The organism is Diaphorobacter oryzae DSM 22780 (assembly GCF_059568935.1).
Genome location: NZ_JCANUL010000001.1, coordinates 563745 through 676654, shown reverse-complemented (window position 1 = coordinate 676654; position 112910 = coordinate 563745). Strand labels below are relative to the sequence as shown.

Sequence of the window (112910 nt, the reverse complement as noted above, 5' to 3'; positions counted from 1 at the left end):
CGCCAGCTCGCCGCGCTTGAGCGCCTGCGCGAGCTCCGCGCAGCGCTCGCGCTGGCGCTGGCGTGCGCGCTCCTCGGCCGCATCGAAGCCATGGAAGCGGTTGCGCCCGGCCTGCTTGGCAGCGTACATGGCCTGGTCGGCGTGGCGCAGCAGGGCGTCGGCGTCGGCGCTGTCGTCGGGGTAGAGCGTGTAGCCGATGCTGGCGGTGACCAGCACGCGCTCGCCGTCCAGGGTGTAGGGCGCTGCGACGCTGTCCATCACCGCGCGCAGCCGCTGTTCGCATTCCTGGGCGCCGGCCAGGCCCGGCAGCAGGATCACGAACTCGTCGCCCCCCAGCCGCGCCACGCAGTCGGACAGGCGCAGCGAGCGCTTGAGGCGTTCGGCCACCACCACCAACAGGCGGTCGCCGCAGGCGTGGCCCAGTCGGTCGTTGACGGGCTTGAAGCCGTCCAGGTCCAGGTAGGCCACGCCGAGCTGCAGGCCCTGCGCGCGGCAGTGCTCCATGCTTTTGCGCAGCCGGCGCTCCAGCAGGACGCGGTTGGGCAGGCCGGTGAGCGCGTCATAGAGGGCCATGCGTTCGAGCTGCTGCTCCTGCGCGCGCTGGCTGCTCACGTCGATGGACAGGCCCACCATGCGCGTCGGCCGGCCCGAGGCGTCGTGCGCCACGATCTTGCCCAGGCTGCGAATCCAGCGCAGGCTGCCCTGGGGGGACAGCACCTGGTAAGTGACGTCGAACGGCGTGCCGGGGTCGGCCAGGTGGCGCTGCAGCTCCAGCATGACGGCGTCAATGTCCTCGGGCGCGATGCCGGCGGTCCATTGCGTGGCCGATGGCCCGCCCGCCTCGGTGGGCTGCAGGCCGCACATGGCGCGCCAGCGGTCGTCGCCCGTGACCTCGCCGCTGGGCAGGTCCCAGTCCCACAGTCCCAGCGCGGCGGCGGCGATGGTGAGCGACAGCAGTTCCTCGCGCTCGCGCACGCGTTGCTCGGCTTGCTTGCGCTCGGTGATGTCGTGCAGCGCGAACAGCCAGCAGGCCTCGCCATTGACGTCGATGGAACTCATGGACTGCAGCACCGTGCGCTTGTCGCCGCCGCGCGTGGTCAGTTCTATCTCGTAGCCCACGAGCTGGCCCTGGCGCGTGGCGGCCTCTATGAGTTCGGCGCGCGCCTGCGGGGAATAGATGCCCATCTCCACCACCGTGCGGCCCAGCGCCTCGTCGCGCGTGAAGCCCAGCGCCTGCTCCCAGGCGGGGTTGACGTCGATGTAGGTGCCGTCCGCGCGGCGCGAAAACCCCAGCGGGTAGGGCAGCAACTGGAAGATGATCGCCAGCCGGTCCTCGGACGAACGCAGCCGCTGCGCCGCGCGGCGCTGTTCGTCGATGTCCTGCAGGATGCCGCGCACGCGCACCACGCGGTCGGCCTCCACGATGGGCTCGCCACGCACGCGCACCCACAGCGGGAGCCCGTCGGCCCGCAGGATCTCGATTTCCATGCTCCAGATCGCCCGTTCGCGCAGGCAGCGGCGCATCTGCATCTGCATGGCATCGCGCCACGCCGGCGCCACGAAGTCCTGCACATAGTCGCGCGGCAGCGGCTCGCCGGGCTCCAGGCCATGGATGGCAAAGCACACGTCGGACCAGTAGGTGATGCCCTGGCCGGGCACCTCTTCCCACACGCCCAGGCGTGCCATCCAGCCCGCCTGGCGCAGCAGGCTGTTGGCGGCCAGCAGCTCGTCGCGCACGCGCCGCTCCTGCGACAGGTCGTGGAACACGAAGACCAGGCAATCCTCCTCGCCAATGCGTGCCGAGCGGGCGGACATCAGGCCGGGTATCTCCTCCCCATGGCGGCAGGCGGTCATGGGCAGGCCGCGCACCTCGCCCTGCGTCTGCAGCACTTCCAGCAGGCGGTCGCGTTCCAGCGCGCTGGGCCAGACGCCCAGCTCCAGCGAGGTGCGCCCCAGAATCTGCGCGCGCGGCTTGCCCAGCAGGCGCTCGAAGGCCGGGTTCACGTCGAGGTAGCAGCCGTCGGCCAGCCGCGAGATGCCGGCCGCGTCGGGCAGCGTCTGGTAGACGGTGGTGTACTTGGCCTCGGAGGCCTGCAGCGCCTCGCGGATCTCATGGTGCTCGGTGATGTCCAGGTCGATGCCGGCCAGGCGCAGCACGCGGCCGCCGGCGTCGCGCTCCACGGCGTAGCCGCGGGAGGACAGCCAGCGCCAGCGGCCCTGGTCGTCACGCATGCGGTATTCGTGGTGGATGCTTTCCTCTCGGCCGTCCAGCGCGCGAAGCACCTGGGGCGTCAGGCGCTTGAGGTCGTCGGGGTGGCAGCGGGCGGTCCAGCGCTGCCAGGATGCGTTCTCGTCGATCACGCACGCGGGCCCGCTGCTGTCGTCGTCCGGGCTGCCGGGCAGGCCGAACGTGCGGTAGAAGCGCCCGCGGTACGAGAGCCAGCGGGTGCGCGTGTCCCATTCCCAGCGGCCGCCGCCCGCGGCCTTGAGTGCGCGCAGCAGGTCCTCCTCGCGCTGGCGCATCCGGATCAGCGCCCGCGCGCGCCCGCGCAGCAGCTCGGTGCTGCCGCACAGCACGACGGTGCCGAAGATATAGCGCCAGGCAGTGCCGTGCAGCAACCAGTCGCCCAGCGTGGAGAGCGGGGTGCCGCTCACCTCCGTCCAGGGTAGCAGCGCGGGGGGCAGCGCCAGGGCCAGGCCGGCCACGGCTGCCCATGCCGGCACCTGCCAGCGCTGGCGCGCCACCCGCACAAGGCTGCCCAGCGCGAAACTGCAGGCCGCCAGGCCCAGGGCGGCGCCCCAGTCGGGCGCCCCAGCAAGCCCATGGCCGGCCAGCGCCACGGCGGCGGCCACGCCCCCCGCCAGCGGCCCGAACAGGAAGGCCGCCGCGGCCAGGACGGGCGGGTGCACATGGAGAACGCCCGGGGCATTCAGCGGCAGTCCCTGCAGCGCCACCAGCACCGAAGCGATCCCGCCGGCCAGGCCCATCACAAGGCGCACATGGCGCGCGGGGTGCAGCAGGTCCTGCTGCGGTAGCGCCGCCACACCCGCGATCAGCAGCAGGTGCACGATGCCGGAAATCAGCACCTCATTCGGCATCGTTCACGCCCCCTGTGCGGGGCGGCTTTTGGGCGTGCAGGCACCTGCACCCGGCGGGGGCACGGGCCATGGGGATGGCTGGCGGCGCAATGGCGGCACGACTCGGCATGTATCCAAGTGTATTCTCGTGAGTTGACAGATGTCCGCTTCGAGCCCGCCGTGGCGACTGCTTCGGGGGAAGGAAAAACCCTGGGTTGCGTCCTAATCGGCCGTGGCGCCGGCCCGCGGGCGGGCGGGAGCGCCGATCAGCCCGGTGGACAGCATGGTGCCGCACACGATGATGCCACCGCAGGCCAGCATCCAGGGCGTGACGGCTTCGCCGAGGAAGACCGCGCCGTAGAAGACCGCGAACACCGGCGCGAGAAAGGTCACGGCCAGGGCCCGGCTCGGGCCCGCGTGGGCGATGAGGCGGAAGTACAGGATGTAGGCAATGCCCGTGCACAGCACCGCGATGGCCACGATGGCGGCCCAGGCGCGCAGGCCCGGCATCTGGGCGGGCCAGTACGCCAGCGTGGGCAGGGCCAGCCCGAGCGCCGCGCCCAGCTGGCTGCCCGTGGCAGTGGCCAGCGGCGGTATGCCCACCAGGTAGCGCCGCGCAAAGCTGGCCGCCACGGCATAGCAGGTGGACGCAAGCAGGCAGGCCGCGATCGCCCAGCCGGCATGGCTGCCTTTCACTCCCACGCCGGCGGGCGCGCGCCAGGCCAGCAGGGCCACGCCCACGAAGCCCAGCGCCAGCCCGAGCCAGCGCAGCCGGTTGATGCGGTCGCCCAGCCACACCCAGGCCACCAGCGCGCCGAACAGCGGCACGGTGGCGTTGAGGATGGAGGTCAGCCCGGTGGCGATGTGCATCACGGCCCAGGCGAACAGCGCGAACGGAATGGCCGAGTTGATGAGGCCGGCCAGCAGCACCGGCCGCCAGTGGCGGCGCAGCGCCGGCCATTCGCCCCGGTGCAGCAGGATGGGCCAGAGGAACAGCGTGGCCAGCGCCACGCGCAGCCCGGCCGTGGGCAGAGGCCCGAACTCGGCCGCGCCCATGCGCATGAACAGGAACGAGGCGCCCCACAGGCTGGCGAGCAGCACGAACTCGCCCACCCAGGCGGGTGCACGGGGGGCGGGGCGGCCGGGCGAGGGCGTGGCGTTCATGCGCAGGCGGGCAAGGGGTTGTCGGTGAGGGGCGCGGCGGGCTGCGCGGCCTCCAGCCGCAGCAGCGCCGTCTTGCGCGGCAGGCCGCCGGCGTAGCCCGTCAGCGCGCCGCCGCTGCCCAGCACGCGGTGGCAGGGCACGACCACGCTGAGGGGGTTGCGCCCCACGGCCGCGCCCACGGCGCGCACGGCGGCCGGGTTGCCGATCTGGCGCGCCAGTGCGCCGTAGCTGGTGGTGCTGCCGCGCGGGATGGCCAGCAGCGCCTGCCACACGGCCTGCTGGAACGGCGTGCCGCCCGACAGATCCAGCGGCAGATCGAACCCCGTGCGCGCGCCGTTCAGGTAGGCCTGCACCTGGGCCGCCGCCGCGCGCAGCAGGGGGTGGGCGTCGTCGGTGGGCCAGCAGCCCGCGCCGTCGAGCTGCGCCGGCAGGTGGCGCTGGCCGTCGAACCACAGGCCGACCAGGCCGCGCGCACTGGCGGCCAGGCGCATATCGCCCAGGGGGGTGGTGGTGCGGCTTTGCACCGTGTCGCGGGGGAATTGCATGGTGATTCCTTGATTAAACGCGAAATGGGCCATGAGCGCACAGGGGATAAGCGCTAGAAGCTATTGATTTGATAGCTTACGGGCCAGGCTGTCCCAGGCGCGGATCACGCCGTAGCTGCGCCAGGGGCGCCAGCCCTCGGCCATTGCGGTGGCGGCGCGCGCGGGCTGCGGCTGCCCCTGCACGCCCAGGGCCTTGTGCAGGGCCACGTCGCCGGCGGGGAAGGCGTCGGGCCAGCGCAGCGCGCGCATGGCGATGTACTGCGCCGTCCAGTCGCCGATGCCCGGGAGCTGGCGCAGCGCGGCAGTGGTGGCGTCCACATCGGCGCTGGCCTGCAGGCCGATCTGGCCGCTTTCGACCGCACGCGCCAGCGCCACGATGGCGGCCTGCCGCTGGCGCACGATGCCCAGCCGGCCCAGCGCATCGCCCTCGGCCGCGGCGAGCGCGGCGGGCGTGGGAAACAGCCGGTCCAGGCCCGGCCAGGGGGTGGCGATGGGTTCGCCAAAGTGCGCCACCAGCCGCTGGGCCAGCGTGCGCGCCGCCGCCACCGTGATCTGCTGGCCCAGCACGGCGCGCACGGCCAGCTCGAAACCGTCGAACGCGCCAGGCACGCGCAGGCCGTCGCCGTGCGCAAAGGCGGGGTGCAGCACGGCGTTGATGGCCTCGGGGTCGGCGTCCAGGTCGAGCAGGGCGCGCACGCGCGCGATCACCTGCGGCAGCACGGGCTGCAGGCCATCGCTGGTGCGCAGCAGCAGCTGGTCGCGGGCGGGGTCGAACTGCGCCTCCAGCCAGCCCGTGCAGGTGGCTCCGGCGCTGGTCAGGCGCACCGTGCGGCGCAGGAACGGGGCCCCGGGCGTGCCGACTTCCTCCAGTCCGTGGATCTGGCGTGCCCCAAAGAAGCCCAGCAGCGCCGCCACGTCGTAGGGCGGGCGGTAGCCCAGGCGAATCGGCCGGCTGCCCTGCTGCGCGCGCGCGTCGGGCGCGCCGCCCTGGCGGCGCAGCTGCGTGGGGTTGAGCCCGTAATGCGCGCTGAAGGCCGCATTGAAGCGCCGTACGCTGGCAAAGCCGCTGGCCAGCGCCACCTGGGTGATGGGCAGCGGCGTGTCGGTCAGGAGCTGCTTGGCCGCGAGCAGCCTCCGCGTCTGCAGATACTGCAGGGGCGATATGCCCAGGGCCGCGTCGAAGATGCGGCGCAGGTGCCGGTCGCTCACGCCCAGGCGCTGGGCCAGCCGGGCCACCAGGGCGCCGCCCTCGGGCTGGCCCCAGGACTCGGGCGCGTCCAGCAGCCGCAGGGCCTGGCGCACGAGGATGCCCGATGCGTCCTGTACCGACCAGACCAGCGCCTGCGGCGCCAGCTCGGGGCGGCAGCGCAGGCAGGGGCGAAAGCCGGCGCTTTCGGCCTGAGCGGCGAGCGAGAAGAATCGGCAGTTCTCGCGCCGCGGCGCGCGCACGGCGCAGACGGGGCGGCAATAGATGCCCGTGGAGGTCACGCCGGTGAAGAAGCGCCCGTCGAAGCGCGCGTCGCGGGCCTTCAGCGCGAGGTAGCGGGCGTCGTCATCGTCGGCGGGAAGTGGGGCAGGCATGGGGCACATGATAGGCCGCTCCCTGGCGTGCACTCGCCGTTTCCGGACATGCGCCTGGGCGGGTCAGTCCAGGAGGGCGCGGGCATGCACCCTTGCATCGCACAGCATGCGCAGATGCCGAGGCTCTGCCGTGCGGGTGGCTTCATATTTGGTAGCTGTCGGTGCTTGCCTGAAAAGGGGTGAGCGCAAAAAAGCCTGGGAAAAAGACCGCTGCCGCCTCGGGACTGGGAGCTTGTTTTCAGGGCAGCAAGGGGGCTGACAGCAGCCGCAACCCTATGGAAAACCAGCGTTGGTCGCCGCCGCCTCCGATGCGGTTGCCATAGGTCGCATCGATCTGCACGCGGTCTGGCACCAGCCAGTAGCGCAGGCCCACCTGCACCAGGGGCCTGCCCGAGCCTTGGCCATAGGTTTCGGCGATCAGCCAGGAGCGTGCCGCCAGCTGGGTTTCGGAGCCCAGCCCCCAGGTGGCGCGGTGGCTGCGCGTGCCTTGTTCGCGCAGCCAGCCTGCGTTGGCGTGCAGCACTACCGCGTCGTCCATCAGGGAGAAGCTGACGGGCACGTTGGCATACAGATCATGCCCGCCGCCTGCCGCAGGACGTGGATCGCGCTGCATGCCCAGCGTCAGGCCCACCCCCCAGCCATTGGTTTCCAGCGGCTTGAGCACGGTCTTGCCCTGCACCGTCTGGGCACTGTTGCGCGTGCTGCCATCCACCTGGGCCAATGCCCCGCCGACGGCCAGCTCCAGGTTGCCGGTGAAATTGCAGGCCGGCTGGACCCAGAACTCGGTGTGTCCCCGGGGACGCTTGACCCAACTTTCCACCTGGCAGGCCTTGGCGTCGACGATCCGGGCATCGTCCGTATTCATGGGGCGCGCGGCATGGGCGCCGCCAGTCAGCAGGGCTGCGGCGATGATCGTTGGCGTCAAGGGGCGCATGGGTTTTCCTTGGGGCTTCTTGCCGCGTCCAGCGCAGGCGTGCGTGGCGCAAAGCCGCGAGTCTAGCGCTGCATCGCGGCCTGAATGCGGCAAGGCGGGACCGCGTTGGCCGGTGCCGGCACCCCCTAAAATGGCCCGCTTCACGTTCTACCCATAGGCTTCGCAGTGCAACTATCTCCCTCGATTTTCAAGGCCTACGACATCCGCGGCATCGTTCCGAGCACGCTTGACGAATCCGTGGCACGGGGTCTGGGGCGCGCGTTCGGCATGGCCGCGCGGGCCGAGGGGCAGACCGTGGTGGCCGTGGGCCGCGACGGGCGCCTGTCGGGCCCGGCCTTGTCCCAGGCGCTGATCCAGGGGCTGGTGGACACGGGCATCGAGGTCATCGACATTGGCGCCGCCACCACGCCCATGCTGTACTTCGCGGCCAGCACGCTATGCGCCAGCGGCATTCAGGTCACGGGTAGCCACAACCCCAAGGACTACAACGGCTTCAAGATGGTGCTGGCCGGCCGCGCCATCTACGGCGAGGAAATCCAGCAGCTGCGCCGCACCATGGAGCAGGAAAGCTGGCAGCTCGCGCCCGGCGGCAGCGTGCGCCAGGCGGACGTGCTGGCGGCCTACGTGCAGCGCATCGTGGGCGACGTGAAGCTTGCCCGCCCGATGAAGATCGTGGTGGACAGCGGCAACGGCATCGCCGGCGCGTCGGCGCCCGGCATCTTCCGCGCGCTGGGCTGCGAGGTGGTCGAGCTGTTCTCCGAGGTGGACGGCAACTTCCCCAACCACCACCCCGACCCCAGCAAGCCCGACAACCTGCGCGACGTGATCGAGGCCCTGCGCAGCACTGACGCCGAGCTGGGCCTGGCCTTCGACGGCGACGGCGACCGCCTCGGCATCGTCACCAAGGACGGCCAGAACATCTTCCCCGACCGCCAGATGATGCTGTTCGCGCAGGACGTGCTGTCGCGCGTGCCGGGCGCGCCGGTCCTGTTCGACGTGAAATGCACGCAGCGCCTGGCGCCCGCGATCCGCGCCGCGGGCGGCGAACCGGTGATGTACAAGACCGGCCACTCGCTCATCAAGGCCCGCATGAAGGAGCTGAACGCCCCCCTGGGCGGCGAGATGAGCGGCCACATCTTCTTCAAGGAGCGCTGGTACGGCTTCGACGACGGCACCTACGCCGGCTGCCGACTGCTGGAGATCCTGAGCCGCCACGCCGACCCCAGCAGCGTGCTGAACCAGCTGCCCACCAGCCACTCCACGCCCGAGCTCAACGTGGCCTGCGAGGAGGGCGAGCCCCATCGCCTGACGGCCGAGCTGCAGGCGCTGGCCGCCGGCGCCTTCGCGGCGCCCGCCAGCATCAGCACCATCGACGGCCTGCGCGTGGACTGGCCCGACGGCTTCGGCCTGATCCGCGCGAGCAACACCACGCCCGTGCTGGTGCTGCGCTTCGAGGGCCACACGGCCGAGGCCATGCACCGCATCGAGTCCGCCATGCTCGCGCTGCTCGAGCGGGTGAAGCCTGGCGCCCAGGTGGGCGGCGCCGTACACTGACTGCCCCCTTCGGTCCACCCACGCATCGCATGCAGCGGCTAGCCCTCTGGCTCTACAGCCTGGCTCTGTGGCTGGCCACGCCGCTGCTGCTGCGCAAGCTGCGCCGCCGCGCGCGCACCGAGCCCGGCTACGCCGTGGCCGTGCCCGAGCGCTTCGGGCGTTACCCGCAGCCCCTGGACAGCCTGCTGCCGCGCGGCGCGGATGGCGCTGGCGAGGCGGTGGGCGCGGGCGAGTATTTCGTCTGGGTCCATGCCGTGTCGCTGGGCGAGACGCGCGCCGCGGCCATCCTGCTCAAGGAGCTGCGCCCGCTGCTGCCGGGCATGCGCCTGCTGCTCACGAACGGCACGGCCACGGGCCGCGCCGAGGGGGAAAAGCTGCTGCAGCCGGGCGACGTGCAGGTCTGGCAGCCCTGGGACACGCCGGGCGCCGTGCGGCGCTTTCTGCGCCAGTTCCGCCCGGCCATCGGCATCCTCATGGAAACCGAGATCTGGCCCAACCTCGTGGCCGGCTGCCGCGCGCGCCATGTGCCGCTGGTGCTGGCCAATGCCCGGCTCAACGAAAAGTCGCGCGCCGGCGCGCGCCGGCTGGCCTGGCTGGCGCGCCCCGCCTACGCGGGCCTGTCGGCCGTATGGGCCCAGACCGAAGAGGACGCCGAGCGCCTGCGCGACGTGGGCGCGCCGGTGGCCGGCGTGTTCGGCAACCTCAAGTTCGACGTGGTGCCATCGCCCGAGCAGCAGGCCCAGGGCCGCGCCTGGCGCGCCGCCAGCGCCCGCCCCGTGGTGCTGCTGGCCAGCAGCCGCGAGGGCGAGGAGGCGATGTGGCTGGAGGTTTTGAGGCAAAAATGGCCTCCAGGGCAGACTGGTGAAGCGCAAGATGCTATTAATACAGGAGCTATGATGCCCGTGCAGTGGCTCGTCGTGCCGCGCCATCCGCAGCGCTTCGACGCGGTGCAGCAGCTGTGCGAGGCCGCGGGCCTGCGCGTGTCGCGGCGCAGCCAGTGGGCCGGCGTGCCCGGCGCGGCCGACGTGTGGCTGGGCGACTCGCTGGGCGAGATGGCCCTGTACTACGGCATGGCGCATGTGGCCCTGCTGGGCGGCAGCTTTGCGCCGCTGGGCGGGCAGAACCTCATCGAGGCGGCGGCCGGCGGCTGCCCCGTGGTCATGGGGCCGCACACCTTCAACTTCGCCGAGGCGGCGCGGCTGGCCATGGCGGCCGGCGCCGCCGAGCGCGTGGAGGACATGGCCGAGGGCGTGCAGGCCGCCGTCGCACTGGCGTGTGACCCGCAGCGCCGAGCGCAGCTGTCCGAGCGTTGCCAGGCCTTCACTGAGGCCCACCGCGGGGCGGCCCTGGCCACGGCCCTGGCCGTGCTGCAACAGCTGCGCGAGGCGGTGGACGACCGGCCGGACTGACCCCGGCCCGTGCGTGGCGCAGGGCGCGCGTGGCGTGCGCCTGACGCAGCGCAAGCCGCCCGCAGCCGCGCCTCGCCAAGCGGGGAGGGATGCCCGAGAATCGGCGCACCATGATGGACAAGCACTACCTCACGCCCCTGTTCGCCCCCAGCTCGATCATCGTGCTGGCCGGCAGTGCCGAAGCCCCCGAAACGCACACGCCCCAGGCCCGGGCGCTGCGCGAGGCGCTGGGCGCGCAGCGCTACACGGGCACCCTGCAGTTTCTGGACATTCACACCAGCGGCACGCTGGCCGACCTGGCCCAGACCCGCGCGGACCTGGCCATCATCGCCCAGCCGCCGCAGGAGCTGCCCGCGGCGCTGGAGCTGGCGGGCCGCATCAACTGCCGCTCGGCGCTGGTGCTCTCCAGCGGCGTGGACGCGCAGCTGGCCGAACAGCTGCGCAAGATCGCGCGGCGCGAGGGCATCCACCTGCTCGGCCCCAACTCGCTGGGCATGCAGCGGCCGTCGCTGCAGCTCAACGCCAGCGCCGCGGGGCCGCTGGCGCGTGAGGGATCGCTGGCGTTGGTGTGCCAGTCGGGCGCGCTCACCTCGTCCATCCTGGACTGGGCCAGCAACAACGCGGTGGGCTTTTCCAGCGTGATCTCGCTGGGCCCGCACACGGACCTGGGCCTGAGCGAGGCGCTGGACTTCCTGGCCAACGACCCGCGCACGCAGAGCATCGTGGTCTACATGGAGGGCATCCAGAACGCGCGCCGCTTCATGAGCGCGCTGCGCTCGGCTGCCTATGCCAAGCCGGTGGTGGTGCTCAAGGCCGGCCGCAAGCCTGCGGGCAACGAGGCGGCGCAGACGCACAGCGGCGCCATCGTGGGCAGCGACGACGTGTTCGACGCCGCGCTGCGCCGCGCGGGCGCCGTGCGCGTGCGCTCGTTCGTGGAACTGTTCTCGGCCGCCAAATGCCTGGCCTCGCGCTACCGCCCCGTGGGCAAGCGCCTGGCCATCATCACCAACGGCGGCGGCCCCGGCGTGCTGGCGGCCGACTGGGAGAACGAGATCGGGCTGGATCTGGGCCGGCTGTCGGCCGACTCCTGCGCGGCGCTGGCACCGCAGCTGCCGCCGCTGGCCTCGCTGGCCGACCTGATCGACCTGTCGGAGGAGGCCGGGCCCGAGCACTACCGCCTGGCGCTCGAGGCGGCCTTTCGCGACCGCCAGATCGACGGCCTGCTGGCCATCTTCTCGCCCAAGGCCGGCACCGACGCCGCCGCCGTGGCCACCGTGCTGGCCGACGCCAAGCGCCTGGCCTCCAAGCCGCTGCTGACCTGCTGGATGGGCGATGCCTCGGTGGTGCCGGCCCGCCAGGTGCTGCGCACGGCGCAGATCCCGACCTTCCGCACGCCCGAGGCGGCCGTGGGCGCCTTCGGCAACATCGCCTCGTTCTACCAGAACCAGCAGCTGCTGCAGCAGACGCCGCCGCCGCTCACCACCCTGGCCAAGCCCGACATCGAGGGCGCGCGCCTGGTCATCGAGAGCGTGCTGGCCGAGCGCCGCAACATCCTCACCGAGATGGAGTCCAAGACGCTGCTGGCGGCCTTCCACATCCCGGTGACCAAGACGCTGCTGGCGCGCAGCAGCCATGAGGCCATGATGATCGCCACGCAACTGGGCTTTCCGGTGGCGCTGAAGATCGATTCACCCGACATCGCCCACAAGTCCGACGTGGGCGGCGTGGCGCTCGATGTGCCCAACGGCGCCGCCGCGCGCGATGCCTATACCGACATGGTGCAGCGCGTGGCGCGCCTGCAGCCGGGCGCGCGCATCAACGGCGTGACGGTGCAGAACATGGCGCGAGCGCGGCGCGGGCGCGAGATCTGCATCGGCCTGGTGAGCGACGAGCCCTTCGGCCCGGTGATCACCTTCGGCGCCGGCGGCACCATGATCGAGCTCATCAACGACCGCGCCATGGAGCTGCCGCCGCTCAACCAGTTCCTGGCGCGCCGCCTCATCGACCGCGCGCGCGTGGCCGAGACCCTGGGCGAGTGGCGCGGCGCGGCCGCCGTCCATCTGGAGGCGCTGGAGCAGGTGCTGCTGCGCGTGTCCGAGATGGTCTGCGCGCTGCCGCAACTGCGCGAGATGGACATCAACCCGCTGATCGTGGACGAGATGGGCGCCGTGGCCGTGGATGCGCGCATCGTCATCCACCAGACGGCGCAGGGCGGCGCGCGCGGGGACGTGGCCGGGCATGGGCATTACGGCCACCTGTCCATCCTGCCGTACCCGGCGCGCTACGAGGAGGTGTGGCCCCTGCGCGGCGGCGGCGAGTACCAGGTGCGCCCCATCCGCCCGGACGACGCGCAGATGGTGCAGCGCCTGGTCAAGGAGCTGTCGCCCGAGAGCCGCTACTTCCGCTTTGTCTCGCAGCTCGCCGAGCTACCGCCGTCCATGCTGGCGCGCTTCACCCTCATCGACTACGACCGCGAGATGGCCCTGGTGGCCGTGCACCGCGAACGGGTGGTGGGCGCGGATGGCGAGGTCAGCCACACGCAGCGCATCGTGGGCGTGTCGCGCTACGTGACCAATCCCGACCAGACCAGCTGCGAGTTCGCCCTGCTGGTGGCCGACGACTTCGCGGGCCGCGGCCTGGGCTCGCGCCTCATGCTCAGCATCATGGACGTGGCCCGCGACCGCGGGCTGGCCGAGATCCAGGGCCTGGTGCTGGCCAACAACCCGACCATGCTCAAGCTGATGCGCCGGCTGGGCTTCGACGTGCGCACCTTCGAGGAAGACCCGGAGTTCCGGCTGGTGGTGCACCAGCTGTGAGCGGCGGGGGGGGGGTGGTTATGCTTCAAAAAGCATAGCTGTCAGCGCTTGCTGCATAAGCGCTGGTGGCACAAAACGCTTGAAATCTACCGCGCCAGCAGCGCGTCCACCGCCGCCACGTCATCGGCGGTGAGCGTGCCGGCGGCCTGCTTCAGGCGCAGCGTGCCCATGAGCACGCTGTAGCGGGCCGCGGCCAGGTCGCGCTTGGTCTGGTAGAGCTGGCTTTGGGCGTTGAGCACGTCGATGTTGATGCGCACGCCCACCTGGTAGCCCAGCAGGTTGGCGTCCAGCGCGCTCTGGGTGGAGGCCTCGGCCGCCTGCAGGGCGCGCACCTGGCTCAGGCCCGACTGCACGCCGAAGAATGCGGCGCGCGTGGCCTGGGCCACGGTGCGGCGGGCGTTGTCGAGGTCGGCGCGGGCCTTGTCCTCCAGCGACAGGGTTTCCTTCACGCGGTTTTGCACCGCGAAGCCCGCGAACAGCGGCACATTGAGCGCCACGCCCACGCTGGCCACGTTGGCACGGGAATGCACGCCGGGCATGGTCGTGGTGCCGTTGGGCGTGCGCTGCACGTTGTAGCCGGCCTGCAGGTCCACCGTGGGCAGGTGGCCGGTCTCGGCCTTGGCGGTCTCCAGCCGCGCCACGTCGAGGGCGATGGCGGCCTGGCGCACCTGCGGCTGCTGCTCCTCGGCGGTGCGCACCCAGGCGTTCACGTCGGCGGGCAGCACGGCGGGCAGCTGCACGGGCTGCGCCAGCGGCAGGGGGCTGATGCCGGCGCGCCCCACGGCCTGGTCCAGCGCCAGGCGCTTGACGCGCAGGTCGTTGTCGGCGGCGATTTCCTGGGCGGAGACAAGGTCGTGGCGGGCCTGGGCCTCGCGCTCGTCGGTCACCGTGGCGGTGCCAACCTCGAAGTTGCGCCGGGCGGCGGCCAGCTGCTCGGCCACGGCGGTCTTTTGCGCCTGCACGAAGGCCAGGGTGTCCTGCGCGGCCAGCACGTCGAAGTAGGCCTGGCTCACGCGCACCAGCAGGTCCTGTTCGGCCCCCGCCAGTTGCGCCTGCGCGATGTCGATGCCGCGCTGGCCCTGCTCGAAGCCGATGCGGTTGGCCGGCCGGTACAGGGGTTGGGAAGCCACCACGCCCAGGGTCTGTGTGGGGCCGTTGACATTCACGTCTGGCAGGGACCGGCGTGCCACATCGGTGCGCGAGTAGGTCACGCCGCCACTGAGCCCCGCGCTAGGCAGCAGGCCGGCGCGGGCCTGCTCGGCGCGGCTGCCGGCCGCCTGCAGCTGGGCCTGGGCCGCAAGCCAGGGCGCGTCATACCCGCGCGCCAGCTCCACCAGGGCGGACAGGCTTTGCGCCTGCGCCGGCAGTGTGGCCGCGGCGCAGGCGGCGCCCACGGCCAGGGAGACGGAGAGAAACCGCTGCAGTGAGTTCATGGCGTTCTTCAGGAAGGTCGGCGTGATCGGGGAGAGGACTGCCGTGCGCCAGGTTTGGCCGGTGCCGTGGCTCAATACCGCGGCACGGCCGGGTCGCGTTCGTGCGACCAGGCGTCGATGCCGCCCGTGATATTGGCCACCTGGTCAAAGCCCTGGTGCACCAGAAAGCCGGCCACCCGCAGGCTGCGCATGCCGTGGTGGCACAGGCAGGCGATGGGGCGGGCGGGGTCCAGCTCGGCCAGCCGCGCGGGCAGTTCACCCATGGGGATGGCGATGAGTTCGAATCCTTCCGGCGCCACGCTGGCGGTCTGCCGCTCCCACGGTTCGCGCACGTCCAGCACCAGCGGGCGCTCTGCTTCATGGGCGCGGAGCCAGTCGGCGAGCTGGGCGGGGCGGACGTGGTCGATCATGCGGATTTCCTGAGGGACGCGGAATCAGAACTTGAAGGGCGAGGGCTCGGGGAAGTTGCGCAGGCGCGGTACGAGCACGTCCCAGGGTTGGGTGGTCTCGAAGCGGTCGCCCAGGCGGCGCACGATGGTGGCGCGCATGACGGGCTCGTGGCCCACGTAGGCGCCCAGGCGGCCGCCTTCGCGCAGCAGCGCCAGCAGCTTCTGGGGCACCTCGGCCACCGAGCCGCTGAGCACGATGACGTCGAACGGGCCATCGGGGATCGGGTCCAGCGCGCCGTCGGCCTGGCGCACCTCGGCGTTGTCCACGCCGGCGCTGCGCAGGTTCTCGCGGGCGAACTCCACCAGGTCGGGCTCGATCTCCAGCGACACCACGCGTTCCGCCTGGGCGGCCAGCAGCGCGGCCATGTAGCCCGAGCCGGCGCCGATCTCCAGCACGCGGTCGGTGGGCCGCACCTGCAGGTCCTGCAGCATGCGGGCGTCCACGCGCGGCTCCAGCATCACCTGTCCCAGGCGCTCGGCTTCTTCGGCCGAGGCGTTGAGCGGGATGCGCGTATCGGTGAAGGCAATGCCCTGGTGCACGGGCGGCACGAAGTCCTCGCGGCGCACGGTGGACAGCAGTTCCAGCACGCCCTCGTCGAGCACGTTCCACGGACGGATCTGCTGCTCCACCATGTTGTAGCGGGCCTGCTCGGTGGAATCGTGAATGTCGGCGGACGTGTTCAGAGGCATGTTCATGGGGTACTCCGGAGGCGGATCACTGTGGTTCAGACAAACCCGTGATTCTAGGACGGCCGCACGCACAGCCCCTGCAGCACGTTCTCGGCCTGCAGGCGGATGTATTCCTGGGCCGAGAAAGTGGCGGGGTTGGGGATGCACAGCGACAGCGAGGGCTGCGAGAACATCAGGAACATGAGCGGCGCGAGCACCAGATACACCGCGTGCTCCAGGTCCAGCGTGCGGAACTCGCCGCGGTCCATGCCGCGCTGCAGGATGCGGCGGATCAGCCGGTGGCCCGGCTCCACGACTTCCTGGCGGTAGAACTGGGCGATTTCGGGGAAGTTGTTGGCCTCGCTCAGCATCAGCTTGCCCAGGCCCGAGGCCTTGGTGGAGCCCACGCGCTCCCACCAGGTCTGAAAGCAGTACTGCACCAGCTCGCTGCTCGTGCCCGCGTAGGACTCCAGCTCCAGGTCCCACTCGGCAAAGCGGCCGGCGATGTTCTCGCGCACCACGGCCTTGAACAGGTCTTCCTTGCTCGGGAAGTAGAGGAACAGCGTGCCCTTGGAGACGCCGGCGCGTGTCGCCACCTCGTCCACCTTGGTGGCGGCGAAGCCCTTTTCCACGAAGAGATCCAGCGCCGCGTCAAGCAACTCGCCCGGCCGCGCCTCCTTGCGGCGGCCGCGCCTGGGGGCGTCGTGTGGATCGGGGGACGGGAGGGTGGTGGGCATGGAATTACTGACTGACTGGTTAGTAATATACCAACCGCCCCGCGGTGGCGTCAACGCACACGGGCCGCCCGGGTTCGGCATTCTTCCTATGATGCGGCCATCCATTGATGCCAGCGAGGTGCGCCCATGTCCGAATTGCAGACCATCACCCTGGGAGGCGGTTGCTTCTGGTGCACCGAGGCCGTGTTCGACCGCGTGCACGGCGTGACCGATGTGCAAAGCGGCTATGCCAACGGCGATGTGGCCGACCCCACGTACGAGCAGGTGTGCTCGGGCACTACGGGCCATGCCGAGGTGGTGCGCCTCACATTCGATGCGGCCCAGATCGGCGTGCGCGACATCCTGGAGATCTTCTTCGCCACCCATGACCCCACCACGCTGAACCGCCAGGGCAACGACGTGGGCACGCAGTACCGCAGCGGCATCTACTGGACCGACCCTGCGCACCGGGAGGTGGCCGAGGACATGCTGCGCCAGATGGGCCAGGACCAGCTGTTCGGCGCGCCCGTGGTGACCGAGGTGCAGCCGCTGGTGAACTACTGGCCGGCCGAGGACTACCACCAGGACTACTTTCGCAACCACCCCCACCAGGGCTACTGCGCCTTCGTCGTGGGCCCCAAGGTGGAGAAGTTCCGCAAGACTTTTGCGCAGCGTTTGAAGCCCGGCGCATGATTCCTGCGCTATCCTCCCAGGCCCATGCCGCACGGCCCCGCAGCGGGCCAGCTTCGCGGTAACGACCCTTCGGAGGACCACCATGAAACCATGGCTCGCCATGCTGCTGATCGCCTGCGCCGCCGTCGCGCAGGCCCAGGAGCACAACGACAAGCAGACCCAGGCCGACATTGAGCGCCACCGCGCCATGGCCGCCGCCCATGAGGCCGCGGCCAAATGCCTGGAGTCGGGCAAGGGCCACGAGGCCTGCCGCAAGGAACTGCAGTCCGCCTGCAAGAACCTGGCGATCGGCAAGTACTGCGGCATGAAGCACGCACACTGACCGTCCCGCCGTTCCTGCCCCGCATTTACCCCGCATGCCCTTGACACCGTCCCCGCTACCGCAGCTGCGCCACCGCCTCGCGCTGGCCTGGCTGCTGCTGGCGCTGGTGCTGGCCCCCACGCTGGGCCGCATGCACCAGGTGCTGCATGCCCCCGGCGGGGTGGCGCATGCGCTGGCCCCAGGCCATGCGCATGGCGGCGCCGAGTCCCCGGGGGCGGGGCAGCATGCACTTGACGCGCTGCATGCCCTCTTTGCCGGCCATGGCGCTGCCGACTGCCAGGTGCTGGACCAGCAGACGCTGGTGGGCGCAGCGCTGGGCCAGGCACCGGCGCTGCCGCAGGCGCAGCCGCAGCCGCCCCCGGTGGGCGCGCCCGCCGCCGCACCCGGCACGCGCAGGGCGACGCCCTTTCACGCACGCGCTCCGCCGCAGAGCGCCTGAGACAGCCCCTGTCTCCCGAAGCCGCCACATCGCGCCGGTGCCGCTTCCATAGATCTCATTTTTGATAGCTGCCTGCGCTTGCTACATAAGCGCTGGAGGCGTTTTTCATTGAAATTTCAGTGCGGCCGCGCACGGCCCGTGCCTGCGCGCTTGCCGCCACTTGTTGAGTGATTTGAGCCATGAATTCCTTTTCTTCTTACCGCCAGCCTGGCCGCCGCCATCCGCTGGCCTGGGCCGCGCTGCTCAGCCTGGCCGGTGCCACGCCCCTGGCCTGGGCGCAGGCCGAGGCCAGCCTGCCGGAGGTCACCGTCTCCTCCAGCGGCCTGCAGCTGGGCGCGTCGGAAATGACGCAGCCCGTCTCGGTGCTGGAGGGCGACGCACTGGTGCGCCGGCGCGAGGCCACGCTGGGCGAAAGCCTGGAGGGCGAGCCCGGCATCACCGGCAGCCATTTCGGCGCGGGCGCCAGCCGCCCGGTGATCCGCGGCATGGACGGCCCGCGCGTGCGGGTGCTGTCCGACGGTGTCGAACTGCACGACGCCTCCACCATCAGCCCGGACCACGCCGTGGCCGCCGAGCCCCTGCTGGCCACGCAGGTCGAGGTGCTGCGCGGCCCGTCGGCGTTGGTCTACGGCGCCGGTGCTGTGGGCGGCGTGGTCAATGTGCTGGATGCCAAGGTGCCCACGGCCATTCCCGAGAAAGGCTATGAAGGCAGCGCCGAGCTGCGCGCCGGCAGCGCGGCGCGCGAGAAGGCCGGCGCCTTCGCGCTGACCGGCGGCGCGGGCAATCTGGCCGTGCATGTGGAGGCCGCGGGCCGCGACGCCGGTGACTACCGCGTGGGCAGCGGCTGGGACGAGGGCCGCCGCGTGCCCGGCAGCTTCAACCGCACCGGCACGGGCAGCGTGGGCCTGTCCTGGGTGGGCAGCCGCGGCTACCTGGGCCTGGCCGTCACGCGCCAGAACGCCAAGTACGGCCTGCCCGGCCACAGCCATGACTACGAGGGCTGCCACACCCACGGCAACCACCTGCACTGCGGCTCCCACGGTCATGACCACGGCCACGGCGAGGAAGAGCACGACCACGATCACGGCCATGCCCCGGGCGACGTGCCGGTGGTGGACCTGCGCAGCGAGCGCCTGGACGTGCGCGGCGAACTGCGCGACCCGTTCGCCGGCTTTTCCGCGCTGCGCCTGCGCGCGGGCGTGACGGACTATGTGCACGACGAGGTGGAGGACGGCAGCGTTGCCACCACCTTCAAGAACAAGGCCCACGACCTGCGCGTGGAACTGCAGCACGCGCCCATCGCCGGGCTGCGCGGCCTGATCGGGGTGCAGACCTCGCAGCGCAAGTTCAGCGCCGTGGGAGAGGAGGCCTACGTGCCGCCCACGCTCACGCGCCAGTGGGGCCTCTTCGCGCTGGAGGAATACCGCATCGGGGACTGGCGGCTGGAGGCCGCGCTGCGCCACGACCGCCAGACCGCCGAGCTGCAGGAGAGCGGCGTGGAGCGCAGCCACAACGGCACCTCGGCATCGCTGGGCGCGGTGTGGCGCTTTGCCCCAGGCTACGCGGCGGGCGCCAGCCTCACGCGCGCCAGCCGCGCGCCCACGGCCGAGGAGCTGTACGCACGCGGCCTGCACATGGCCACCTCCACCTACGAGCGCGGCGACGTGAACCTGCGCAAGGAGACCTCGCGCAACATCGACCTGAGCCTGCGCAAGACCAGTGGCGACACCACCTTCGACGTGAGCGTGTTCCGCAACCGCATCCGCAACTACATCTACGGGCGCACGCTCGATGAACTGGACGGCCTGCAGCTGCTGCAGTACAGCCAGGCGGACGCCACGTTCACCGGCATCGAAGGGCGCGTGCGCCAGCGCCTCACGCGCCACCTGGGCGTGACGCTGTTCGGCGACAGCGTGCGCGCGCGCCTGGACGGCGGCGGCCTGCTGCCGCGCATTCCGCCCGCGCGCGTGGGCCTGCGGCTGGATGCGAACTGGCAGGCCTGGGAAGGCGAGGTGGAGTGGGTGCAGGTGGCGCGCCAGAACCGCGTGGCGCAGTTCGAGTCCGAGACCAAGGGCTACGGCATGCTGCACCTGGGCCTGGCCTACAACGGCCGTACCGGCAGCGGCACGCCCTGGCAGCTGTACCTGAAGGCGCGCAACCTCACAGATCGGCTGGCCTACGCCCATGCCTCGTTCATCAAGGACGCGGCGCCGCTGGCGGGGCGCAACGTGACGGTGGGCGTGCGCGTGTCGTTCTGACCCATCGCGCGCCCGGGTTGCGCGCGTAGGCGGCCCGGGCGCGGCTTGCACGGCGCCGCGGCAAAGACCGCGCGCCGCCGTGCGGCAAGGTTGCCGCGGGCACACCCGGCTGCTAGCATGGCCGGCCATGTGCCTCACCGCCCCCATGTCTTGCATGATCCCGCGCTGCCGCGTGGGGGACGGTGCCGTGGTGTGCGAGATCTGGCCATACCAGCCGGTCGCACATTCCTCCGCCCGGCGATAAAGCACCCTCCCTCTTTCCATCAGCGCAGAACCACCATCGCCGGGCGCCCGCTCTGCGCAATGGTGGCCCGGCGCCGCTCCACGCCCGCTTGAGCGGGCCGGCACCGCCCACCGGGTCAACAGGCCCCGACGCGCCAGCGTGGCGCACGGGGCGCCCCCTTCAGGATTGGAGCGTCGCATGGAATTCACCAAGCAGTTTCTCCGGGCCAAGAACCCGTGCGCCAACGGTTTTCGCTGGTTCGTGCGCCACATCGAGGACGGCGTGGGCTACCAGCATGCGCTGGACCAGCTGGTCGCCGCCGGCCGTGTGGACGATGCGCTGTGGCTGCTGGGCCAGTTCGGGCCGACGAACGCCGTGCTCAGCGTGGACAGCCTGGAGGCCGAGGCCGTGGTGTTCGCCGGCACCGTGCAGGTGCGCGGCGGCATCGACGTGGACACGGTCATCCATGCGGGCGGCGGCATCCACGCGGGTGGTGGCATACGCGCGGGCAGCGCCATCGTGGCGGGTGAGGAGATCCGCGCGGGCGCCAGCGTGCACAGCCAGGGCCGGCTGCACTGCGGTGGCGACCTGCGCGTGGACTGGGGCGTGCAGGTGCAGGAGTCGCTGCATTGCGGCGGCGACCTGCGCGCCGCGTGGGACGTGGTCTGCGAAGGCGCGCTAAAGGTGGGGGCCAGCGCCGTCATCGGGCAGGACCTCATCGTGCAGGGCGGCATCGACTGCGACAAGAGCCTGCGCGTGGGCGGCCACCTGAGCGGCGCGGGCAGCCTGCGGGCGGGGCAGGGCATCGTGGTGGGCGGCGCCATCAGCGGCGTGATGCACCTGGAGGCGGGCTGGGGCGTCAAGGCCGGCGAATCCATCCAGGCCAACGGCGCCATCAAGGTGGGCGAGAGCCTGTGCGCGCGCGAAGACATCCGCGCGGGCGAGGGCTACGGCATCTTCGCCGGCCTGAACGTGCAGGAAACGGCATGGGAGGCCGGCGCCCAGGTCTGGGCCCAGCACCCGCCCGCGGGCCTGCGCAGCGGCGTGTGGATGGGGCCCAGCGCCATCTGACCAGCACCGCCGGTGTGTGGCCGCCACGCGGGGGTCATGTCCTGTGGCGATACTCGGGGCCTGTCTTTTCACTGCCCATTCCATGCCCCCCACTCCGCACCATGAAGCGTCACCGGCTGCCGGCCGCGCCGGCGCCTGGCAGGTGTTCTGCATTTTTCTGCGCCTGGGCCTGACCTCGTTCGGCGGGCCCGTGGCCCATCTGGGGTACTTCCGCGAGGAATTCGTTGCGCGCCGCCGCTGGCTGGGCGAGCGTGCCTATGCCGATCTGGTGGCGCTGTGCCAGTTCCTGCCCGGGCCCGCCAGCAGCCAGGTGGGCATGGCGCTGGGCCTGCGCCAGGCCGGCATGGCGGGGGCGCTGGCGGCCTGGCTGGGATTCACGCTGCCCTCGGCCCTGATGATGGCGCTGTGCGGCCTGGGCCTGGTGGCGGGCCAGGGGCTGGTGCCTGCGGGTGTGCTGCAGGGCCTGAAGCTGGCGGCCGTGGCCGTGGTGGCGCAGGCCGTGTGGGGCATGGCCCGCAGTCTGTGTCGGGGAGCGGCCCGGCTGTTGCTGATGGCGCTGGCCTGCGCCCTGGCGCTGCTGTGGCCGGGCGTGGCGGGGCAGGTGGGGGCCATGGCGTTCGCGGCCATCGCCGGCCTGGTGCTGTGGGGGCGGGGCGCGGCGGCGCAGGCGCCAGCGCCGGCTGCCGAAGACGGTCTGGTGGCCGGCATGCGCCGGCGCACGGGGGCGTTGCTGCTGCTGGTCTTCGCGCTGCTGCTGGTGGCGCTGCCGCTGGCCGCGCGCGCCTGGCCGCAGGCCTGGCTGCTGTTGGCCGATGCGTTCTACCGCGCCGGGGCGCTGGTCTTTGGCGGCGGCCATGTGGTGCTGCCGCTGCTGCAGGCCGAGGTGGTGGCGACCGGATGGGTGGCGGCCGACGATTTCCTGGCCGGCTACGGCGTGGCGCAGGTGGTGCCGGGGCCGCTCTTCACCTTCGCCGCCTTCCTGGGGGCCGCCGCGCGCAACGGCGCGGGTGGCTGGCTGGGGGCGCTGGTGTGCCTGCTCGCCGTCTTTGCCCCGGCCTTTTTGCTGGTGGCGGGGGCGCTGCCGTTCTGGGAGCGCCTGCGCCACAACGCCCGTGCGCGCGCCGCGTTGTCGGGCGTGAACGCGGCCGTGGTCGGACTGTTGCTGGCCGCGCTCTACGACCCGGTGTGGACCGGTTCGGTCCACACGCCGGTGGACCTTGCGCTGGCGCTGGCGGCCTTCGCGGCGCTGGTGTGGGCGCGCGTGCCGCCCTGGCTGGTGGTGCCGCTGTGCGGGTTGGCCGGCCTATGGCTGGCCGGGTGATTTGAAGGAAAAAAGGCCTGTAGATCGCGTCTATCAAGCGCTATTAGATATCATTTTAATAGCATTTCAGGGTGCTAGGCGCTCGCGCACCCAGGCCTCGCCCTCCAGCCGGTAGCGCAGCCGGTCGTGCAGCCGGCTCTTGCGCCCCTGCCAGAACTCCCACTGGTCGGGCTTGAGCCGAAACCCGCCCCAGTGCGGCGGGCGCGGGGGCTTCAGCAGGAACTGCGCGCCGTACTTGGCCGCGTTGGCCACCAGCACGCCGCGGCTGGGAATCACCTGGCTCTGGGGGCTGGCCCAGGCGCCGATGCGCGAATCCAGCGGGCGGCTGTGGAAGTAAGCGTCGCTCTCCGCGTCGCTCACCTTCTCGACGATGCCCTCGATGCGCACCACGCGCTCCAGTTCCACCCAATGGAACTGCAGGGCGGCGTACGGGTTGCCCGCGAGCTGGCGGCCCTTGCGGCTGTCGTAATTGGTGAACCAGACAATGCCCTGCGCGTCGTAGCCCTTGATGAGCACCACGCGGGTGCTGGGGCGCAGGTCGCCGCTGACGGTGGCCACGGTCATGGCGTTGGGCTCGGGCACCTGGGCGGCCATGGCCTCGCGCAGCCACTGGTCGAACTGCTGCAGGGGATCGGCCTGGGAGGCGTCTTCGCTCAGTTCCGCGCGCTCGTAGCTCTTGCGCAGATCGGCGATTGAGGAGGAAATGGGGCTGCTGCTCATGCGGGCATTGTGCCCGCACCGCGGCCTGCGCCGGCGGCGCTCAATCGCGCCCGGACGACAGGGCGATCAGGCGCGCCAGTGCGCGGTCACGGATGCCCATGCGCAGCAGCTCGGCGTGCGTGGCCTCGGCATAGTCGCGCGTGCTGCCGTAGATGCCCTGGGCCTGGGCAAAGATGCGCCGATACTCCTCGTCCGCCAGCACGCCCGTGTGGCTGGGGCTCTTGCGCGACAGGGTGAAGGCCAGGGCGCGCACCGTGCCCTGCGGGGTCTGGCAGCCCAGCCAGCGCGGGTCGTACACGCCCAGCACCATCTCGCGCTGCCAGAGGTTGATCAGCACCTGGCGGGCGTGCTCGCGCTCCACGCGGAACACCATGCCGCGGCAGCTGCCGCCCGACAGCATGCCGAACACCAGGCCCGGGCATTCGGGCGTGCCGCGGTTGATGCGGCTCCACATCTTCAGCGCGCGGTGCCAGCCATGCACCCGCGCCGCGCGGCGTTCGGCAAAGGCAAAGTCGGGGCGCCAGATCAGCGAGCCGTAGCCGAAGACCCACAGGTCGCCGTGGCCGCCCCATTCATCGAGCGCGCGCTCGAGCATCGGGGCTGGATCACGCAGCGGGGCGGCAAGTGGCGACATGGCAAGACTCTACAATCGACGGGTTTTGTCCAACGCACGATTATTCACGGGAGTCTTCATCATGTCCTTCAATAGCTCCGACGACGACAGCCAGCAGCGCTTCGCACTCGGGTTCCTCTTTGCCCTGATCGCGCTGGTGGTCTCCACCGTCGTGGGCGTGACGGTCTACAAGCGCGGCATCGCGCATGCGCCGAAGGCGCCGGCCGCCGCCGTGGCGAACGCGGGCGACGCCGCCGCCCCTGGCGTGACCGTGACCGAGGACATCGCCTCCGTGGTGGTGGAGGGTGGCGTGGTGAAGTTCTTCTTCGCCACCGGCAAGGCTGAACTGGCCGGCGGCACCAACGAGGCACTGGCCGAAGTGGTCAAGGGCGTTCTCGAAGGCGGCAAGACGGCCGTGGTCTCGGGCTTCCACGATGCCACGGGCGATGCCGCCGTGAATGCCGAACTGGCCAAGCAACGCGCCCTGGGCGTGCGCGAGGCACTCAAGGCCCTGGGCGTGGCCGAAGACAAGGTGGAACTGAAGAAGCCCGAGGCCCTGCAGGGCAGCGGCAGCAATGCCGAGGCACGCCGGGTGGAAGTGGTGCTGGCCCCTTGAGCGCCAGACCGCGCCGCGGCACGGCCGGGGTGCGGTATTTTCCGGTTTGATATGAAAAGTGGCTGCAGCGCTTGCGTGACAAGCGCTGGCAGCTATCAAAACAGGATCACTTCGGTGCCAGGCGGATGGCACCGTCCAGGCGAATCACTTCGCCGTTGAGCATCTCGTTCTCGACAATGTGGCGCACCAGCTTGGCATAGTCCTGCGGTGTGCCCAGGCGGCTGGGGAAGGGCACGCCGGCGGCCAGCGCGTCCTGCACTTCCTGGGGCATGCCGAACAGCATGGGCGTGCCGAAAATGCCGGGAGCGATGGTCATGTTGCGGATGCCGTTGCGTGCCAGATCGCGCGCGATGGGCAGGGTCATGCCGACCACGCCGCCCTTGGAGGCCGCATAGGCCGCCTGGCCGATCTGCCCGTCATAGGCCGCTACGCTGGCGGTGGAGATCATCACGCCGCGCTCGCCCGTGGCTTCGGGTTCGTTCTTGCTCATGGCCTCGGCGGCCAGGCGGATCATGTTGAAGCTGCCGATCAGGTTGACCGTGATCGTCTTGCTGAAGGTGGCGAGTGCGTGCGCGCCATTCTTGCCGACGGTTTTCTCGGCCGGCGCGATGCCCGCGCAGTTCACCAGTCCCATGAGCTTGCCCAGGGAAACGGCCTTGGCCACCACGGCCTGGCCATCGGCCTCGCTGCTGACGTCGCAGCGCACGAAGCTGCCGCCGATCTCGCGCGCAACGGCCTCGCCCTTGTCCGCCTGCATGTCGGCGATCACCACTTGCCCACCCGCTGCGGCCAGCATGCGTGCAGTGCCTTCGCCCAGCCCGGAGGCTCCGCCCGTGACGATGAATACCTTGCCCTTGATTTCCATTGACTGTCTCCAAAAATTACGTTGACGTAAACGTCAATTATGGCGGAGATTGGGCAGGCACAAAAAAGCCCGGCAGTGCCGGGCTTGTGCTGCGTGCCGCCGGGAATCAGCGGAAGCCGACGCGGTCCAGCATTTGCTGCACCTTGACCGTGTTGGCGCCCACTGCGCTGATCGGAATGGTCTCGCTCTTGAAGGGCTTGTTGTCGGTCATGGCCTTGAGGGCCGGGTTGCCTGGGTCCACGCCCTTGGCTGCGGGCCATTCGTTGTTGCCATTGGCAAAGTAGTTCTGTGCCTCGGGGCTGGCCAGGTATTCCAGGAACTTGATGGCGTTGGCCTGGTTCTTGGTGTGGCGCGCGACGGCTCCGCCCGCGATGTTCAGGTGCGTGCCCCAGGATTGCTGGTTGGGGAACACCACCTTCACTTTGTCCACCACGGCCTTGTCCTCGGGCTTGTCGGAGCGCATCAGGCGGGCCAGGTAGTAGCTGTTGGTTACGGCAATGTCGCATTCACCGGCGGCCACGGCCCGGATCTGGTCCGTGTCGCCCCCCTTGGGCGGGCGTGCCAGGTTGGCTGTGACGCCCTTGAGCCAGGCCTCGGCCTTCTGCTCGCCCATGTGCTCCATCACGGCCCCGAAGAGGCTCAGGTTGTAGGGGTGCGAGCCCGAGCGGATGCACAGCTTGCCCTTGTTCTTGGGATCGCCGAGCTCCTCGTAGGTGTCCACATCGTCCTTGTTCACCTTGGCCTGGTTGTAGACGATGACGCGGGCGCGGGTGGACAGGCCGAACCAGGGAATGCCGCCTTCGGCCGCCGGCGTGGCGCGCAGGTTGGCCGGAATGGCCTCTTCCAGCACCTTGGAACGCACGGGCAGGAACAGGCCGTCGGCCTCGCCACGGTACAGGCGCGCCGCATCCACCAACAGGATCACGTCGGCGGGGGAGGCGGCGCCTTCCGCCTTGAGACGGGCCATGATGCCGGCGTCGTCCGAGTCCACACGGTTGATCTTGATGCCGGTCGCCTTGGTGAAGCCGTTGTACAGGGCTTCGTCCGTGGCGTAATGGCGGGCCGAATACAGGTTGACGACTTGGTCTTGTGCGCAGGCCGCGCCTGCGGCAGCCAGAACGCAGGTGGCCAGCAAGGATTTCATTGGCATGGACATGGAAGTCAGGTCTTTCTCTGGTTGGAATGTCTGGATGATAAGACAAACGAGAATCGTTCCTAAACTATTCCGCAGCCAAGGAGGGATTTCATGCCGGGGCACGGTGCGAGTGGAATGTCCCCGCTGAGGGGGGCCCCATCTACCGGTTGCAAGGCAGTTTTCGGGCAGGGCCCTATGCCTGCGTTTCTTGGCAAGCAGGAGGGCGCCTGGGCCGTTTTTTACTTCTTGTCGGCCTTGGGGCGGCCGGTCTTGATGGACGGCACGTCCTGCATGGCCTGGGCCAGTGCGGCCTCGTCCAACTTGGCCAGCAGTTTGAGACCGGCGCGCAGCAACTCGCTCTTCTTGGCAGGCTGGGACAGCTTGGCCGTGCGTTGCTTCAAGTCTTCGATGACCGCGTATTCATCCTTCGGGATGGTGAAGCTGTCGCGCACCAGCTTGGGCTTGCGGGACTTGGCATCCTTGTCGGCGGCGGGGGCGCTGGCAGGCGCCTTCTTGGCGGCTTTCACGGCCTTGGCGGGTGCGGCGGCGGATGCCTTTTCTTTGGGCTGGGCGGCCTTGGACTTGGAGCCCTTGGCGGGCGAGGGCTCCACTGGCTGGGCTGGCAGCGTAGCGGTTTCGGCTTTGGTGGTAGGTGCAGTGGTCATATTTGAGCAGGGTAAAACGATATAAACAGTTTATATCGTTTGCTGCTGTCGCACCATTCCTGCTACGAAAGGTCGGCCACAAAATCCCAGGGGGTCTTCTGCCAGGCGCTGCTTTCCTCGCGCAACAGGTGCGCCGATTGGGGATAGGCCGCAGACCAGCCTGATCTTGACTGCAAGATGCAGCGATGGCCTTCCTGGCGCAGGCTGAGTCCTTCGACATCGGGCGTGCGGCGTGCGTGGCACAGGGCTACGGCGGTCCGGAAGCACATGAGTTGCAGTGCGAACACGGGGTCGTTCAGGTTCGAGGCGTCCAGCTTGCGTACCTTGCCGCGGTGCCCCAGCACAAGCAGGCTCAGGCGGTGAAGCTCAGGCAGGGCAAAGCCGGCCGCGTCGGCATGGTCGAGGATGTAGGCCCCGTGGTGGTGGTAGTCGCTGTGCGATATGCGGCAGCCGATTTCGTGCAGGCGAGCGGCCCAATCCAGCTTGCGTGCCGCGCGTTCGCTGTCCGGTGGGGCCGCATCCAGAAACAGGCGGCATGCCAGTTGTGCGACGCGCTCGGCATGGTCGTGGTCCACGGAGAAGCGCTGCATGAGCGCGCGTACCGTGTTGGAGCGCAGATCGGATTCCGCTTGCTCGCGGTCGAGCAGGTCGTATAGGGCTCCCTGGCGCAATGCGCCCTGGGCCACGGTCATCTGCTCTATGCCCAGCAGGTCGAAGATGGCCCGAACAATGCTGACGCCACCGCCAATCACTGCGCGGCGGTCGTCCTTGAGTCCCTCCAGGCGCAGGCGATCGGCGTGGCGGGCGCGCAGCAATTGCTCCTGCAGCCAGTCCAGCCCCTCTTTGCGAATCACTCCTTCGCTGCCACCGGCTGCAGCCAGAATGGACCCCACGGCACCGATGGTGCCCGAGGAGCCATAGGCCACATCCCAGGCGCTGTATTGGTAGCTGCCGATGGCTTCGTCCAGTACCGCCTTGGCCGCAATCTCCGCGGACTCGAAAGCCTGGCGAGTGAAGGCGCCGTCGGCAAAGTAGCGCGCGGACCAGGCGACACTGCCCACGCGGTAGGACGCCACGGTGGCGGGAGTGAATTGCTGCCCGAGGATCAACTCGGTCGAGCGGCCACCAATGTCCACCACCAGCCGTTTCTCATCCGATTGGGGCAGCAGGCGGGCAACCCCCTGGTAGATGAGCCGGGCCTCTTCGGGGCCGGACACGATGTCAATGGGGAAGCCCAGAATCTCGCCGCCGCGCCCGATGAAGTCCTCGCGGTTGCGCGCCTCGCGCAGAGTCTGCGTGGCCACGGCGCGCACGTGGGCATGGGGGAAGCCGGCAAGTCGCTCGGCAAATCGGGCAAGGCAATCCCAGCCCCGCTGCATGGCGGGCTGGGTCAGATTGCGGTCTTCGTCCAGGCCTGCGCCTTGGCGAACCGTTTCCTTGAGATATTCGATGCGGTGAATTTGCCCATGTTCCAAGCGGCCGATTTCGAGGCGAAAGCTGTTGGACCCCAGGTCCACGGCCGCAAGCAATGTTCCGTCTTGCATTTGGGTGCACGCTTTGCGCAGGTTCTCAAGCGGCGCAGCATAGCACTTGCGCAAGGCCGACCATGGCTGGGTGGCGGCTATTTCAGCCAACGATGCGGCCATCGGTGGTCAGCATGCTTTGCGTGACGTGGGCGCTGGCAAGCTTGCGGCCCTGATAGGCCACCATGTACCCGCCGATCTGCATTCCGGTACGCTTTCTGCAGGCCACCAGGACGCTGGAGCGTGTGAGCGGGCCGGTGATGGAGGCGATCATCTCGGCCGTATAGCGGGCGGCGATGAAGCCTGCCAGGCCTTGGGGCGACGGCGGTTCGTCATAGAGCTTGGCCATCACGTCCCGGTAAGCGCGCACGATGGGCATGCCATGGGTCACGAGAGGCACGGGCTGCGTGGCGATCACCGAAATGCTGCGGGGGATGCCGCCCAGTTGCGCCAGCACCTGCAAATTCACATCGGCGAGGGCGATCACATAGCACTGGCGGCCCTGCGGCATGACCAGGCGGCTTACATAGTCATGGAGTTCGGGGGTGCCGCCGATGAAAAGCACAATGGCCGGGGGCGGGGCGCGGCGATCCGCGGCAGACAACGGCTGGATGCGCAGTCCCATGGCTTTGCCGGCATCGATGACCGAGCCTTGCAACTGCTGCTGCAACGCGGCGTTGGCAAACACCGCGTCGGCCTGCTGTACGCCCATCACGGCCAGTGAGCGAATGGCGTGGGCGATCTGTGCCTGGTAGTCAGGAAAGATGTTGAAGACGGTATCGCTCTCGTCCGTCCATTGGCGATGCAGCCACGGCGCCAAATGGGCCATGGCGGCATCACCCTTTTGCAGCGCCGCGATGGCGGCGGCAGTACTGTCACCCACACAGCCCGAGAGAGTCACGCAGGCCGGATTGTCTCGTGCGGCCAGCCAGGCCGTGCGTACGCCTTGGGCCGAACCGTCGGTTTCCAGCACCAGATGCTGCACGGCGCGACCGCGAATGCCACCACCCCGGGCATTGAGATCCGTCCATGCAGCCCGTGCGCCAATGAGGAAATCACGGCTCACGTCCTGGTTTTCGGGAGACAGATCCACGATCTGTGCCACGGCGATTGCGCGTTGTTCTTGCGCCCAGGCGGGCGCATGCGACATGGCGCCGATGGCGCAGGCCGCGCCAGCGGTTTTCAGCAGGGCACGGCGGTTCAGCAGGGGACTGCGAGGGATTGTGGGGTGCATGGCCTCGGTGGTGGGTGACAGCTGAAGGCTTACTTCTTGCGGGGGAGCGTCAGCACGCGGTCGATCACGTGCACGACACCGTTGCCGGCGCTCAGGTCGGCTTGCTCGACCAGGGCGTCTTCCACGGTCAGGAAGGAGCCGGCGCGGGCCAGGGAAATGTCGGCGCCCTGGAGCGTCTTGAGCTTGCCGGCCTTGGCGTTGGCCGTGGAAATGTTGGCGGCGGTGATGTGGTAGCTCAGGAGGGCCTTCAGCTGTTCCTTGTCGGCCTTCAGGGCATCCATGGTCTTGGCGGGCAGGGCCTTGAAGGCGTCGTCGCTGGGCGCGAACACCGTGTAGGGGCCCGTGCCGTTCAACGTGGCCGTGAGTCCGGCTTCGGCGGCGAGCTTGTTGAAGGTGCTCAGGTTCCGCGTCTGGGCCGTGACGGAAGCGACGGACTTGGGCGCGGTGGATGGGGTGGCGCAGGCGCCGAGAACGGCGGTGATGGACAGGGCTAGGGCGGTTTGGAGGGTCAAGCGACGGAACATGGAGTTCTCCCGTGTGATGTGTGTTTGTTACCGACTGTTGCCGGTGGCGGGAGCGTACGCCGCGCCTGCGACAGTTGTGTGACACCTCTGTGGCGCCGTCCTAGTCTGGCGTGCATGACGGTCATGAAGCTGTGTCACGTTGATGTCACAAACGACTTCTAGAGTCGCGGCATTGAGTTTTTTTAACCAAGAGGTCTCTTTTATGAAGCTCTCCGCGATTCGGGTTCTGGTGTCTGGTGTGGTGGCGATGGGTGCTTTCTCCAGCGCCTGGGCGCAGCAGGAAGCAACCGGCGCCGGCGCCAGTTTTCCCGCACCGCTGTACTCCAAGTGGGCTGCCGACTACAACAAGGCAACCGGCGTGAAGATCAACTACCAGTCCGTGGGTTCCGGCGCGGGTCTGCGCCAGATCGAAGCCAAGACGGTGGACTTCGGCGCTTCGGACGCCCCCCTGAAGGACGAGGACCTGGTCAAGAAGGGCCTGGTGCAATTCCCCACGGTGATCGGCGGCATCGTGCCGGTCGTGAACATCAAGGGCATCCAGCCTGGTCAGCTCAAGCTCAACGGCCAGGTGATCGGTGACATCTATCTGGGCAAGATCACCAAGTGGAACGACGAGGCCATCAAGGCTCTGAACCCTGGTGTGAACCTGCCCGACGCCGCCATCGCCCCCGTGCGCCGTGCGGATGGCTCCGGCACGACCTTCGGCTTCACCAACTACCTGAGCAAGGTGAACGCCGAGTGGAAGGCCAAGGTGGGCGAGGGTACCGCTGTGAACTGGCCGACCGGTGCAGGTGGCAAGGGCAATGAAGGCGTGGCCGCGTTCGTGGGCCGTCTGCCCAACTCCATCGGCTATGTGGAATACGCCTACGTGAAGCAAAACAAGCTGACCTTTGCCCAAATGCAGAACAGCACCGGCAATTTCGTCTCTCCGGACGAGTCCACCTTCAAGGCCGCGGCCGCTGGTGCCGACTGGGCCAAGAGCTTCTACCAGATCCTGACGAACCAGCCCGGCAAGGATGCATGGCCGATCACCTCCGCCACCTTCATCCTGATGCAGAAGTCGCAGGACAAGCCGGTGCAGGCAGCGACGGCGCTGAAGTTCTTCGAGTGGGCATACAAGTCGGGTGACAAGACAGCCTCCGATCTGGACTACGTGGCCATGCCCGAGAGCGTCAAGGCCGTGATCATGAAGTCCTGGGGCGACATCAAGGACACTTCGGGCAAATCCATCGCTCTGAAGTAAGCTGACGCAGTGGCCCGCCGACAAGGCGGGCCACTTGGTTGTTTCGTTTCACAAGGCAACAGACGTGTCTACTACGCTGCCCATCCACCAGGCGCCGCCGCTGAATGCGGCTGTTGGCGCATCCCGGGGGGCTCCGCCTCCTCGTACTACCATGTTCTCTGGCGTATTTGCTGATCGCATTTTTGGCTGGCTGGCGCGCGGCGCAGCAATCCTCACGCTGGCGTTGCTGCTGGGCATCATGGCGTCCCTGGTGTATGGCGCATGGCCCTCCATCCAGAAATACGGGGTCGGCTTTCTGACAAGCAGTGTCTGGGACCCGGTACAGAACGACTTCGGCGGGCTGGTGATGATCTACGGCACGCTGGCTACGTCGTTGATCGCCTTGCTGGTGGCGGTTCCCGTGAGCTTCGGCATCGCCCTGTTCCTGACCGAACTCTCGCCCGCCTGGCTCAAGCGGCCGTTGGGCACGGCGATCGAGCTGCTGGCGGCGGTGCCCTCTATCGTCTATGGCATGTGGGGCTTGATGGTGTTCGGCCCCATCCTGGCCACCTATGTCCAGCAGCCGCTGCAGTCGCTGCTGGATGGCGTTCCCTATCTGGGTGCCTTCGTGTCGGGCCCGCCCGTGGGTATCGGCATTCTCTCGGCTGGGATCATCCTGGCCATCATGATCATTCCCTTCATCGCCTCGGTGATGCGTGACGTTTTCGAAGTCACCCCCGCGCTGCTGAAGGAGTCGGCCTACGGCCTGGGATCCACCACCTGGGAGGTGGTGTGGAAAGTGGTTCTGCCCTATACCAAGTCGGGCGTGCTGGGCGGCATCATGCTCGGGCTCGGGCGCGCTCTGGGCGAGACCATGGCCGTCACCTTTGTCATCGGCAACATGAACCAGCTCAATTCGCTGTCCGTTTTCGAAGCGGCCAACAGCATCACCTCTGCGCTGGCCAATGAGTTTGCCGAGGCCGGAGAGGGGCTGCACCAGGCATCGCTGATCTACCTTGGCCTGGTGCTGTTCTTCATCACCTTCGTGGTGCTGTCGCTTTCCAAGCTGTTGCTGGCACGCCTCAAAAAGGGCGAGGGAGCACGTTCATGAGCACCTCTCAGAAACTCATCTCTGCGGCCGAACTGGCGCAGGTACGCGCGGCACGCTTCGCGGTGCGCAAGCGTTTGAACCAGGTCGCGCTGACACTGTCGCTGCTGGCCATGGCCTTTGGCGTCTTCTGGTTGATATGGATCCTCTGGGAGACCATTCGCCTGGGCATCGGGGGGTTGAGCGTGGCGCTGTTCACGCAGATGACGCCTCCGCCGAATGAAGTGGGCGGTATCGCCAACGCCATCTTCGGCTCCTTCGTGATGGTGCTGCTGGCGACCTTCGTGGGAACGCCGATCGGCATCATGGCGGGCGTGTACCTGGCCGAATACGACACACGCGGCTGGCTGGCATCGGTCACCCGCTTCGTGAACGACATCCTGCTGTCCGCCCCCAGCATCGTGATCGGCCTGTTCGTGTATGCCGTGGTGGTGGCCCGCTTCAAGAGCTTCTCGGCCTATGCCGGCATCATGGCCCTGGCGCTGATCGTGATTCCGGTGGTGATCCGCACCACGGAGAACATGCTGGTGCTGGTGCCTGCGAGCCTGCGTGAAGCCGCGTATGCGCTGGGCACGCCCAAGTGGCGGGTGATCACCATGGTGACGCTGCGCGCCGCCCGCGCGGGTGTCATCACCGGCGTGCTGCTGGCCGTGGCCCGCATCGCGGGTGAAACCGCGCCATTGCTGTTCACGGCGCTCAACAACCAGTTCTGGAATGGCGACCTGGGCAAGCCCATGGCCAGCCTGCCGGTCACCATCTTCAAGTTTGCGATGAGCCCGTATGAGAACTGGCAGCAGCTCGCCTGGGCTGGTGTGTTTCTCATCACATTGGCGGTGCTCGGGTTGAACATCCTGGCCCGTGTGCTGACCCGCCAAAAATAAATTTCTTCCCGGAAGACTTCCATGCCCTCCACCAAGAACGCCACAGCCGTGCAATCCAAGATCACGGTGCGTGACCTGAACTTCTACTACGGCAAGTTCCACGCCCTCAAGGGCATCAACCTCGACATTCCCGAGAAGAAGGTCACGGCCTTCATCGGCCCCTCGGGCTGCGGCAAGTCCACCCTGCTGCGGACCTTCAACCGCATGTTCGAGCTCTACCCGGAGCAGCGCGCCGAGGGCCAGATCATCCTGGACGGCGAGAACTTGCTGACCAGCAAGCAGGACGTGGCGCTGATTCGCGCCAAGGTCGGCATGGTGTTCCAGAAGCCCACGCCGTTCCCGATGTCGATCTACGACAACATCGCGTTTGGCGTGAAGCTGTTCGAGCGGCTGAACGCCGCCGACATGGATGACCGCGTGGAATGGGCGCTGCGCAAGGCGGCCCTGTGGAACGAGGTCAAGGACAAGCTCGACCAGAGCGGTTCGGGACTGTCGGGCGGCCAGCAGCAGCGCCTGTGCATCGCGCGCGGCATTGCCATCAAGCCCGAGGTGCTGCTGCTCGACGAGCCTTGCTCCGCCCTGGACCCGATTTCCACGGCCAAGGTCGAGGAACTGATCGCGGAGCTGAAGAACGACTACACCGTGGTCATCGTGACCCACAACATGCAGCAGGCCGCACGCTGCAGCGACTACACGGCCTACATGTACCTGGGCGATCTGGTGGAGTTCGGCGATACCGAGCAGATGTTCTTCAAGCCGCAGCGCAAGGAAACCGAAGACTACATCACGGGCCGTTTCGGCTAATGGAGACAGGCGATATGACCGACAAGCATCTTTCTTCGCAGTTCGACAGCGAACTGAACAATATTTCCGCGCGGGTCATGGAGCTCGGTGGTTTGGTGGAGTCCCAGATTCGCCAGGCCGTGTATGCGCTCTCGCACTTCAGCATGGACGCCGTGGAGCAGGTGGAGCAGCTGGAGCGCCGCGTGAACGTGATGGAGGTCGAGATCGACCATGAGCTGTCCACCATCATCGCGCGCCGCCAGCCCACGGCACGCGACCTGCGCCTGCTGATCGCTTTCTCCAAGGCGATTGCCAACCTGGAGCGCATGGGCGACGAGGCCACGCGCATGGCGCGCATGGTCAAGTCCATCATCGAAAGCGGCGCGGCCCGCTCTCTGCCGTCAGGCGACCTGCGCGTGGCGGCCGATCTGGCCTCCGGCCTGCTGCGCAAGGCGCTGGATGCATTTGCGCGCCTGGACACTAAGGCGGCCGTCGCCATCCTCAAGGAGGACGACCTCATCGACGAGGAGTTCGACGGTTTCGTGCGCAAGCTCATCACCTACATGATGGAAGACCCCCGCACCATCTCCGCCAGCCTGGACCTGCTGTTCCTGGCCAAGGCCATCGAGCGCATCGGGGACCACTCCAAGAATGTGGCCGAATTGATCATCTACCTTGTCAAGGGCAAGGACGTGCGCCACACCACGCTGGATGAAATCGAATCGGCCCTGGCCTGAGAAAGGCGGTGCATTGAATGAAGAAGCTTCCACGGGTGCTCATCGTCGAGGATGAGTCACCGATTGCAGAACTGGTGGCCGTGAATCTGCGGCACAACGGGTTTCAGCCTATCTGGGCGGAGAACGGCGAGTCGGCGCAGCGCGAGCTGGACGCCGTGCTGCCCGACGTGATCCTGCTGGACTGGATGCTGCCGGGCCAGAGCGGCCTGCAGCTGGCGCGCAAGTGGCGCGCCGACAGCCGCACCAAGCAGATCCCCATCTTGATGCTGACCGCGCGCGGCGACGAGCCCGACAAGGTGGCGGGCCTGGATGCCGGCGCCGACGACTACATCACCAAGCCCTTTTCCACACAGGAGCTGCTGGCGCGCATCCGCGCCGTGCTGCGCCGGCGCGCGCCCGAACAGGTGAGCGACAGCGTGACCATTGGCGAACTGGTGCTGGATGCGGCCACCTACCGCGTGACCTACCAGGGGCAGCAGCTCAAGGTGGGGCCCACGGAGTTCAAGCTGCTGCACTACCTCATGAAGCACTCGGAGCGCGTGCACAGCCGCGCCCAGCTGCTCGACAAGATCTGGGGCGACCATGTCTTCATCGAGGAGCGCACGGTGGACGTGCATGTCAAGCGTCTGCGCGAGGCGCTGGGTACGGCAGGAGCCATGGTGGAGACCGTGCGCGGCGCCGGCTATCGGCTCACGGCGCAGCCACAGGCGCTGATGCGCGCGTGATGCACAGGCGCATCACTCTTCCTCACTCCTCAGGCGCCCCATCTCTGATACGGGCGCCTTCTTGTTTCTAGTGGTGGCACGGTAGCCATGTTCCTGCGATTCTTCTTTTTCTTCATCGGCCAATTGATCGGCGGTGCCCTGGGCTGGTGGCAGGCGGGGGCCTGGGGGGCGGGCGTGGGGGCCTGTGCGGCGGCCTGGATGTGGTTTGTCTGGGACCTGTGGCGCGGCGCGCGCGTGCTGAGCTGGCTGCGCCATGGCGATCCGATGCAGGCGCCGCGCTTGAGCGGCCTGTGGGGCGAGGCGGCCGACCGCGCACGGCGCCTGGTGCGCCAGGGCCAGTTGCAGGCTCAGGCCGGCGATGCGCGGCTGCAGGAGATCCTGGAGGCGCTGCAGGCCTCGCCCAACGGGGTGATGCTGCTCGACGCCGAGGGGCGCATCGAATGGTGCAACCAGATGGCCGAGGAGCATTTCGGCATCGACGCCGAACGCGATGCGCGGCAGTCCATCGGCAATCTGGTGCGCGACCCCGACTTCAGCGCCTACTACGCCGCCCGCGACTTCTCCAGGGACGTGATGCTGCAGGGGCGCGCCAGCACCGCTTCGCGGCCCGTGCGCATCTCGGTGCACCTGCATCCCTATGGCGACGGGCGCAAGCTGCTGCTGTCGCGCGACGTGACGGCGCTGGAGCAGGCCGAGGCCATGCGCCGCGACTTCGTGGCCAATGTGTCGCACGAAATCCGCACGCCCCTGACCGTGCTCATGGGGTTCGTGGAGACCCTGCAGACGCTGCAGCTCAACGGCGATGAGCGGGCGCGCTACCTGCGCATGATGGCGCAGCAGGCCGTGCGCATGCAGAACCTGGTGCAGGATCTGCTGACGCTGTCGCGCCTGGAGGGCAGCCCCCTGCCGGGCATGAGCGAATGGGTGCCGGTCACGGTGCTGCTGCGCCGCTGCGAAGACGAGGCGCGGGCGCTGTCGGCCATACTGACCCAGAACCAGACCAAGCACCACCAGATTGCCTTTCCCGCGCCCGAGGCGGCGCAGGCGGCCGGGCAGGTGGCCTGCATTGCGGCCGAACTGCAAAGCGCCCTGGCCAACCTGGTCAACAACGCCGTGCGCTACACGCCCGCGGGCGGCAGCATCACGGTGAGCTGGGACGTGCTGCCGGAGGGCGGGGCGCGCTTCGTGGTGCGCGATACCGGCGCGGGCATCGAGGCGGAGCACCTGCCCCGCATCACCGAACGCTTCTACCGCGTGGACCGCAGCCGCTCGCGCGACACGGGTGGCACGGGCCTGGGCCTGGCCATCGTCAAGCATGTGGTCCAGCGCCATGGCGCCACGCTGCAGATCTCCAGCGTGGTCGGGCAGGGCTCGGTGTTCACCGTGGTGTTTCCGCCGGCGCGCGTGCGTCTGGCGACCAAGGCGGTCAGTGCGGATGCACAGCCGCCCGGCGCCGCTGCAGCCTGAGCACGGTCAGCAGCAGCGCGGTAAAGACCAGCGCCGTCACGGCCAGGGCCGCGGCGCTGGCGGCCCAGAACGGCATGGGGGAGTGATAAGGCCCCCAGCCGGCCCAGCCGTGGTAGGCCAGGGCATAGCCCCCGGCCAGGCCCGCGCCCCACAGCATGACGCAGTACACCACCAGCGGCGCCAGCGTGATGCGGTAGCTGCGCAGCACGAAGATGCACAGCGTCTGCAACGCATCGGCGACGTGGTAGGCCGCCACCCAGGTCAGCAGCATGGTGGTCAGCGCCACGACGTCGGCACTGGCTGAGTACAGGCTGGCCAGGGGTTCTTTTGCTATGAATAATATAGCTGCTAGCGCAATCCCCATAAGCGCTGCAAGCCAATAACCCTTCATGGCGGCGGCGGCGGCCTGGTGTTCGTCGCCCGCACCGCGCCAGTAGCTCACACGGGCGCTGGTGGCAATCGCGAGCGACAGCGGCACCATGTAGAGCACGGCGGCCAGGTTGGAGGCGATCTGATGGGCGGCCGACGCCAGCGAGCCCTGGCGCGCGATGAACAGCGCCATCAGCGTGAAGGAGGTGACCTCCACCAGGATCGACAGGCCCGCGGGAAGCCCCAGCCGCAGGAAGCGGGCGATCTGCTCGGGGTCGGGCCGCTCCAGGGGGCGCCACAGCTGCAGCGGCACATACATGGCGTGGCTGCGCAGCATGCGCCAGGCCAGCAGCAGCAGGCTGTAGTTCACCACCACCGTGGCCCAGGCGCAGCCGGCGGCACCTTGCGCGGCCAGCCCGGCGCCGCCGAAGGTGAACCAGATCGACAGTGGCACCTTGATCGCCAGCGACCCCACCTGCAGCCAGGTGACCAGCCGGGGGTGGCCCAGGGCCTGGTTCAGCGTGCTGTAGATGCGAAACAGCAGCGCCGGCGGCAGCCCGAAGGCCAGGATCGCCAGGTAGGTGCGCACCTCGCCGCGCAGCGCCGGCGGCACCTCGGTCCAGCGCAGGATGGGCTCGGGCGCCAGCAATACCGCCATGCCCAGCACGGTGAGCGCGGCCCACAGGTACAGCGACTGGCGCACGCTGGCGCCGATGGCCGTGGGCGTGTTGGCGCCGCGCTGTTCGGCCCAGACCGGCAGCAGCGCCTGCAGCACGCCCATGAGCGCCACATACACGCTGACGAACACGGCCAGGCCGACGGACAGGGCGGCCAGCGACTCCTGCGAATGCCGGCCGGCCACGATGGTGTCGGTCACGCCAAAGGCCATGACGGCCAGCTGACCCGCCAGCACGGTGAGCGCGTGCCGGGTGATGACGGACGACTCGGACATCAGCGCGCGCCGCCGGCGCGGTGCAACACCAGCATGCGGTCGCTGCGGTCCGTGGGGCGGCCGACGCTGGCTACCTCCTGCCACAGCGGTGAAGGCAGCAGGGTGCTCACCAGCGGTCCTGCCGTGGCATCGGCCACCGCCCAGTCGCATTGGGCCAGCTGCTCGGCCGGCACCATGCGCAGCTGCCCGTGGTGCTGCAGCGCCGCCACCTGCGCGCGGCTTAGGCCATAGCTGGCCACGCAGCCCTGGCGGTCGGTGATGGCGGCGGCCACGCCGGCCACCTGCGGCGCGAAGCTGCGGCCGTAGTCCAGCAGCGGCAGCCACAGCGTCATCATGAGCAGCCAGCCCAGCGTGGCACCGCCGGCGGGCAGCACCAGGCTCTTCCAGATGACGGGGCGGTTGCGCGCCGCACGCCAGCTCACCAGCGCGCACCATGCTGCCGTGGCGGCCAGCGCCACGCCGAAGCTGAGGGCGGAAAACGACGGCTCGTAGCCGGGCGCGAGTTTTGCCACGTTGGCGGCGGGCTTGGCGGGCACGCCCGTCTGCACCGCCAGCCAGACCACCCAGATGCCGATGGCCGATGCGCTGAAGAACAGCAGCGTGAACCAGTCGATCAGGGCGGAGATGCTGCGCCGCAGCGTGGGCAGGGCGAAGGCCGCCAGCGCCGCCAGCGCGGGCAGGCCCAGCAGCAGCGCGCGGTCCGCCGGCTGGGTGGTGAGCGTGGCGCCCACGGCCACCAGCACGAACCACAGGGGCAGCAGCAGGTGGCGGTGCCATTCATGGCTGACGATCTGGTGCCGCCAGCGCCACAGGGTCCACAGCGCCAGTGGCCAGGCGGGCCAGCAGAACCAGATGAACAGGCGCAGCAGGCTTTGCCATGCCTTGATGTCGTCGAAGGGCACGATGCGCCAGCGCCACAGGTCCAGCCACTGGGCCAGTACGGCGGCGGCCAGCGTGAGTGCCAGCAGTGCGGCCGCGGCCGCCGCACGCTGGCGCGGCGCGGCGCGTGGCGAGCAGCCCACCAGCCAGGCGCAGCCCAGTCCCAGCAAGGCGGCGACGGTGGGCGCTCCGCTGAGCACCAGTCCGAACAGCCCGGCGGCGACTGCGGCCACGGGCCAGGCCATGCGCCATGGCATGGCGGAGCCCGCATAGAACAGCAGGACCGTGCACGACAGCTGGGTGAGATAGCTGGTGGTCTCGTGCGACAGCTGGGCCAGACCCAGGCAGGCGATGAAGGCCAGCAGGCCCGCATCGGCCATGGCGCGGGCGTAGTCCACGGGGTGCGCCTCGCCGCCAAAGGCAAAGGCCACCGGCTGAGCGCCGGGGCTGCGTGCCAGGTGGTACACGCTGTGCCATGTGGCCGCCAGGGTCAGGAGCAGCAGTGCGATGAAGGGCATGCGCGCGGCCAGCTCGGGGGCCAGCCACCCGTCCAGCGCCTGCATGGCCCAGGCCCCCAGCCAATAGGGCAGCAGCCCATCGCCGTCGGGCGGTATGCCGGCCAGCAGCGGGTTCATCCAGGGGGTGCGTCCCTGGGCCAGCTCGCGCATGTAGCCGAACGATGCCACGTCGGCGTTGCGCCAGGGGTCGCGCCCCACGAATCCGGGAATGGCGTAGGCCAGGCACAGCAGCAGCATGATCCAGCGCGGCAGCGGCCGCACGGCGCTCTGGGCAACGATGGCAGGAGAGGGATGTATCACGCGGACGGTGCGAGTTGGCGGTCAGCCGAGGATAGCGGGAATGCACCAAGAAAAAAGGCAGCGCGGTGAAACCGGGCTGCCTGGGCTGTGCACGTGCGGGCGGATGCTGTTGCGGACTTGCCGCCCATCGGCCGGCACGGGCCCGCGCGCGTGGCGCAGGCCGCGCTGCCTTTACTTCGCTGCGGTCTTGCCGAAGCGGTTGCGGAAGCGCTCCACGCGGCCGCCCATGTTGTCCACGGACTTTTGCGTGCCGGTGTAGAAGGGGTGGGATTCGGAGGAGGTGTCCAGCTTGAACAGGGGATATTCCTTGCCTTCGAAGGTATCGTTTTCCTTGGTGTTCACGCAGGAGCGGGTCACGAACTTGAAGCCGTTGGACAGGTCAACGAACAGAACTTCGCGGTAATTGGGGTGAATGCCTTCTTTCATGATCTTCTTTCCTCAAGTCAGCGGGAGCCGTGCCGGCCATGTGCAACCTATTGCCCATTCAAAAAACGCGGCGTACTTTCCGCAAAAAGCCCTCCATTATCACATAGCTCGCCGACCGGAGAGCTGCGGCACTACGCCATGCTGCTGATGGTGCGGCGAAAGCGCGCCAGCGACAGCGCGAACAGCACGGCGCCGATGGCCGCCAGCGCCAGGAACTGGGGCCAGACCACGTCCATGCCCGCGCCGCGGTAGAGGATGGCCTGGCCCAGCTCCACGAAGTGGGTGGTGGGGGCCGCCAGCATCAAGTCCTGCACCAGTGCGGGCATGCTCTCGCGCGGCGTGGTGCCGCCCGACAGCAGCTGCAGCGGTATCAGCGTGAGCACCATGAGCAGGCCGAACTGCGGCATGCTGCGCGCCAGCGTGGCCATGAAGATGCCCATGGAGGTCGTGGCGAACAGGTGCAGTGCCGCGCCGGCCAGGAACAGCGCCAGCGACCCGCCGATGGGCACCTTCAGCAGCCCCTGCACGACGAACACCAGCGACACCGTGGCCGCCAGCAGCACCACCAGGGCCATGGACCAGACCTTGGCCAGCATGATCTCGGTGGGCGTGACGGGCATGACCAGCAGGTGCTCGATGGTGCCGTGCTCGCGCTCGCGGATCAGGGCCGCGCCGGTGAGGATGATGGACAGCATGGTCACGTTGTTGATGATCTGCATCAGGCTGCCGAACCAGGACTTCTCCAGCGCCGGGTTGAAGCGCATGCGCAGCGCCAGGTCCACGGGCGGGGCGGCGCTGCCACGGTAGCGCTGCACGAACTCGCCGACCTCGGCCAGCACGATCTGCTGCACGTAGGCATTGCCGCTGAAGGCCTGGCTCATGCGCGTGGCATCCACGTTCAGCTGGACCTCCGCCGCGCGCCCCGCCAGCACGTCGCGCTGGAAGTCGGGCGGTATGTTCAGCACGAAGGTGTAGCGCCCGGCGTCCATGCCGGCGTCCATCTCCCGCGCGGTGATCAGGGCGGGCGGGTTGAACTGCGGCGGGTAGAACGCCGACACGATGCGCTGCGACAGCTGCGACTGGTCCTCGTCCACGATGGCGATCGGCGCCTTGTGCAGCGTCTCGGGCATGGCGGTGGCGGCGGCATAGACCGACAGCGTGAACACGTAGACGATGAGCACCAGCATCGTGGGGTCGCGCAGCAGGCTCCACAGCTCCTTGACGCCCAGGCGGTAGACGTTGAGCAGGTGGCGGCGCAGGGCGGTCATGGGTTCAGCGCTCCTGCTTGCGCAGCAGCGCGACGGCCGCCAGCATGACCACGGGCACCGACAGCAGCAGCGGCAGCAGCGCGCCCTGCAGGTCGGCCAGGCCCAGGCCCTTGCTGAACACGCCGCGGCTGATGGAGAACATGAAGGTGGCGGGATAGATGCTGCCGATGAGGCGCCCGGTGCCTTCCAGCGACGAGACGGGGTCGATCAGTCCCGAAAACTGCACGGCCGGGATCAGCGTGCCGATCAGCGCGAAGAACATGGCGGCGATCTGGCTGCGCGTGACGCTGCTGGCCAACAGGCCCATGCCGGTGGCGGTGATGCTGTACAGCAGCGCCGCCAGCGCCAGCGTGGGATAGCTGCCGGTGACGGGCACGCCGAACACGGTCACGGCCAGCAGGCTCATGAGCAGGAAGTTCAGCATGGCCAGCGCCACGTAGGGCAACTGCTTGCCCAGCAGGAACTCGGTGCGCGTCACGGGGGTGACGTAGAGGTTGAGGATGGAGCCCATCTCCTTTTCGCGCACCACGGCCAGCGCCGTGAGCATGGCCGGCAGCATCAGCAGCAGCATCGGGATCACGGCCGGCACCATGGCTGGCAGGCTGCGCACATCGGGGTTGTAGCGGTAGCGCGACTGCACCGTGACGGCGCTGGCGGGGCGCAGGCCCGTGCGCTCGTGCAGCTGGGCGACCAGCCAGTGCTGGTGCATGCCCTGCACGTAGCCGTTGACGGTCTCCGCGCGCATGGGCATGGCGCCGTCCACCCAGGCGCCGATCTGTACGTTGCGCCCGCGCAGCACGTCGCGCGCGAAGCCGCTGGGGATCTCGATGGCCAGCGACAGCTCGCCGCTGCGCATGCGGCGGTCCAGCTCCGCGTAGTCGGCCAGCGGCGGCTGCTCGATGAAGTAGCGCGAGCCCGACAGCTCGTTGGCGTAGCTGTGGCTCAGCGTGGTCTGGTCGCGGTCGAGCACGGCGTAGCGCAGGTTCTCCACGTCCATGTTGATGCCGAAGCCGATCACGAACAGCAGCAGCAGCGACCCGGCCAGCGCCAGCGTGGCGCGCACCGGGTCGCGGCGCAGCTCCAGCGATTCGCGCCACATGTAGCTGAACATGCGCAGCAGGCTGAAACGGCGGGGTGTACTTGCTTCAAAAACAGGAGCTTCTGACGCTTTATCTTCGCTGGCTTCAGATGGTTTTCTCTCTGAATCCGAGGCGTGGAAAGCGCTGCCAGCTCCTGTTTTTGCAGCGCCAGTTTCGCTCGCCGACTCGCCCGAGGCCTCCAGCAGGTAGCCGATGAAGGCCTGCTCCAGCGTCGCTGCGCCGCGCTTGGCCACCAGGGCCGCGGGCGCATCGCTGTCGAGCACCTGGCCCGCATGCATCATGGACATGCGGTCGCAGCGCTGGGCCTCGTTCATGAAGTGCGTGGAGATGAAGATGGTCACCCGGTCGCGGCGCGACAGCTGCACCAGCAGGCGCCAGAAGGCGTCGCGCGCCACCGGGTCCACGCCCGAGGTGGGCTCGTCCAGGATCAGCAGCTCGGGCCGGTGCACCATGGCCACGGCCAGCGACAGGCGCTGGCGCATGCCCAGTGGCAGGTTGGCGGGCAGCGTGGCGCGCGCGTCCTGCAGGTCGAAGCGCTGCAGCATCTCGTCGACGCGCGCGGGCACCTCGGCCTCGGGCACGTGGAACAGGCGCGCGTGCAGCACCAGGTTCTGCTCCACCGTGAGCTCGCCATACAGCGAGAACGCCTGCGACATATAGCCCACGCGCCGGCGCGTGGCCATGTCGTGCGGGTCCACCTCCTGGCCGAACAGCCACGCGCGGCCTTCGCTGGCGGGCAGCAGGCCGGTGAGCATCTTCATGGTGGTGGACTTGCCGCAGCCGTTGGAGCCCAGAAAGCCGAAGATCTCCCCGCGCCGGATGCGAAAGCTCACATGGTCCACGGCCACGAAGTCGCCGAAGCGCATGGTCAGGCCCTGCGCCTCGATGGCGATGTCGGCATCGTCGGCCTGCAGCGGCGGAATCTCCACGGGGCTGTGGCCGCGCTTCTTGGCCTCGGGCAGCAGGGCGATGAAGGCCGCCTCCAGCGTGGCGGTGGCGGTGCGCTGCAGCAGTTCGCCGGCGGTGCCGGTGGCCAGGATGGCGCCGTCGTCCATGGCCACCAGCCAGTCGAAGCGCTGCGCCTCGTCCATGTAGGCGGTGGCGACGATCACGCTCATGTGCGGGCGCACGGTGCGGATGCGGGCGATCAGCTCCCAGAACTGGGCGCGGGCCAGCGGGTCCACGCCGGTGGTGGGTTCGTCCAGGATCAGCAGGTCCGGGTCGTGGATCAGCGCGCAGCACAGGCCGAGCTTTTGCTTCATGCCGCCCGAGAGCTTGCCCGCGGGCCGCGCGAGGAACGGGTACAGCCCGGTGCTGCGCGTGAGGTCGTCGATGCGCGCGCGCCGCTCGGCCGCGCCATGGCCGAACAGCCGGGCGAAGAACTGCAGGTTTTCCTCCACCGACAGGGTGGGGTAGAGGTTCTTGCCCAGGCCCTGCGGCATGTAGGCGATGCGCGGGCAGACGACGTTGCGGTGCGCCGCGCGGCGCATGTCGCCGTCCAGCACCTCAATGCGGCCCTGCTGCATGGCGCGCGCACCGGCGATCAGCGACAGCAGGCTGGACTTGCCCACGCCGTCCGGGCCGATCAGGCCCACCATGCGCCCCGGCGGCACGTCCAGCGTGATGCCGCGCAGCGCCTCGGTCTGGCCGTAGCGCAGGCGCACGTCCTGCAGCCGGGCCACGGGCGGGGCGGTCGGGGAGGGCTGGTGCATGGGCGTTTCCCGGTGCTGCCGCCCTTACGGGGTCACGGCGTGCTGCAGGTGCGCGGGCCAGTCCTGCGTGCCGTCCAGCCGGATCCAGGCATGGCCGGGCAGGCCGGTCTTGACCTGCGCGAGATGCTGGCGCAGCAGCTCGGGGGCGATGCGCGCCCGGACGCGGAACATGAGCTTCTGGCGTTCGCTGGCCGTCTCCACCGTCTTGGGCGTGAACTGCGCCGTGCTGGCCACGAACGACACCTTGGCGGGAATCACGTACTGCGGCGCCGCGTCGAGCACGATGCGCACCTCCGTTCCCAGGGCCACGCGGCCCGCCACGGTCTCGGGCAGGAAGAAGCTCATGTACACGTCGGTCAGGTCCACCAGGTTCAGCAGCTTGCCGCCGCCGCCCAGCACCTCGCCCGGCTGGGCCAGGCGCAGCTGCACGCGGCCGTCGCGCGGCGCGGTCAGCGTGCTGTCGTCCAGGTCGGCACGGATGCGCTGCACCGTGGCGTCGGCGGCCTTCACGGCCGACTCGGCGCCGGCCACCTGGGTGCGCGCGGCCTCGATCGCGGCCTTGGCCGCCTGCGCCTGCGCCTGCGTGGCCTTGAGTGCGGCCTGCACGCTGCGCACGCGGGCGCGGTCGTCGTCTAGCTCCTGCTCGGACGAGGCACCCTCGCGCGCCAGCGTCTCGGAGCGCGCCACGCGGCGCTGGGCGGCATCCAGGTCGGCCTCGCGCTGCGCAATCAGGGCCTGGGCCGCCATGTGCTCGCTCTCGCGCAGGGCCACCTGCGCGCGGGCCGAGGCGACGGCCTGCAGGGCGCGGTCGCGTCCGGCCTCGGCCTCGCGCTGCTGGGCCTGCAGGCTGTCCACCTGCATGTACGCCAGGGGCTGGCCGGCCTGCACGAAGTCGCCCTCCTGCACCAGGATGTCGGCCACGCGGCCGCCGTACTTGGTGGCCACATCCACCTCGGTCGCCTCGATGCGGCCGTTGCCGCCCACGAGCCCGGCGTTCTGCTGCGAGGCCTTCCACTGCAGCCATGCGTAGCCGCCCAGCACGGCGATGGCGGCCACGGCGGCGGTGGCGATGAGGATTTTTTTGAGAGCGGGGGAGAGTGCCTGTGTCATGCGGGGAATCCGTGGTGGGGTCAGCGGGCCACTGATGCGGCGGGGGGCTGTGCGGGTGCGCCGCCGCCCAGCGCCGCGTAGACGGCGATCTGCGCGGCCTGCAGGGCGTAGCGCGCCTGCACCAGCTGCTGCTCTGCGCTCAGCAGGTCGCGCTGCGCGTCCAGCACCTCGAAGTAGGGCGTGGCGCCATGCTCGTAGCGCAGTTGCGCCAGCCGGGCGCGCTCGCGCAGCGCATCGCGGTTGGCCTGCTGCAGGTGGATCTGCTGGGCCGCTGCCGCGCGCGAGGCCAGGGCGTCCGACATGTCGCGAAAGGCCGCCTGCACGGTTCTTTCGTATTCGGCCACGGCCATGTTCTGGCGTGCGGCGCTCAGGTCCAGGTTGGATTGCAGGCGCCCCCCGTCGAACAGCGGCAACGAGAGGCTGGGCGAAAAGGTCCAGGCGCCGCTGCCGCCGTCGAACAGGCCGTCCAGGTGGGCGCTGGCCGTTCCCAGGCTGCCGGTGAGCGCGATGCGCGGAAAGAACGCGGCGCGCGCGGCCTGCACGCGGGCGTTGGCGGCGCGCAGGCCGTGCTCCGCCGCCGCGATGTCGGGGCGGTTCAGCAACAGGTCGGAGGGCAGGCCGGCCGGCACGGCAGGAACCTCCAGGCTGGTGGGCTGCGCCGCCAGGCCGAGATCGCCCCAGGGCAGGCCCACGAGCTGCGCGAGGGCGTGGGCCTGCAGGGCCTGCTGCTGCGCCAGCTGGGTGCCGATGGACTTGGCCTGGTACAGCAGCGTTTCCACCTGCGTCAGCGCCAGGCGGGAGATGGCGCCCGCCGCATGCCGGCGGCTGAAGATGCGCAGGCTCTCGCGCCGCGTGGCGATGGTGCTTTCGGTCAGCGCGATGCGCTCCTGCGTCTCGCGCCAGGCGAGGTAGTTGCGCGCCACCTGGTTCACGAGGGCGGCCTGGGCCGCACGGCTGCCTTCGCCCGATGCCAGGTAGGCCTGCTGCGCCGCCGTCTCCAGGCTGCGCACGCGCCCCCACAGGTCCAGCTCCCAACTGCTGACGGCCAGGCCCAGGTGGCGCTCGCCTGCAGTCACGGAGCGGCCGGTGAGATTGAGGTCACCAGGAACCCGCGCCCGCGAGTGGTTGGCGCCCACGGCCAGCGTGGGCCAGCGGTCGGCCGACTGCAGGCCCAGGGCGGCCCGGGCTTCTTCGACGCGCAGGAGCGCCAGCCGCAGCTCGCGGTTGTTGTCCAGGGCCTTGCGCACCAGGCCTTGTAACTGCGGGTCGCTGTAGAACGCAGACCACTCGGCCATGCCCGTCTGGGCAGGGCCGTTGTCGGCCGTGGGCCAGGCAGCCGGCAGCAGTGTGGTGGACGGTGCGTCGATGCGCACAGGCCCGGCGCAGCCGGCAAGCAGGCAGGCCAGCACACCGGTGCCGAGCAGGGTGCGGCCGAAGGAGCCGGGCAGCGTGACGGGCAAATGCAGGGACATGCGCGGGCCAAGGATGGTGGATGGGCGGTGCAATCACATCACAGTTGCGTGACGCTCATGCGAGCCCAGCGCTGGCGCTGGTGCCCATGCCGGGAAGGTAAGGCCTGTCAGTATGCCCAGTGGGCAGTCTTGCGTCTTGATGCCCATCAAGCGGGGCCGCCTTGCGCGCCCCCGGTGCGCCGGGCGAGCGCCATGAAAAAGCCCCGCACGGTGGCGGGGCTGTCGGTGCCTGGGCGCGGGGCGGGTCAGCCGCCGCGGCGCATCATGTCGAAGAAGTCCACGTTGGTCTTGGTGGCCTTCATGTTCTTGATCATGAGCTCCATGGCCTCGATCTCGTCCATGTTGTACATGAACTGGCGCAGGATGCGGGTCTTCTGCAGGATCTCGGGGGGCAACAGCAGCTCTTCGCGGCGCGTGCCGCTCTTGTTCAGCTCGATGGCCGGGAACACGCGCTTTTCGTACAGGCGGCGGTTCAGGTGCACCTCGCTGTTGCCCGTGCCCTTGAACTCTTCAAAGATCACTTCGTCCATGCGGCTGCCGGTGTCGACCAGGGCCGTGGCGATGATGGTCAGCGAGCCGCCTTCCTCAACCTTGCGCGCCGCGCCGAAGAAGCGCTTGGGGCGCTGCAGCGCGTTCGAATCGACGCCGCCCGACAGCACCTTGCCCGAGCTGGGCACGACGTTGTTGTAGGCGCGGGCCAGGCGGGTGATGGAGTCCAGCAGGATCACCACGTCCTTTTTCAGCTCCACGAGGCGCTTGGCGCGCTCGATCACCATCTCGGCCACATGCACGTGGCGCGCGGCGGGTTCGTCAAAGGTGGAGGCGATGATCTCGCCCTTGACCGAGCGCTGCATCTCGGTCACTTCCTCGGGGCGCTCGTCCACCAGCAGCACCATCAGGTGCACGTCCGGGTGGTTGGCGGTGATGGCGTGGGCGATGCTCTGCATCATCATCGTCTTGCCGCTCTTGGGCGGGGCGACGATCAGCGCGCGCTGGCCGCGGCCGATGGGGGCGATGATGTCGATGATGCGGCCGGTGATGTTCTCCTCGCCCTTGATCTCGCGCTCGAGCTTCATCTGCTCCTTGGGGAACAGCGGCGTGAGGTTCTCGAACATCACCTTGTGCTTGTTCTGCTCGGGCGGACCACCGTTGACGGAATCGAGCTTGGTCAGCGCGAAGTAGCGCTCGCCGTCCTTCGGGGTGCGCACCTCGCCCTCGATCATGTCGCCGGTGTGCAGGTTGAAGCGGCGCACCTGGCTGGGCGAGATGTAGATGTCGTCGGTACTCGCGGTGTAGCTCGTGTCGGGGCTGCGCAGGAAGCCGAAGCCGTCGGGCAGGATCTCGAGCACGCCGTCGGCGAACACCTGTTCGCCGGCCTTGGCGCGCTTCTTGATGATGGCGAACATCAGCTCCTGCTTGCGCATGCGGCCGACGTTTTCGATTTCGAGTTCTTCGGCCTGCTTGAGGACTTCAGACACGTGCAGTGCCTTGAGTTCGTTAAGGTGCATGGGGTGACTCCTGGACGGAGTGGTATGTCTTCTTGAGGGGAGGAGGCTGTGTGTCGCGCGGGGCCATGGGTGATGGCGGATCTGGCGAGCCTGTGACCTGAAACCGGCCGCGATGAAAAACTGCGGCGAGGCGATCAGCGTGGATTATGACAGGAAAATTTTTTGAGCCACCGTCGGTGGTTGGCGGCATTGCTTGCCGCGCAAGGCTTGCTGTGCAAGGCCGGCCGCTTGGGTGGCGGCCGGCGGGGCTGTCAGCCGGAGAGGGTCAGGCCAGTTGCTGGTCGATGAAGGCCGTGAGCTGGGCCTTGCTCATGGCGCCGACCTTGGTGGCCGCCAGCTCGCCATTCTTGAACAGCATCAGCGTGGGAATGCCGCGGATGCCGAACTTGGCGGGAATTTCGCGGTTCTCGTCCACGTTCATCTTGGCGATGGTGAGCTTGCCCTGATAGGCACCGGCCACCTCGTCGAGGATGGGCGCGATCATCTTGCAGGGGCCACACCATTCGGCCCAGTAGTCCACCAGCACCGGGGTGCCCGCTTTCAGCACATCGGCTTCAAAGCTGGCGTCGGAGAGATGTTTGATGAGTTCGCTTGCCATGGCGCGTTCCTTAGTTCCTTGTTTGGGCGGTAGCAGGTGCTGATACGTATACAGTCCGGTCATTGTGACAGAAACCGAATCCCCGCATCCCGGTATGGCCGGTGCTTGTGACGCTATGACAGTCATAGCGAAAAGTGATCAGGTCGCGCGTTGTTGGCGGGCCGTGTTCGAGACAGTGCGCGCGCGCGCGGCGGAGCGCGCCGCCCATCTTGCCAGCACCGTGGTGCTGGTGCCCTACGCGCAGCTCATGGCCGAGGCGCGCCGGCAATGGCAATCCCTGTATCCCCAGGGTTTCGTGCCGCGCTTTGAAACCACGCGTAATTGGTCGCGCCAACTCGGCATGCCGCTGCCCGAAGGCAGCGAGTTCGCCGGCGACATGGCCCGCGATGCTGTCACGGCCCGATCGCTGCTGGAAAGCGCCGGCCTGGCGGAGCATCGCGAAGTGCTGGTCGGCCCGCTGCTGGAGATGGCGGCGCAGCTTGCTGGCGTGGTGGCGGCGGTTGCGCCCGCGGACCGCGCGGCCTGGGCCGACACGGCCCGCGACCTGCTGCCGGCGGCCGGCGATGGCGGTGCCCTGCGTCTGGAGGCCGCCGCCGCGCGCGTCGCGCTGGAATGGGTGCTGGCCTCGCGCCATGCGGGCGACGTGCTGTTCGAGCCCGGCGTGCGCATGGCCGTGGACCTGCTGGTGGTGGTCGAGGGCTTTCAGCCCGATCCGCTGGCCCGCGCCCTGGCGGAGCATTGGGGCCCGGCCGCCTGTACCGTGGGACTGCCGCAGGCGCAGGATGACGCACCGCCCGCGCACCCGTCCGCGCTGCACAGGGTGGCCGACGCGGAGGACGAGGCCCAGCGCAGCGCCGCCTGCGTGCTGGCGCATCTGGCGCAGGGCCATGTGCCTGTGGCGCTGGCCGCCAATGACCGCGCGCTCACGCGCCGCATCAGCGCGCTGCTGGGTGGCGCGCACGTGGCCGTGCATGACGAGAACGGCTGGATGCTTTCCACCACGCATGCTGCGGCGCAGCTCATGGCCGCGCTGCGCGCCTGCGCCTGGGACGCGACGGCCGACGCCGTACTTGACTGGCTCAAGCAGGCCGCCACCGTGGGCGGGGATGCGCTGCGTCCGCTGGAGCACTGGCTGCGCCGCACGGGTGCGCGGCAGTGGGAGCAGGCAGCGACCGAGCTGGAGGCCGCGGCCGATCGGCGCCCGGCCGAGGCTGCCCTGGCCACGCAGGTGCAGGACTGGCGGAACCGTCTGCGCGCCGCGCGGCCGCTGGCCCAGTGGCTGCAGGCGCTGCGCGAACTGCTGCAGGACTGCGGGTTGTGGGACGGCCTGCTGCTGGATGCGGCCGGCGCGCGTGTGCTGGCCGAGCTGCGCCTGCCCGAGGGCCTGCAGGCCGATCTGCAGACGCTCGACGGCGCGGGCCGGCGCATGGGCCTGCAGGACTTCACGCGCTGGGTGGGCGAGGTGCTGGAGTCCGCCCGCTACCGCCCTGAATACCTGGCCGACGCACCCGTGGTGGTGCTGCCGCTGCCGCAACTGCTGGCGCGCCCGTTTGCCGCCCTGGTGCTGCCCGGCTGCGACGAAAAGCGCCTGCAGGCCGCGCCCGAGCCGCCGGGCCCCTGGACGCAGGCGCAGCGCGAAGGCCTGGGCCTGCCCACGCGCGAGGAGCTGGCCGCGGCGCAGCGCGCGGCCTGGGCCAACGCCTTGCGCACGCCGCGCGTGGACATCCTGTGGCGCGTGGGCGACGAGGGCGGCGAGCCCTTGCTGGCCAGCCCTTTGGTGCTGGCGCTGCAGCTCGACGGCGGCGCGGCGCAGGGCGCCGAGACGCGCGTGCCGCGCACCGTGCCGGCGGCGCCCGTGCAGCGCCCCCTGCCCGTGGGCGCGCAGCTGCCGGTGCAGCGGCTGTCGTCATCGGCCTATTCCGACCTGCGCCACTGCCCCTACCGCTTCTTCGCGCTGCGCCAGTTGGGGTTGCAGGAGGAGGATGAGCTGGGCGCGGAGATCGACAAGCGCGATTTCGGCACCTGGCTGCACGCCGTGCTGCAGCACTTCCACGAAGCGCTGCGCGATGCACCCGTGGCTGATGATGCGGAGCGCGCCGCCCTCATGGACCAGGCCGCGGCCCGCGCCACGCGCGAGCTGCGGCTGCAAGAGGGCGACTTTTTGCCCTACGCCTCGGGCTGGCCTGCGCTGCGCGGCGGCTACCTGGAATGGCTGGCCAAGCATGAAGCCGGCGGCGCCAGCTTTCGCCAGGCCGAGCTGCGCGCGCGCCAGCCGCTGGGCGCGCTGGAGCTGGTGGGCACGCTCGACCGCGTGGACGCGGTGCGCCCCGAGGGCGGCGGCGAGCCCCTGCCCATGGTGATCGACTACAAGACCGAGAGCGACGCCGCCACGCGCGGCCGCATCAAGGCCGGGGCCGAGGACACCCAGCTGGCCTTCTACGCCGCGCTGATGCAGGACGACCACCTGCGCGCCGCCTACGTGAACGTGGGCGAACGCGGCGAAACCCGCCTGCACGAGCAAGACGACGTGGTGGAGCTGCGCGACCTGCTGATAGACGGCATCCGGCACGACATGGCGCGCATCGCGCAGGGCGCGCCACTGCCCGCGCTGGGCGAGGGCGCCGTGTGCGACTGGTGCGCCGCGCGCGGCCTGTGTCGCAAGGATTTCTGGAATGACTGAAGCAGCCCGGGCGGCCGCCATGCAAGCTGCCTACGAACACAACGGCCAGAGCGTCACGCGCGAGGCCTTCTACGCCATCGCCTGCGACCCCGCGCGCAGCGTGGCGGTGGAGGCCTGCGCCGGCGCGGGCAAGACCTGGATGCTGGTCTCGCGCATGCTGCGCGCGCTGCTCGACGGCTGTGCGCCGCACGAGATCCTGGCCATCACCTTCACCAAGAAGGCCGCGGGCGAGATGCGCCAGCGCCTGCAGGAATGGCTGCAGGAGTTCTCCGCCCAGCCGCTGCCCGCGCTGGAGCGGGAGCTGATTGCAAGAGGAATCAGCCCCCAAGGCGCACTGGATAAGCGCGAGCAGCTACAAAAACTATACCGCCAGACGCTGGATGCGGGCCGCCCCATGCAGATCCGCACCTTCCACAGCTGGTTCGCCGCGCTGCTCGGCACGGCGCCGCTGTCGGTGCTGGAGCAGCAGGGCCTGCCCGCGCACTACGAGCTGCTCGAAGACGACGCCGAGGCCGTGCGCGCGGTCTGGCGCCCCTTTCTGCAGGCCGTGGCGCAGGACGCCCCGCTGCGCGCCGACTACGAGGCCTGCGTGGCGCGCCACGGCCGGTCGCAGACGCACAAGGCGCTGGAGGGCGCGCTGGCCAAGCGCGTGGAATTCACGCTGGCCGACGAGGCGGGCGTCATCGACGCGTCCATCCCGCCCTTCGGCGCGCAGTTCGCCGATCTGGCCGGCCTGGCCGATCCGGCCGAGGCGCTGGCCACCGACGCGGCACGCCAGCGCTGGCACGCCTGGGCCCAGGCCCTGGGGAGCGAGTCGAACAAGACCCCGCAGAAGGCCGCCAACGCCGTCATCGACGCCTGGCTGTGCGATGACCTGGGCCGGCGCCTGGAGATGTTGCGCAAGGCCTTCTTCGTCGCCAGCGAGGACCGCCTGAGCAAGAACCTGGAAAAGTTCGCCGCCGCCCAGGAGGCCGAGGGCGAGCTGCAACGCCTGTGCGCCGCGCGCCGCCAGCACGAGGCCTGGCAGCACCAGCAGCGCATGGCGCGGCTGGCGCGCGCGCTCGTCGCGCAGTTCGGGGCGCTCAAGCGCGAGCGCGGCTGGGTGGACATGAACGACGTGGAGCGCACGGCGCTGGTCATGCTGTCCGACCCCGTGCTCTCGGGCTGGGTGCAGGAGCGCCTGGATGCGCGCGTGCGCCACCTGCTGGTGGACGAGTTCCAGGACACGAATCCGCTGCAGTGGCAGGCGCTGCACGCCTGGCTGGCCGGCTATGCGGGCGCGGGCGGCGGCGCCAGCGGCCAGCAGCCGCCCAGCGTGTTCATCGTGGGCGACCCCAAGCAGAGCATCTACCGTTTCCGCCGCGCCGAGCCCCAGGTGTTCCTGGCCGCCCAGGCCTTCGTGCGCGAGGCCTTCGGCGGCGACCTGCTGTCGTGCGACCACACGCGGCGCAACGCCACGGGCGTGATCGCGGCGGTCAACCAGGCCATGCAGGCGGCGCAGGCGCAGGGTGAGTACGCCGGCTTTCGCGGCCACACCACGGAATCGCAGGACCCCGGGCGCCTGCTGCGCCTGCCCGCGATCACGGCGGATGCGGCGGATGAGGGCGCTGCGGCAGACACCGCGGCCGATACGCCCGCCTGGCGCGACAGCCTCACCCAGCCGCGCCATGAGGCCGAGGAAACCCTGCGCATGCGCGAATGCGCCCAGGCCGCCCAATGGGTGGCGGCGCAGATCGCCGCCGGCGTGCCCGCGCAGGAGATCATGGTGCTCGCGCGCAAGCGCGACCGCCTGGCCGCCATGCAGGAGGCGCTGCGCGCGCTGCACATTCCCTGCGTGCAGCCCGAGAAGGCGGAGCTGGGCGAGGCGCCCGAGGTGCAGGACCTGGTGGCGCTGCTGGATGCGCTGGTCTCCCCGGGGCATGACCTGTCGCTGGCCCGCGCGCTCAAGTCGCCGCTGTTCGGCGTGCCCGACGATGCGCTGGTGCAGCTCGCGCTGCTGTCGCGCCAGCCCGCGCAGGCGCCGTGCAGTTGGTTTGATGTGCTGCAAAAAAGTGAGCTTCTACCGCCTATCCTGCAAGCGCTACAGCCCGATTTGGCTCAATACAAGCGCTGGGCCGACACCTTGCCGCCGCACGATGCGCTGCACGCCATCTACCAGCATGGCGACGTGCTGGCGCGCTTTGCCGCGGCCGCGCCCGCCACGCAGCGCGCCAGCGTGCTGGCCAACCTGCGGGCGCTGCTCGCGGCCGCGCTGCAGGAGGGCGGCGGGCGCTACCTCACCTCCTACGCCTTCGTGCGCGCCATGAAGCGGCCGGGCCTGCGCGCGCCCGGCCGCGTGGATGCGCAGGCCGTGCGCCTGCTCACCGTCCACGGCGCCAAGGGGCTGGAGGCGCACAGCGTGCTGCTGCTGGACACCGACGCCCGCGCGCAGAAGGCTGAAACCATGGGCGCGCTGGTGGACTGGCCGGGCGAGCAGGCCGTGCCGCGCCGCTTCGTCTTCCTGGCCAGCGAGTCCAGCCCGCCGCCCAGTGCGGTTGATCTGCTGGCGACCGAGCAGGCGGAGCGTCAGCGCGAGGAACTCAACACCCTCTACGTGGCCATGACGCGCGCCAAGCATTGCCTGGCGCTGTCGGCGGTGCAGTCGTCCACGGCCGCGCCCGGCAGCTGGTGGAACCGGCTGGCGCCGGACATGGCCGATGCCGACCTGCCGCCCGCCGCGCAGGGCGATGGCGCGGCCGACCCGGCGGCCGCGACCTTGCTGGAGCTGCCGCCCTATGCGGGTCGCACGGCGGCGGAAGGCGCCGCCAGCGCGGGCGCACCGGTCACCACGCCGCAGTCGCGCCAGGGCGAGGCCATGCACCAGCTGCTGGAGCAGGCGGGCGTGGCGGGCGGCCCGCTGCAGGCCCTGCGCGACGGCGGCTGGCCCGCGCAGCGGCTGGCGCGGCTGGCGCGCGACTTTGACCTGGCACCCGACGCCGCCGCGCAGGCCGCGGCCATGGCGCGGCGCATCCTGCAGGGCGAGGGCGCCTGGGCCTGGGACGCGGCGCAGGTGGAGCGCGCGATCAACGAGGCGCCCCTGGTGTACCAGGGCCAGAGCCTGCGCCTGGACCGGCTGGTGCGCCGCCGCGCCAGCGCCGCTGCCCCGGCCGCCTGGTGGGTGCTGGACTACAAGAGCGCCACCACGCCCGAGCGCCAGCCCCAGCTGCTGGCCCAGATGCGCCTGTACCGCGAGGCCGTGCGCGCCCAGCTGCCGGGCGAGCCCGTGTACGCCGCATTCCTTTCGGGCGACGGACGCCTGGTGCTGGTGGACGATGCCCCGCCCCAGGGCGAACTGTTTTGATGGACGAGCTATGACCGAACCCGATTCCCTTCCCCTTTCCTGCGACCTGGCCGTGATCGGCGGCGGCCCCGCCGGCCTGATGGCGGCCGAGGTGGCCGCCGGCGCCGGCCTGCGCGTGCATGTGTTCGACGCCATGCCCTCCGTGGGACGCAAGTTCCTGCTGGCGGGCAAGGGCGGCCTTAACCTCACGCATTCCGAGCCGTTCGAGCCCTTCGTCTCGCGCTACGGCGCGCGCCAGGCGGCGCTGGCGCCCTGGCTGCGGGATTTCGGTCCCGATCAGCTGCGCGCCTGGGCCGAAGCGCTGGGCGTGGAGACCTTCGTCGGCACCTCGGGCCGCGTGTTTCCGCGCGACATGAAGGCCGCGCCGCTGCTGCGCGCCTGGCTGCAGCGCCTGCGCGCCCAGGGCGTGCAGTTCCACATGCGCCACCGCTGGGTGGGCTGGGCGCCCGCCGACGGCGCGGCGCAGCGGCTGCGCTTTGCAGCGCCCGCGGGCGAGGCGATGGTGGCCGCGCAGGCCGTGGTGCTGGCCCTGGGCGGCGGCAGCTGGGCGCGGCTGGGCTCCGACGGGGCCTGGGCGCCGCTGCTGGCCCAGCGCGGCGTGCCCATCGCGCCGCTGGCGCCGGCCAACTGCGGCTTCGACGTGCCGCGCATGGACGCGGGGGCGCCCGTGGGGGAAACCCGCCGCGCGTTCCTGCAGGAGCTGCTGGGCCGCCAGCCGGCGCCGGCCGTGGGCTGGACGCCGCACTTTGCCGAGCGTTTCGCGGGCCAGCCCTTCAAATCGGTGGCGCTGGCGTTTACCGACAGCCAGGGCCAGCACTTCGAGCGCCGGGGCGAGTTCGTGGCCACGGCCACGGGCGTGGAGGGCAGTCTGGTCTACGCCGTCTCGGCCCTGCTGCGCGACGAGATCGCCGCCCACGGCCATGCGACCTTCCACCTGGATCTGCTGCCCGACCACACGCCCGAGCGCGTGCTGGTCGAGGTGCGCCACCCGCGCGGCTCGCGCAGCCTGTCCAGCCACCTCAAGGGGCGCCTGGGGCTGGAGGGCATCAAGACCGCCATCCTCTACGAGCAGCTGGGCAAGGACGGCATGGCCGACCCGGTGGCGCTGGCCCGCGCCATCAAGGCCCTGCCCATCACCGTGGTGGCCGCGCGTCCGCTGGACGAGGCCATCAGCACTGCCGGGGGCGTGCCGTTCAAGGCGCTGGACGAGCACCTCATGCTGCGCGAACTGCCCGGCGTGTTCTGTGCCGGTGAGATGCTGGACTGGGAGGCGCCCACGGGCGGCTATCTGCTCACCGCCTGCTTCGCCACGGGCCGCGCGGCGGGCGAGGGCGCCCGGCAGCGGGTTCAGAACTTGGTGCGGTAGTACAGCATCGGGCCGCCGCCCCGTGCGCGCAGCAGCAGGCGCGAGTGGCCCTCCAATTGCACGCCGATGGCGCCGAACTCGGGCACCAGGCCGCGGGTGCGGGAGTTGGTCCACTGCACCTCCAGCCGGGTGCCGAAGCGGCCCTGCTCGCGGTGCCAGATCATGCCCATGGCGTCGGGCTCCTGGCCGGCGTAGGCCGTGCGCGTCCAGGCAGCCATGTCCAGATGGCGGCCGCTGCCCAGTTGCGTGCGCCAGCGCACCCCGATATCCATTCCCCAGGGGGAGGGTGCCATGCTGTGCGGCAGCAGGTTCGAGCGGGTGGGCAGCGTCAGCCCCAGCGAGAAGCCCAGGCTGCTGGCGCTGCCCGGCGATAGCCAGCGCGTGACGTCCAGGCGCTGGGATTCGCCCAGCGTGTCCAGAGGGGAGGGGCTGCCCGAGACCTCCAGAAGCGCCATGGCCGCAGCGGGCGGCGCAAAGCCGGTGTCTGCCGCCGCCTGGGACAGAGGGGCGCAGGCCAGCAGCCACGCCAGGCCCTGGCGGTAAGCGGGAGTCCGTGCTGACGCAAGCGATGGCATGGCGTCACTCCAGGCAGAAGGGCGATCAATGTCTTCAGTGTGAGAGTGTGCCGCGCGTCTGGAGTTTCACAAGCGCGCATTGGCTTGTAGGACAGGACCGCACGCCGCCGCCGCTGGTGCGAGGGGCTTGATCCAGGTCAGAGCGTGGGGCCGGAAATGGCATTTCGTTATATTTGGATATATATTGCGACATGTAATCGTGACGCCACCGCAGAACCCCAAGGCGGTGGCTTTTGTTTTGTCTATCGCTATATACAAACTTCTATAGCGAATCGAGGAGATGAGATGACAGGGAGCGCGTTGGCCGTGGATCGAGGGCGCCGGCGGAGGGCGGCGGGCCCGGTGCTGTTGGCGCTGGGGCTTTCCGCAGGGGCCGTGCAGGCCGCGCAAGGCGTTTTTGAGCTGGGCACGGTGACGGTGGTGGGCTCGCCCGTGCCCGCCAGCACTGCCGACGAGGCCGTGCTGGGCCAGCAGGAGATCGCGCGCGACAACGCTGACACCGTGGCCGATGCCGTGCGTCTGCTGCCCGGCGTGAGCCTGACGCGCAACAGCCGCAACGAGGAAATGCTCTACCTGCGGGGCTTCGATGCGCGCCAGGTGCCGGTCTATGTGGACGGCGTGCCACTGTACGTGCCCTACGACGGCTATGTGGACTTCGGCCGCTTCACCACCTTCGACCTGGCCGAGATTCGCGTCGCCAAGGCGGGTGCGTCGCTGTTGTATGGCCCGAACACGCTGGGCGGGGCAATCAACCTCGTCACGCGCAAGCCGGTCAAGGCCTTCGAGGGCGATGCGCGCCTGGGGCTGGGCGCGGGCCAGACGCGCAAGGCGGCCGTCAACCTGGGCGGCAACCAGGGCCTTTGGTACTACCAACTGGGCGCCTCCTACCTGGATGCCGACGGCTTTCCGCTGCCCAAGGGGTTCACCGACTACAAGCGCAAGCCCACGGACACCGGCAGCCGCCGCGAGAACGCCTACCGCACCGACAAGCGCCTGTCCTTCAAGCTGGGCCTCACACCCAACGCCACCGACGAATACGCCCTGGGCTACGTGCGCCAGGAGGGCGAGAAGGGCAACCCGGTCTATACCGGCACCTCCGCGCAGAAGAATGCCGTGCGCTACTGGCGCTGGCCGTACTGGGACAAGGACAGCGTCTATTTCCTGAGCACCACGCGCATCGGCAGCAACAACGTGCTCAAGACCCGGCTGTACCACGACACTTACAAAAACGGCCTGGATATGTACCGGGACGCCAGCTACACCCGGCGCGACCCGACCAGCAGCTACAAGGACACGAGCAAGGGCGCCACCATCGAGTGGGCCAACTACAGCCTGCAGGGGCATGAGCTGCGCTTTGCCGCGCACTACAAGCGCGACGAGCACGACGATGAGGGCAAGTTCTACCGCGACGTGACCACCTCGCTGGTGGCCGAGGACACCATCGCACTGTCCGAACGCTGGCAACTCAGTCTGGGCGTGAGCCACGAAAAGCGCGACGCCAAGCGGGTCCACCAATGGCCCAAGGGTTCCGCCGACGCCACCAATGGCCTGGCCCGGTTGAGCTACGCGCTCACCCAGTCCGGCGACGAGGTGTATGCCATCGCCTCACGCAAGACGCGCTTTCCCACCATCAAGGACCGCTACTCGGCGCGCATGGGCCGGGCCCTGCCCAATCCCGACCTCCAGCCCGAGACCGCCAACCACCTGGAGCTGGGCGTGAGCGGCCAGCCCTGGCCGGGCGGCCGGGGGCAGGCGGCCCTGTTCCACAGCCGCGTGAACGACCAGATCCAGACGGTGGTGGTGCCCTCCAGCGCCTGCGGCGGCAGCACCTGCAACCAGGCGCAGAACGTGGGGCGCACACGCAACATGGGGCTGGAGCTGTCGCTGGCCCAGCAGTTGTCGGCCCAGTGGAGCATGAACGCCAGCTACACCTATCTGGACCGCACCAACCTGAGCGACCACCGCGTGACGCTGACCGAAACGCCGCGCCACCGCCTGTTCGCCGCGCTCAACTGGCTGCCCAGCGCGCAGTGGGAGCTGCGCGCCACGCTGGAGGCCGAGCAGGGCCGCCGCGTCAACTTCGACGGCGGCAGCTATCGTCAGCTTGGCGGCTTCGGCACCGCCGGGCTCAAGGCAGTCTACAAGCCCGTCAAGGACTTCGCGCTGGACTTCGGTGTGAACAACCTGGGCGACAAGTGGTACGAACTGGCCGACGGCTACCCCATGCCGGGGCGCTTCTGGTACATCAATGGCACCTATCGTTTCTGATCTGGCGGCCATCGTCGTTCCCGGCGACATGGACCACGGCGACGCCGCCGACGCCCTGCTGGCCGACTTCTGCCGGGCCTTGCAGGGCCTGGGCTGGCGCGTGGGCGGCCTGGCGCAGCGGCGCCTGCCGGCCGAGGGCGGCGGCAAGCCGCGCATGCAGCTCGTGGACCTGCGCACGGGCCAGGTGTTCTCCATCTCGCAAGACCTCGGGCCGCTCTCGCGGGCCTGCAGCCTCGACCCTGGTGGGGTGGCGCGGGCCAGCGGGGTGCTGCGCCAGGCGTTGGCCGACCGGGTGCAGCTGGTCGTCACCAACCGCTTTGGCGAGCTGGAGTCCACCGGCGGGGGCTTTGCCGCCGAGATGGCGGCGCTGGCGGATGCGGGCATCCCCGTGCTCACCGTGGTGGCGCACCGGCACCTGGATGCCTGGCGCCGTTTCACGGGTGGCATGGGCGATGAACTGCCCGCGCGTCTGTCCGCGCTGCAGGCCTGGTTCACGCTGGCCGCGGGCCGCGCCGCGCATGCGGGGGGCGCCTGATGCGGCGGCGCTGGCTGCTGCAACTGCCGCTGGCCCTGACGGCCGCGCGCGTGCAGGCGCGCGAGGAGACAACAGGGGAGCCGGGGAGTGCGGCGCGAGCCGGCGGCGGCGTGGTCGTGGCGCGCTTCGGTGCGCTGCCCGCGCCGCCGCAGGTGCGCAAGGTGTTCGCCGCGGGCCCGCCCGCGGGCGTGCTGGTGGCGGCGCTGGCGCCGGAAAAGCTCCTGGGCTGGCCCACCCCGCTGGGCGACGCGGCGCGTGCGCTGCTGGGGCTCCGGCTGCGCGCGCTGCCGCACACGGGGCGTCTGTCGGGGCGCGGCAGCACGGTGCCGCTCGAGTCGCTGCTGCAGCTGGCGCCCGACCTGGTGATCGACGCGGGCACGGCCGATGCCACCTATGTCTCCGGCGTGCGCCGCGTGAGCGAGCAGACCGGCTTGCCCACGCTGCTGGTGCAGGGCCGCATCGCCGACCACGCCGCGCAGCTGCGCGAGGTGGGGCGCCTGCTGGGCGTGGCCGAGCGCGGCGAGCGGCTGGCCCGCGATGCCGAGGCGGCCATCGCCCTGGCCGAGCGGGTGCGCGCCAGCGTGCCGCCCGCCGGGCGCCCGCGCGTCTACTACGGGCGCGGCGCGGACGGGCTGGAGACGGGGCTGGCCGGCTCCATCAACGTGGAGCTGCTGGACTTCTGTGCGGGCCGCAACGTGGCGGCCGAGGCGGGCCAGGGCTCGCTCACGCGCGTGTCGCTGGAGCAGCTGCTGCGGTGGAACCCCGAGGTCATCGTCACGCAGGATGCGGCCTTCGCGCGCCGGGTGCTCACCGACCCGCTGTGGCGCGACCTGGCCGCCGTGCGCGCCGGCCGGGTGCACTGCGCGCCCGTGCTGCCCTTCGGCTGGCTGGATGGGCCGCCCGGCGTCAACCGGCTGATCGGCGTGCGCTGGCTGCTGGAGCACCTGCACCCCGGCCACCCGGCGCTGCGCGCGCTGGCGCCCCTGCACGAGGCGGTGCGGGACTTCTACCAGGTCTTCTACGGCGCCAGCTTGTCTGCGCAGGCCGTGCAGCGCTTGCTGGAGGGCGAGGGTGGAGTTTGAGTCAAATCGGGCTCTGGCGCCCGTGCAACAAGCGCAAATAGCTACTATATTTATAGCAAATTCGCTGCGCTGGCTGCTGGCCGTGGCGCTGCTGGTGGCCGTGGTGGTGCTGGCCTTCGCCTCGGGCCAGTTCCCCATCGGGCCCGGCGAGCTGTGGCGCGCCGTGGCCGCGCGCCTCACGGGGGCCGACTCGGGCCTGCCGCCGGCGGTGGAAACGGTGGTGTGGAACATCCGCCTGCCGCGCGTGGCCGCGGGGCTGCTGGTAGGCGCGGCGCTGGCGGCGGCCGGTGCGGCCTACCAGGGCATGTTCCGCAACCCACTGGTCTCGCCCGACATCCTGGGCGTGTCGGCCGGTGCGGGGCTGGGCGCGGTCGTCGCCATCTATGCGGGCCTGCCCATCGTGGCGGTGCAGGCGCTGGCCTTCGTGGGCGGGCTGCTGGCCGTCGGCGTGGTGCTGGCGGTGGCGGGCCTGGTGCGCCGGCACGACCCGGTGCTGGTGCTGGTGCTGGCCGGCGTGGCCGTGGGCGCGCTGCTGGGCGCGGGCATCTCGCTCATCAAGATCCTGGCCGATCCCACCACGCAACTGCCCTCCATCACCTTCTGGCTGCTGGGTGGGCTGAACGCAGTCACGCCCGCAGACCTGGCCGCCACCGCGCCCGCGCTGCTTGCCGGGCTGGTGCCGCTGGCGCTGCTGCGCTGGCGCGTCAACCTGCTGTCCCTGCCCGACGAGGAGGCCCAGGCGCTGGGCGTGGCCGTGGGCCGCCTGCGCCTGGTGCTGGTGGCCGCGGCCACGCTGGCCACGGCGGCGGCGGTGTCGCTGGCGGGCATTGTGGGCTGGGTGGGGCTGGTGGTGCCGCATGTGGCGCGGCTGCTGGTGGGGCCGGAATTCTCGCGGCTGCTGCCCGCGTCGCTGCTGCTGGGCGGAGGCTTTCTGGTGGCGGCCGACACGCTGGCGCGCACCGCGGCGTCGATCGAGCTGCCGCTGGGCATTCTCACCGCGCTGGTGGGCGCGCCGTTCTTCCTGTTCTTGCTGGCCCGCTCCGGGGGGCGCGAATGAGCGCCGTGCTGGAGGCGTGCGCGCTGTCCGTGGGCCACGGCAGGCGCTGCGTGGCGCAGGGGCTCTCTTTCGCGCTGGCGCCGGGCGAGGTGCTGTGCCTGCTGGGTGCCAACGGCAGCGGCAAGACCACGCTCCTGCGCACGCTGCTGGGCCTGCTGCCGCCGCTGGCGGGCGAGGTGCGCTGCAATGGGCAGAACGTGGCCGCATGGCCGCGCGCTGCCTTCGCCCGGCATGTGGGCTATGTGCCGCAGGCGCATGCGGGGCTGTTCCCCTTCACCGTGGAAGACGTGGTGCTCATGGGCCGCGCCGCGCGCGTGGGGCGCTTTTCCGCGCCGGGCGCACATGACCGGCAGCTGGCGCGGCAGTGCCTGGAGATGCTGGGCATCGCCCGCCTGCGCACCAGCAGCTACACCGCCATCAGCGGCGGCGAGCGGCAGCTGGCGCTGATCGCCCGCGCGCTCGTGCAGCAGCCGGCGCTGCTGGTGATGGACGAGCCCACGGCCAGCCTGGACTTCGGCAACCAGATCCGCGTGCTGGAGCACATCGAGCGCCTGCGCGCAGGCGGCATGGCCGTGCTCATGACCACGCACCAGCCCGAACACGCGCTGCGCATCGCCGACCGCATCGCGCTGCTGGGCGGCGGGCGCCTGGCGGCCATCGGCGCGCCGCACGCCACCGCCACCCCGGCGGCGCTGGCCGCGCTCTACGGCGTGAGCGAAAGCGCCGTTGCCACCACCTTGAACAGGATGACAGCATGACCATGGACACCATCGACTTCGGCCGCCTGTACCGCGACCATCTGGCCCTTGCCACGGGCGCGGCCCAGCGCACGCGCAAGACCGCCAGCGACTGGGATTCCTGCGCCGCCGGCATGGCCGCCAGGGCGCAGCGCAGCGGCTACACGCAGGACTTCGTCGCGCGCATGGACCTGGCGGGCGCCGAATCGCTGCTCGACGTGGGCTGTGGCCCCGGTACCATCGCGCTGGCCGTGGCCCCAAGGCTGCGGCGCGTGGTGGGGCTGGACTACAGCGCCGCCATGCTGGAGGCCCTGCGCGCGCAGGCGGCCGCACAGGGCTTCACCCACGTCGAGACGCTGCACCGCGCCTGGGAAGATGACTGGAGCGACGTGCCCGTGTGCGACATCGCCGTCGCCTCGCGGGCCACGCTGGTGGACGACATCGCCGCGGCGCTGGCCCAGATCGACGCCAAGGCGCGGCGGCGCGTGTACCTCACGCACCCGGTGGGCGGGCATTTCATCGACCCGGCGATCCAGCGCGTGATCGGCCGCAGCCTCACTGCCATGCCGGACTACATCTACGTCGTGAACATCCTGCACCGCATGGGCATCCACCCCGGCCTGTCCTACATCACGCAGGAGAGCCGCCTGGCCGATGCGCCGGACTTCGACGAATACGCCCGCCGCGTGGCGTGGTCGCTGGGCCGGCTGGACGAGCAGGAAACCGCGCGCCTGCGCGCCTGGTACGGGCGCGCCACGCCCGCCGAGCGCGCGGGCCAGCCCATGCGCTGGGCCTTCATCTCCTGGGAGAAGGAGCCATGCTGAACGCCAGTCCCGACGGCCTGCTGGCCGAGCTGCATGCCGATGTGCGGGATGCGCTGGGCGTGCGGGCCCTGGAGCGTTTGCACATCGCGCGCCGTGCTGGGCATCTTCTTCACGGGCGTGCAGCTCGACAACGGGGTGGGCGGCCTGTGCGCCACCCCGGTCAAGAGCGTGCCCGACGCCGTGTGCTGCCCCAGCTCCGCCCAGGCCATGCCCGTGCCGGGCCGCATCGCGGGGCGCAGCGCGGCCGAGGTGCTGCAGGACCTGCACCGCCCGCAGGACCTGCGCCGGGCGCTGGCCATCGCCACGCTGAATGCGCTGGCCGAGACGCTGTGGCAGCGGGACGGCCCGCCGCCCGGTGTGCGCGTGGCGCAGGGCGATGCGTTCGACGCGCTGGCCATCGCGCCCGGCCAGCAAGTGGCCCTGGTCGGCGCTTTCCCGCCCTACCTGCGCGCGCTGCGGCGCGTCGGCCAGCCCTTCCATGTGCTCGAAATCGACCCCGCGACCCTCAAGCCCGAGGAGCTGCCGTTCTACGTTCCCGCGCAGCGCGCGCCCGAGGTCGTGGCCCGGGCCGACGTGCTCATCACCACGGGCACGACCCTGGTCAACGGCACGCTGGACGGCCTGCTGCGCCACCTGTGCCCCGGCGCGCAGGCCGCGGTGGTGGGGCCCACGGCCACCCTGCGCGCGGCGCCGTTCGCGCGCCGGGGCGTCACCGTGGTGGGCGGCACGCGCGTGCGTGCGCCTGCCGAGCTGCTCGACCTGTTGGCCGAAGGGGGCTCGGGCTACCACTTCTTTGGCAAGTCGGTGGAGCGCGTGTGCCTTTGTCTTTAGTGTTTTCAAAGGAGTTTTTTCCCATGCTGCAACGTTGTCTTCTGGCCTGCATGGCCTTCCTTCTGGCCGCCAATGCCTGGGCCGATACGCTGCTGGTCGCCGCCGGGGCGGGCTACCGCCGGCCGGTGATGCAGCTGCTGGAGGACTTCACGCAGTCCAGCGGCATCCGCGCCGAGGCGAGTTTCGGCAACATGAAGCAGGTGGAGACGCAGGCCAGGCAGAACCCGGACATCGCGCTGCTGATTGGCGACCGCGCCTTCCTGGAACCCATGGGGCTGGCCGAGCGCTTCCAGCACCTGGGCAAGGGCCAGCTGGTGCTGGTGGCGGCGCGCGGGCAGGCCATCGCTTCGCTGGACGAGCTGCGCGAGCCGCGCTTCAAGCGCATTGCGCTGCCCGACCGCACGAAGGCCGTCTACGGCAACGCGGCCGCCACCTGCCTGGAGCGCCTGGGCCTGGCGCAGCCGCTGCAGGGCCGCCTGCTGGAGGTCGCCACCGTGCCCCAGGTGGGCGCCTATGTCGCCACGGGCGAGGTGGACGCGGGCTTCGTCAACCGCACCGAGGCACTGGCGCTGCAGGGCCGCGCGGGTACCAGCATCGACGCGCCGCAGGACTGCTACGCGCCCATCGAGCTGAGCGTGGGCGTGCTCCAGGGCCGTGCCGACGGGGCCGCCGCGCGCGCCTTTCTCGACTATCTGGCTTCGCCCGCCGCGCGGCGCGTGCTCGAACGCCACGGCATGTGAGGCATGTGGGGAGGTTGCCCGGGAGCGCCGCTGCCGCTCACCTTCGCCGTGGTGGCGTGGAGCATGGGCCTGCAACTGGTGCTGGGCACGGCCCTGGCGTGGCTGCTGGCGCGCAGGCGCTTCGCGGGGCGCGGGCTGCTCGACGCGCTGGTCACGCTGCCGCTGGTGTTCCCGCCGATCGTGCTGGGCTATGGCTTGCTGCTGCTGCTCGGGCGGCAGGGCTGGCTCACGCAGTGGCTGCCGCCCTTGCTGCGGCCCGAGATCGTGTTCACGCAGACGGGGCTGGTGATCGCGGCCTTCGTCGCCGGGCTGCCGCTCATGGTCTAGCCCGCGCAGGCGGCGTTCGCGGGCATACCGCCGCGCGTGCGCGAGGCGGCGGCGCTGCTCGGGCATCGGCCCTGGAGCGTGTTCTGGCGCATCGAGGTGCCGCTGGCCCGCCGGGGCGTGGCGGCCGGGCTGGTGCTGGCGGGCGGGCGCGGCCTGGGCGAGGTGGGGCTGTCGCTCATGCTGGGCGGCAACATCGCCGGGCGCACCGAGACGCTGTCGCTGGCCATCTACAACCATGTCATGGACGGCAACCTGGCCTGCGCCAACGCGTTGTCGCTGCTGCTGGCGGGCATGGCCCTGCTGGCCTTCTTCGTTTTGCGCCGATGGGGAGCGTTATGAATTCCGTATTTTTTGATCACGCCACGATAGACGCCTGGATTGCCGAGGACGCGCCGCTCGTGGACCTGACCACCCACCTGCTCGCCGTGGGCTGCGGGCAGGCGCGCATGCGCTTCACGGTGCGCGGCCAGGCCGTGGCCGCCTGCACCGAGGAGGCCGCGCGCATCGTGCGCCACTGCGGCGGACAGGTCGAGGCTCTGCTGCCCAGCGGCACGCCTGTGGCGGCGGGCGACGTGCTGCTGGCCGCCACGGGCGATGCGGCCGGCCTGCTGCGCGCCTGGAAGGTGGCGCAGAACCTGCTGGAGTACGCCTGCGGCGTGGCCGGCGCCACCGCGCGCATGGTGCGTGCCGTGCAGGCCGCCGCGCCCGGCGTGGCCGTGCTCACTACGCGCAAGCATGCGCCGGGGTTGCGCCGCATCGCGCTCAAGGCCACCCTGAGCGGCGGCGCGTTTCCGCACCGCCTGGGCGTGGGGGAGACGGTGCTGGTGTTTCCCCAGCACCGCGCGCTGCTGGGCGGCTGGGAGGCCCTGGCGGAGCGCCTGGCGGCCGTGTCCCCGGCGCTCGCCGAAAAGAAATGCGTGGTGGAGGCCCATACGCAGGAGGAGGCGCTGCGCGCGGTGGCCGCGGGCGCCGACGTGGTGCAGTTCGACAAGGCCGCGCCCGAGGACCTGCGTGCCTGGTGCCCGCGCCTGCGTGAGCAGCATCCCCGGGTGCACCTGCTGGCGGCGGGCGGCATCCATGCGGGCAATGCGGCGGATTACGCGGCCAGCGGCGTGCATGCGCTGGTCACGAGCAGCCTGCACTACGCGCCGCCGGCCGATGTGGGCGTGAGCGTGGAACCGCTGTAGCGGCCTGCCACGCATCGCGCCCCGGGGCAAGGGGTGCGGCGCAAGTCGCGCGGCTGTCCTACCTGCGGTGCGCGTCATGGCTGGCGCCGCGCCGGGCGGGGCCGGGCCTACGCTGCCACACCATGCCCGCAGCCTTCAATCCCGGCCTGTCGCCAAGCGCCCAGGACGCACAGCGCGTGCGTGTGCGTGGCGACCCGGGACATTGCGGCCCGTGGCCGGCGATGCCGGCGGCCGAGCGCGGCGCCATCATTGCCGCGCTGCAGGCCCCCCGGGCGGCCATAGCGCCCAAGTATTTCTACGACCAGCGCGGCTCGGAACTCTTCGAGGCCATCACGCGCCTGCCCGAGTACTACCCCACGCGCACCGAACGCGCGCTGCTGCGCCGCCATGGCCGCGCCATCGCGCAGGCCGTGGGCACCGGCCGCGTGGTGATTGAGCCGGGCGCGGGCAGCTGCGAGAAGGCCCGCGTGCTGTGCCGGCTGCTGGGCGCCACGCATTTCGTCGGCGTGGACATCTCGGCCGACTACCTGCACGGCGCCATTGCGCGCCTGCGCGCCGCGCTGCCCGGCCTGGATGCACGCGCCGTGGGCGGCGACATCACCCAGGGCGTGCGGCTGCCGACCGGCATTCCGCAGGCGCGGCGCCTGGTGTTCTACCCGGGCTCTTCGATCGGCAACTTCGACCCGCCCGATGCGCTGGCCCTGCTGGCCCACATGCGCGAGCTGGCCCTGGGCGACGGGGAGGCGGGGCAGGGCGACGGCGGCCTGCTGATCGGCATCGACCTGCCCAAGGACGTGGCCGTGCTCGAGGCCGCCTACGACGACGCGGCCGGGGTCACCGCCGCCTTCAACCGCAACGTGCTGGCGCATGTGAACCGCCTGATCGGCAGCGATTTCGACCCGGGGCAGTGGCGGCATTGCGCGTTCTTCAACGGCGCGGCGTCGCGCATCGAGATGCACCTGCAGGCGCTGGGGCCGCAGCGCGTGCGCTGGCCGGGCGGCGGGCGCGACTTTGCGGCCGGTGAGCGCATCCACACCGAGAACAGCTACAAGCACCCGCTGCACGCGTTCACGGCCCTGCTGCGGCAGGCGGGATTTGCCCACACGCAGGCCTGGACCGACGCGCGCGGCTGGTGCGCCATGGTGCTGGCGCGCACCTGAGCCGGAGCCGCCCGCATGCGCCTGTCCATTCCCGCAACCCCCTTGCACCGCTACGAAGCCGTGCGCGCCGCCACCGAGGGACTGGCGCGGCCGCTGTCGGCCGAGGACTGCTGCGTGCAGTCCATGCCCGATGCCAGCCCCACCAAGTGGCATCTGGCGCACACCACCTGGTTCTTCGAGACCTTCATCCTGGAAGCGCACGAGAGTGGCTTTCGTCCCTTCGACCCCGCGTTCCGCGTGCTGTTCAATTCCTACTACCAGGGCGTGGGCCGCCAGCACCCGCGGCCGCAGCGCGGCCTGCTCACGCGGCCGGGCCTGGCCACCGTGCTGGCCTACCGCGCCGATGTGGACGCGCGCATGGCGCGGCTGCTGGCGCAGGCCGGGTTGCCGCCCGGGGTGCTGGCGCTGCTGGAGCTGGGCCTGCAGCATGAGCAGCAGCACCAGGAGCTGATCCTCACCGACATCAAGCACCTGCTGTGGTGCAACCCGCTGTGGCCGGTCTACCGGGGCGCGCCGGCGGCCGGGGCGGCGGCCGAGCCGGCGGTGGCCGCGTCCGCGTGGCTGCGCCTGCCGGGGGGGCTGGTGCAGATCGGCCATGAGGGCGCGGGCTTCGCGTTCGACAACGAGAGGCCCCGCCACGGCGTGTACCTGCCGCCCTACGAGATCGCCACCCGCCCCGTGGCCAATGCCGAGTACCTGGCCTTCGTGCGGCAGGGCGGCTACCGCGAGCCCGCCCACTGGCTGGCCGAGGGCTGGGACTGGTGCTGCGCGCAGCGGCTGGAGCACCCGATCTACTGGCGCCGGGAGGGCGATGGCGACCGTGCGGGGGCTGGCTGGAGCGAGTTCACGCTGGCCGGCGCCCGGCCGCTGGCGCCGGGGCAGCCGGTGGTGCACCTGTCGTACTACGAGGCCGACGCCTATGCCCGCTGGGCCGGCGCGCGCCTGCCCACCGAGGCCGAATGGGAGGCCGCCGCGCGCGCGGCCGCGGCGCCGCAGGCCGGGCACTTCGCCGACAGCGGCGTGCTGCACCCGCGCCCTGCGCCACCGGAGGCGGGGCAGGGCGGGGCGCTGCTGCAGATGCTGGGCGACGTGTGGGAGTGGACGCAGTCCAGCTACGCGCCGTATCCCGGCTTTGCCCCCGCGCCCGGCGCCGTGGGCGAATACAACGGCAAGTTCATGGTGAACCAGTACGTGCTGCGCGGCGGCTCCTGCGCCACGCCGGCCGGGCATGTGCGGGCCAGCTACCGCAACTTCTTTCCCGCTGCGGCGCGCTGGCAGTTCACGGGGCTGCGCTTGGCGCGCGATCTGCCTGGTGGATAGCAAAAATGATAGCTGCTAGCGCTTTGTGCATAAGCGCTAGCAGCCAAAATGGCTTAAAACTGCGCCCCGCGCATCACACCGCGTCCAGCGCCTGCGCCAGATCGGCGCGCAGGTCGTCGATGTGCTCGATGCCGATGGACAGGCGCACCATGCCCTCGGTCACGCCGGCCTGGGCCAGTTCGGCGGCGTTGAGCTGGCGGTGCGTGGTGGAGGCCGGGTGCGTGGCCAGCGACTTGGCGTCGCCGATGTTCACCAGGCGCGTGAACAGCTGCAGCGCGTCCAGGAAGCGCGCACCGGCGGCGCGCGGGTCGCCACCGTCCTGCTTCAGGCTGAACGACAGAATGCCCGAGGCGCGGCCGCCCAGCTGGCGCTGCACGACGGCGTGGTCCGGGTGGTCCGGCAGGCCGGCGTAGCGCACCCATTCCACCTTGGGGTGGGCCTGCAGGTAGTGTGCCAGCGCCAGCGTGTTGTCGCAGATGCGGTCCATGCGCAGGGCCAGGGTCTCGATGCCCTGCAGGATCAGGAAGGCGTTGTGCGGCGAGATGGCCGCGCCCGTGTTGCGCAGCGGCACCACGCGCACGCGGCCGATGTAGGCGGCCGGGCCCAGGGCCTCGGTGTAGACCACGCCGTGGTAGCTCACGTCGGGCTCGTTCAGGCGCTTGAAGCGGGCCTTGTGCTCGGCCCACGGGAACTTGCCGCTGTCCACCACGGCCCCGCCCACGCTGTTGCCGTGGCCGCCCAGGTACTTGGTGAGCGAGTGCACGACGATGTCGGCGCCATGCTCGATGGGGCGCAGCAGGTAGGGGCTGGGCACGGTGTTGTCCACGATCAGCGGCACGCCGTGGGCATGGGCCACGTCGGCCAGCGCGCGGATGTCGGTCACGTTGCCCAGCGGGTTGCCGATGGATTCGATGAACACGGCCTTGGTGCGCGCGTCGATCAGCTTGCCGAAGCTGGCCGGGTCGCGCGGATCGGCGAAGCGCACCTCAATGCCCTGCTGCGGGAAGGTGTGGGCGAACAGGTTGTAGGTGCCGCCGTAGAGCGTGCTGGCGCTGACGATGTTGTCGCCCGCCTCGGCGATGGCCTGGATGGCGTAGGTGATGGCCGCCATGCCCGAGGCCACGGCCACGGCGGCGATGCCGCCCTCCAGCGCCGCGACGCGCTTTTCGAGCACGTCGGTGGTCGGGTTCATGATGCGCGTGTAGATGTTGCCCGGCACCTTCAGGTCGAACAGGTCGGCGCCATGCTGGGCGCTGTCGAAGGCATAGGCCACCGTCTGGTAAATGGGCACGGCCACGGACTTGGTGGTGGGGTCGGGCGAATAGCCGGCGTGAACGGCCAGGGTCTCGATGCGCATGTGTTTCCTTTGCGGGTGAAGCGGTGTTCCATCCACGGCATGGGCGGCGCCGGGTGCGCCGGCCGCGCCATGGTGCCCGGCGATTATGGGCAGGCGGGCCGGACGCACCAACGACGCAATGGCTATGAGGATATGCAGCGCGCCTCGATCCAAGGGTTATCCCCTATGTCTGTGGGCCGTGCTGTGGATAACCCATGGAACAACCGCGCAAACCCGCGCCAGTCAAGGCCCGGGACGGATTGCCCAAGCTTTGGGCAGCGCGCGGGCGGGTGGCGCCAGCGGGGCCGGGTCAGGCGGGGGTCTTGCCCGGCTGCGGCTGCGGGCGCGTGCGGTAGAACTGCATCGGCTGCTCCTGCATCTCCTTGAGGTGCTGGTTCATCACCGACTTCTTCATCTTGCCCACCACGTGCATCTCGCAGGGCTTGCAATCGAAGCGCAGGGTGAGCTTTTCCTTGCCGTTGATCAGCTGCAGCGGCTCGGCCTTGATGGTGCCCTTCACGCCGATCACGCCCTTGGCCTGCTTGGGGCACAGGCTCATGGAGAAGCGCACGCAGTGCTTGGTGATCATCAGGCTCACCTCGCCTTCTTCCTCTTTCGATTCGTAGGCGGCGTCGATCACCTTCACGCCGTGCTTCACGTAGAAGTCGTGCGCCTTGTGGTTGAACACGTTGGCCAGGTAGGTCAGCGTGTCTTCGGGGAAGGGCGCGGGCGGCTCCACCGGCACGGCGCGCGGCAGGCGCATGAAGCCGGCGGCGCGCGCCTGCTCCAGTGCGGCGGTGGCGTCGCGGCGCAGCTGGTTGAGTGCGGAGGCGGGCACGAACCAGGGCTGCGTGAGCTGCAGCGCAATGTCATGCACGGCGAAGATCGTCGTGCCGAAGCGGCCCAGCTGCTCGCGCAGCGTGGCCTCGGCCTTGGCGGCGTCGGTGGCGCTCTGGTGCGGCTGCGCGATGGCGGCCTGGCCGGCAAAGCCGTCCTCGTCGGTCAGCGTCAGCGCAAAGCCGTCGGCCGTTTCCCGGAACTCGGCCCACAGGCCGATGCGGCGCTCGCTGCTCTTCTTCTCCAGCGCGCGCACCCACTCCATGTCGCGGTTGCGGTTGATCTCCAGGCCCTTGCGCAGGTCCTTGAAGCTGGCGATCTCGTTCTTGGGGAACACGCGCCAGATGCCCTTTTTGGCGTTCACGGCCTCGGCGCGGTTGATGTGCACGCCCACCAGTTCCTTTTGCAGGTCGTAGTAGCACAGGCCGTCGCCGTTGTGCAGCTCGGTGGCCTTGTCGCTGGCCTCCAGCTCGAACCACTTGTCGCCGATCTGGGTGACCCAGCCGATGGCGCGGCCCGGCGTCTTGGGTGTGTCGAAGGCGCCGATGTCGTCCTTGCGGCCGTTGACGAAGTAGTCGGTGAACTCGCGGTTGAAGTTCTGGTCCGGGTCGGGCTCGAAGTTGAAGGTGGTGCGGCCGCTGGAGGAGCGCGCCAGCGGCTGCTCGGAGAACTCGCGCTCCTCGATGATCTCGTCCAGCAGCTTGCGGTAGTGGGCCGTGATGTTCTTCACGTAGCCCATGTCCTTGTAGCGGCCCTCGATCTTGAAGCTGCGCACGCCGGCGTCGATCAGCGCGCGCAGGTTGTCGCTCTGGTTGTTGTCCTTCATGGACAGCACATGCTTTTCGTGGGCGATGATGCGGCCGCCCGCGTCCAGCACCTCGTAGGGCAGGCGGCAGGCCTGGTTGCAGTCGCCGCGGTTGGCGCTGCGGCCGGTGTGGGCGTGGCTGATGAAGCACTGGCCCGAATACGCCACGCACAGCGCGCCGTGGATGAAGAATTCAATGGTGGTGCGCGCGGGGTCGGTGGCGGCGCGCACGGCGGCAATCTGGCCCAGGTCGAGTTCGCGGGCCAGCACGATCTGCGACAGGCCCGCGTCCTGCAGGAAGCGCGCCTTCTCGGGCGTGCGGATGTCGGTCTGCGTGCTGGCGTGCAGCTGGATGGGCGGCAGGTCGAGTTCGAGCAGGCCCATGTCCTGGATGATGAGGGCGTCGGCGCCGGCGTTGTAGACCTGCCAGGCCATCTGGCGGGCGCCCTCCAGCTCGTCGTCGCGCAGGATGGTGTTGAGCGTGATGAAGATGCGGCTGCCGAAGCGGTGGGCGTGCGTGATGAGCCGCTCCAAGTCGCGGATGTCGTTGCCCGCCGTGGCCCGCGCGCCGAAGGCCGGGCCGCCGATGTAGACGGCGTCGGCGCCATGGTTCACGGCCTCGATGCCGATGTCGGCGTCGCGCGCGGGGGAGAGGAGTTCGAGCTGGTGGGGCTGGAGAGACATAGGGCGCGAATTATCCCGGTGTCTGCCCGGGCTTGCCGGGGCAGGGGTACGCCGGCAGAAGGGACTTGTATGCGTCTGGCAAAATCGCGGGTTTTCCCGGGTGGTTCATGGACAAGGGCGCTAGGCGCGCGTGTGGCTTGTGCGCCTGCGGTTTTCACCGCCAGCGGCACGGCATGAGGTTGCGCCAGCCAGAGCGGTTCTTCCTCTGACATCACATGGATATACAGTTCGGCACCTACTACACCCTGATCCTCGCGGCTATCGTGCTGCTGGTGGGTAAGTTCCTCGTGCAGCGCGTTCGCTGGCTGCGCGAGTTCAACATTCCCGAGCCCGTCGCGGGCGGCCTGGTCGCGGCGCTCATCTCCTGGGGCCTGAACGCCGTCTTCGACGTGCGCGCATCGTTCGACACCAGCCTGCAGACGGCCTTCATGCTGGTGTTTTTCTCCTCCATCGGCCTGAGCGCGAACTTCCTCAAACTGCGCGAGGGAGGCATGGGGCTGATCGTCTTCCTGCTGGTCGTGGTGGTGTTCATCGTCGTGCAAAACAGCGTGGGCGTGGCGCTGGCCACCGCGCTGGGGCTCGACCCGCTGATCGGCCTGATCGCCGGCTCCATCACCCTGGTGGGCGGGCATGGCACGGCCGGGGCCTGGGGCGCGGTGCTGGAAAACGACCATGGCATCCAGGGAGCCATCACACTGGGCATTGCCTGCGCCACCTTCGGCCTGGTCATCGGCGGGCTGATCGGCGGGCCGCTGGCCAAGTGGCTGATCCAGCGCCACGGCCTGAAGCATCCGCAGAGCACGGGCGACGCCGGCGCGCTGGAGGCGGGCACGCCCAACTTCGAGTTTCCGCACAAGACGCGCCTGATCACGGCGGACGCGGCCATCGAGACCATGGCCCTGTTTGCCGGCTGCCTGGCCTTTGCCGAGTTCATGGCCCAGCTCACCAAGGGCACGGCGCTGCAGCTGCCCACCTTCGTGTGGGCCCTGGCCGGCGGCGTGCTGATCCGCAACGTGCTGGACTATGTCTTCAACTTCGAGGTGTTCGACCGCGCCATTGACGTCTTCGGCAACACCGGGCTGTCCGTCTACCTGGCGATCGCGCTGCTGTCGCTCAAGCTGTGGGAGCTGGCGGGGCTGGCCGGCCCGCTGGTCATCATCCTGGGCGTGCAGGCGCTGGTCATGGCGGCCTACGCGGGCTTCATCACCTTCCGCCTGATGGGTCGCAACTACGATGCGGCCGTGCTGTGCGCCGGGCATTGCGGCTTCGGCATGGGCGCCACGCCCACGGCGGTGGCCAACATGCAGGCCATCACCAACCAGTACGGCGCCTCGCACAAGGCGTTCCTGATCGTGCCCATGGTGGGTGCGTTCTTCATCGACCTGGTCAACGCGGTGGCCATCCAGGTCTTCATCAAAATGTTTGGTTGAGCGCCTGTCACGGCGGGGAGGACAAGCGATGCGCATGGGGTTCGGACTGATCGGGCTGCTGCTGGCCCTGGCCATCGTGGCCGTGCTGGTCAAGAAACAGATGGGCGCCACGCGCGTGGCCGTGCCGCCCGCCGTGCAGGGCCTGCCGGCGCAGACGCCCACGGATGGCGCGGAGCCCGCGACGGTGCGCGAGCAAAGCCAGCAGATTCAGCAGCAGTTCAAGCAGCAGATGGACACGCTGATGCAGCAGCCGCGCGGCCTACCCGAAGATTCGCAGTAAAAACAGCCTTTTGCGCTTGATGGGAAAGCGCGAATAGCTATTAAAAGATGAGCGAAGCCGACGACGCCACCTGGATGCGCGAGGCCCTGGCCCAGGCGCGCGCCGCCCTGCAGGCGGGCGAGGTGCCCGTGGGCGCCGTGCTGGTGCGTGACGGGCAGGTGATCGCCACCGGGCGCAATGCGCCCATTGCCTGCCACGACCCCACGCAGCATGCCGAGATGGCCGCGCTGCGCGACGCTGCGCGCCAGATGGCCAACTACCGGCTCAACGGCTGCACGCTCTACGTCACGCTGGAGCCCTGCGCCATGTGCAGCGGCGCCATGCTGCACGCGCGCCTGCCGCGCGTGGTCTATGGCGCGGCAGACCCCAAGACCGGCGCGGCGGGCTCGGTGGTGGACCTGTTCGCCGAGCCGCGGCTCAACCACCAGACGCGGGTGGAGGGCGGTGTGCTGGCCGATGAATGCGGCGCGCTGCTCAGCGACTTCTTTCGCGCGCGCCGTCAGGCCCAGCGCGCGCAGCAGCTGGCCGCCCACCCGCTGCGCCAGGACGCGCTGCGCACGCCCGAGCGCGCCTTTGCCGGCCTGCCGGACTACCCCTGGGCGCCGCACTACCTGAGCGACCTGCCCGCGCTGGCCGGCCTGCGCCTGCATTACCTGGACGAAGGCCCGCGCGATGCGCCCCGCACCTGGCTGCTGCTGCATGCCAGCCCGGCCTGGAGCTACCAGTTCCGCCACATGCTCCCCGTGTTCACCGCCGCCGGCGACCGCGTGGTGGCGCCCGACCTGATCGGCTTCGGCAAGAGCGACAAGCCCAAGAAGGAGGGCGCGCACGGCGCCGCGTGGCACCGCCAGGTGCTGCTGGAGCTGCTGCAGCGCCTGGACCTGCACGATGTGGTGCTGGTGGCGCAGGGCGGCGCCTTGGGCCTCGCGCCGGCCCTGGCCGCGGCGCGGCGGCTGGCGGGCGTGCTGTCGCTGGAGGCGCCCGTGCCCGGCGGCGGGGCCTATGACGCGCCGTTCCCCGACGCCGGCCACCGCGCCGCGCCGCGCGCCTTTGCCGGGTTCCGGGCTGAAGACGCCGCGGCGCAGGCGGCGCCGTGGCCTCGGCTGAGCCTGCGCTGCGCGCCGGACGAGCCGTCGTCGGCCCGGGCCGCGGCCGCGCGTGCTGTGGAATACTTTCGTTTTTGATCCCTGGCGCCGCTGCTGTGGCGCCCCCTTCTGCACGGAGCGCGCCCGCAGGGGCGCGAAACACCGCCTTGTCCCTCGATCACGATCACGACCACTGCGGCCACGACCACGGCCCGCGGCACATCTACATCTACTCTCCCTCCGGCGCCGTGCGCGACAAGGCCGCGTTCCGCCGCGGCGTGGCGCGACTCAAGGCCCTGGGCCATGAGGTGGAGGTGGACCCCGACGCGCTGGCCGCCCACACGCGCTTCGCCGGCGACGACGCCACGCGCCTGGCGGCCATCCACCGCGCGGCCGCCAGCGGCGCCGACGTGGCGCTCATCAGCCGCGGCGGCTACGGCCTCACGCGCATCCTGCCCGGCATCAAGTACAAGGCCGTGGCCAAGGCGGTGGAACAGGGCACGCAGTTCGTCGGCCTGAGCGACTTCACGGCTTTCCAGGCCGCGCTGCTGGCCAAGACCGGCGCCACCACCTGGGCCGGCCCGGCGCTGGTGGGCGACCTGGGCGTGCAGGGCGAGCCCGACGACATCATGCTGGCCTGCCTGGAGGATTTGTTCACCGGCCACGGCGAGGGCAGCGGCTGGCGCATGCACCACGAAAAGCCCCGGGCCGACGGCAGCCCCGCCGTGCGCGACGTCTACGTGAAAAAGGCGCAGCTGTGGGGCGGCAACCTGGCGATGCTGTGCTCCCTGATCGGCACGCCGTACTTCCCCGAGGTGAAGGGCGGCGTGCTGTTCCTGGAGGATGTCGGCGAGCATCCCTACCGCGTCGAACGCCTGCTTGCCCAGCTGCTGCACGCTGGCGTGCTCGCCAAGCAAAAGGCCGTCGTGCTGGGCCAGTTCAATGGCTACCAGCTCGGCGCCCACGACAAGGGCTTCAAGCTGCAGAGCGTGGTGGACTGGCTGCGCACGCAGATCAAGGCCCCCGTGCTCACCAACCTGCCGTTCGGCCATGTGCCCACCAAGGTGCTGCTGCCCGTGGGGGCCGAGGTGTCGCTGTCCGTGGAAGGGCGCGATGCGCTCATCTACTGGGGCCATGCGCATTGATTTGCTATCAATAAGTGAGCTTTTGCGCAATATGGACGGCCTTTTCGCGCTGATTTGATGCCTTTTTGCGCCAGGCGCTGCCGCCGGCCGTCGTTTTTTTGCCAACCCGGTTCGGCGGGAATGCCTGGTAAACCAGCCGGGTGGTCAATCTGCATAAGATGCGCCGGTGGCTTCGCCGCAGCGCGCTCCGGCGAAGGGGCGCGCGGGCGGGGTGTGTGGTGCAGGCAGCATGAGGAAGGGGCCGAGTGGAAGCAGGCGTGAACTCCGTCAAGACCGTGGTGTTTGCAGACATTGCAGGCAGCACGGCGCTGTATGAGGCGTTGGGCAACGAGCGTGCGGCGGCCCTGGTGGCGGAGCTGACGCGGGGCATAGGCGCCTCCATCCAGGCGCATGGCGGGCGCGTGGTGAAGAATCTGGGCGACGGCGTGCTGGGCGTGTTTGCAGACGCCCAGGATGCCGTGCAGGCGATGGTGGACCGCATGCGCGCGCACCGCCAGTGGGCACGCACCCAGCCGCAGGCGCTGCGCGTGGAGATGCGCGTAGGCCTGGCCTCCGGCGACGTCGTCGATGTCGGCGGCGACTGCTATGGCGATGCGGTGAACGTGGCCGCGCGCCTGTGCGAGCGCGCGGGCATCGCCGAGATCTGGGCCACCGAGGCCCTCGTCGCCGGCCTGTGGGCGCCGCGGGGCGTGCGCTTCATCCGCCTGGGGCTGCTGGAGGTGCGCGGCAAGGCCGACCCGCTGCTCATGTACCAGGTCGAATGGCGCGAGGAGGAGGACGTCGATTCGCTGACTATGCCCGCGGGCCTGATGAGCGACTTCGCCACGCTGGCCACCGGCCCCGCGGAGATTCAGCTGTCCTGGCGCGGCGACAGCCTGTCGTTCACCTCCGCGGAGGCGCCGGTGCAGGTGGGGCGCGCGCCCGATTCGCAGCTGTGCATCGCAGACCCCCGGGTGTCGCGGCTGCATGCGCGCGTGGACTGGCGCAACGGCGCCTTCGTGCTCACCGACCTCAGCAGCTTCGGCACCTGGGTGCGCTTCCAAGGCAGCGGCACCCCGCCGGTGCAGCTGCGGCGCGACAGTTGCCTGCTGCACGGCACGGGCGAAATCGCACTGGGCGTGCCCTTCGCGGACGCGAGCGCGCCGACCGTCGCCTTCCAGGTGGCAGGCTCCAGCATGCGCCTGGGCTGAGGCCCGGGGCCTGCGGGTGCGCCCCGGCGTTTGCCTAGGGCGGCGCGGCAGGGATGCGGACTGCGGCGAAGAGGATTACAGTGGGGCGGACTGGCTGGGTCGGGCTTGCGCCCCGGCTGGGCAGTGCCAGGTATTTCCACTCACTTCGTTCAGGAGATATCCCCTCATGTCCACCACCCACACCTCCTATCCCTCGGCCTCCCAGTCGCTGTCGCTGCTGGTGAGCCGCCTGCTGATGGCCTGGCTGTTCCTGCCGGCCGGCATCGGCAAGATCACGGGGCTTGCCGGCACGGCGGGCTATGTGGCATCCAAGGGCCTGCCCATGCCCGAGGTGATGACGGTCCTGGCCATCATCGCGGAGGTGGGCGGCGGCATCGCGCTGCTCATCGGCTTCAAGACCCGCTGGGCGGCGTGGGGGCTGGCGCTGTTCTCGGTGGCGGCGGCCGTCTTCTTCCACAACTACTGGGCGCTGCCCCTGGCGGAGCAGGCCATGCAGCAGATCAACTTCACCAAGAACCTGGCCATCGCGGGCGGCTTGCTGGCGCTCTCCGTCTGCGGTGCGGGCGCGTGGAGCGTGGACGGCGCGCGGCGGGATGCATAGAGCCTACGACAACGGAGGAACAGCGCTATGAGCGTGCAATTGCAGCGTTTTCAGGGCGCGCCCATGGCGCAGCACCTGCATATTCGGGCCCATGAATGGGTGGTGGACGGTACGCAGGAAGAGGGCGGCTCCGACGCCGGCCCCAACCCGCACGACCTGTACGACGCGGCGCTCGGCGCCTGCAAGGCGCTCACGCTGGTGTGGTATGCGCGTCGCAAGGGCTGGGCCGTGGAGGATGTGCGCACGGTGGTGGAGCGCGACGCCTCGCAGGAGCGCGCCGGCGTCTATCGCCTGGCCACGCGCCTGCAGGTGCAGGGCGACCTGAGCGACGAGCAGATGGCGGAGCTGGAGACCATTCTGGGCAAATGCCCCGTCCACAAGCTCATGACCCGCGTGACGACCGAGATCACCACCACCGTTGAGCGCATTCCGCAGCTGGCCGCTCCCGGGCACGCGCCATGACGCAGCGCGCTCCAGAGACGCAGACGCCGCCCCGGCTGACGGGGCATTTCAAGGACCTGGGCGGTGGCTTCACCGTGCGCCGCCTGCTGCCTGCGCTGCAGCGCCGGTCGGTGGGGCCGTTCGTCTTCTTCGACCATTTCGGCCCAGCGACGGTGACGCCGGCATCCGAATACGACGTGCGGCCGCACCCGCACATCGGGCTGGCCACGGTCACCTACCTGTTCGAGGGAGCGATCATGCACCGCGACAGCCTGGGCTCGGTGCAGCAGATCGAGCCCGGCGCCATCAACTGGATGACGGCCGGGCGTGGCATCGTGCATTCCGAACGCCGCCCGCCGGCGCTGGCGGACAGCACCTATGTCAGCCACGGCATCCAGCTGTGGGCGGCCTTGCCTGGCGCACACGAGGAGGCGGAGCCCGCCTTCGTGCACACGGCCGCCGCAGACATCCCGCGCCACCAGGCCGGCGGTGCCACGGTGCGCGTGCTCATCGGCTCGGCCTTCGGGCAGACCTCCCCCGTGGCGACGTTCATGCCCACGCTGTACCTGGACCTGCAGCTCGAACCCGGCGCCGTGCTGGAGCTGCCACCGCTGGCGCCCGAGATTGCGCTCTATACGGTGGACTCCGGCCTCTGGCTGGACGGCGAGCGCATCGGCGCCCAGACCCTGGCGCTGCTGGAGCCCGGGCAGGTGGCGCGCCTGCGCGCCACCGAGGCCGGCGTGCGCTGCATGGTGATCGGCGGTGCGCCGCTGGAGGGGCCGCGCCACATCTGGTGGAACTTCGTGTCCAGCCGCAAGGAGCGCATCGTTCGCGCGGCGCAGGACTGGGAGGAGGGCGCCATGGGCAGCGTGCCCGGCGAGACCGAGCGCATCCCCCTGCCGCCGCGGCGCTTCAAGCCTTGAAGTTTGAAGTCAAATAGGGCTCTAGCGCTTTATGGATAAGCGCTAGCAGCTCATTTTTCAGGAGTTTTTTGGGGGCTGCCGGCCGGACTGGCCAGATCCGCGCCCAGCACCTCGCGCTCGTCGAACACGAAGCAGCCGCCGTGGTAATGCGCCCCGTCCGTCAGCTCGAAGTACTTGAGGATGCCGCCCTCGAGCTGGTAGACGTTCTGCACGCCTTCCTCCGCCATCAGGATGGCGGCCTTCTCGCAGCGGATGCCGCCGGTGCAGAAGCTCACCACCGTCTTGCCCGCCAGCTCGTCCTTGTGGGCGCGCAGGGCGGCGGGGAACTCGGTGAACTTTCCGATGCGCCAGTCGATGGCGTTGTCGAAGCTGCCGTGGTCCACCTCGAAGGCATTGCGCGTGTCCAGCGTGACCACGGGCCGCCCGGCATCGTCGTGGCCGGTGTCCAGCCAGCGGCGCAGCGTGGCCGGGTCGACCGACGCGGCGCGCCCCGCCGCGGGGCGGATGGCGGGCATGTCCATGCGGATGATCTCGCGCTTGACCTTCACCAGCATCTTGCGAAAGGGCTGCGTGGCGGACCAGCTTTCCTTGTACTGCAGCGGTGCGAAGCGCGGGTCGGCACGCAGTGCGTCCATGAAGCCGCGCACGGCCGGCGCCGGCCCGGCGAGGAACAGGTTGATGCCTTCCTCGGCCAGCAAGATGGTGCCCTTGAGCGCCGCCGCGGTGGCTCGCGCGTGCAGCCGGTCGCGCAGGGCCGGCGCGTCGGCCAGCGGCACGAACAGGTAGCTGGAGATGTTGAGGATGTCGTTCACGCTCGCCTTGCCGCGCGGGCCGTCATTCGGCCGCGGGGGCGAGCAGCGTGGACTCGACCTTGTTGGCCAGCTGGGCCACGGCCAGGGCGGCGGGGCAGCCGGGCATCTGCAGCATCAGCAGCTGGCGGCGCATGACCGCGTCGCGCACGGAGGCATCGGCCGGAATGTCGCCCATGTGCACCAGCCGTATGGGCCGGCCGGTGGTGGTGGTGACGAAACGGTCCAGCACCTGCTGCAGCTGGCTGGTGATCGCGCGCCCGTCGCCCGGGCGCGCGGCCTGGTTCACCACCATGCGCACCTGCTGGCGCTTTTGCTGGGTTGCCAGCACCTTGATCGCGGCATAGGCATCGGTGAGCGAGGTGGGCTCGGGCGTGGCGACGATGAGCACCTCATGGGCCAGCGACACGGAGAACAGCACCACGTCGGAGATGCCGGCGCCGGTGTCGAGCAGCACCACGTCGTAGCGCGGCGCCAGGGTCTGGATGACGTTGAAGAATTCGTTGCGCACCTCGGGCGTGAGGCGTGAATACTCGACCATGCCCGATCCGGCCAGCAGCACGGAAAAGCCGCCGGGCGCCTTGATCACGGCGTCTTCCAGCTGGGCCTTGCCGGTGAATACGTCGTGCAGCGTGATCTTGGGGTGCAGGTTCAGCACCACGTCCAGGTTGGCCAGACCCAGGTCGGCGTCCAGCACCAGCACGCGGTGCCCGCGCCGCGTGAGCGCGGCGGCCAGGTTGGCCGATACGAAGGTCTTGCCCACGCCGCCCTTGCCGCTGGTGATGGCAATGATGCGGGCATCGACCGGCGCGCCCACGGCGGGCAGGGTCGCGGGCGCCGGAGTACCGGCCGAGGGGGTTGTCGATTGAGGGGACAGCGCGTCGTTCATCGCTTGGCTTTCAATAGGCGCTGCCTGTGGATGGATCCAGAGGCGGGGGCAGGTCGCCCCATCCCGATGGAGTGTATAGCGGGCCGAACAGCAAACTCTTCTCCTCTGCGCTCACGGTGCTGTCGGGTTGCTCCTCGATGCTGATTCGGTTGCGCCCGCCGACCTTGGCCTTGTAGAGCTCGGCATCGGCGCGGTCGGTCCACAGCGCGGTGGTGCTGCGAATCCACTGCAGCGCGAAGGCGCCGCCGATGCTCACGGTGATGTTCAGCGACAGGGAGGGCGAAACCCGCACCGGCGTGGATTCGACCGCGCGGCGCACGCGCTCGGCGATCACGCTGCCAAAGCCGAACTGGCAGGCGGGCAGCACGATGGCGAATTCCTCGCCGCCGTAGCGGGCGACGGTGTCCATGGGGCGCACGCAGGATTCGAGGGTGCGTGCGACCGACTGCAGCACGATGTCGCCGGCCAGGTGGCCGTGGGTGTCGTTGACCTGCTTGAAGTGGTCGATGTCGAGCATCAGCAGCAGCGCCGCTTCACCGGACCGGGCCACGCGGTCGATCTCGCGCTCGAGCACGGCGCGCACATGGCGCCGGTTGGCCAGCCCCGTGAGCGGGTCCTTGAGCGAAATTTCGCACAGCCCGTCGATCAGGTTCTGCAGATACAGCAGCGGTGTCTGTCCATGCAGGGTGATCTCGGAGCCCAGGGACTGGGCCACCAACGCGTGTGCCGTGGCCAGGCGCAGATCGCGGAGATGGACGGAAGCGGAAGGCGCGGTTTTGGTCACAAAATGAAACAAATTACCCTGCAGGCAGTTTAGCAGCTAGGGCGTTTTGTCCTCGTGCGCAGGGGAAATATCGGGGGGAGGCTCTGGGTTTCCCTGCGTCGAGGCGGAGGGATTTGCGGCCGGTGGGCGCTCTTGCCGGAGCGCGGCGATGGCTTCCGCATCGGTTCGGTAGGTGATGAAGTTGGGACCGTGTACGAGGGCCCCAGCATTTTCCAGCGTGCGCTGCACGGGCAGCTTGATGCCGGTCACATGCAGCACGCCGCCGCGGCCCTGCAGCAGCGCGCGCAGCCGCATGAAGGTCTCGACGCCGGTCACGTCAATGCGGTTGATGGGCAGCGCGAACAGGCACAGGTGCCGCATGTCGGGCCGGCTGGCCAGCTCGTCGGCGACCCGGCGCTCCAGCGCGTTGGCGGAGGCGAAGTCCAGCTCCGCATCCATGCGCAGTGCCAGCACCTGGGGCGCGAGCGGGGCGAGCTGCCACAGGTGGCGGTCGCGCAGGCTGCCGTCCGGGTGCAGGCCCACTTCGATGATGCGCGGGTGCAGGCGCTGGTAGAGAAAGTGGCTCAGGTTCATCAGCAGGCCCACCAGCACGCCCCAGTACATGCGCGGCGCCGTGGCCAGCGTGAGCCCGAAGGTCACCAGGCCGATGGCAGTCTCCACCCGCGAGACGCGCCACAGCCGGAGCATGCCGGCGGGCTTGATCAGGCTGGTGACGGCCGTCACCACCACGGCGGCCAGTACCGACTGCGGCACATGGTAGAGCGCGGGCATGAGCCACAGCAGCGTGGCCAGCACCAGCACCAGCGCGAACAGTGTTGCCCAGCCGGACTTGGCGCCCGCATACAGGTTGATGGCGGAGCGCGAGAACGAGGCGCTGGTGGCGAAGCTGCCGCACAGGCCCGAACTGATCTTGGCCAGGCCGTGGGCAATCAGGTCCTGGTTTTCGTTCCAGCGCGTGCCGCCCTGGTGGTGCTCGACCTTGGCGCTGGATGCCGTTTCCAGAAAGCTGACCAGCGTGACCACCATGACCGGCATCACCAGCGCGCCCATCTCGTCCCATGAGAGCCATCCCGGCCAGTAGGGCGCGGGCAGGCCCGAGGGCAGATGGCCGATCACGGCGCCGTCGGCATCCGCATAGCCCAGGGCCCAGCTGACGAGCGCGGCCAGGGCGATGACCACGATGGCGGCCGGAAAGCTCGACCGCCAGCGCCGCGCCAGCACCAGAAGCGCCAGGCTGCCCAGCCCGAAGGCCAGTGCGGTGAGGTCGAAATGGTGCAGCGACGGGCTTGTGGCCAGTGCGCTCCAGCCCGTGCGCAGGCCCAGCAGCGCCGGCAGCTGCGACGCCAGGATGAGCAGGGCCGCCGCCTGCGTGAAGCCGTTGAGCACGGGCGAGGTGACCAGGTTGAGCAGCCAGCCGAAGCGCACGGTGCCTAGCACCAATTGCAGCAGGCCCGACAGCAGGGCCATCCATGCGGCCAGGGCCACCCAGTGCGCGCTGCCGGGCTCGGCCATGCCGGTGAGCGATGCGCCGATGAGCAGGCTGGTGAGCGCCGTCGGCCCCACGCCCAGCCGGGTGGAGGAACTCCAGAGCACGGCGATCAGTGCCGGCACCAAGGAGGCGTAGATGCCCGTCACTAGGGGCATGCCCGCCAGTGCCGCGTAGGCCACGCCCTGCGGCACCAGCATCAGCCCGACGGTCATGCCGGCCCAGAACTCTCCCCGCAGCAGTTGGGCCGTGGGGCGCGGCCAGGCCAGGAAGGGAAACCAGCGGTGCAGATAGCGAGCGGACATGCGGGGATTGTCGCGCCGCTCGCCCTGGGGCGGCGCCAGCGCTGCCGTTGTCCTACTGCGGCTTTGGCCCTTTCTGGCGCCTGCCCGGCGACAGGCCCGGCGCGTTGGCATGTGCATCGGCGGGGCAGGGGCGACTCCGAGCGCCGCACGCTGCGGCTTGCGCCGGCTGCCGCTAACATCCGCGCATGACCGAGCCCACTGCAACCGATCTGTCCACCCGCCTCATTCACCACGACTACACGCCGCCCGCGGGCTTCCAGGCCCCGCAGCCGGCGGTGCACAAGGCGTCCACCGTGATCTTCCCGAACGTGGCAGCCATGCGCGCGCGCGAGTGGAAGGACAAGAGCAGCTACACCTACGGCCTGCATGGCACGCCCACCACCTACCAGCTCGAGGAGCGTATCGCCACACTGGAGGGCGGGCTGCAATGCCTGCTGGCGCCCAGCGGCCTGGCGGCCGTCGCCACCGTGTCGCTGGCCCTGCTACGCCAGGGCGAGGAGGTGCTGATCCCGGACAACGCCTACGGACCGAACAAGGCGCTGGCCGAGGTGGAGCTGCGCCACTACGGCATCCGGCACCGCATCTACGATCCGCAGGACCCGGCCGACCTGGCCGCCAAGATCAGCGACGCGACGCGGCTGGTGTGGCTGGAGGCGCCGGGCTCGGTCACGCTGGAGTTTCCCGATCTGCCGGAGCAGGTGCGCATCTGCCGCGCACGCGGCGTGACCAGCGTGCTGGATAACACCTGGGGCGCGGGCCTGGCCTTTGCGCCCTTCGACCTGCTGGGCGATGGCCAGCTTGGCGTGGACATCTCCGTGCACGCGCTCACCAAATACCCCAGCGGCGGCGGCGACGTGCTCATGGGCAGCATCACCACGCGCGACGAGGGGCTGCACCTGCGCATCAAGCTCACGCACATGCGGCTGGGCCTGGGCGTGGGGGCCAACGACGTGGAGGCTGTGCTGCGTTCCCTGCCCAGCATGGCGCTGCGCTACCGCGCGCACGACGTTGGCGCGCGTGCCCTGGCACGCTGGATGGGCACGCAGGCGCCGGTGGCGCAGGTACTGCACCCGGCGCTGCCGGATGCGCCCGGCCATGCGCACTGGAAGGCACTGTGCGGTGGCGCACACCAGGGCGAGGGCGCGGCGGCCGGCCTGTTCAGCGTGGTCATCGACGCGCGCCATACCCAGGCGCAGGTCGACGCGTTCTGCGATGCGCTGCAATTGTTCAAGCTGGGCTACAGCTGGGGCGGGCCCATGAGCCTGGTCGTGCCCTATGACCTGCGCGCCATGCGTTCGGGCGCTCCTGCGCACCTGAAGGCCGGTTCTGTGGTGCGCTTTTCGGTGGGGCTGGAAGAGGTGGCGGACCTGCGCGAGGACCTGGCGCAGGCCATGCACAGGGCCTTTGCCTGAGGAGACTGCCGGGGCTCGGGCGCCTGGCGCCGGGCTCAGTCGGCCGTGGGGTGGGCCACGCCCAGCCGCTCGTGCAGCCGGGTGCTGGTGGTGGTGTATTGCAGCGCCACCGGCGCGTCGTTCAGGAACTCCGCGGCACCGAAGGCGGCCAGGGTGGCCTCGTGGAAGCCGCACAGGATCAGCTTGCGCTTGCCGGGATAGGTGTTGATGTCGCCCACGGCGTAGATGCCGGGCACGCTGGTGCGGAAGGACTCCGTGTCCACCACGAGCTGCTTGCGCTCCAGGGCCAGGCCCCAGTCGGCGATGGGCCCCAGGCGCGGGGAGATGCCCAGGTAGGCCAGCAGCAGATCCAGTGGCAGGCGCTGTGCCTGGCCTTGGGGGTCGAGCAGATCCAGGGCCTGCAGCCGGCCGTCGGGCGCGGCATGTGCGCCGGTGATCTGGCCGATGGCCACGCGGATGCGGCCGGCCTCGCGCAGCGCCTGCAGCTGCGCCAGCAGTGCCGGTGCGGCCTGAAAGGCGTCGCGGCGGTGCAGCAGCGTCACGCTGGCGGCCTGGGGCGCGCAGGCCAGGGCGACCTGCACGGCGGCCTCGTCGCCGCCATGCACCACCACATGGCGGCCTTGGCTGGCGCTGGCGGCGTCATTGTCCCCGGGGTGGTAGAACACCTGGCGGCCCACCAGCGCGTCGATGCCGTCCACCTTGATGGTGCGCGGCACGAAGGCGCCCACGCCAGCGGCGATGAAGACGGTGCGCGCCAGCAGTGCCGTGCCCGCGGTGGTCTGCAGCAGCATGCGCCCGTCGGCCTGCACGGCCAGCGTGCTGACCTGCTGGCCCAGGTGGCGCGTGGGGGCGAAGGGGGCGATCTGCCGTTCCAGCAGCGCCACCAGTTCACGCCCGGAGCACACGGGCACGCCGGGAATGTCGTAGATGGGCTTGTCGGCGTAGAGCTCGGCGCATTGCCCGCCCGTGTGGGGCAGAGCGTCGATCAGGTGGGCCGAAATGCCCTGCAGCCCGAGCTGGAAGACCTGGAACAGGCCTACCGGGCCCGCGCCGATCACCACGGCATCGACGGGCTGCGGCGAGGGGGCGGCGCTGGCGAGGGCGGGCATGCAGGCGGGCGGGGCAGGCGCGCTCAGCGCTCCAGGTGCGCGATCTTGCCGGGCTTGCCGTTCCAGTCGTCGGCCTCCGGCAGGGCGGCCTTGCGCTTGGTGATGCTCTTGAACTTGGGCGTCAGCTCGGCGTTGAGCTTGATGAACGCCAGCTGATCCGCGGGCAGGTCTTCCTCGGCGAAGATGGCGTTGGCCGGGCATTCGGGAATGCACACGGCGCAGTCAATGCACTCGTCGGGGTCGATCACGAGGAAGTTCGGGCCTTCGCGGAAGCAGTCCACGGGGCACACATCCACGCAATCGGTGTATTTGCACTTGATGCAGTTTTCGGTGACGACGTGAGTCATGGGAATCGGTGTGTTCTTGCTATACGGTGTAACCCGCGATTCTAGGCCGTCGGCCGCCCCGGGCATGGGGCGACCATGCCCGCGGCGCGGAAACCTTAACCACGGTCAATGGGAGGCGTGCACCAGCACGGCGCCGGCGGTCTTGTGGCTGGCGGTGTCCACCAGGATCATGGAGCCGAGCGCGCGGGCCTGTGCAAAGGGTGCCGCCGGCAGGGGCTCCTGCAGCTGCAGCTCCACATGGCCGATGGCATTGGGTTCGAGCTGTGCGGCGTCTTCCTCGGCCAGGCTGTGGATGTTCAGGCGGTGCACCACGCGGCGCGCCTTGGCCTTGACCCAGCGGTGGCCGTGCAGCGCCCAGTACACGCGGCCGGCGACCAGGGGTTCGTCGTCCATCCAGGCCACGGTGGCCGTCAGCTCGCGCCGGGCGGGCCAGGGGCTGGGCGGCGCGGGGGCGTCGAAGTCGTCCGCGGCCGCACCGGCCGAGGCGTCGGGCGCCGGGGGCGCGGCCAGGATCCAGTCGCCGCGCGATACGTCCACCTCGCGGTCGAGCACGATGCCGGCGCTGGTGCCGGCGGGCACGTCGCCGGGGCGGCGCGCGTGGTCCAGCACCTGGGCCACGGTGGCGGTCTGGCCGCTGGGGAACAGCTGCACCTCGGCCCCGGGCACGGCGTGGCCGGCGGCCACGCGGCCCCAGAACACGCGGCGGCCCTGGGTGGTGTCGCTGGACGCGGAGAACTTCTCCACCCATTGCACCGGAAAGGCCAGCGGCAGATGCGTGTCGGCCGGGGTGTGGGGCAGCTGTTCCAGCAGCTGCAGCAGGCTGGGGCCCTGGTAGCCGGCCCAGCCGGGTTCGGCATCGACCACGTTGTAGCCCTTGAGGGCCGACACCGGCACCGTGGCGCGCACGGCGATGCCGGCGGCCTGGGCGAATGCGGCCAGCCGGTCGCGGATATGGGCGAAGGCCAGCGCCGGGTCGGCCACGGCGTCGAGCTTGTTCACGGCGAACACCAGCGATGGCACGCGCAGCAGGTTGACCAGCAGGCTGTGGCGGCGCGTCTGTGGCAGCAGTTGCAGATCCGGGTTCTGCCAGTCGAGCTTGGTGGCGTCCACCAGCACCACGGCGGCGTCGGCGCTGGAGGCGGCCGTGACCATGTTGCGCGTGTACTGCTCGTGGCCCGGCGCGTCGCCGATGATGAACTTGCGGCTCTCGGTGGCGAAGTAGCGGTAGGCCACGTCGATGGTGATGCCCTGCTCGCGCTCGGCGCTGAGGCCGTCGGTCAGCAGGGCCAGGTCGGTCTCGCCCTGGCGCTGCACGCCGGCCAGGTGGTCCTGCAGCACGGCCTTGCTGTCCACCAGCAGGCGGCCGATCAGCGTGCTCTTGCCGTCGTCCACGCTGCCGCAGGTAATGAAGCGCAGCGCGGGTGCATGGTCATTTTGGGCTGCAGCGCCCTGCTCATCAGCGCTTCCAGCTATGAATTCAGTAGTGCTCATCAGAAATACCCGTCCTTCTTGCGCTTTTCCATCGAGGCGTCGCTGGTCTTGTCGTCCATGCGCGTGGCGCCGCGTTCGCTGACCTCGGCGGCCAGGGTTTCGATCACGATGTCGGCCGCCGTGGCGGCTCGGCTTTCCACGGGGCAGGTGCAGGTGATGTCGCCCACGGTGCGAAAGCGCACGTCGCGCACCACGATCTGCTCGCCGTCCTTCGGCGGCGTGAGCGGCGTCACCGGCACCAGCAGGCCGCGGCGCTCCACCACCTCGCGCGGGTGGGTGTAGTAGATCGAAGGGAGTTGGATCTGCTCGCGGTCGATGTATTGCCACACGTCGAGTTCGGTCCAGTTGCTGATGGGGAACACGCGGAAATGCTCGCCGCTGCCTAAGCGCGTGTTGAACAGCGTCCACAGCTCGGGGCGCTGGGCCTTGGGCTGCCACTGGCCGAAGCTGTCGCGGTGGGAAAAGATGCGCTCCTTGGCGCGTGCCTTTTCCTCGTCGCGGCGCGCGCCGCCGATCAGCGCGTCGAAGCGGAACTCCTCGATGGCCTCCAGCAGCGTCACCGACTGGTGGGCGTTGCGGCTCTCGCCCGCATGGGCCAGGCGCACCGTGCCACGGGCCATGGAGTCCTCGACGCTGCGCACGATGAGTTCGGCGCCCAGTTCCTGCGCACGGAAGTCGCGGAAATCGGTCACTTCGGGGAAGTTGTGGCCCGTGTCGATCATCAGGAGCGGGTAGGGCAGGCGGCCGCGGCCGAAGGCCTTCTCTGCGCAGCGCAGCATGACCAGCGAGTCCTTGCCGCCGGAGAACAGCAGCGCGGGGCGCTCGAAGGCGGCGGCCACTTCGCGCAGGATGAAGATGGTTTCTTCCTCCAGCGCATCCAGATGGCGGTTGCTGAGGGGGCTCAGCACGGTGGTGTCCACACGGGCATTCATTCGGCTCTCCAGTCAAACAGGGCTCTGGCGCTTGTCCATCAAGCGCTGGCAGCTATCATTTTTATCAATGAACCAGGTGCAGGCCGCACTCGCGCTGGTCTTCGCCCTTGGTCGGGTCCACGTAGTCGAAGTTGTTGGGCAGGCCATGCTGCTCGCAGTACTGGTACAGATCCTTGGAGGTCCAGTGCAGCAGCGGCGCGACCTTGATGAGGCCGTCGGGGTTGATGCTCACGGGCTCCATCTGGGCGCGCACGGCGCTGTCGGTGGCGCGCAGCGCCGTGAACCAGACCTGGGGCGCGGTCTCGCGCAGCGCGCGGGCAAAGGGCTCGAGCTTCAGCTCTTCGGTGAAGGCCGCGTGGCGCAGGTCGCCGACCGCCGGCACCGGGCCGTCCACCGCCTCGCGGTGCGCGCGCGAGCGCAGCGGCAGGTAGATGCGCAGGTTGAGCCCGAGCTGCCGGGTCACCGCGTCGGCGAACTGGTAGGTGGCCTCGGTGTTGTAGCCGTTGTCCATCCAGATGACGGGCACGTCGGGCTGCACGCGCGTGACCAGGTGCAGGATCACCGCCTCGAACGGGCGGAAATTGGTGGTGACGATGGAGCGCCGGCCCAGGGCCAGCGCCCAGTTCACCAGGGCGGGGGCATCGCGGCCGTGCGTGGCGTTGACGCGGGCGAGTTCCGCGGCGCTGACGGTGCTCATGCGGCCTCCCGGGAGAACAGCGGGCGCGGCTGCTGCGCGTCGCCCTGGTAGAAGGCCTGGTAGCGCGCGAACTGGCGCTCGGCGGCCTCGGGGTTCTGGCCCACGGCCAGCACGGCGCTGGTGAAGCCGCTGCGCTGCATCTGCACCAGCTGGTCGATCAGCACGTCGCCCGTGGCGCGGATGTCGCCCGCGAAGCCGTAGCGGCGGCGCAGCAGCACGGCCTGGCTGAAGGCGCGGCCGTCGGTGAACTTGGGGAAGTCCAGCTCGACGCGGTCCACGCCCTGCAGCGCGCCGCCGGCGGCGATGTCGGCCAGTTCGGCGTCGTTGGCGATTTGCAGCACTTTTTCGGCTTCAGGGGCCGTGGATACTGCGTTGCTAGCAATGATTTTCATAGCAGTCCAATCGGGTAGGGGCGTGCTTACTCGGCCAGGGCCTCGGCCAGCCGGGGGTGGCGTGCGCCGTTGGCGGCGGCCTTGAATGGGTCGTGGCCCACGCGGCGCAGGGTGTCGATGAAGAACTCGCCGCTCTTGCGCTCGGCGCGGTAGGTGGCCAGCACGGCCTCGATCACGTCGGGCACCTCGGCGGCCGAGAATGCGGGGCCTACCACCTTGCCGGCGATCGCCGGGCCGGACAGGCCGGAGCCGTCGGAGCCGCCCAGCGTGATCTGGTACCACTCCTTGCCGTCCTTGTCCACGCCCAGGATGCCGATGTGGCCGCTGTGGTGGTGGCCGCAGGAGTTGATGCAGCCGCTCATGTGCAGGTCGATGGGGCCGAGGTCGAACACCTCGTCCAGGTCCTGGTAGCGCTCGGTGATGGCGGCGGCGATGGGCAGCGAGCGGGCGTTGGCCAGCGCGCAGAAGTCGCCGCCGGGGCAGGCGATCATGTCGGTCAGCAGGCCGATGTTGGGCTGCGCCAGGCCCAGCTTGCGGGCGGCCTCGTACAGCGCGGGCAGGTCGGACTCGAACACCCAGGGCAGCATCAGGTTCTGGTCGTGCGTCAGGCGCGCCTCGGCCGCGCTGAACTGCTCGGCCAGCTGGGCCAGCGCGTCGATGGTGTCGGCGTCGGCATCGCCGGGCGCGAAGCCGACGCGCTTGAACGACAGCGTCACGGCGCGCATGCCCGGCAGGCGGTGGCCGTGCACGTTTTGCTGCAGCCAGCGCTGGTAAAGCTGGCCCTGCGGGTTGACCTTGGAGGGCAGGTTGGCGGGCTTCAGTTCGGGCACCACGAAGTGGGCGGTGACACGGTCGAGCTCGGCCCGGGTGATGGTGTGCGGTGCGCCGTCCTGCTGCACGATGGCCTGGTACTCGGCCTCCACGGCGTCGATGAACTTCTGGCCCTCGGCCTTCACCAGGATCTTGATGCGCGCCTTCCACTTGTTGTCGCGGCGGCCGTAGCCGTTGTAGACGCGCACCACGGCCTCGATGTAGTTGAGCAGCTGGTCCCAGGGCAGGAACTCGCGCACCACGGTGCCGATCACGGGCGTGCGGCCCATGCCGCCGCCGACCTTGACCGTGAAACCGATCTCGCCCGCGGCATTGCGCTGCGCCTGCAGGCCGATGTCGTACCAGCCGGTGGCGGCGCGGTCTTCCTCGGAGCCGTTGAAGGCGATCTTGAACTTGCGCGGCAGGAAGGCGAACTCGGGGTGCAGCGTGCTCCACTGGCGCAGGATTTCGGCGAAGGGGCGCGTGTCGGCGATGCCGTCCTCGGCGATGCCTTCATAGGCCTCGCTGGTGATGTTGCGGATGGTGTTGCCGCTGGTCTGGATGCCGTGCATGTGCACGCTGGCCAGCAGGTCCATCACGTCGGCCGCCCGGGTGATGGGGATCCAGTTGAACTGCACGTTGGTGCGCGTGGTGAAGTGGCCGTAGCCGTACTGCAGCGGCGCTGCCTCCAGCGTCAGGCCCGGCTGCGCGGCCTGGAGCTGGTCCTGCGTGGACTGGGCATGCTGCAGCAGTTCGGGGCTGGGGCGGTCGTACTCGCGGGCGATGTGGGCCAGCATGCGCAGCTGCTCGCTGCTGATCTCGCCATAGGGAACGGCGATGCGGGCCATGGGCGCGTAGCGCTGGATGTACCAGCCGTTTTGCAGGCGCAGCGGCAGCAGCTGCTCGTCGGTCAGTTCGCCACGCTGCCAGCGTTCGAGCTGGTCGCGGAACTGCTGGGCACGCAGATGGACGAATTGGCGGTCGAATTCTGTGTATTGGTACATGGTGGGGCCCGTCAGGCGGTTCTACGCGGTGCGCCGCCGGGCCTTGCAGGCCCCACGGCAGCGGGGATGGGCGCCACTGTAAAAGTCCGTCTTATAAAAACAAACTATTCTTTAATGCTTCATATATTCCGTAATTTATATATGAAGCGTGTCCTACAGCCGCTCGGTGCTCAGCGCGCGCGCCAGCCGCGCGTCCAGGGGCAGCGGCTCCGCGTGCAGGCGGGCGGCCACCAGTTCGCCGCACAGCAGGGACAGCGTCAGCCCGCGCGCGCCCATGGCCGTGCAGACCCACAGGCCGGGCAGGCGCTCCGCATCCACCGGCCCGGCGATGGGCAGGCGGTCGGGCGAGGCGCAGCGCACGGCCGCCCAGGTGCGGATGGCGCCCTGGGGCTGGGCCGGGGCGCCGGCAAACGCGGCGGCCAGGGCCTCGGCCAGCTGGGGCAGCAGGGCTTGCAGCTTGGCCTGGTTGGCGTGCAGGCCCGCCTGCTGCTCCGCCGGGCTGGGGGGCAAGGCGGTCTGGTCGCGCTCGAAGGTGGAGCCTAGCACCCAGCCCAGGCCGCCCTGTAGCGGCACCCGCGGCACCAGGTTGCCATGCCCGTTGAGCGGCTGCGGCGGCCATGGCGCGTTCGCAGGGGCCTGGTCGTGCAACCCCCAGGCGATTTGCCCGCGCAGGGCCTGCAGGGCCCAGGGCGCCTGCGCGAGCGGCATGCTGTGCGGCCCCGCGCAGACGACGACGAGCGGCGCCTGCGCCAGCACGGCACCGGCGCCATCCAGGGCCTGCCAGCCGGCCTGCGTGCCTTCGGTGCGGCGCAGCCGTGCCACTTCGGCCCCGCCCTGCCAGTGGATGCCCGGCTGGTCGAGCAGATGCCGGATGAGCTGCGGCGGCCGTACCCAGCCGCCGCGCGCATGCCAGCAGGCCGTGGCGTCGGCGGGCAGGCCGTTGGCGGCCAGTTGCTGCGGCGTGGCCGGCTGGCTCCAGTCCAGGCCGGGGCCATCAACCCAGGCCAGGCCGGTGCTGCCGTCCACGCGGTGCTCCAGCGTGCCGCAGTCGCTCCAGTCGGCATCGCGGGTGCTGGCGGGCAGTTGGGCCAGGGCCTGCAGCGTGGTGCGCACGCCGGCACGCGACAGGCGTGAGAGCACGCTGTCATCCGGCGACACATGCGAGGCGAATACGCCCGCGGCCAGGCCCGAGGCGCCGGCGGCGGGGGCGTCGGCCCGGTCCAGCACATGCACCTGCCAGCCGCGCCGCGCCAGGCTGGCGGCCACGGCGGCGCCGGCCAGCCCGGCGCCGATCACCAGGCAGCGGCCGGGTGCCGCCACGCCCACGCCGGGCAGTACCGGGTGGCCGGGGCGCGGCTCCCAGCGGGGGTGGAAGCGGGCCCGCAGGCTGCCGTCGTGCGTTTCGTGTACCTCGAAGCCGCATTGCGCCAGGCCCTCGCGCAGGGCGCGTGCCATGCCCAGGCTGGCCAGCCCTGTGCCACGGCGGCAGCAGCGCGCCACGGCCTTGAGGGTATGGGGGGGCCATGTCTCAGGCGGGTGGGCGGTGCCGCCGCCATTCAGGTACACGGAGTCGGCCACGGGCTGCTGTTGGCGCAGCATGGACTGCGTATCGCCGATGTACAGCGTGAGCAGCACGCGGCCGCCCTCGAACGCCAGGCGGTGCACGCCCGGCAGCAGGCCCCAGAGCTGCGCCTGGAGCTGCCTTGCCAGCGCGTGCAGCGCGGGATCGGCCGCGGTGCCGTGAAACATATCGTTGGCAGGGACGGGCGGGGCCGCGCAGGCGACGAAGTGCAGCCGCTGCGGGCGCGCCGGGTCGGCCCGCCAGGCCGCCCAGGTGAGCAGGAAGTTCAGCCCCCGGCCGAAGCCGGTTTCCAGGATGCGCCATTGCGCCTGGCCTGCCCAGGCGGCCGGCAGCCCGCAGCCCGCCAGGAACACCCGGCGGGCCTGTTCATCGGGGCTTGGGCCTGAGGAGCGGGAAGGGTGGGGTGTGCCGTCGGCACAACCGTCGGTAGGTTCAGGCATGGTGTCGGTGGGGCGGCGTCACTCCCAGCGTTGCTGGTAGGAGAACACGGGCAGGCGCCACTGGAAGCGTATGGCCAGCAGCCGCAGTGTCAAGCCGCCGGCGAAGCACACGAGGGTGCTGACGTTGGAGCCGACCTCCAGCGTGCGCAGGCCCAGGAACAGCAGGCACACGGCCAGCGAGACGCTGGCATACAGCTCGCGCCGAAACACCACCGGCACCTGGTTGCACAGCACGTCGCGCAGGATGCCGCCGCTGATGCCGGTGAGCATGCCCGACATCACAACCACCATGGGCGGGTAGCCCAGCTCCAGCGCCACGTTGCAGCCGATCAGCGAGAAGGCGATCAGACCCATGGCATCCAGCAGCAGGAACACCTGCTTGAGGTGGTGCATGTAGCGCGCCACCAGCGTGGTCAGCAGGCCGGCCGAGATCACGAGGTAGACGTATTCGGGGTGCTGCGTCCAGCCTATGGGGTAGTGGCCCAGCACCATGTCGCGGATGGTGCCGCCGCCCAGCGCGGTGACGAAGGCGATCACGGCCACGCCGAAGATGTCCATGTTGCGCCGGCCCGCGGCCAGGGCGCCGGACATGGCCTCGGCCGTGATGGCCACGAGATAGATCACCAGCATGGTGGTGAACTGGGACAGTTGGAACGATTCCAGTAGCGAAACCGATGGAAGCATGGAAAACCCTGATGGAAACCTGCCTGTGCCGCGATGGCGGGGCGACTCTTGCCCGCCATCGCGCACAAGGGCGCTTGGTGTGGCGGATGGTAGCCGCAGCAGCGGCACCGCCCCCGCCACGGTCACGCGGCGGGGGCGGTTGCAGAGGGGTGGGGAGGTGTGGGTGTCCGGCGGCAGCCAGCCGCCTGTCAAGGCCGTGGCATGCGCTCGGTCGCGCCAGGCCTTGGGGCGCTCAGCGCCCGGCGGAATTACGCGCTGGGCGGGACGTAGCCGGCTGCAGCGTCCGCGCCGCCGCCGAAGAAGTGGTTTTCCATCTGGCGGGCCAGGTACTGGCGCGCGCGCGCGTCGGCCAGGTTCAGGCGGTTCTCATTGACCAGCATGGTCTGGTGCTTGAGCCAGTCGGCCCAGGCCTGCTTGCTCACGCTCTCGAAAATGCGCTTGCCCAGCTCACCGGGGTAGGGCGGGAAATCGAGGCCTTCGGCTTCCTTGCCGAGCTTGATGCAGTGGACGGTGCGTGCCATGGGGAGACGTTCCTTGGATTGATTTCAGATGTTTGAGAAATAAAGAACTGAAATCTTATTGGTTTAAGTTCTGACGAGTGGCTTTCAGAATGCGCTGCATCGGTGGTCTGCGCCGAACAACCCTGTAACGAAAGCCCGTCATGAAAAATCGCCGCCACTTTATCAAGTTTCCTCTGGCCGCCGCCTTGAGCGCGGTCATGTCCCTGGCGGCCGTGCCGTCGTTCGCGCAGCCGGTGCAGTTTCTGAATGTTTCCTACGACCCGACCCGGGAGCTGTACGCCGAATACAACCAGGCCTTTGCCAAGCACTGGAAGGCCAAGACGGGGCAGGACGTGCAGTTCAAGCAGTCGCACGGCGGCTCGGGCAAGCAGGCGCGGTCCATCATCGACGGCATCGACGCCGATGTGGCCACGCTGGCCCTGGGCGGTGACGTGGACGCGCTGGCTAAGCACGGCCTGCTGGCCGCCGACTGGCAAAAGCGCCTGCCGCACAACGCGGCGCCCTATACCTCCACCATCGTGTTTCTGGTGAAGAAGGGCAACCCCAAGGGCCTGAAGGACTGGGACGATCTGGCCAAGTCCGGCGTGCAGGTGATCACGCCCAACCCCAAGACCAGCGGCGGCGCGCGCTGGAACTACCTGGCCGCCTGGGAGTTCGCCAAGCGCAAGTACGGCGGTGACGCCCAGGCCAAGGATTTCGTGTCCAAGCTGTACAAGAACGTGCCGGTGCTGGACGCGGGCGCACGCGGCTCGACCATCACCTTCGTGCAGCGCGGCGTGGGCGACGTGCTGCTGGCCTGGGAGAACGAGGCCTTCCTGGTGCTCAAGGAGTTTGGCAAGGACAAGTTCGAGATCGTCGTGCCGTCGCTGTCCATCCTGGCCGAGCCCACGGTGGCCGTGGTGGACAAGGTGGTGAACAAGAAGGGCAGCCGGGCGCTGGCCGAGGAATACCTCAAGCACCTGTACTCGGACGAGGGGCAGGAGATTGCGGGCAAGAACTACTACCGCCCCACCAGCGAAAAGGCGCGGGCCAAGTTCGGCGCGCAGTTCCCCAAGCTCACGCTCGTGACCATCGACCAGGCGTTCGGCGGCTGGGCCAAGGCGGACAAGGACCACTTTGCCGACGGCGCGAGCTTTGACCAGATCTACACCAAACACTGATGCTGTGTGCGCGGCGGAATATGCATGAAAAGTGCCAATTGCGCTTATCCATAAAGCGCATGAAGCTATAAAAAAATAGCATAATGTGCCGTGCCGCCACTCCTTTGAAGAGACCCCATGCCTGATACCCCCGCCCATCGCCCCGTGTTCACCACGCCCCCCGTCTACTGGCAGCACCTGCGCGTGCTGCGCACCACGGCATCCGCCTGGGGACTGGCCCGCCCGTGGCCCCTGGCGATCGCGTACTGAACGACTGCCAGCGCCGCACGCCGGGCCACGGCTGCTGCACCTCGCATGCCCCACCGCAATTTCGAAGGAACAACCATGTCCATTCAAGCCATCAACGTGCGCAACCAGTTCAAGGGCAAGGTGCGCGAGATCATCCGCGGCGATGCCTTCTCCGAGGTCGACGTCGAGACGCCCTGGGGCATCGTCACCTCGGTCATCACCACCCGCTCGGTGGACGACCTGGGCCTGGCCATCGGCTCCGACGTGGTGGCGCTGCTCAAGTCCACGGAGGTGTCCATCGCCAAGCTGTGACATCCTCTTGTGCGGGCATGGGGGCACGCCCCATGCCCGGCTGGAAGGGCTCGTCAAATCACGCATTCGCCTCGAACGGCATGGCGATGTGCGCACCCATTTTCCTTTCTGCTTTCAAAATTGATAGCATCTTGCGCTTGCCAGGAAGGCGATAGCGCCTGATTCTTCTTTGATCCGACGGCCTGTGGCCGGCAGCTTCCTTGCGGCGGCGGCAAGCCCCGCCAAGGCCCGCCCGTATAATTTGACCACCATGCCGAGATGGTTGATTGCGGTCTTTACCCTCCACTTCCTGCTGAGCGTTGGTGTTTCCGCCTTTGGCAAGACGCCTGAGGTGGGGCTCCCGCAGCAGATGGGTACGCCCGCCGTACAGAGCGTTTTCGTGCATGAGGGCTTCGTGGACACCAAGGCGGAGCCAGCGCCTGCGGCGCAGAAGACCTCCGTCGATGCGCATGGGCATGGCCTCGCGGATGCCCATCAGGATCTGCCGGACGACCAGAGCATCCGCCGCGTTCTCGCCAGCCCGAGGCACACGCTGTTTCATTGCCCCGCCCAGACGGCCGTCGCGCACCCGTCGCCTGCGCTGAAAAAGCAACCCAAGCCCCCACGGGCGGGCGACATGCTGCTCGCCTGAGCCGTCCAGGGTGCCGGCGCACCCGGCTGACGTCTCACCACCCCTTACGGGGCCGCTCAGGCCCACGCGGCAGCCACCTTATCTGCCGCCCCCGCGCATCCGCGCAAGCCAGTACGGCACAGAATTTTTCATCAGGAATCCACCATGCGTTTGACCACCCGGGGCAAGCTCGCTGTCACGGCCATCACGGACCTGGCCCTGCACTCGCACGGCCAGCCCGTGGCCCTCCCCACCATCAGTGCCCGGCAGGGCATCTCCTTGTCTTATCTGGAAGAGATCTTCAGCGCGCTGCGCCGCGCGGGCCTCGTCAACAGCATCCGCGGTCCTGGCGGCGGTTACACGCTGACGCGCCAGCCGACGGATCTGTCGGTTGCCGACATCGTCACGGCCTCCGAGAAGTACATGGCGCGCACCGAAGACAAGGCTTCTCCTGCCCTCGCCAGCCAACTCTCGGGCGAAATGACGGCGGAGCTGTGGGCCAACTTCCACTCGCGCGTCATGGAGTACCTGCAGTCCATCACCGTCGCTGACCTGCTTGCCCAGCAGCACAGCAGCGCCGGCCATGCCCACAGGCCTGCGGTCGTGGCGCCTCCGGTCTCCGCACGGTCGGGTGGCGCCGTGAAGACGCAGCTGCCTGCCAAGAATGTGCCGAATTCGGTCTTCGCATTGGGGCTGTCCAGCCTGGCGACGCCCAAAGCCTGAATTCTCAGCTTCCGCCTGAGGGCTCAAGCCCCTTGGGCATGGGCGTTCTCAGGCTCAGCCGGCATGGGCCTGCAGGCGGGCGTACAGCCCGCCGCGGGCCATCAGCTCGGCATGCGAGCCCTGCTCGGCGATCCGTCCGCGCTCCATGACGACGACGCGGTCGGCGTGTTCGATGGTGGACAGCCGGTGCGCGATCACCAGCGTGGTGCGCCCGCGCATCAGGCGCTGCAGGGCCTCTTGCACCAGACGCTCGGATTCCGTGTCGAGCGCCGATGTGGCCTCGTCCAGGATGAGGATGGGAGCATCCTTGTACAGCGCCCGCGCGATGGCCAGGCGCTGGCGCTGGCCGCCCGAGAGCTGGGTGGCGTTGTGGCCCACCACCGTGTGCATGCCCAGGGGCAGGGCGGCCACGTGGTCGGCGAGGTTGGCTGCGGCCAGGCATTGCTGCACGCGCTGCTCATCCATGTCCGCACCCAGCGCCACGTTGGCGGCGATGCTGTCGTTGAACATCACCACGTCCTGGCTGACCATGGCGAACTGCGCGCGCAGGGAGGGAAGGGCCCATTGCTCGGCGGGTACGCCGTCAAGCAGCACCTGGCCACTGCTGGGCGCGATGAAGCGCGGCAGTAGGTTGACCAGCGTGGTCTTGCCGGCGCCCGAGGGGCCGACGAGCGCCACGACCTCGCCGGGGCGGATGTCGAGGTTCAGGCCGCTCAGTGCGGGGGCATGCTCGGCGTTGAAGGACACCGACACATCGCGCAGGGCAATGGCTCCTTGCGCGCGCGCCACGGCATGCGTGCCGCCGGATTCCACCTGGGTGTCGTTCAACAGCGCCAGGCCGCGCTCCAGGGCCGCCACCCCGCGCGTGATGGGGTTGGCGATGTCGGCCAGCCGGCGGATGGGGGCGATGAGCATCAGCATGGCGGCAATGAACGAGGCAAAGCCGCCCACCGTCACTTCCTTGGCGCCGTTGCCATGGCTTTGCCACAGCGCGATGCAGATCACGGACGAGAGCGCCCCTGCGGCCAGCAACTGCGTGGTGGGCGTCATGGCGGCGGAGGCGATCGTGGACTTGATGGCCAGGCGGCGCAGCCGCTGGCTGAGTTCATTGAACCGGCCGGCCTGCTCGGCCTGCGCGCCGTGCAGGCGCACCATGCGGTGGGCCAGCACGTTTTCCTCGACCACGTAGGCCAGGTCGTCGGTGGCCTGCTGGCTGCTCTTGGTGATCTTGTACAGGCGCCGCGAGAGCGTCTTCATGACCCAGGCAACGCCGGGTACCAGCACGGCCACGATGAGCGTGAGCTGCCAGTTCAGGTAGATCAGATAGCCCAGCAGGGCCACCAGCGTGAAGCCGTCGCGCGACAGACCCAGCAGCGCCTGCACCAGCGACGTGAAGCCGGTCTGCACCTCATACACCACGGTGTTCGAGAGCGCGCTTGCCGATTGGCGATGGAACAGGCCCATCTCGGTGGCCAGCAGCCGGTCGAAGAGTGCGGTGCGCAGCCGCAGCATGCCCTCGTTGGCGATGCGGGTCAGTGCGTACTGGCTGGTGAACTGGGCCAGCCCGCGCACGAGGAACACGCCGATGATCGCCACGGGAACCATCCACAGATCCAGCGATCCTTCCGTAAAGCCCTGGTCGAGCAGTGGTTTGAGCAGTGCGGGAATCAAGGGCTCGGTGGTTGCCGCCACCAAGGTGGCCAACAGTGCCATGGTCCATGCCAGACGCTGGTAGCCAAAGTACGCATGCAGGCGCCGCAAGCGCTTCAGCAGAGGGAGAGGCTGCGCCGCATCCGGCAAGGAAGCCTTCGTCGCGCTATGATTCGAGTCTTGCATGAGGGGCGGATTCTACGTTTCGGCTATTGCAGGGCAGCACAGTTTGTCACATGGTTCGCTACGCTATGTGTAACATGCGAGGCTCTGTTTTCCGGCATTTGACGGTTATTCGATGGTTGCCAATGACTATTGACCGCACCCCACTTCACTATTCTTCTCTCGCGGCCCTGCCGCAACTCTCGCGACGCCATGCCGTCGCAGCCCTGGCTTCCGGCTCCGCATTGCCCGCCCTCGCGCAGTTCCGCGTCGAGATCACCGGCGTGGGACTGACGCAGTTGCCCATTGCCATTGCGCCATTCCGGGGCGAGGCGCAATCCCCGCAAAAAATCTCTGCCATCGTGCAGGCGGATCTGGAGCGCAGCGGCCGCTTCATCGGTGTGGATGCCTCGGGCACCGCGCTGGATGAGTCTTCACGCCCCGACGTCACCCTGTGGCGTCAGCGCAAGGCCGATGCGCTCACGTCCGGCAGCGTCACGCGTCTGGCCGATGGCCGCTTCGATGTGCGCTTTCGCCTGTGGGATGTGGTCAAGGCCCAGGACATGGGCGGGCAGAGTTTCGTGGTCACACAGGCCGATCTGCGCCTGGTGGCCCACCGCATCGCCGACTTCATCTACGAAAAGCTCACGGGCGAGCGTGGCATCTTTTCGACGCGCATCGCCTACGTGACCAAGGCGGGAACGCGCTACAGCCTGTGGGTGGCCGACGCGGATGGCGAGAATGCCCAGTCCGCGCTGTCGAGCTCCGAGCCCATCATCTCACCGGCCTGGTCGCCCACCGGCACGCAGTTGGCCTATGTGTCGTTCGAGTCGCGCAAGCCTGTGGTCTATGTGCACGACGTGGCTTCTGGTCGTCGCCGGCTGATCGCCAACTTCCGTGGCTCCAACAGTGCGCCGGCGTGGTCGCCCGATGGCCGTACCCTGGCCGTGACGCTGAGCCGCGATGGCGGCTCGCAGCTGTACACCATTGATGCCAACGGCGGTGAGCCGCGGCGTCTGATGCAGAGCAGCGGCATTGACACCGAACCGGTGTTTTCCGGCGATGGCCGCAGCATCTACTTCGTGAGCGATCGCGGCGGTTCGCCGCAGGTGTACCGCGTGGCGGCCACGGGGGGCAGCGCCGAGCGCGTCACGTTCAATGGTTCCTACAACATTTCGCCGAGCATCAGCCCTGACGGTCAATGGTTGGCCTACATCTCCCGTGTGGGGGGGGGCTACAAGCTGCACGTGATGGATCTGAGGTCGGGTTCCGTGACGGCGGTGACGGACACCTCTGCCGACGAGAACCCCAGCTTTGCACCCAACAGCCGACTCATTGTCTACGCCACCCAGCAGCAGGGCCGCGAGGCTCTCATGACGACCACGCTGGACGGCAAGATCAAGGCCCGCCTGGCAGGGCAGGGTGGAGACATCCGGGAGCCCGACTGGGGCCCATTCCAAAAACAGTGACTTTTCATTTTTTCGAACAACAGCTCTTCAGGAGAATTCAGATGATCCGTTTCCCATTCAAGCGCGTGTCCATTGCGCTGACCGTTGCGGCCCTCATGGCCGGTTGCAGCTCTGGCGTGAAGCTTGACGATGTGCCCGTCGAAGACAAGGGCGCGACTTCCACCGTGCCTTCGGGCGCCAATTCCGGTGGTGCGGGCCAAAGTGGCGTGGCTCCGGTGGACCTGAGCCAGTCGGGCCGCGATGCCGCTGGCCCCGTAGGTGTGGCACGCATCGTTTATTTCGACTTTGATAGTTTTATCGTCAAGCCGGAATTCCAGTCGCTGCTGGAGGCCCATGCCCGCTACCTGAAGGCATCTTCGGCACGCAAGCTGATGATCGAAGGCCACACCGACGAACGCGGAGGCCGTGAGTACAACTTGGCGCTGGGCCAGAAGCGCGCCGAAGCGGTGCGTCGCTCCCTGACGTTGCTGGGTGTCCAGGACGCGCAGATGGAAGCCGTGAGTTTTGGCAAGGAAAAGCCTGCCGCTCAAGGCTTCTCCGAGGACGCGCACGCGCAGAACCGCCGCGCTGAACTCGCATACCGTTGATGGTTGTGCGCATGTCTTTTCCTCCTCGTTCGCGTGCCCTGGCGGCAGCGGTGTTTTCGCTGGCGGCGGCGTGGGCCGCTCCGAGCTACGCACTGTTTGAAGATGGCGAGGCGCGCCGCGCCATTCTTGAACTGCGTCAGCGCGTGGATGCCCTGCAGCAGGCCAATCAGCGTGCGGGAGAGCGTTCGGGTGACGATGTCTCGCAGCTGCGGCGCAGTCTGCTGGATCTGCAGACACAGATCGAGGCATTGCGCACGGAGCAGGCCACCCTGCGGGGACAGAACGAGCAACTGCTGCGGGATGTCGCAGAACTGCAGCGCCGGCAAAAGGATATTGCGCAGGGCATGGACGAGCGCCTGCGTCAGTTTGAACCGGTGGCGGTGAATGTGGACGGGCGGGAGTTCCGTGCGGACCCGGCGGAGAAGCGCGACTTTGAAGCCGCTTTGGCGGTTTTCCGTGCGGGCAAGTTCGCCGACGCCGTCCCGGCTTTCGGCAGCTTTGTGCGTCAGTATCCCCAGTCGGGCTATGTGCCGTCGGCACGCTTCTGGCTGGGCAATGCGCAGTACGCGACGCGTGACTTCAAGGAGGCTGTCAACAATTTCAAGGCACTGTTGGCTGCTGCGCCAGATCATGCACGTGCACCTGAGGCAGCCTTGTCGATTGCGAACTGCCAGATTGAGCTGAAAGACACGCGCGCAGCCCGCAAAACCCTGGAGGATCTGCTGCGTGTCTATCCACAGTCCGAGGCTGCTGCAGCCGCCAAGGAACGTCTGGCGCGCCTGAAGTGAGCGCCGCCGCTGTGGTGCCTGCGCATCAGCCGGCCGTTGATCTGGAGCGACGCTTTAGCGGCTTGGAACGGCTGTTTGGCGTGGAGGGGGCGGCACGCATCCGTGCGGCCCATGTCGCCATCGTTGGTATCGGCGGCGTTGGCTCATGGGCCGCAGAGGCATTGGCGCGCAGTGGCGTAGGGCGTTTGACGCTGATCGATTTGGACCATGTGGCCGAGTCGAACATCAATCGCCAGATTCATGCCTTGTCCACTACGCTGGGCCAGGCCAAGGTTCTCGCGATGGCCGAGCGCATTGCACTCATCAACCCGGAGTGCAAGGTCGAGTGCATAGAGGAATTCGTGGAGCCGTTGAACTGGCCAGCCATTTTGCCGCTCTCGGTAAGCGCTGTGATTGACGCCTGTGACCAGGTCAAAGCCAAGGCCGCTATGGCCGCCTGGGCGCTTAAAACGCGTCAGCCCTTCATCAGCGTAGGGGCCGCCGGCGGCAAGAAGCTCGCGCACAAGGTGGACGTGGACGATCTGGCTCACACCACACACGATCCTTTGCTGGCGCAACTGCGCTATCGCCTCCGAAAGGAGCATGGTGCAGCGCGCGATGGCAAGCGCATGGGTGTCGCTTGTGTTTTCAGCCGAGAAGCCGTCGCCCCGCCGCACGCTTCTTGCGACGCATTGGGCGGCGATGGCTCATTGAACTGTCATGGCTATGGTTCCTCCGTGGCCGTGACGGCTACATTCGGGCAATGCGCAGCAGGCTGGATGTTGGACAGTCTGGCATCGCAGGTGAAGGCAGGTAAATAGCGCTATAATCTAATGCTTTGCAGACTCTGGGACGTTAGCTCAGTTGGTAGAGCAGCGGACTTTTAATCCGTTGGTCACAAGTTCGAATCTTGTACGTCCTACCAATCTATACAAGATAAGCGCGCTATCGAAAAGGTAGCGCGCTTTTTTCTTTCTGATTCAGTACGCGGGCGAATGTACGTGATCAGGGTGTGCAGCCGGGCATGCTCATAGTTGTCGTATCCCGGACGATTGCATAGACCCCAAACGCTACCCGCTTTTCATGACCAGGTTCGGTCATGCAGTCATCACCGCAGCGGCAGGCAGCTTTCTGTTGGATGACGTCAACTTGTTCGCAACCCAAGTTGACATCCACAGTCTGCCTGCGTGATGGCTGCGCCGTCACGGGGCGGTTAAGGCTTGAAGTCCAGCCCCGTTTGCACAGCCTCTTTCATTCGACGATCGCGCTCTTCTCCGGAAACCGGTTTGCTGTTTCGATCTTCAATGGTGGCATCTGACTCGGTGAAAGCAGGGACTGTGCTGCGCTGAACGGTGCCTTTCGGCGTGTAAGACGGTTGGGCAGCGAGATAGACGGCCAGGAGGACGACGGTCGCCAGCAACACCCAGAGGCGGCGCAGCTTGAAGCTCAGTACCGCCCCCGCAAGCGCAAGCAGCCAGGGCAAGATGTTGAGTAGTAGGATCACTTCAACTTCACCATTGGAGTCATGTCGCCAAGTGTGGTTGTCGGCAGTTTGCCGTCCCACTTGTCGATCCAGGCGCGCTGGTTCTCCAGCTTACGCAACTCCAGAACCCGGCTGTCCACAGACTGCGCCAGCACTGTCTGTGCAATGGCCTCAGTCTCGGCCTTTTCCTTCTCAATGGCGCGGTTGAGGCGGGCCTCCTGAAGCTCGCGTTCAAGCTGTGCCTTGCTGATGGCCAGTTGGGCTTCTTCCTTCTGGATCGCCTCGCGTCTTTCAGCGGCGGATTCCTGCGCGTCCGTGATGATCTTGGGATACTTGAAATTGGTGATACCCACGTAGCGCACGGAGAACGGCGTACGTGCTTCAATCACCTTGCCAAGCTGCATGCGCAGATCGGCGTTGATCTTCTCGTTGCTGGAGGCGATTTCGCTGATGCTGAACTTGCTGAGGTATTCGCGCACTTCCGCCTGGATGATCTGGCTGGCATAGGTGCGGTACACCTGTTCGTTCCCGATGACTGTCTCATCTTTGCCGGAACTCGTCGGACTGATCGTGTTGAAAAGCTCCGAGGTTTTGGCTGCATTGATGCTCAGTGTGGCGCGCACGGCTACCTCCAGGTTCAGCTTGTCCTCAGGGATAAAGATGGACAGGACTTCCTGGTATGCCTTGTCCGAAACATCCAACAGCACCAAGCGGTCGCAGTAGGCCCAGCAAGGACTCAAGCGGAACTTGGATGTGGGTATCAGGGCTTCCTGGTATCCATCCTTGGTCATGATCTTGCCGACGTGTGCAGGCGGGACTTCAACCCGCTGTCCGCACGCTGCAAGCAAGAGGGCGACCGCTGCGGCCGTTAGGATGTTTCCCAGTCTGATGATGGATCGCATATTTACCGCCTCCTTTGCGGCATATGTGTTGAAATCCAAGCATTCTCGTCAGAAAGCGCGGGGTCAAGACATGTAGGTGCACACGGCGATAGCACTGCATCTAGATGAGGCCGGAAACACCGATTTTCTTGCCTTTCATTCACATGGGCCAAAATGGCATCAGGCATGGCTAAATGATCTGATTGTTCTGGGACAAGATGGCAATACACGGCAAGACTGCGGCGGAAATCTTTGACTGCGTGCGAGCCCTGGCACATACTCGGCAGCTGCTTCCGGGTGAGTTGCTTCCTCCCGTGCGCGACCTGGCTGCCGAACTCGGTATCAGCCGAAACACGGTTGCTGCGGCCTACAAGCGGCTTGCCGTCACGGGGATTACGGTGACACAAGGACGGCTGGGGACGATTATTCGCGACCAGCACGGGCATGGGGAACAGGAAGGTGCTGAGCACGGTACACCGCTGACAGACCTGGCTAGCGGCAACCCAAACGTTGCATGGCTACCAGATCTGAACGCTGTCTTGAAGGCTGGGCACTACCAGCCGAGGCTCTATGGGGAGCCGACCGTTAACGCAGGGCTGGGAGAGTATCTCCACCAGTGGGTCGAGCCCGACTGCCCTGCGGATTTCGAAATTGATCTGACCCACGGCGCAGTGGACGCCATTGAACGGTTGCTGACCTCGTATTTGGTCACCGGGGACAAGGTGGCGGTGGAGAATCCCTGCTTTCTGAGCAGCATCAATACACTGCGCATACTCGGGCTGCAGCCTATCGGGGTGTCCGTCGATTCAGAAGGCATGCGTGTGGATGAGTTGGACGCCGCACTTGCCAAGGGCGCACGTGTCGTCATCTTGACGCCGCGAGCACACAACCCGACTGGTTGCAACCTCAGTGAACGGCGCGCGCGGGCATTGTCGCGGCTGCTGGCCAAGCATCCCAATGTGTTGTTGATTGTGGACGACCACTTTGCTCTGCTATCGAGCGCTGCGTACCACAACGTGATTCCACGCAACGCAGTTCGTTGGGCCTTGGTGAGGTCCTTTACCAAGGCATTGGGGCCGGATGTGCGCGTTGCCGCCGTAGCGAGCGATGCCGCCACGTCCAGACAGTTGCGCTTGCGTCTGGCGTCCGGTACGAACTGGGTGAGTCATCTTTTGCAAGATGTCGTGGAGGCTGTCGTTACACATCCCGACACTGCAAAGCTGATGGCCCGAGCGCGGTCTGACTATGCTCTGCGCCGTCGTGCTTTGGAACAAGCCTTGAACAGCCAAGGCGTCGTGTTCATGCCCCATGGGGATGGGCTCAACCTCTGGGTTCCTCTACAGACTGACGACCAGGCGGTCGCGCTGTCTCTGGCGCGCTCCGGCTGGCTTGTTCGGCATGGGGGCAGTCTCTCTGCCCAAGACCCCGTGCGGGGTCTAAGAATCACGATTTCCAGCATCGAACAGACTCAGTGCGATCAGCTTGCACGAGACATCAAACGCTGCCTGGGTTAGGCACTACTCCCTCGTTCTTCTGCCGTCACTGCAGAACGGGTCCAGTGAGGCCACCGCAAGGCTGTCTTTGATGGAGGCGCGGGTTGGAATCGAACCAACCTGAATGGATTTGCAATCCATTGCATGGCCACTTTGCTACCGCGCCTTTTGTCATGTGACAAGGTGAATTATGATCTGGTTCAAATGATTGGGCAAGCATTTTTCGTTTGCCTTGGTCATCGACATGCTGCGGTGCCCACCAGCCGCAGCGACTTGGGACGTGTTTCAAGGCAGAACCACTCATGCAGCTCCACTTTCCGATCGTCATCATTGATGAGGATTTCCGCTCGGAGAACACATCAGGCCTGGGCATTCGTGCGCTAGCACAGGCGATCAAGTCCGAAGGGTTTGATGCGTTGGGTGTCACCAGCTATCACGATCTCAGCCAGTTCGCCCAGCAGCAGAGCCGGGCCAGCGCCTTCATCCTGTCGATTGACGATGAAGAATTCACCAGCGATGTAGAGACCGCTCCGGCGCTGCAAAGCATCCGAGCGTTCATCGGTGAGGTGCGGCGGCGCAATACGGATGTGCCCATTTACGTCTATGGGGAGACGAAGACGGCTCGGCACATGCCCAATGACATCCTGCGCGAACTCCATGGTGTCATTCACATGTTCGAGGACACCCCTGAGTTTGTGGCGCGCCATCTCATCCGAGAGGCCAGAAGCTATCTTGGCCGCATCAAGCCCCCGTTCCTGAAGGCGTTGCTCGACTATGCCGAGGATGGCTCCTACTCGTGGCATTGCCCGGGGCATTCGGGCGGTGTTGCCTTTCTCAAAAGCCCGGTAGGCCAGGTCTTTCACCAGTTCTTTGGCGAGAACATGCTGCGCGCAGACGTCTGCAATGCCGTCGAAGAGCTGGGGCAACTGCTTGACCACAACGGAGCCATTGGCGCCAGCGAGCGCAATGCGGCACGTATCTTCAATGCCGACGACTGCTTTTTCGTGACCAACGGCACCAGTACCAGCAACAAGATCGTCTGGCAGCATGTGGTGGCGCCAGGCGATGTGGTGCTGGTGGACCGCAACTGCCACAAATCCATCCTGCACAGCATCGTCTTGACCGGGGCGATTCCGGTTTTTCTACAACCCACACGCAACCTTCTGGGCATCATCGGGCCGATCCCGCGTGAAGAGTTCTCTGTGGATGCGATCAAGGCCAAGATCCGTGCGCATCCGTTGTTGGCGGGCAGGGATCCCGATGCGGTTCGACCCAGAGTCATGGTGCTCACGCAGTCCACGTATGACGGCATCCTTTACGACACCGAGACCATCAAGTCAGCCTTCGATGGCTACGTAGAAGCGCTGCACTTTGACGAGGCCTGGATTCCGCACGCGGCCTTCCATCCCTTCTACGGCACCTTTCACGCCATGGGCAAGAAGCGCTTGCGTCCAACCGAGTCGCTGGTGTATTCGACGCAGTCGACCCACAAGCTCCTGGCGGGTCTCAGCCAGGCGAGCCATATCCTGGTGCAAAACTCGGCAACGCGTCGGCTCGACCGCCACCTGTTCAATGAGGCCTACCTCATGCACACCTCCACCTCGCCGCAGTACGCCATCATTGCCAGTTGCGATGTGGCTGCGGCCATGATGGAGCCGCCGGGAGGGCAGACCCTGGTGGAGGAGAGTCTCATCGAAGCGCTGGATTTCCGGCGCGCCATGCGCCAGGTGGGCGAGCAGTTCTCGGCGGATGATTGGTGGTTCAAGGTCTGGGGGCCCGATACGCTGGCGCAGGAAGGCATCGGGCATGCCGCCGACTGGATCATCTCGGGTGATGGGGAGCAGGCTTCATGGCATGGCTTCGGCCGGCTGGCGCAGGGCTTCAACATGCTTGATCCCATCAAGGCGACCATCATGACGCCTGGGCTGGGCATGGACGGCCAGTTCGGCCCTGTCGGCATCCCCGCCCCAGTCGTCACCAAATTCCTTGCCGAGCATGGCGTGATCATCGAGAAGACAGGCCTCTACAGCTTCTTCATCATGTTCACCATTGGCATTACCAAGGGGCGTTGGAACTCGTTGGTCACCGCATTGCAGCAATTCAAGGATGACTATGCGCGAAACGTGCCCATGTGGCGCATCCTGCCGAACTTCTGCAAGAAGTATCCCTGCTATGAGGAAATGGGTTTGGGTGACCTCTGCCGGCATGTGCATGCGGTTTATGCCCAGCACGATATCGCCAGATTGATGACCGACATGTACCTCACGCCAGCCGTGCCGGCAATGAAGCCGAGCGACGCCTACGCGCACATCGCAAATCACAGGACGGAGCGTGTGGAGATAGACCATCTGGAAGGCCGCGTCACCACGAACCTGATCACACCATATCCGCCAGGCATTCCGCTATTGATCCCCGGCGAGGTCTTCAACCGGAGCATCGTCGATTACCTGAAGTTTTCGCGTGAACTCAACCGATTGGCGCCCGGCTTCGGTACCGACATCCATGGCTTTGTGGAGTTGCCTGGCGAGGATGGCCAGCCGCGCTACTACGTGGACTGCGTTGCCTGATGCGATTCTTGTGTCGATAGCTGTAACCGGCCGTGCTATGACCCGTCTGGGCCGTTGCTCAGATGAAAGGATGCCGCGTGGCAGCCAGCCACGGCATCCTTCTCCAGACACTTGCTTGCGCGGCCTTATGCTGCCTGGCGCAGCTTCACCACGGGGAAGTCCACGGGCACGGCGAATGCAATGTTGATGTAGTTCGTGAAAAGATTCAGGGCGACGTGCGCGAGTATTTCGACGATCTCCTCATTGCTGAAGCCGGCATCGCGCACCGCCTGCACGTCGGCATCGCTCACCTGCCCGCGCGCATCGACCAGTTTCAGCGCGAAGCGCAGAGCAGCGGCGGTCTTGGGGTCGGACGATTCGCCGGCCTGTGCTGCGGCAAGCTCATCGGACGTGGCTCCAGCCTTGCGGCCCAGCACGGTGTGCGCGGCCAGGCAGTATTCGCACGAATTGCGGTCGGCCACGGCCACAGCAATCTGCTCGCCGAGCTTGGCACCGATGGCGCCTCCACCCAAAGCGCCGAACGAGCCCCACAGGCTCTTGAGGGCTGCCGTGGAATTGGCGGTGGCTTTGAACATGGCGGGCGTTGCGCCGAAGGCGCCGTGGATCTGTGTCAGCAGCGCTTGGCGTTCGCCGGCGGCGCTGCTGGTTTCGATAAGGGGAACTCGGGACATGATGGAACTCCTTGAGATTGGTAGAGGCCGTACGCAGGGGCTGCGCACAGAAGAAATGGTAAGTAGAATTTTTGGACTTATATTGGATAAATGTCCATGAAAGTTGTCCAAGAATCCAAAAATCAGACTGAACCATCTCCGTCTTCGATAGATCGGCTGTCCGCGGTGCTGGATCGCTTTCGCGTGCGGGCTGCGCTCTTCCACTCTGGGATGCTGTGTGGAAACCACAGCTTCGAGGCGCAGCCGGGTCGTGCATTCATGCACGTCCTACGGCGGGGGGGGATGGAAGTACGGCATCTACCTGGCGAGGCCGCGGTGCCGAACCTGCGCCTCACCGAGCCCACACTGCTCCTCTACCCCAGGCCGCTGCACCATATGTTCGTAAACCCGCCGCAAGACGGCGCAGACTTCACCTGCGCAACATTGGACTTCGACGGCGGTGATCGCAATCCGATCGTGCGGTCACTGCCTTGGGTCATCAGCGTGCCGCTGGATGCCATCGAAGGGCTGCAACCTGCGTTGGATCTGTTGTTTGCGGAAGCCGACCATGTGCGCTGCGGCTCGCGCCTGCTCGCCAACAGATTGTTCGAGGTCGTGCTGATACAACTGCTCCGCTGGATCATTGACCATCCCACGCAGGCCGGTGTCACCAGCGGCCTGGTCATGGGACTGTCCGAACCGCGCCTGGCCAAGTCTTTGGTGGCGTTGCACCATGCGCCGCACGAAGACTGGTCGCTGGAGCGGATGGCGACGATGGCTGGCATGTCGCGTAGCGCATTTGCGGCTGCGTTTAAGGCAGCAACTGGTACCACGCCAGCTTCCTACTTGACCGATTGGCGGTTGACCCTTGCGACATCCATGCTGCGGGCAGGACAACCGGTGAAGCAGATTGCCGCGGAACTGGGCTTCTCTGGTACGGCATCCCTGTCCAAGGTGTTCCGGCAGCGCATGGGGGCTTCGCCGCGCGAGTGGCTGGCTGCGTCGGGCTCGGTGGAGGCCGTCCCTCAGAGCAGGTAGTGATCGGCCAGCAGCGCTGCAAAAGTTCCGGCCAAGTGCCACAGCGACCAGCGGAAGGTCTTCATTGCCAACGCGTCGGAATAGTGCTGTCGTAGCTGCCAAGCATGAAGGCAGAATACCCCGCTCAAGACCACTGCCACACACAGATAGAGCCACGAGCTCATGCCCAGAGCAACTGGCAGAACGCAGACCCCCAGCAGTGCCAGTGTGTAGTAGAAAACGGCCCGGCATGTGTAATCGCGGCCGTGGGTCACAGGCAGCATCGGCAGGCCTGCCCGGCGATAGTCCTCGGCCCGGTACAGCGCCAGGGCCCAGAAGTGAGGGGGCGTCCAGATGAAGATGATCAGAAAGAGCAGCCAGGCCTCGGCAGATACCGTGCCGTGCATGGCGGCCCAGCCGAGCACGGGTGGCATGGCGCCGGCTGCGCCGCCCAGCACGATGTTCTGGGATGTACGAGGTTTGAGCACGATGGTGTAGACCATCGCATAGCCGACGAACGCCGTCAGCGTCAGCCACAACGTCAGTCCATTGACGTAGCGCCAGAGAATCCAGGCGCCAATGACGCACAGGGCGGACAGAAACAGTAGCACCTGCCCGTCCTGCAGCTCACCCCTGGCGGTAGGGCGCCAATCAGTCCGACGCATGCGCGCGTCGATGCGCTTTTCCACCAGGCAGTTGAAGGCCGCTGCGGCCGAGGCCACCAGCCAGATGCCCAGGCAGGCGGTCGCTATGCGCCTCCACTGGGTGGCTGTGGGCCAGTTTTCGAGCGCGAGCAACATGCCGATGGCTGCGCAGAAAACGATCAGTTGAACGATCCGTGGCTTGGTCAAACCCCAGAGTTGCGACCAGCGGGTTCGTGCGCCCCGGTAGAGAACGATGGTCTTCACGAATGGGGTACCTCTACACGCTGGTCCAGCGCACCGCTGTGAGACTCGGGGGCAGGGC

The 112910-nt window shown here is 68.8% G+C and carries 101 protein-coding genes, 2 tRNA genes and 1 pseudogene (1 of these 104 only partly in view); 54 read left to right on the top strand and 50 right to left on the bottom strand.

Annotation, left to right across the window (positions count from 1 at the left end; translation table 11 throughout):
• From BP68_RS03100 to BP68_RS03080, 5 genes are all read right to left on the bottom strand, one after another.
• Window positions 1–3099, bottom strand: partial view of a sensor domain-containing protein gene (locus BP68_RS03100; protein WP_496368975.1) — the 5' portion only. It extends 840 nt beyond the left edge of the window; the window shows 3099 of its 3939 coding nt (coding positions 1–3099); the start codon lies at window positions 3097–3099; its stop codon lies beyond the left edge, outside the window.
• A gap of 201 nt (window positions 3100–3300) precedes the next feature.
• The gene (locus tag BP68_RS03095; protein ID WP_496368973.1) at window positions 3301–4242 is read right to left on the bottom strand and encodes a DMT family transporter; all 942 of its coding nucleotides are present in this window, start codon (window positions 4240–4242) and stop codon (window positions 3301–3303) included.
• The gene (locus tag BP68_RS03090; protein ID WP_496368972.1) at window positions 4239–4787 is read right to left on the bottom strand and encodes a methylated-DNA--[protein]-cysteine S-methyltransferase; all 549 of its coding nucleotides are present in this window, start codon (window positions 4785–4787) and stop codon (window positions 4239–4241) included. The genes BP68_RS03095 and BP68_RS03090 overlap by 4 nt, the downstream gene beginning before the upstream one ends.
• A gap of 60 nt (window positions 4788–4847) precedes the next feature.
• Entirely contained in the window at window positions 4848–6368 is a 1521-nt protein-coding gene (locus BP68_RS03085) for a DNA-3-methyladenine glycosylase 2 family protein (protein WP_496368970.1), read from the bottom strand.
• Between the two features lie 238 nt (window positions 6369–6606).
• Window positions 6607–7302, bottom strand: a complete 696-nt coding sequence (locus BP68_RS03080; protein WP_496368968.1) for a PA4824 family protein — start codon at window positions 7300–7302, stop codon at window positions 6607–6609.
• A gap of 165 nt (window positions 7303–7467) precedes the next feature.
• Here BP68_RS03080 and BP68_RS03075 point away from each other — a divergent pair, with 165 nt between their 5' ends.
• The 3 genes from BP68_RS03075 (at window position 7468) to BP68_RS03065 (ending at window position 13081) form a co-directional block, all read left to right on the top strand.
• Entirely contained in the window at window positions 7468–8856 is a 1389-nt protein-coding gene (locus tag BP68_RS03075; RefSeq protein WP_496368966.1) for a phosphomannomutase/phosphoglucomutase, read from the top strand.
• 29 nt (window positions 8857–8885) lie between these two features.
• Window positions 8886–10265 carry a 3-deoxy-D-manno-octulosonic acid transferase gene (locus tag BP68_RS03070; RefSeq protein ID WP_496368964.1) on the top strand — a complete coding sequence of 460 codons (1380 nt, stop codon included), beginning with the start codon at window positions 8886–8888 and terminating at the stop codon, window positions 10263–10265.
• 110 nt (window positions 10266–10375) lie between these two features.
• Window positions 10376–13081, top strand: a complete 2706-nt coding sequence (locus BP68_RS03065; protein WP_496368962.1) for a bifunctional acetate--CoA ligase family protein/GNAT family N-acetyltransferase — start codon at window positions 10376–10378, stop codon at window positions 13079–13081.
• An 86-nt stretch (window positions 13082–13167) separates the two neighbouring features.
• Here the strand turns inward: BP68_RS03065 and BP68_RS03060 are convergent, their stop codons facing one another.
• The 4 genes from BP68_RS03060 to BP68_RS03045 form a co-directional block, all read right to left on the bottom strand.
• On the bottom strand, window positions 13168–14514 hold the full coding sequence (locus tag BP68_RS03060) for a TolC family outer membrane protein (RefSeq protein WP_496368960.1): 1347 nt from the start codon (window positions 14512–14514) through the stop codon (window positions 13168–13170).
• 71 nt (window positions 14515–14585) lie between these two features.
• Window positions 14586–14924 carry a rhodanese-like domain-containing protein gene (locus tag BP68_RS03055; RefSeq protein WP_496368958.1) on the bottom strand — a complete coding sequence of 113 codons (339 nt, stop codon included), beginning with the start codon at window positions 14922–14924 and terminating at the stop codon, window positions 14586–14588.
• Between the two features lie 24 nt (window positions 14925–14948).
• Window positions 14949–15659, bottom strand: coding sequence for a protein-L-isoaspartate O-methyltransferase family protein (locus BP68_RS03050; protein WP_496368956.1), 711 nt, complete (start codon window positions 15657–15659; stop codon window positions 14949–14951).
• Between the two features lie 47 nt (window positions 15660–15706).
• Window positions 15707–16369, bottom strand: a complete 663-nt coding sequence (locus tag BP68_RS03045) for a TetR/AcrR family transcriptional regulator (protein ID WP_496368954.1) — start codon at window positions 16367–16369, stop codon at window positions 15707–15709.
• 126 nt (window positions 16370–16495) lie between these two features.
• On the opposite strand from BP68_RS03045, the gene msrA reads away from it, so the two are divergent.
• The 3 genes from msrA to BP68_RS03030 all read left to right on the top strand — a co-directional run bounded on the left by msrA (window position 16496) and on the right by BP68_RS03030 (window position 17802).
• Entirely contained in the window at window positions 16496–17041 is a 546-nt protein-coding gene (gene msrA, locus BP68_RS03040) for a peptide-methionine (S)-S-oxide reductase MsrA (protein WP_496368952.1), read from the top strand.
• Between the two features lie 82 nt (window positions 17042–17123).
• On the top strand, window positions 17124–17363 hold the full coding sequence (locus BP68_RS03035) for a hypothetical protein (RefSeq protein WP_496368950.1): 240 nt from the start codon (window positions 17124–17126) through the stop codon (window positions 17361–17363).
• Between the two features lie 34 nt (window positions 17364–17397).
• On the top strand, window positions 17398–17802 hold the full coding sequence (locus BP68_RS03030) for a hypothetical protein (RefSeq protein ID WP_496368948.1): 405 nt from the start codon (window positions 17398–17400) through the stop codon (window positions 17800–17802).
• A 55-nt stretch (window positions 17803–17857) separates the two neighbouring features.
• Here the strand turns inward: BP68_RS03030 and BP68_RS03025 are convergent, their stop codons facing one another.
• The gene (locus BP68_RS03025; protein ID WP_496368946.1) at window positions 17858–17983 is read right to left on the bottom strand and encodes a hypothetical protein; all 126 of its coding nucleotides are present in this window, start codon (window positions 17981–17983) and stop codon (window positions 17858–17860) included.
• Here BP68_RS03025 and BP68_RS03020 point away from each other — a divergent pair.
• The 3 genes from BP68_RS03020 (at window position 17982) to chrA (ending at window position 22675) form a co-directional block, all read left to right on the top strand.
• Complete coding sequence (locus tag BP68_RS03020; RefSeq protein ID WP_496368944.1) at window positions 17982–20060, top strand: TonB-dependent receptor domain-containing protein; 2079 nt, start codon at window positions 17982–17984, stop codon at window positions 20058–20060. The two genes, BP68_RS03025 and BP68_RS03020, sit on opposite strands and share 2 nt — an antisense overlap.
• Window positions 20061–20481: 421 nt before the next feature.
• A complete protein-coding gene (locus BP68_RS03015; protein WP_496368942.1) occupies window positions 20482–21354 on the top strand; it encodes a hypothetical protein in 873 nt (290 codons plus the stop codon).
• 82 nt (window positions 21355–21436) lie between these two features.
• On the top strand, window positions 21437–22675 hold the full coding sequence (gene chrA / locus BP68_RS03010; protein WP_496368940.1) for a chromate efflux transporter: 1239 nt from the start codon (window positions 21437–21439) through the stop codon (window positions 22673–22675).
• A 66-nt stretch (window positions 22676–22741) separates the two neighbouring features.
• Here chrA and pdxH read toward each other — a convergent pair whose 3' ends face one another.
• Entirely contained in the window at window positions 22742–23395 is a 654-nt protein-coding gene (gene pdxH / locus BP68_RS03005) for a pyridoxamine 5'-phosphate oxidase (protein ID WP_496368938.1), read from the bottom strand.
• A gap of 40 nt (window positions 23396–23435) precedes the next feature.
• Window positions 23436–24029, bottom strand: coding sequence for a gamma-glutamylcyclotransferase (locus tag BP68_RS03000; RefSeq protein ID WP_496368936.1), 594 nt, complete (start codon window positions 24027–24029; stop codon window positions 23436–23438).
• Between the two features lie 61 nt (window positions 24030–24090).
• Between BP68_RS03000 and BP68_RS02995 the strand changes: the two genes are divergently transcribed.
• Window positions 24091–24624 (top strand): OmpA family protein, encoded by a 534-nt coding sequence (locus BP68_RS02995; RefSeq protein WP_496368934.1) that lies wholly within the window; start codon window positions 24091–24093, stop codon window positions 24622–24624.
• A gap of 106 nt (window positions 24625–24730) precedes the next feature.
• Here the strand turns inward: BP68_RS02995 and BP68_RS02990 are convergent, their stop codons facing one another.
• The 6 genes from BP68_RS02990 to BP68_RS02965 form a co-directional block, all read right to left on the bottom strand.
• A complete protein-coding gene (locus BP68_RS02990) occupies window positions 24731–25489 on the bottom strand; it encodes a 3-hydroxyacyl-CoA dehydrogenase (RefSeq protein ID WP_496368932.1) in 759 nt (252 codons plus the stop codon).
• Between the two features lie 106 nt (window positions 25490–25595).
• Complete coding sequence (locus BP68_RS02985; RefSeq protein ID WP_496368930.1) at window positions 25596–26645, bottom strand: extracellular solute-binding protein; 1050 nt, start codon at window positions 26643–26645, stop codon at window positions 25596–25598.
• Between the two features lie 218 nt (window positions 26646–26863).
• Window positions 26864–27289: a hypothetical protein gene (locus BP68_RS02980; protein WP_496368928.1), complete on the bottom strand. Its 426-nt coding sequence runs from the start codon at window positions 27287–27289 to the stop codon at window positions 26864–26866.
• A 62-nt stretch (window positions 27290–27351) separates the two neighbouring features.
• Window positions 27352–28833, bottom strand: a complete 1482-nt coding sequence (locus BP68_RS02975) for a Ppx/GppA phosphatase family protein (protein ID WP_496369066.1) — start codon at window positions 28831–28833, stop codon at window positions 27352–27354.
• A gap of 82 nt (window positions 28834–28915) precedes the next feature.
• Window positions 28916–30046 carry an ABC transporter substrate-binding protein gene (locus BP68_RS02970; RefSeq protein WP_496368926.1) on the bottom strand — a complete coding sequence of 377 codons (1131 nt, stop codon included), beginning with the start codon at window positions 30044–30046 and terminating at the stop codon, window positions 28916–28918.
• Between the two features lie 29 nt (window positions 30047–30075).
• A complete protein-coding gene (locus BP68_RS02965; RefSeq protein ID WP_496368924.1) occupies window positions 30076–30570 on the bottom strand; it encodes a fasciclin domain-containing protein in 495 nt (164 codons plus the stop codon).
• Between the two features lie 202 nt (window positions 30571–30772).
• Here BP68_RS02965 and pstS point away from each other — a divergent pair, with 202 nt between their 5' ends.
• The 7 genes from pstS (at window position 30773) to phoR (ending at window position 37493) form a co-directional block, all read left to right on the top strand.
• Window positions 30773–31813: a phosphate ABC transporter substrate-binding protein PstS gene (gene pstS, locus BP68_RS02960; protein ID WP_496368922.1), complete on the top strand. Its 1041-nt coding sequence runs from the start codon at window positions 30773–30775 to the stop codon at window positions 31811–31813.
• A 151-nt stretch (window positions 31814–31964) separates the two neighbouring features.
• On the top strand, window positions 31965–32903 hold the full coding sequence (gene pstC / locus BP68_RS02955; protein ID WP_496368920.1) for a phosphate ABC transporter permease subunit PstC: 939 nt from the start codon (window positions 31965–31967) through the stop codon (window positions 32901–32903).
• Window positions 32900–33781 (top strand): phosphate ABC transporter permease PstA, encoded by an 882-nt coding sequence (pstA, locus tag BP68_RS02950; protein ID WP_496368918.1) that lies wholly within the window; start codon window positions 32900–32902, stop codon window positions 33779–33781. The genes pstC and pstA overlap by 4 nt, the downstream gene beginning before the upstream one ends.
• A gap of 21 nt (window positions 33782–33802) precedes the next feature.
• A complete protein-coding gene (gene pstB, locus BP68_RS02945; protein WP_496368916.1) occupies window positions 33803–34585 on the top strand; it encodes a phosphate ABC transporter ATP-binding protein PstB in 783 nt (260 codons plus the stop codon).
• A gap of 14 nt (window positions 34586–34599) precedes the next feature.
• Window positions 34600–35301 carry a phosphate signaling complex protein PhoU gene (gene phoU / locus BP68_RS02940; protein WP_496368914.1) on the top strand — a complete coding sequence of 234 codons (702 nt, stop codon included), beginning with the start codon at window positions 34600–34602 and terminating at the stop codon, window positions 35299–35301.
• Between the two features lie 17 nt (window positions 35302–35318).
• Entirely contained in the window at window positions 35319–36026 is a 708-nt protein-coding gene (phoB, locus tag BP68_RS02935) for a phosphate regulon transcriptional regulator PhoB (protein ID WP_496368912.1), read from the top strand.
• Window positions 36027–36113: 87 nt separating this feature from the next.
• Window positions 36114–37493, top strand: a complete 1380-nt coding sequence (gene phoR / locus BP68_RS02930; RefSeq protein ID WP_496368910.1) for a phosphate regulon sensor histidine kinase PhoR — start codon at window positions 36114–36116, stop codon at window positions 37491–37493.
• Here the strand turns inward: phoR and BP68_RS02925 are convergent.
• The 9 genes from BP68_RS02925 to trxA form a co-directional block, all read right to left on the bottom strand.
• Entirely contained in the window at window positions 37453–38814 is a 1362-nt protein-coding gene (locus BP68_RS02925) for an MATE family efflux transporter (protein ID WP_496368908.1), read from the bottom strand. The genes phoR and BP68_RS02925 overlap by 41 nt on opposite strands.
• The gene (locus BP68_RS02920) at window positions 38814–40511 is read right to left on the bottom strand and encodes a hypothetical protein (RefSeq protein WP_496368906.1); all 1698 of its coding nucleotides are present in this window, start codon (window positions 40509–40511) and stop codon (window positions 38814–38816) included. The genes BP68_RS02925 and BP68_RS02920 overlap by 1 nt, the downstream gene beginning before the upstream one ends.
• Window positions 40512–40682: 171 nt before the next feature.
• Window positions 40683–40937: a type B 50S ribosomal protein L31 gene (locus BP68_RS02915; RefSeq protein ID WP_496368904.1), complete on the bottom strand. Its 255-nt coding sequence runs from the start codon at window positions 40935–40937 to the stop codon at window positions 40683–40685.
• 131 nt (window positions 40938–41068) lie between these two features.
• On the bottom strand, window positions 41069–42205 hold the full coding sequence (locus BP68_RS02910; protein WP_496368902.1) for an ABC transporter permease: 1137 nt from the start codon (window positions 42203–42205) through the stop codon (window positions 41069–41071).
• Between the two features lie 4 nt (window positions 42206–42209).
• Window positions 42210–45017, bottom strand: coding sequence for a ribosome-associated ATPase/putative transporter RbbA (rbbA, locus tag BP68_RS02905; protein ID WP_496368900.1), 2808 nt, complete (start codon window positions 45015–45017; stop codon window positions 42210–42212).
• Between the two features lie 24 nt (window positions 45018–45041).
• Window positions 45042–46127, bottom strand: coding sequence for an HlyD family secretion protein (locus BP68_RS02900; RefSeq protein ID WP_496368898.1), 1086 nt, complete (start codon window positions 46125–46127; stop codon window positions 45042–45044).
• A gap of 20 nt (window positions 46128–46147) precedes the next feature.
• Window positions 46148–47599 carry an efflux transporter outer membrane subunit gene (locus tag BP68_RS02895; protein WP_496368896.1) on the bottom strand — a complete coding sequence of 484 codons (1452 nt, stop codon included), beginning with the start codon at window positions 47597–47599 and terminating at the stop codon, window positions 46148–46150.
• A gap of 245 nt (window positions 47600–47844) precedes the next feature.
• Window positions 47845–49107 (bottom strand): transcription termination factor Rho, encoded by a 1263-nt coding sequence (gene rho / locus BP68_RS02890; protein ID WP_496368894.1) that lies wholly within the window; start codon window positions 49105–49107, stop codon window positions 47845–47847.
• A 265-nt stretch (window positions 49108–49372) separates the two neighbouring features.
• Window positions 49373–49705, bottom strand: a complete 333-nt coding sequence (gene trxA / locus BP68_RS02885; protein WP_011805563.1) for a thioredoxin TrxA — start codon at window positions 49703–49705, stop codon at window positions 49373–49375.
• 115 nt (window positions 49706–49820) lie between these two features.
• Between trxA and BP68_RS02880 the strand changes: the two genes are divergently transcribed.
• The 3 genes from BP68_RS02880 to BP68_RS02870 are packed head-to-tail and all read left to right on the top strand — an operon-like array spanning window position 49821 to window position 57091.
• Window positions 49821–52385 (top strand): PD-(D/E)XK nuclease family protein, encoded by a 2565-nt coding sequence (locus BP68_RS02880; protein ID WP_496368892.1) that lies wholly within the window; start codon window positions 49821–49823, stop codon window positions 52383–52385.
• The gene (locus BP68_RS02875) at window positions 52378–55725 is read left to right on the top strand and encodes a UvrD-helicase domain-containing protein (protein WP_496368890.1); all 3348 of its coding nucleotides are present in this window, start codon (window positions 52378–52380) and stop codon (window positions 55723–55725) included. Before BP68_RS02880 ends, BP68_RS02875 begins: the two co-directional genes overlap by 8 nt.
• 10 nt (window positions 55726–55735) lie before the next feature.
• Window positions 55736–57091 carry a BaiN/RdsA family NAD(P)/FAD-dependent oxidoreductase gene (locus BP68_RS02870; RefSeq protein WP_496368888.1) on the top strand — a complete coding sequence of 452 codons (1356 nt, stop codon included), beginning with the start codon at window positions 55736–55738 and terminating at the stop codon, window positions 57089–57091.
• Here the strand turns inward: BP68_RS02870 and BP68_RS02865 are convergent.
• Entirely contained in the window at window positions 57073–57666 is a 594-nt protein-coding gene (locus BP68_RS02865; RefSeq protein ID WP_496368887.1) for a hypothetical protein, read from the bottom strand. The genes BP68_RS02870 and BP68_RS02865 overlap by 19 nt on opposite strands.
• Before the next feature lie 285 nt (window positions 57667–57951).
• On the opposite strand from BP68_RS02865, the gene BP68_RS02860 reads away from it, so the two are divergent.
• The 12 genes and pseudogenes from BP68_RS02860 (at window position 57952) to egtB (ending at window position 69734) form a co-directional block, all read left to right on the top strand.
• Window positions 57952–59934: a TonB-dependent receptor plug domain-containing protein gene (locus tag BP68_RS02860; RefSeq protein WP_496368885.1), complete on the top strand. Its 1983-nt coding sequence runs from the start codon at window positions 57952–57954 to the stop codon at window positions 59932–59934.
• Window positions 59915–60469 (top strand): DUF2478 domain-containing protein, encoded by a 555-nt coding sequence (locus BP68_RS02855; protein WP_496368883.1) that lies wholly within the window; start codon window positions 59915–59917, stop codon window positions 60467–60469. Before BP68_RS02860 ends, BP68_RS02855 begins: the two co-directional genes overlap by 20 nt.
• Window positions 60469–61551 (top strand): ABC transporter substrate-binding protein, encoded by a 1083-nt coding sequence (locus tag BP68_RS02850; RefSeq protein ID WP_496368881.1) that lies wholly within the window; start codon window positions 60469–60471, stop codon window positions 61549–61551. Before BP68_RS02855 ends, BP68_RS02850 begins: the two co-directional genes overlap by 1 nt.
• 22 nt (window positions 61552–61573) lie before the next feature.
• Window positions 61574–62608 carry a FecCD family ABC transporter permease gene (locus BP68_RS02845; protein ID WP_496368879.1) on the top strand — a complete coding sequence of 345 codons (1035 nt, stop codon included), beginning with the start codon at window positions 61574–61576 and terminating at the stop codon, window positions 62606–62608.
• Window positions 62605–63366 (top strand): ABC transporter ATP-binding protein, encoded by a 762-nt coding sequence (locus tag BP68_RS02840; protein ID WP_496368877.1) that lies wholly within the window; start codon window positions 62605–62607, stop codon window positions 63364–63366. Before BP68_RS02845 ends, BP68_RS02840 begins: the two co-directional genes overlap by 4 nt.
• On the top strand, window positions 63363–64169 hold the full coding sequence (locus BP68_RS02835) for a class I SAM-dependent methyltransferase (RefSeq protein WP_496368875.1): 807 nt from the start codon (window positions 63363–63365) through the stop codon (window positions 64167–64169). The genes BP68_RS02840 and BP68_RS02835 overlap by 4 nt, the downstream gene beginning before the upstream one ends.
• A 93-nt stretch (window positions 64170–64262) precedes the next feature.
• Window positions 64263–65000, top strand: coding sequence for a Rossmann-like domain-containing protein (locus BP68_RS02830; RefSeq protein WP_496368873.1), 738 nt, complete (start codon window positions 64263–64265; stop codon window positions 64998–65000).
• A 23-nt stretch (window positions 65001–65023) separates the two neighbouring features.
• Window positions 65024–65740 carry a molybdate ABC transporter substrate-binding protein gene (modA, locus tag BP68_RS02825; RefSeq protein WP_496368871.1) on the top strand — a complete coding sequence of 239 codons (717 nt, stop codon included), beginning with the start codon at window positions 65024–65026 and terminating at the stop codon, window positions 65738–65740.
• A gap of 3 nt (window positions 65741–65743) precedes the next feature.
• Window positions 65744–66406, top strand: a pseudogene (gene modB / locus BP68_RS02820) (molybdate ABC transporter permease subunit).
• A complete protein-coding gene (gene modD, locus BP68_RS02815; RefSeq protein ID WP_496368869.1) occupies window positions 66403–67254 on the top strand; it encodes a ModD protein in 852 nt (283 codons plus the stop codon). Before modB ends, modD begins: the two are co-directional and overlap by 4 nt.
• A 221-nt stretch (window positions 67255–67475) precedes the next feature.
• Entirely contained in the window at window positions 67476–68414 is a 939-nt protein-coding gene (gene egtD, locus BP68_RS02810; protein WP_496369064.1) for an L-histidine N(alpha)-methyltransferase, read from the top strand.
• Between the two features lie 15 nt (window positions 68415–68429).
• Window positions 68430–69734: an ergothioneine biosynthesis protein EgtB gene (egtB, locus tag BP68_RS02805; RefSeq protein ID WP_496368867.1), complete on the top strand. Its 1305-nt coding sequence runs from the start codon at window positions 68430–68432 to the stop codon at window positions 69732–69734.
• A gap of 73 nt (window positions 69735–69807) precedes the next feature.
• Here egtB and BP68_RS02800 read toward each other — a convergent pair whose 3' ends face one another.
• Both BP68_RS02800 and BP68_RS02795 read right to left on the bottom strand, forming a co-directional pair.
• The gene (locus BP68_RS02800; protein ID WP_496368865.1) at window positions 69808–71091 is read right to left on the bottom strand and encodes an O-acetylhomoserine aminocarboxypropyltransferase/cysteine synthase family protein; all 1284 of its coding nucleotides are present in this window, start codon (window positions 71089–71091) and stop codon (window positions 69808–69810) included.
• A 289-nt stretch (window positions 71092–71380) separates the two neighbouring features.
• The gene (locus tag BP68_RS02795) at window positions 71381–73396 is read right to left on the bottom strand and encodes a peptidase U32 family protein (RefSeq protein WP_496368863.1); all 2016 of its coding nucleotides are present in this window, start codon (window positions 73394–73396) and stop codon (window positions 71381–71383) included.
• Between the two features lie 215 nt (window positions 73397–73611).
• Between BP68_RS02795 and gltS the strand changes: the two genes are divergently transcribed.
• The 8 genes from gltS to BP68_RS02755 all read left to right on the top strand — a co-directional run bounded on the left by gltS (window position 73612) and on the right by BP68_RS02755 (window position 80491).
• Entirely contained in the window at window positions 73612–74826 is a 1215-nt protein-coding gene (gltS, locus tag BP68_RS02790) for a sodium/glutamate symporter (protein WP_496368861.1), read from the top strand.
• A 28-nt stretch (window positions 74827–74854) separates the two neighbouring features.
• Window positions 74855–75106, top strand: coding sequence for a hypothetical protein (locus tag BP68_RS02785; protein ID WP_496368859.1), 252 nt, complete (start codon window positions 74855–74857; stop codon window positions 75104–75106).
• A gap of 47 nt (window positions 75107–75153) precedes the next feature.
• A complete protein-coding gene (gene tadA, locus BP68_RS02780; RefSeq protein ID WP_496368857.1) occupies window positions 75154–76290 on the top strand; it encodes a tRNA adenosine(34) deaminase TadA in 1137 nt (378 codons plus the stop codon).
• A 68-nt stretch (window positions 76291–76358) separates the two neighbouring features.
• Window positions 76359–77336, top strand: a complete 978-nt coding sequence (locus BP68_RS02775) for an LD-carboxypeptidase (protein ID WP_496368855.1) — start codon at window positions 76359–76361, stop codon at window positions 77334–77336.
• 257 nt (window positions 77337–77593) lie between these two features.
• On the top strand, window positions 77594–78526 hold the full coding sequence (locus tag BP68_RS02770) for an FHA domain-containing protein (protein WP_496368853.1): 933 nt from the start codon (window positions 77594–77596) through the stop codon (window positions 78524–78526).
• Window positions 78527–78692: 166 nt separating this feature from the next.
• Complete coding sequence (locus BP68_RS02765; RefSeq protein ID WP_496368851.1) at window positions 78693–79127, top strand: DoxX family protein; 435 nt, start codon at window positions 78693–78695, stop codon at window positions 79125–79127.
• Between the two features lie 27 nt (window positions 79128–79154).
• The gene (locus tag BP68_RS02760; RefSeq protein ID WP_496368849.1) at window positions 79155–79589 is read left to right on the top strand and encodes an OsmC family protein; all 435 of its coding nucleotides are present in this window, start codon (window positions 79155–79157) and stop codon (window positions 79587–79589) included.
• Window positions 79586–80491, top strand: coding sequence for a pirin family protein (locus BP68_RS02755; RefSeq protein ID WP_496368847.1), 906 nt, complete (start codon window positions 79586–79588; stop codon window positions 80489–80491). The genes BP68_RS02760 and BP68_RS02755 overlap by 4 nt, the downstream gene beginning before the upstream one ends.
• Before the next feature lie 50 nt (window positions 80492–80541).
• Here BP68_RS02755 and BP68_RS02750 read toward each other — a convergent pair whose 3' ends face one another.
• Genes BP68_RS02750 through BP68_RS02735 form a run of 4 tightly spaced genes read right to left on the bottom strand, consistent with a single transcriptional unit; the run spans window position 80542 to window position 84764 of the window.
• Complete coding sequence (locus BP68_RS02750; protein ID WP_496368845.1) at window positions 80542–81303, bottom strand: sulfurtransferase; 762 nt, start codon at window positions 81301–81303, stop codon at window positions 80542–80544.
• A gap of 22 nt (window positions 81304–81325) precedes the next feature.
• On the bottom strand, window positions 81326–82189 hold the full coding sequence (locus BP68_RS02745) for a MinD/ParA family protein (RefSeq protein WP_496368843.1): 864 nt from the start codon (window positions 82187–82189) through the stop codon (window positions 81326–81328).
• A 10-nt stretch (window positions 82190–82199) separates the two neighbouring features.
• Window positions 82200–82973, bottom strand: coding sequence for a GGDEF domain-containing protein (locus BP68_RS02740; RefSeq protein WP_496368841.1), 774 nt, complete (start codon window positions 82971–82973; stop codon window positions 82200–82202).
• Between the two features lie 36 nt (window positions 82974–83009).
• Entirely contained in the window at window positions 83010–84764 is a 1755-nt protein-coding gene (locus BP68_RS02735) for a SulP family inorganic anion transporter (RefSeq protein ID WP_496368839.1), read from the bottom strand.
• Between the two features lie 185 nt (window positions 84765–84949).
• Between BP68_RS02735 and BP68_RS02730 the strand changes: the two genes are divergently transcribed.
• Entirely contained in the window at window positions 84950–86176 is a 1227-nt protein-coding gene (locus tag BP68_RS02730) for a PLP-dependent transferase (RefSeq protein ID WP_496368837.1), read from the top strand.
• Window positions 86177–86211: 35 nt separating this feature from the next.
• Here the strand turns inward: BP68_RS02730 and BP68_RS02725 are convergent, their stop codons facing one another.
• The 10 genes from BP68_RS02725 to BP68_RS02680 all read right to left on the bottom strand — a co-directional run bounded on the left by BP68_RS02725 (window position 86212) and on the right by BP68_RS02680 (window position 96185).
• Complete coding sequence (locus BP68_RS02725; protein WP_496368835.1) at window positions 86212–87285, bottom strand: NAD(P)/FAD-dependent oxidoreductase; 1074 nt, start codon at window positions 87283–87285, stop codon at window positions 86212–86214.
• 23 nt (window positions 87286–87308) lie between these two features.
• Entirely contained in the window at window positions 87309–87632 is a 324-nt protein-coding gene (gene fdxA, locus BP68_RS02720; protein ID WP_496368833.1) for a ferredoxin FdxA, read from the bottom strand.
• A 105-nt stretch (window positions 87633–87737) separates the two neighbouring features.
• A complete protein-coding gene (locus BP68_RS02715; RefSeq protein WP_496368831.1) occupies window positions 87738–89123 on the bottom strand; it encodes a sulfate adenylyltransferase subunit 1 in 1386 nt (461 codons plus the stop codon).
• On the bottom strand, window positions 89123–90055 hold the full coding sequence (gene cysD / locus BP68_RS02710; RefSeq protein WP_496368829.1) for a sulfate adenylyltransferase subunit CysD: 933 nt from the start codon (window positions 90053–90055) through the stop codon (window positions 89123–89125). The genes BP68_RS02715 and cysD overlap by 1 nt, the downstream gene beginning before the upstream one ends.
• Before the next feature lie 64 nt (window positions 90056–90119).
• Window positions 90120–90752: a phosphoadenosine phosphosulfate reductase domain-containing protein gene (locus tag BP68_RS02705; protein ID WP_496368827.1), complete on the bottom strand. Its 633-nt coding sequence runs from the start codon at window positions 90750–90752 to the stop codon at window positions 90120–90122.
• Complete coding sequence (locus BP68_RS02700; RefSeq protein WP_496368825.1) at window positions 90749–91144, bottom strand: DUF934 domain-containing protein; 396 nt, start codon at window positions 91142–91144, stop codon at window positions 90749–90751. The genes BP68_RS02705 and BP68_RS02700 overlap by 4 nt, the downstream gene beginning before the upstream one ends.
• A gap of 26 nt (window positions 91145–91170) precedes the next feature.
• A complete protein-coding gene (locus tag BP68_RS02695) occupies window positions 91171–92958 on the bottom strand; it encodes a nitrite/sulfite reductase (protein WP_496368823.1) in 1788 nt (595 codons plus the stop codon).
• Window positions 92959–93111: 153 nt separating this feature from the next.
• The gene (mnmC1, locus tag BP68_RS02690; protein WP_496368821.1) at window positions 93112–94980 is read right to left on the bottom strand and encodes an FAD-dependent 5-carboxymethylaminomethyl-2-thiouridine(34) oxidoreductase MnmC1; all 1869 of its coding nucleotides are present in this window, start codon (window positions 94978–94980) and stop codon (window positions 93112–93114) included.
• A gap of 18 nt (window positions 94981–94998) precedes the next feature.
• Window positions 94999–95664, bottom strand: a complete 666-nt coding sequence (locus BP68_RS02685) for a trimeric intracellular cation channel family protein (protein ID WP_496368819.1) — start codon at window positions 95662–95664, stop codon at window positions 94999–95001.
• Window positions 95665–95912: 248 nt separating this feature from the next.
• A complete protein-coding gene (locus BP68_RS02680) occupies window positions 95913–96185 on the bottom strand; it encodes an oxidative damage protection protein (protein ID WP_496368817.1) in 273 nt (90 codons plus the stop codon).
• Between the two features lie 140 nt (window positions 96186–96325).
• Here BP68_RS02680 and BP68_RS02675 point away from each other — a divergent pair, with 140 nt between their 5' ends.
• The 5 genes from BP68_RS02675 (at window position 96326) to BP68_RS02655 (ending at window position 99218) form a co-directional block, all read left to right on the top strand.
• Window positions 96326–97345 carry a sulfate ABC transporter substrate-binding protein gene (locus tag BP68_RS02675; RefSeq protein WP_496368815.1) on the top strand — a complete coding sequence of 340 codons (1020 nt, stop codon included), beginning with the start codon at window positions 96326–96328 and terminating at the stop codon, window positions 97343–97345.
• A 117-nt stretch (window positions 97346–97462) separates the two neighbouring features.
• Window positions 97463–97594 carry a hypothetical protein gene (locus BP68_RS02670; protein WP_496368813.1) on the top strand — a complete coding sequence of 44 codons (132 nt, stop codon included), beginning with the start codon at window positions 97463–97465 and terminating at the stop codon, window positions 97592–97594.
• A gap of 75 nt (window positions 97595–97669) precedes the next feature.
• Window positions 97670–97885, top strand: coding sequence for a TOBE domain-containing protein (locus BP68_RS02665; protein ID WP_496368811.1), 216 nt, complete (start codon window positions 97670–97672; stop codon window positions 97883–97885).
• Window positions 97886–98069: 184 nt separating this feature from the next.
• Window positions 98070–98516, top strand: coding sequence for a hypothetical protein (locus BP68_RS02660; RefSeq protein ID WP_496368809.1), 447 nt, complete (start codon window positions 98070–98072; stop codon window positions 98514–98516).
• Between the two features lie 144 nt (window positions 98517–98660).
• Window positions 98661–99218, top strand: a complete 558-nt coding sequence (locus BP68_RS02655; RefSeq protein ID WP_496368807.1) for an Rrf2 family transcriptional regulator — start codon at window positions 98661–98663, stop codon at window positions 99216–99218.
• A gap of 54 nt (window positions 99219–99272) precedes the next feature.
• On the opposite strand, the gene msbA is transcribed toward BP68_RS02655, so the two are convergent.
• Window positions 99273–101054, bottom strand: a complete 1782-nt coding sequence (gene msbA / locus BP68_RS02650) for a lipid A export permease/ATP-binding protein MsbA (protein ID WP_496368805.1) — start codon at window positions 101052–101054, stop codon at window positions 99273–99275.
• A gap of 122 nt (window positions 101055–101176) precedes the next feature.
• Between msbA and tolB the strand changes: the two genes are divergently transcribed.
• From tolB to BP68_RS02625, 5 genes are all read left to right on the top strand, one after another.
• Entirely contained in the window at window positions 101177–102499 is a 1323-nt protein-coding gene (gene tolB, locus BP68_RS02645) for a Tol-Pal system beta propeller repeat protein TolB (RefSeq protein WP_496368803.1), read from the top strand.
• A gap of 41 nt (window positions 102500–102540) precedes the next feature.
• A complete protein-coding gene (gene pal / locus BP68_RS02640) occupies window positions 102541–103086 on the top strand; it encodes a peptidoglycan-associated lipoprotein Pal (protein WP_496368801.1) in 546 nt (181 codons plus the stop codon).
• Window positions 103086–103874 (top strand): tol-pal system protein YbgF, encoded by a 789-nt coding sequence (ybgF, locus tag BP68_RS02635; RefSeq protein WP_496368799.1) that lies wholly within the window; start codon window positions 103086–103088, stop codon window positions 103872–103874. Before pal ends, ybgF begins: the two co-directional genes overlap by 1 nt.
• Window positions 103871–104674, top strand: a complete 804-nt coding sequence (locus BP68_RS02630; RefSeq protein WP_496368797.1) for a tRNA threonylcarbamoyladenosine dehydratase — start codon at window positions 103871–103873, stop codon at window positions 104672–104674. Before ybgF ends, BP68_RS02630 begins: the two co-directional genes overlap by 4 nt.
• A 28-nt stretch (window positions 104675–104702) precedes the next feature.
• Window positions 104703–104778, top strand: a tRNA-Lys gene (locus BP68_RS02625).
• Window positions 104779–105066: 288 nt separating this feature from the next.
• Here the strand turns inward: BP68_RS02625 and BP68_RS02620 are convergent.
• Entirely contained in the window at window positions 105067–105336 is a 270-nt protein-coding gene (locus tag BP68_RS02620) for a hypothetical protein (RefSeq protein WP_496368795.1), read from the bottom strand.
• A 17-nt stretch (window positions 105337–105353) separates the two neighbouring features.
• The gene (locus tag BP68_RS02615; RefSeq protein WP_496368793.1) at window positions 105354–106238 is read right to left on the bottom strand and encodes an SPFH domain-containing protein; all 885 of its coding nucleotides are present in this window, start codon (window positions 106236–106238) and stop codon (window positions 105354–105356) included.
• A gap of 197 nt (window positions 106239–106435) precedes the next feature.
• Here BP68_RS02615 and ptsJ point away from each other — a divergent pair, with 197 nt between their 5' ends.
• On the top strand, window positions 106436–107731 hold the full coding sequence (gene ptsJ / locus BP68_RS02610; protein WP_496369062.1) for a MocR-like B6 salvage transcription factor PtsJ: 1296 nt from the start codon (window positions 106436–106438) through the stop codon (window positions 107729–107731).
• A gap of 71 nt (window positions 107732–107802) precedes the next feature.
• Here ptsJ and BP68_RS02605 read toward each other — a convergent pair.
• Window positions 107803–107876, bottom strand: a tRNA-Cys gene (locus tag BP68_RS02605).
• Window positions 107877–108012: 136 nt separating this feature from the next.
• On the opposite strand from BP68_RS02605, the gene BP68_RS02600 reads away from it, so the two are divergent.
• Entirely contained in the window at window positions 108013–110277 is a 2265-nt protein-coding gene (locus tag BP68_RS02600) for an Orn/Lys/Arg family decarboxylase (protein ID WP_496368791.1), read from the top strand.
• Window positions 110278–110402: 125 nt separating this feature from the next.
• Here the strand turns inward: BP68_RS02600 and BP68_RS02595 are convergent, their stop codons facing one another.
• On the bottom strand, window positions 110403–110948 hold the full coding sequence (locus BP68_RS02595) for a carboxymuconolactone decarboxylase family protein (RefSeq protein ID WP_496368789.1): 546 nt from the start codon (window positions 110946–110948) through the stop codon (window positions 110403–110405).
• A gap of 147 nt (window positions 110949–111095) precedes the next feature.
• Here BP68_RS02595 and BP68_RS02590 point away from each other — a divergent pair, with 147 nt between their 5' ends.
• Window positions 111096–111965 (top strand): AraC family transcriptional regulator, encoded by an 870-nt coding sequence (locus BP68_RS02590; RefSeq protein WP_496369060.1) that lies wholly within the window; start codon window positions 111096–111098, stop codon window positions 111963–111965.
• Here the strand turns inward: BP68_RS02590 and cyoE are convergent.
• Window positions 111953–112852 (bottom strand): heme o synthase, encoded by a 900-nt coding sequence (cyoE, locus tag BP68_RS02585; RefSeq protein ID WP_496368787.1) that lies wholly within the window; start codon window positions 112850–112852, stop codon window positions 111953–111955. The genes BP68_RS02590 and cyoE overlap by 13 nt on opposite strands.
• Window positions 112853–112910: the final 58 nt, after the last annotated feature.

What these genes read in the sequence shown, in the direction of transcription:
- BP68_RS03095 (WP_496368973.1), bottom strand. Translation starts at nt 4,242, where the DNA reads ATGAACGCCACGCCCTCGCCCGGCCGCCCCGCCCCCCGTGCACCCGCC.
- BP68_RS03090 (WP_496368972.1), bottom strand. Translation starts at nt 4,787, where the DNA reads ATGCAATTCCCCCGCGACACGGTGCAAAGCCGCACCACCACCCCCCTG.
- BP68_RS03085 (WP_496368970.1), bottom strand. Translation starts at nt 6,368, where the DNA reads ATGCCTGCCCCACTTCCCGCCGACGATGACGACGCCCGCTACCTCGCG.
- BP68_RS03080 (WP_496368968.1), bottom strand. Translation starts at nt 7,302, where the DNA reads ATGCGCCCCTTGACGCCAACGATCATCGCCGCAGCCCTGCTGACTGGC.
- BP68_RS03070 (WP_496368964.1), top strand. Translation starts at nt 8,886, where the DNA reads ATGCAGCGGCTAGCCCTCTGGCTCTACAGCCTGGCTCTGTGGCTGGCC.
- BP68_RS03065 (WP_496368962.1), top strand. Translation starts at nt 10,376, where the DNA reads ATGATGGACAAGCACTACCTCACGCCCCTGTTCGCCCCCAGCTCGATC.
- BP68_RS03060 (WP_496368960.1), bottom strand. Translation starts at nt 14,514, where the DNA reads ATGAACTCACTGCAGCGGTTTCTCTCCGTCTCCCTGGCCGTGGGCGCC.
- BP68_RS03055 (WP_496368958.1), bottom strand. Translation starts at nt 14,924, where the DNA reads ATGATCGACCACGTCCGCCCCGCCCAGCTCGCCGACTGGCTCCGCGCC.
- BP68_RS03050 (WP_496368956.1), bottom strand. Translation starts at nt 15,659, where the DNA reads ATGAACATGCCTCTGAACACGTCCGCCGACATTCACGATTCCACCGAG.
- BP68_RS03045 (WP_496368954.1), bottom strand. Translation starts at nt 16,369, where the DNA reads ATGCCCACCACCCTCCCGTCCCCCGATCCACACGACGCCCCCAGGCGC.
- msrA (WP_496368952.1), top strand. Translation starts at nt 16,496, where the DNA reads ATGTCCGAATTGCAGACCATCACCCTGGGAGGCGGTTGCTTCTGGTGC.
- BP68_RS03035 (WP_496368950.1), top strand. Translation starts at nt 17,124, where the DNA reads ATGAAACCATGGCTCGCCATGCTGCTGATCGCCTGCGCCGCCGTCGCG.
- BP68_RS03030 (WP_496368948.1), top strand. Translation starts at nt 17,398, where the DNA reads ATGCCCTTGACACCGTCCCCGCTACCGCAGCTGCGCCACCGCCTCGCG.
- BP68_RS03020 (WP_496368944.1), top strand. Translation starts at nt 17,982, where the DNA reads ATGAATTCCTTTTCTTCTTACCGCCAGCCTGGCCGCCGCCATCCGCTG.
- BP68_RS03025 (WP_496368946.1), bottom strand. Translation starts at nt 17,983, where the DNA reads ATGGCTCAAATCACTCAACAAGTGGCGGCAAGCGCGCAGGCACGGGCC.
- BP68_RS03015 (WP_496368942.1), top strand. Translation starts at nt 20,482, where the DNA reads ATGGAATTCACCAAGCAGTTTCTCCGGGCCAAGAACCCGTGCGCCAAC.
- chrA (WP_496368940.1), top strand. Translation starts at nt 21,437, where the DNA reads ATGCCCCCCACTCCGCACCATGAAGCGTCACCGGCTGCCGGCCGCGCC.
- pdxH (WP_496368938.1), bottom strand. Translation starts at nt 23,395, where the DNA reads ATGAGCAGCAGCCCCATTTCCTCCTCAATCGCCGATCTGCGCAAGAGC.
- BP68_RS03000 (WP_496368936.1), bottom strand. Translation starts at nt 24,029, where the DNA reads ATGTCGCCACTTGCCGCCCCGCTGCGTGATCCAGCCCCGATGCTCGAG.
- BP68_RS02995 (WP_496368934.1), top strand. Translation starts at nt 24,091, where the DNA reads ATGTCCTTCAATAGCTCCGACGACGACAGCCAGCAGCGCTTCGCACTC.
- BP68_RS02990 (WP_496368932.1), bottom strand. Translation starts at nt 25,489, where the DNA reads ATGGAAATCAAGGGCAAGGTATTCATCGTCACGGGCGGAGCCTCCGGG.
- BP68_RS02985 (WP_496368930.1), bottom strand. Translation starts at nt 26,645, where the DNA reads ATGTCCATGCCAATGAAATCCTTGCTGGCCACCTGCGTTCTGGCTGCC.
- BP68_RS02980 (WP_496368928.1), bottom strand. Translation starts at nt 27,289, where the DNA reads ATGACCACTGCACCTACCACCAAAGCCGAAACCGCTACGCTGCCAGCC.
- BP68_RS02975 (WP_496369066.1), bottom strand. Translation starts at nt 28,833, where the DNA reads ATGCAAGACGGAACATTGCTTGCGGCCGTGGACCTGGGGTCCAACAGC.
- BP68_RS02970 (WP_496368926.1), bottom strand. Translation starts at nt 30,046, where the DNA reads ATGCACCCCACAATCCCTCGCAGTCCCCTGCTGAACCGCCGTGCCCTG.
- BP68_RS02965 (WP_496368924.1), bottom strand. Translation starts at nt 30,570, where the DNA reads ATGTTCCGTCGCTTGACCCTCCAAACCGCCCTAGCCCTGTCCATCACC.
- pstS (WP_496368922.1), top strand. Translation starts at nt 30,773, where the DNA reads ATGAAGCTCTCCGCGATTCGGGTTCTGGTGTCTGGTGTGGTGGCGATG.
- pstC (WP_496368920.1), top strand. Translation starts at nt 31,965, where the DNA reads ATGTTCTCTGGCGTATTTGCTGATCGCATTTTTGGCTGGCTGGCGCGC.
- pstA (WP_496368918.1), top strand. Translation starts at nt 32,900, where the DNA reads ATGAGCACCTCTCAGAAACTCATCTCTGCGGCCGAACTGGCGCAGGTA.
- pstB (WP_496368916.1), top strand. Translation starts at nt 33,803, where the DNA reads ATGCCCTCCACCAAGAACGCCACAGCCGTGCAATCCAAGATCACGGTG.
- phoU (WP_496368914.1), top strand. Translation starts at nt 34,600, where the DNA reads ATGACCGACAAGCATCTTTCTTCGCAGTTCGACAGCGAACTGAACAAT.
- phoB (WP_496368912.1), top strand. Translation starts at nt 35,319, where the DNA reads ATGAAGAAGCTTCCACGGGTGCTCATCGTCGAGGATGAGTCACCGATT.
- phoR (WP_496368910.1), top strand. Translation starts at nt 36,114, where the DNA reads ATGTTCCTGCGATTCTTCTTTTTCTTCATCGGCCAATTGATCGGCGGT.
- BP68_RS02925 (WP_496368908.1), bottom strand. Translation starts at nt 38,814, where the DNA reads ATGTCCGAGTCGTCCGTCATCACCCGGCACGCGCTCACCGTGCTGGCG.
- BP68_RS02915 (WP_496368904.1), bottom strand. Translation starts at nt 40,937, where the DNA reads ATGAAAGAAGGCATTCACCCCAATTACCGCGAAGTTCTGTTCGTTGAC.
- BP68_RS02910 (WP_496368902.1), bottom strand. Translation starts at nt 42,205, where the DNA reads ATGACCGCCCTGCGCCGCCACCTGCTCAACGTCTACCGCCTGGGCGTC.
- rbbA (WP_496368900.1), bottom strand. Translation starts at nt 45,017, where the DNA reads ATGCACCAGCCCTCCCCGACCGCCCCGCCCGTGGCCCGGCTGCAGGAC.
- BP68_RS02900 (WP_496368898.1), bottom strand. Translation starts at nt 46,127, where the DNA reads ATGACACAGGCACTCTCCCCCGCTCTCAAAAAAATCCTCATCGCCACC.
- BP68_RS02895 (WP_496368896.1), bottom strand. Translation starts at nt 47,599, where the DNA reads ATGTCCCTGCATTTGCCCGTCACGCTGCCCGGCTCCTTCGGCCGCACC.
- rho (WP_496368894.1), bottom strand. Translation starts at nt 49,107, where the DNA reads ATGCACCTTAACGAACTCAAGGCACTGCACGTGTCTGAAGTCCTCAAG.
- trxA (WP_011805563.1), bottom strand. Translation starts at nt 49,705, where the DNA reads ATGGCAAGCGAACTCATCAAACATCTCTCCGACGCCAGCTTTGAAGCC.
- BP68_RS02880 (WP_496368892.1), top strand. Translation starts at nt 49,821, where the DNA reads ATGACAGTCATAGCGAAAAGTGATCAGGTCGCGCGTTGTTGGCGGGCC.
- BP68_RS02875 (WP_496368890.1), top strand. Translation starts at nt 52,378, where the DNA reads ATGACTGAAGCAGCCCGGGCGGCCGCCATGCAAGCTGCCTACGAACAC.
- BP68_RS02870 (WP_496368888.1), top strand. Translation starts at nt 55,736, where the DNA reads ATGACCGAACCCGATTCCCTTCCCCTTTCCTGCGACCTGGCCGTGATC.
- BP68_RS02865 (WP_496368887.1), bottom strand. Translation starts at nt 57,666, where the DNA reads ATGCCATCGCTTGCGTCAGCACGGACTCCCGCTTACCGCCAGGGCCTG.
- BP68_RS02860 (WP_496368885.1), top strand. Translation starts at nt 57,952, where the DNA reads ATGACAGGGAGCGCGTTGGCCGTGGATCGAGGGCGCCGGCGGAGGGCG.
- BP68_RS02855 (WP_496368883.1), top strand. Translation starts at nt 59,915, where the DNA reads ATGGCACCTATCGTTTCTGATCTGGCGGCCATCGTCGTTCCCGGCGAC.
- BP68_RS02850 (WP_496368881.1), top strand. Translation starts at nt 60,469, where the DNA reads ATGCGGCGGCGCTGGCTGCTGCAACTGCCGCTGGCCCTGACGGCCGCG.
- BP68_RS02840 (WP_496368877.1), top strand. Translation starts at nt 62,605, where the DNA reads ATGAGCGCCGTGCTGGAGGCGTGCGCGCTGTCCGTGGGCCACGGCAGG.
- BP68_RS02835 (WP_496368875.1), top strand. Translation starts at nt 63,363, where the DNA reads ATGACCATGGACACCATCGACTTCGGCCGCCTGTACCGCGACCATCTG.
- modA (WP_496368871.1), top strand. Translation starts at nt 65,024, where the DNA reads ATGCTGCAACGTTGTCTTCTGGCCTGCATGGCCTTCCTTCTGGCCGCC.
- modD (WP_496368869.1), top strand. Translation starts at nt 66,403, where the DNA reads ATGAATTCCGTATTTTTTGATCACGCCACGATAGACGCCTGGATTGCC.
- egtD (WP_496369064.1), top strand. Translation starts at nt 67,476, where the DNA reads ATGCCGGCGGCCGAGCGCGGCGCCATCATTGCCGCGCTGCAGGCCCCC.
- egtB (WP_496368867.1), top strand. Translation starts at nt 68,430, where the DNA reads ATGCGCCTGTCCATTCCCGCAACCCCCTTGCACCGCTACGAAGCCGTG.
- BP68_RS02800 (WP_496368865.1), bottom strand. Translation starts at nt 71,091, where the DNA reads ATGCGCATCGAGACCCTGGCCGTTCACGCCGGCTATTCGCCCGACCCC.
- BP68_RS02795 (WP_496368863.1), bottom strand. Translation starts at nt 73,396, where the DNA reads ATGTCTCTCCAGCCCCACCAGCTCGAACTCCTCTCCCCCGCGCGCGAC.
- gltS (WP_496368861.1), top strand. Translation starts at nt 73,612, where the DNA reads ATGGATATACAGTTCGGCACCTACTACACCCTGATCCTCGCGGCTATC.
- BP68_RS02785 (WP_496368859.1), top strand. Translation starts at nt 74,855, where the DNA reads ATGCGCATGGGGTTCGGACTGATCGGGCTGCTGCTGGCCCTGGCCATC.
- tadA (WP_496368857.1), top strand. Translation starts at nt 75,154, where the DNA reads ATGAGCGAAGCCGACGACGCCACCTGGATGCGCGAGGCCCTGGCCCAG.
- BP68_RS02765 (WP_496368851.1), top strand. Translation starts at nt 78,693, where the DNA reads ATGTCCACCACCCACACCTCCTATCCCTCGGCCTCCCAGTCGCTGTCG.
- BP68_RS02760 (WP_496368849.1), top strand. Translation starts at nt 79,155, where the DNA reads ATGAGCGTGCAATTGCAGCGTTTTCAGGGCGCGCCCATGGCGCAGCAC.
- BP68_RS02755 (WP_496368847.1), top strand. Translation starts at nt 79,586, where the DNA reads ATGACGCAGCGCGCTCCAGAGACGCAGACGCCGCCCCGGCTGACGGGG.
- BP68_RS02745 (WP_496368843.1), bottom strand. Translation starts at nt 82,189, where the DNA reads ATGAACGACGCGCTGTCCCCTCAATCGACAACCCCCTCGGCCGGTACT.
- BP68_RS02735 (WP_496368839.1), bottom strand. Translation starts at nt 84,764, where the DNA reads ATGTCCGCTCGCTATCTGCACCGCTGGTTTCCCTTCCTGGCCTGGCCG.
- BP68_RS02730 (WP_496368837.1), top strand. Translation starts at nt 84,950, where the DNA reads ATGACCGAGCCCACTGCAACCGATCTGTCCACCCGCCTCATTCACCAC.
- BP68_RS02725 (WP_496368835.1), bottom strand. Translation starts at nt 87,285, where the DNA reads ATGCCCGCCCTCGCCAGCGCCGCCCCCTCGCCGCAGCCCGTCGATGCC.
- fdxA (WP_496368833.1), bottom strand. Translation starts at nt 87,632, where the DNA reads ATGACTCACGTCGTCACCGAAAACTGCATCAAGTGCAAATACACCGAT.
- BP68_RS02715 (WP_496368831.1), bottom strand. Translation starts at nt 89,123, where the DNA reads ATGAGCACTACTGAATTCATAGCTGGAAGCGCTGATGAGCAGGGCGCT.
- cysD (WP_496368829.1), bottom strand. Translation starts at nt 90,055, where the DNA reads ATGAATGCCCGTGTGGACACCACCGTGCTGAGCCCCCTCAGCAACCGC.
- BP68_RS02705 (WP_496368827.1), bottom strand. Translation starts at nt 90,752, where the DNA reads ATGAGCACCGTCAGCGCCGCGGAACTCGCCCGCGTCAACGCCACGCAC.
- BP68_RS02700 (WP_496368825.1), bottom strand. Translation starts at nt 91,144, where the DNA reads ATGAAAATCATTGCTAGCAACGCAGTATCCACGGCCCCTGAAGCCGAA.
- BP68_RS02695 (WP_496368823.1), bottom strand. Translation starts at nt 92,958, where the DNA reads ATGTACCAATACACAGAATTCGACCGCCAATTCGTCCATCTGCGTGCC.
- mnmC1 (WP_496368821.1), bottom strand. Translation starts at nt 94,980, where the DNA reads ATGCCTGAACCTACCGACGGTTGTGCCGACGGCACACCCCACCCTTCC.
- BP68_RS02685 (WP_496368819.1), bottom strand. Translation starts at nt 95,664, where the DNA reads ATGCTTCCATCGGTTTCGCTACTGGAATCGTTCCAACTGTCCCAGTTC.
- BP68_RS02680 (WP_496368817.1), bottom strand. Translation starts at nt 96,185, where the DNA reads ATGGCACGCACCGTCCACTGCATCAAGCTCGGCAAGGAAGCCGAAGGC.
- BP68_RS02675 (WP_496368815.1), top strand. Translation starts at nt 96,326, where the DNA reads ATGAAAAATCGCCGCCACTTTATCAAGTTTCCTCTGGCCGCCGCCTTG.
- BP68_RS02670 (WP_496368813.1), top strand. Translation starts at nt 97,463, where the DNA reads ATGCCTGATACCCCCGCCCATCGCCCCGTGTTCACCACGCCCCCCGTC.
- BP68_RS02665 (WP_496368811.1), top strand. Translation starts at nt 97,670, where the DNA reads ATGTCCATTCAAGCCATCAACGTGCGCAACCAGTTCAAGGGCAAGGTG.
- BP68_RS02655 (WP_496368807.1), top strand. Translation starts at nt 98,661, where the DNA reads ATGCGTTTGACCACCCGGGGCAAGCTCGCTGTCACGGCCATCACGGAC.
- msbA (WP_496368805.1), bottom strand. Translation starts at nt 101,054, where the DNA reads ATGCAAGACTCGAATCATAGCGCGACGAAGGCTTCCTTGCCGGATGCG.
- tolB (WP_496368803.1), top strand. Translation starts at nt 101,177, where the DNA reads ATGACTATTGACCGCACCCCACTTCACTATTCTTCTCTCGCGGCCCTG.
- pal (WP_496368801.1), top strand. Translation starts at nt 102,541, where the DNA reads ATGATCCGTTTCCCATTCAAGCGCGTGTCCATTGCGCTGACCGTTGCG.
- ybgF (WP_496368799.1), top strand. Translation starts at nt 103,086, where the DNA reads ATGGTTGTGCGCATGTCTTTTCCTCCTCGTTCGCGTGCCCTGGCGGCA.
- BP68_RS02615 (WP_496368793.1), bottom strand. Translation starts at nt 106,238, where the DNA reads ATGCGATCCATCATCAGACTGGGAAACATCCTAACGGCCGCAGCGGTC.
- ptsJ (WP_496369062.1), top strand. Translation starts at nt 106,436, where the DNA reads ATGGCAATACACGGCAAGACTGCGGCGGAAATCTTTGACTGCGTGCGA.
- BP68_RS02600 (WP_496368791.1), top strand. Translation starts at nt 108,013, where the DNA reads ATGCAGCTCCACTTTCCGATCGTCATCATTGATGAGGATTTCCGCTCG.
- BP68_RS02595 (WP_496368789.1), bottom strand. Translation starts at nt 110,948, where the DNA reads ATGTCCCGAGTTCCCCTTATCGAAACCAGCAGCGCCGCCGGCGAACGC.